The organism is Chitinophaga sp. (assembly GCF_019236475.1).
In the GTDB taxonomy this organism is placed as follows: Bacteria; Bacteroidota; Bacteroidia; order Chitinophagales; family Chitinophagaceae; genus Chitinophaga.
Map to the genome: position 1 here is coordinate 461,372 of NZ_JAFAIX010000012.1, position 115,343 is coordinate 576,714.

Annotated in this window: 103 protein-coding genes and 1 tRNA gene (2 of these 104 running past the window's edge); 55 read left to right on the plus strand and 49 right to left on the minus strand. The window is 44.1% G+C overall.

Going from position 1 to position 115,343, the window contains the following annotated elements:
• The 3 genes from JO154_RS18045 to JO154_RS18055 all read right to left on the minus strand — a co-directional run.
• Positions 1-73: the start of an efflux RND transporter permease subunit gene (locus JO154_RS18045; RefSeq protein ID WP_291948074.1), read on the minus strand. Its footprint begins 3,173 nt before the window's first position; the window shows 73 of its 3,246 coding nt (coding positions 1-73); the start codon lies at positions 71-73; its stop codon lies off the left edge, out of view.
• Between the two features lie 33 nt (positions 74-106).
• Complete coding sequence (locus JO154_RS18050; RefSeq protein WP_291948076.1) at positions 107-1,522, minus strand: TolC family protein; 1,416 nt, start codon at positions 1,520-1,522, stop codon at positions 107-109.
• Positions 1,523-1,624: 102 nt separating this feature from the next.
• Positions 1,625-2,485, minus strand: coding sequence for a helix-turn-helix domain-containing protein (locus tag JO154_RS18055; protein WP_291948079.1), 861 nt, complete (start codon positions 2,483-2,485; stop codon positions 1,625-1,627).
• Positions 2,486-2,615: 130 nt separating this feature from the next.
• Between JO154_RS18055 and ispG the strand changes: the two genes are divergently transcribed.
• The 4 genes from ispG to JO154_RS18075 all read left to right on the plus strand — a co-directional run bounded on the left by ispG (position 2,616) and on the right by JO154_RS18075 (position 6,506).
• Positions 2,616-4,583, plus strand: a complete 1,968-nt coding sequence (ispG, locus tag JO154_RS18060) for a (E)-4-hydroxy-3-methylbut-2-enyl-diphosphate synthase (protein WP_291948081.1) — start codon at positions 2,616-2,618, stop codon at positions 4,581-4,583.
• 83 nt (positions 4,584-4,666) lie between these two features.
• Positions 4,667-5,110 carry a hypothetical protein gene (locus JO154_RS18065; RefSeq protein WP_291948083.1) on the plus strand — a complete coding sequence of 148 codons (444 nt, stop codon included), beginning with the start codon at positions 4,667-4,669 and terminating at the stop codon, positions 5,108-5,110.
• Between the two features lie 56 nt (positions 5,111-5,166).
• On the plus strand, positions 5,167-5,586 hold the full coding sequence (locus tag JO154_RS18070) for a DsrE family protein (protein WP_291948085.1): 420 nt from the start codon (positions 5,167-5,169) through the stop codon (positions 5,584-5,586).
• Between the two features lie 26 nt (positions 5,587-5,612).
• On the plus strand, positions 5,613-6,506 hold the full coding sequence (locus tag JO154_RS18075; RefSeq protein WP_291948087.1) for a LysR family transcriptional regulator: 894 nt from the start codon (positions 5,613-5,615) through the stop codon (positions 6,504-6,506).
• Here JO154_RS18075 and JO154_RS18080 read toward each other — a convergent pair whose 3' ends face one another.
• The 7 genes from JO154_RS18080 to JO154_RS18110 all read right to left on the minus strand — a co-directional run bounded on the left by JO154_RS18080 (position 6,507) and on the right by JO154_RS18110 (position 10,693).
• The gene (locus JO154_RS18080) at positions 6,507-7,022 is read right to left on the minus strand and encodes a GNAT family N-acetyltransferase (protein WP_291948089.1); all 516 of its coding nucleotides are present in this window, start codon (positions 7,020-7,022) and stop codon (positions 6,507-6,509) included.
• Between the two features lie 44 nt (positions 7,023-7,066).
• Positions 7,067-7,816: a metal-dependent hydrolase gene (locus JO154_RS18085; RefSeq protein ID WP_291948091.1), complete on the minus strand. Its 750-nt coding sequence runs from the start codon at positions 7,814-7,816 to the stop codon at positions 7,067-7,069.
• A gap of 88 nt (positions 7,817-7,904) precedes the next feature.
• Positions 7,905-8,396, minus strand: a complete 492-nt coding sequence (locus JO154_RS18090) for a lipocalin family protein (protein WP_291948092.1) — start codon at positions 8,394-8,396, stop codon at positions 7,905-7,907.
• Between the two features lie 123 nt (positions 8,397-8,519).
• Positions 8,520-8,996, minus strand: coding sequence for a hypothetical protein (locus JO154_RS18095; RefSeq protein ID WP_291948094.1), 477 nt, complete (start codon positions 8,994-8,996; stop codon positions 8,520-8,522).
• An 81-nt stretch (positions 8,997-9,077) separates the two neighbouring features.
• Positions 9,078-9,578 (minus strand): hypothetical protein, encoded by a 501-nt coding sequence (locus JO154_RS18100; protein WP_291948096.1) that lies wholly within the window; start codon positions 9,576-9,578, stop codon positions 9,078-9,080.
• Complete coding sequence (locus tag JO154_RS18105; RefSeq protein WP_291948098.1) at positions 9,569-10,081, minus strand: sigma factor-like helix-turn-helix DNA-binding protein; 513 nt, start codon at positions 10,079-10,081, stop codon at positions 9,569-9,571. The genes JO154_RS18100 and JO154_RS18105 overlap by 10 nt, the downstream gene beginning before the upstream one ends.
• Before the next feature lie 111 nt (positions 10,082-10,192).
• Positions 10,193-10,693, minus strand: coding sequence for a GNAT family N-acetyltransferase (locus tag JO154_RS18110; protein ID WP_291948100.1), 501 nt, complete (start codon positions 10,691-10,693; stop codon positions 10,193-10,195).
• A 143-nt stretch (positions 10,694-10,836) separates the two neighbouring features.
• Here JO154_RS18110 and JO154_RS18115 point away from each other — a divergent pair, with 143 nt between their 5' ends.
• From JO154_RS18115 to JO154_RS18125, 3 genes are all read left to right on the plus strand, one after another.
• Entirely contained in the window at positions 10,837-12,108 is a 1,272-nt protein-coding gene (locus JO154_RS18115) for an acetyl-CoA hydrolase/transferase C-terminal domain-containing protein (protein WP_291948102.1), read from the plus strand.
• A gap of 69 nt (positions 12,109-12,177) precedes the next feature.
• A complete protein-coding gene (locus tag JO154_RS18120) occupies positions 12,178-13,194 on the plus strand; it encodes a lipid A deacylase LpxR family protein (RefSeq protein ID WP_291948104.1) in 1,017 nt (338 codons plus the stop codon).
• A gap of 17 nt (positions 13,195-13,211) precedes the next feature.
• Positions 13,212-13,739 carry a hypothetical protein gene (locus tag JO154_RS18125; RefSeq protein WP_291948107.1) on the plus strand — a complete coding sequence of 176 codons (528 nt, stop codon included), beginning with the start codon at positions 13,212-13,214 and terminating at the stop codon, positions 13,737-13,739.
• A 1-nt stretch (position 13,740) separates the two neighbouring features.
• On the opposite strand, the gene JO154_RS18130 is transcribed toward JO154_RS18125, so the two are convergent.
• Positions 13,741-14,214 carry an SRPBCC family protein gene (locus JO154_RS18130; RefSeq protein ID WP_291948108.1) on the minus strand — a complete coding sequence of 158 codons (474 nt, stop codon included), beginning with the start codon at positions 14,212-14,214 and terminating at the stop codon, positions 13,741-13,743.
• 93 nt (positions 14,215-14,307) lie between these two features.
• Here JO154_RS18130 and JO154_RS18135 point away from each other — a divergent pair, with 93 nt between their 5' ends.
• The 3 genes from JO154_RS18135 to recR are packed head-to-tail and all read left to right on the plus strand — an operon-like array spanning position 14,308 to position 19,641.
• A complete protein-coding gene (locus JO154_RS18135) occupies positions 14,308-17,469 on the plus strand; it encodes an ATP-dependent DNA helicase (RefSeq protein WP_291948109.1) in 3,162 nt (1,053 codons plus the stop codon).
• 48 nt (positions 17,470-17,517) lie between these two features.
• Positions 17,518-18,993, plus strand: coding sequence for an Ig-like domain-containing protein (locus tag JO154_RS18140; RefSeq protein WP_291948110.1), 1,476 nt, complete (start codon positions 17,518-17,520; stop codon positions 18,991-18,993).
• A 27-nt stretch (positions 18,994-19,020) separates the two neighbouring features.
• Positions 19,021-19,641, plus strand: a complete 621-nt coding sequence (recR, locus tag JO154_RS18145) for a recombination mediator RecR (RefSeq protein ID WP_291948112.1) — start codon at positions 19,021-19,023, stop codon at positions 19,639-19,641.
• A gap of 108 nt (positions 19,642-19,749) precedes the next feature.
• On the opposite strand, the gene JO154_RS18150 is transcribed toward recR, so the two are convergent.
• Complete coding sequence (locus tag JO154_RS18150) at positions 19,750-19,962, minus strand: hypothetical protein (RefSeq protein ID WP_291948114.1); 213 nt, start codon at positions 19,960-19,962, stop codon at positions 19,750-19,752.
• Positions 19,963-20,354: 392 nt separating this feature from the next.
• Between JO154_RS18150 and JO154_RS18155 the strand changes: the two genes are divergently transcribed.
• The 6 genes from JO154_RS18155 to JO154_RS18180 all read left to right on the plus strand — a co-directional run bounded on the left by JO154_RS18155 (position 20,355) and on the right by JO154_RS18180 (position 26,139).
• On the plus strand, positions 20,355-21,371 hold the full coding sequence (locus JO154_RS18155; RefSeq protein WP_291948117.1) for a homocysteine S-methyltransferase family protein: 1,017 nt from the start codon (positions 20,355-20,357) through the stop codon (positions 21,369-21,371).
• A 32-nt stretch (positions 21,372-21,403) separates the two neighbouring features.
• A complete protein-coding gene (metH, locus tag JO154_RS18160; RefSeq protein ID WP_291948118.1) occupies positions 21,404-24,175 on the plus strand; it encodes a methionine synthase in 2,772 nt (923 codons plus the stop codon).
• 15 nt (positions 24,176-24,190) lie between these two features.
• Entirely contained in the window at positions 24,191-24,955 is a 765-nt protein-coding gene (locus JO154_RS18165; RefSeq protein ID WP_291948120.1) for an exodeoxyribonuclease III, read from the plus strand.
• Between the two features lie 35 nt (positions 24,956-24,990).
• Entirely contained in the window at positions 24,991-25,293 is a 303-nt protein-coding gene (locus tag JO154_RS18170; RefSeq protein WP_291948122.1) for a DUF4286 family protein, read from the plus strand.
• Between the two features lie 316 nt (positions 25,294-25,609).
• A complete protein-coding gene (locus tag JO154_RS18175) occupies positions 25,610-25,879 on the plus strand; it encodes an HU family DNA-binding protein (RefSeq protein WP_111591270.1) in 270 nt (89 codons plus the stop codon).
• Between the two features lie 146 nt (positions 25,880-26,025).
• Positions 26,026-26,139 carry a 30S ribosomal protein THX gene (locus JO154_RS18180; RefSeq protein WP_291948126.1) on the plus strand — a complete coding sequence of 38 codons (114 nt, stop codon included), beginning with the start codon at positions 26,026-26,028 and terminating at the stop codon, positions 26,137-26,139.
• Between the two features lie 78 nt (positions 26,140-26,217).
• Here JO154_RS18180 and pdxH read toward each other — a convergent pair whose 3' ends face one another.
• Entirely contained in the window at positions 26,218-26,865 is a 648-nt protein-coding gene (pdxH, locus tag JO154_RS18185; protein ID WP_291948128.1) for a pyridoxamine 5'-phosphate oxidase, read from the minus strand.
• A 98-nt stretch (positions 26,866-26,963) separates the two neighbouring features.
• On the opposite strand from pdxH, the gene JO154_RS18190 reads away from it, so the two are divergent.
• On the plus strand, positions 26,964-28,094 hold the full coding sequence (locus tag JO154_RS18190) for a DUF3298 and DUF4163 domain-containing protein (RefSeq protein ID WP_291948131.1): 1,131 nt from the start codon (positions 26,964-26,966) through the stop codon (positions 28,092-28,094).
• Positions 28,095-28,166: 72 nt separating this feature from the next.
• Here the strand turns inward: JO154_RS18190 and pyrH are convergent, their stop codons facing one another.
• The 6 genes from pyrH to JO154_RS18220 all read right to left on the minus strand — a co-directional run bounded on the left by pyrH (position 28,167) and on the right by JO154_RS18220 (position 32,792).
• On the minus strand, positions 28,167-28,877 hold the full coding sequence (gene pyrH, locus JO154_RS18195; protein ID WP_291948133.1) for a UMP kinase: 711 nt from the start codon (positions 28,875-28,877) through the stop codon (positions 28,167-28,169).
• Positions 28,878-29,007: 130 nt separating this feature from the next.
• Positions 29,008-29,832 carry a translation elongation factor Ts gene (tsf, locus tag JO154_RS18200; RefSeq protein ID WP_291948135.1) on the minus strand — a complete coding sequence of 275 codons (825 nt, stop codon included), beginning with the start codon at positions 29,830-29,832 and terminating at the stop codon, positions 29,008-29,010.
• Positions 29,833-29,947: 115 nt separating this feature from the next.
• Positions 29,948-30,907, minus strand: coding sequence for a 30S ribosomal protein S2 (rpsB, locus tag JO154_RS18205; protein WP_291948137.1), 960 nt, complete (start codon positions 30,905-30,907; stop codon positions 29,948-29,950).
• An 83-nt stretch (positions 30,908-30,990) separates the two neighbouring features.
• A complete protein-coding gene (rpsI, locus tag JO154_RS18210; protein WP_291948140.1) occupies positions 30,991-31,380 on the minus strand; it encodes a 30S ribosomal protein S9 in 390 nt (129 codons plus the stop codon).
• A 13-nt stretch (positions 31,381-31,393) separates the two neighbouring features.
• Entirely contained in the window at positions 31,394-31,837 is a 444-nt protein-coding gene (gene rplM / locus JO154_RS18215; RefSeq protein WP_291948142.1) for a 50S ribosomal protein L13, read from the minus strand.
• 265 nt (positions 31,838-32,102) lie between these two features.
• Positions 32,103-32,792, minus strand: a complete 690-nt coding sequence (locus tag JO154_RS18220; RefSeq protein ID WP_291948144.1) for a zinc metallopeptidase — start codon at positions 32,790-32,792, stop codon at positions 32,103-32,105.
• 546 nt (positions 32,793-33,338) lie between these two features.
• Between JO154_RS18220 and radA the strand changes: the two genes are divergently transcribed.
• The 6 genes from radA to ricT all read left to right on the plus strand — a co-directional run bounded on the left by radA (position 33,339) and on the right by ricT (position 39,508).
• Positions 33,339-34,712, plus strand: a complete 1,374-nt coding sequence (gene radA, locus JO154_RS18225; protein WP_291948146.1) for a DNA repair protein RadA — start codon at positions 33,339-33,341, stop codon at positions 34,710-34,712.
• 128 nt (positions 34,713-34,840) lie between these two features.
• Entirely contained in the window at positions 34,841-35,419 is a 579-nt protein-coding gene (locus tag JO154_RS18230) for a ComF family protein (protein WP_291948148.1), read from the plus strand.
• Between the two features lie 121 nt (positions 35,420-35,540).
• Positions 35,541-36,041, plus strand: coding sequence for a glutathione peroxidase (locus JO154_RS18235; RefSeq protein ID WP_291948150.1), 501 nt, complete (start codon positions 35,541-35,543; stop codon positions 36,039-36,041).
• Between the two features lie 225 nt (positions 36,042-36,266).
• Positions 36,267-36,701: a hypothetical protein gene (locus JO154_RS18240; RefSeq protein WP_291948151.1), complete on the plus strand. Its 435-nt coding sequence runs from the start codon at positions 36,267-36,269 to the stop codon at positions 36,699-36,701.
• A gap of 29 nt (positions 36,702-36,730) precedes the next feature.
• Positions 36,731-37,870, plus strand: coding sequence for a DNA polymerase III subunit delta' (locus JO154_RS18245; protein ID WP_291948154.1), 1,140 nt, complete (start codon positions 36,731-36,733; stop codon positions 37,868-37,870).
• Positions 37,871-38,017: 147 nt separating this feature from the next.
• Positions 38,018-39,508: a regulatory iron-sulfur-containing complex subunit RicT gene (gene ricT, locus JO154_RS18250; protein ID WP_291948156.1), complete on the plus strand. Its 1,491-nt coding sequence runs from the start codon at positions 38,018-38,020 to the stop codon at positions 39,506-39,508.
• A gap of 146 nt (positions 39,509-39,654) precedes the next feature.
• On the opposite strand, the gene JO154_RS18255 is transcribed toward ricT, so the two are convergent.
• Complete coding sequence (locus JO154_RS18255; protein WP_291948158.1) at positions 39,655-40,707, minus strand: nucleoid-associated protein; 1,053 nt, start codon at positions 40,705-40,707, stop codon at positions 39,655-39,657.
• 161 nt (positions 40,708-40,868) lie between these two features.
• On the opposite strand from JO154_RS18255, the gene JO154_RS18260 reads away from it, so the two are divergent.
• Positions 40,869-41,765: an SMP-30/gluconolactonase/LRE family protein gene (locus tag JO154_RS18260; RefSeq protein WP_291948160.1), complete on the plus strand. Its 897-nt coding sequence runs from the start codon at positions 40,869-40,871 to the stop codon at positions 41,763-41,765.
• 102 nt (positions 41,766-41,867) lie between these two features.
• On the opposite strand, the gene JO154_RS18265 is transcribed toward JO154_RS18260, so the two are convergent.
• From JO154_RS18265 to lptB, 4 genes are all read right to left on the minus strand, one after another.
• Entirely contained in the window at positions 41,868-44,888 is a 3,021-nt protein-coding gene (locus tag JO154_RS18265) for a glycoside hydrolase domain-containing protein (RefSeq protein ID WP_291948163.1), read from the minus strand.
• 213 nt (positions 44,889-45,101) lie between these two features.
• Entirely contained in the window at positions 45,102-45,851 is a 750-nt protein-coding gene (gene fabG / locus JO154_RS18270) for a 3-oxoacyl-[acyl-carrier-protein] reductase (RefSeq protein ID WP_291948165.1), read from the minus strand.
• 18 nt (positions 45,852-45,869) lie between these two features.
• Positions 45,870-47,402, minus strand: a complete 1,533-nt coding sequence (locus JO154_RS18275; RefSeq protein WP_291948167.1) for a GH3 auxin-responsive promoter family protein — start codon at positions 47,400-47,402, stop codon at positions 45,870-45,872.
• A gap of 24 nt (positions 47,403-47,426) precedes the next feature.
• Positions 47,427-48,188: an LPS export ABC transporter ATP-binding protein gene (gene lptB, locus JO154_RS18280; protein WP_291948169.1), complete on the minus strand. Its 762-nt coding sequence runs from the start codon at positions 48,186-48,188 to the stop codon at positions 47,427-47,429.
• 126 nt (positions 48,189-48,314) lie between these two features.
• Between lptB and metF the strand changes: the two genes are divergently transcribed.
• Complete coding sequence (metF, locus tag JO154_RS18285; RefSeq protein WP_291948171.1) at positions 48,315-49,268, plus strand: methylenetetrahydrofolate reductase [NAD(P)H]; 954 nt, start codon at positions 48,315-48,317, stop codon at positions 49,266-49,268.
• Between the two features lie 302 nt (positions 49,269-49,570).
• Here metF and JO154_RS18290 read toward each other — a convergent pair whose 3' ends face one another.
• From JO154_RS18290 to JO154_RS18300, 3 genes are all read right to left on the minus strand, one after another.
• Positions 49,571-50,266, minus strand: a complete 696-nt coding sequence (locus tag JO154_RS18290; RefSeq protein WP_291948172.1) for a porin family protein — start codon at positions 50,264-50,266, stop codon at positions 49,571-49,573.
• A 183-nt stretch (positions 50,267-50,449) separates the two neighbouring features.
• Positions 50,450-51,076 carry a porin family protein gene (locus JO154_RS18295; protein ID WP_291948174.1) on the minus strand — a complete coding sequence of 209 codons (627 nt, stop codon included), beginning with the start codon at positions 51,074-51,076 and terminating at the stop codon, positions 50,450-50,452.
• Between the two features lie 266 nt (positions 51,077-51,342).
• The gene (locus JO154_RS18300) at positions 51,343-52,743 is read right to left on the minus strand and encodes a TlpA family protein disulfide reductase (protein WP_291948176.1); all 1,401 of its coding nucleotides are present in this window, start codon (positions 52,741-52,743) and stop codon (positions 51,343-51,345) included.
• Positions 52,744-52,806: 63 nt separating this feature from the next.
• Between JO154_RS18300 and rlmD the strand changes: the two genes are divergently transcribed.
• The 10 genes from rlmD to JO154_RS18350 all read left to right on the plus strand — a co-directional run bounded on the left by rlmD (position 52,807) and on the right by JO154_RS18350 (position 63,825).
• Entirely contained in the window at positions 52,807-54,222 is a 1,416-nt protein-coding gene (gene rlmD, locus JO154_RS18305; protein WP_291948178.1) for a 23S rRNA (uracil(1939)-C(5))-methyltransferase RlmD, read from the plus strand.
• An 18-nt stretch (positions 54,223-54,240) separates the two neighbouring features.
• On the plus strand, positions 54,241-55,053 hold the full coding sequence (locus JO154_RS18310; protein WP_291948180.1) for a rhomboid family intramembrane serine protease: 813 nt from the start codon (positions 54,241-54,243) through the stop codon (positions 55,051-55,053).
• Between the two features lie 54 nt (positions 55,054-55,107).
• Positions 55,108-56,040 carry a rhomboid family intramembrane serine protease gene (locus tag JO154_RS18315; RefSeq protein WP_291948181.1) on the plus strand — a complete coding sequence of 311 codons (933 nt, stop codon included), beginning with the start codon at positions 55,108-55,110 and terminating at the stop codon, positions 56,038-56,040.
• 66 nt (positions 56,041-56,106) lie between these two features.
• Positions 56,107-57,195 (plus strand): endonuclease/exonuclease/phosphatase family protein, encoded by a 1,089-nt coding sequence (locus JO154_RS18320; protein WP_291948184.1) that lies wholly within the window; start codon positions 56,107-56,109, stop codon positions 57,193-57,195.
• Positions 57,196-57,266: 71 nt separating this feature from the next.
• Positions 57,267-58,370, plus strand: a complete 1,104-nt coding sequence (locus tag JO154_RS18325; RefSeq protein WP_291948186.1) for an endonuclease/exonuclease/phosphatase family protein — start codon at positions 57,267-57,269, stop codon at positions 58,368-58,370.
• Between the two features lie 148 nt (positions 58,371-58,518).
• A complete protein-coding gene (gene cysS / locus JO154_RS18330; protein WP_291948188.1) occupies positions 58,519-60,021 on the plus strand; it encodes a cysteine--tRNA ligase in 1,503 nt (500 codons plus the stop codon).
• 20 nt (positions 60,022-60,041) lie between these two features.
• Positions 60,042-61,034 (plus strand): M28 family peptidase, encoded by a 993-nt coding sequence (locus JO154_RS18335; protein ID WP_291948189.1) that lies wholly within the window; start codon positions 60,042-60,044, stop codon positions 61,032-61,034.
• Positions 61,035-61,105: 71 nt separating this feature from the next.
• On the plus strand, positions 61,106-61,726 hold the full coding sequence (locus JO154_RS18340) for an alpha-ketoglutarate-dependent dioxygenase AlkB (RefSeq protein ID WP_291948192.1): 621 nt from the start codon (positions 61,106-61,108) through the stop codon (positions 61,724-61,726).
• Between the two features lie 16 nt (positions 61,727-61,742).
• Positions 61,743-62,663 carry a hypothetical protein gene (locus JO154_RS18345; protein WP_291948194.1) on the plus strand — a complete coding sequence of 307 codons (921 nt, stop codon included), beginning with the start codon at positions 61,743-61,745 and terminating at the stop codon, positions 62,661-62,663.
• A gap of 91 nt (positions 62,664-62,754) precedes the next feature.
• On the plus strand, positions 62,755-63,825 hold the full coding sequence (locus JO154_RS18350; RefSeq protein ID WP_291948196.1) for an META domain-containing protein: 1,071 nt from the start codon (positions 62,755-62,757) through the stop codon (positions 63,823-63,825).
• A gap of 63 nt (positions 63,826-63,888) precedes the next feature.
• Here JO154_RS18350 and JO154_RS18355 read toward each other — a convergent pair whose 3' ends face one another.
• The 5 genes from JO154_RS18355 to JO154_RS18375 form a co-directional block, all read right to left on the minus strand.
• A complete protein-coding gene (locus JO154_RS18355; protein ID WP_291948198.1) occupies positions 63,889-64,257 on the minus strand; it encodes an IPT/TIG domain-containing protein in 369 nt (122 codons plus the stop codon).
• Positions 64,258-64,460: 203 nt separating this feature from the next.
• Entirely contained in the window at positions 64,461-65,207 is a 747-nt protein-coding gene (locus JO154_RS18360; RefSeq protein ID WP_291948200.1) for a succinate dehydrogenase/fumarate reductase iron-sulfur subunit, read from the minus strand.
• Between the two features lie 24 nt (positions 65,208-65,231).
• A complete protein-coding gene (locus JO154_RS18365) occupies positions 65,232-67,142 on the minus strand; it encodes a fumarate reductase/succinate dehydrogenase flavoprotein subunit (RefSeq protein ID WP_291948202.1) in 1,911 nt (636 codons plus the stop codon).
• Between the two features lie 6 nt (positions 67,143-67,148).
• Positions 67,149-67,808, minus strand: a complete 660-nt coding sequence (locus tag JO154_RS18370; RefSeq protein WP_291948204.1) for a succinate dehydrogenase cytochrome b subunit — start codon at positions 67,806-67,808, stop codon at positions 67,149-67,151.
• 141 nt (positions 67,809-67,949) lie between these two features.
• The gene (locus tag JO154_RS18375) at positions 67,950-70,112 is read right to left on the minus strand and encodes a S46 family peptidase (protein WP_291948206.1); all 2,163 of its coding nucleotides are present in this window, start codon (positions 70,110-70,112) and stop codon (positions 67,950-67,952) included.
• A 228-nt stretch (positions 70,113-70,340) separates the two neighbouring features.
• Between JO154_RS18375 and JO154_RS18380 the strand changes: the two genes are divergently transcribed.
• The 5 genes from JO154_RS18380 to recA all read left to right on the plus strand — a co-directional run bounded on the left by JO154_RS18380 (position 70,341) and on the right by recA (position 75,316).
• The gene (locus JO154_RS18380) at positions 70,341-70,778 is read left to right on the plus strand and encodes a hypothetical protein (RefSeq protein WP_291948208.1); all 438 of its coding nucleotides are present in this window, start codon (positions 70,341-70,343) and stop codon (positions 70,776-70,778) included.
• Between the two features lie 60 nt (positions 70,779-70,838).
• Positions 70,839-71,462, plus strand: a complete 624-nt coding sequence (locus JO154_RS18385) for a ribonuclease HII (protein WP_291948210.1) — start codon at positions 70,839-70,841, stop codon at positions 71,460-71,462.
• A gap of 56 nt (positions 71,463-71,518) precedes the next feature.
• Positions 71,519-73,003 (plus strand): RNA polymerase factor sigma-54, encoded by a 1,485-nt coding sequence (gene rpoN, locus JO154_RS18390; RefSeq protein WP_291948212.1) that lies wholly within the window; start codon positions 71,519-71,521, stop codon positions 73,001-73,003.
• A 4-nt stretch (positions 73,004-73,007) separates the two neighbouring features.
• The gene (locus JO154_RS18395) at positions 73,008-73,706 is read left to right on the plus strand and encodes a hypothetical protein (protein ID WP_291948214.1); all 699 of its coding nucleotides are present in this window, start codon (positions 73,008-73,010) and stop codon (positions 73,704-73,706) included.
• 596 nt (positions 73,707-74,302) lie between these two features.
• Positions 74,303-75,316 (plus strand): recombinase RecA, encoded by a 1,014-nt coding sequence (gene recA, locus JO154_RS18400; RefSeq protein ID WP_291948216.1) that lies wholly within the window; start codon positions 74,303-74,305, stop codon positions 75,314-75,316.
• A gap of 880 nt (positions 75,317-76,196) precedes the next feature.
• On the opposite strand, the gene typA is transcribed toward recA, so the two are convergent.
• Entirely contained in the window at positions 76,197-78,005 is a 1,809-nt protein-coding gene (typA, locus tag JO154_RS18405) for a translational GTPase TypA (RefSeq protein ID WP_291948218.1), read from the minus strand.
• A gap of 235 nt (positions 78,006-78,240) precedes the next feature.
• On the opposite strand from typA, the gene JO154_RS18410 reads away from it, so the two are divergent.
• Positions 78,241-79,233: an alpha/beta hydrolase gene (locus JO154_RS18410; RefSeq protein ID WP_291948220.1), complete on the plus strand. Its 993-nt coding sequence runs from the start codon at positions 78,241-78,243 to the stop codon at positions 79,231-79,233.
• On the opposite strand, the gene JO154_RS18415 is transcribed toward JO154_RS18410, so the two are convergent.
• Both JO154_RS18415 and JO154_RS18420 read right to left on the minus strand, forming a co-directional pair.
• Positions 79,234-81,462 carry a patatin-like phospholipase family protein gene (locus tag JO154_RS18415; protein WP_291948222.1) on the minus strand — a complete coding sequence of 743 codons (2,229 nt, stop codon included), beginning with the start codon at positions 81,460-81,462 and terminating at the stop codon, positions 79,234-79,236.
• 61 nt (positions 81,463-81,523) lie between these two features.
• Positions 81,524-82,567, minus strand: a complete 1,044-nt coding sequence (locus JO154_RS18420; protein WP_291948224.1) for a COX15/CtaA family protein — start codon at positions 82,565-82,567, stop codon at positions 81,524-81,526.
• A 179-nt stretch (positions 82,568-82,746) separates the two neighbouring features.
• Between JO154_RS18420 and JO154_RS18425 the strand changes: the two genes are divergently transcribed.
• Positions 82,747-83,187: a hypothetical protein gene (locus JO154_RS18425; protein WP_291948226.1), complete on the plus strand. Its 441-nt coding sequence runs from the start codon at positions 82,747-82,749 to the stop codon at positions 83,185-83,187.
• 142 nt (positions 83,188-83,329) lie between these two features.
• On the opposite strand, the gene JO154_RS18430 is transcribed toward JO154_RS18425, so the two are convergent.
• The gene (locus JO154_RS18430) at positions 83,330-86,311 is read right to left on the minus strand and encodes a glycoside hydrolase family 3 N-terminal domain-containing protein (protein WP_291948229.1); all 2,982 of its coding nucleotides are present in this window, start codon (positions 86,309-86,311) and stop codon (positions 83,330-83,332) included.
• A 275-nt stretch (positions 86,312-86,586) separates the two neighbouring features.
• Between JO154_RS18430 and JO154_RS18435 the strand changes: the two genes are divergently transcribed.
• The 5 genes from JO154_RS18435 (at position 86,587) to JO154_RS18455 (ending at position 90,609) form a co-directional block, all read left to right on the plus strand.
• Positions 86,587-87,174 (plus strand): adenylate kinase, encoded by a 588-nt coding sequence (locus JO154_RS18435; protein WP_291948230.1) that lies wholly within the window; start codon positions 86,587-86,589, stop codon positions 87,172-87,174.
• Positions 87,175-87,337: 163 nt separating this feature from the next.
• On the plus strand, positions 87,338-88,369 hold the full coding sequence (gene obgE, locus JO154_RS18440; RefSeq protein ID WP_291948233.1) for a GTPase ObgE: 1,032 nt from the start codon (positions 87,338-87,340) through the stop codon (positions 88,367-88,369).
• 60 nt (positions 88,370-88,429) lie between these two features.
• Positions 88,430-89,149 (plus strand): hypothetical protein, encoded by a 720-nt coding sequence (locus JO154_RS18445; RefSeq protein WP_291948235.1) that lies wholly within the window; start codon positions 88,430-88,432, stop codon positions 89,147-89,149.
• 33 nt (positions 89,150-89,182) lie between these two features.
• Positions 89,183-89,956 carry a hypothetical protein gene (locus tag JO154_RS18450; protein WP_291948237.1) on the plus strand — a complete coding sequence of 258 codons (774 nt, stop codon included), beginning with the start codon at positions 89,183-89,185 and terminating at the stop codon, positions 89,954-89,956.
• Between the two features lie 65 nt (positions 89,957-90,021).
• On the plus strand, positions 90,022-90,609 hold the full coding sequence (locus tag JO154_RS18455) for a DUF2306 domain-containing protein (protein ID WP_291948239.1): 588 nt from the start codon (positions 90,022-90,024) through the stop codon (positions 90,607-90,609).
• Here JO154_RS18455 and JO154_RS18460 read toward each other — a convergent pair.
• A complete protein-coding gene (locus tag JO154_RS18460; protein WP_291948241.1) occupies positions 90,595-91,707 on the minus strand; it encodes a hypothetical protein in 1,113 nt (370 codons plus the stop codon). The two genes, JO154_RS18455 and JO154_RS18460, sit on opposite strands and share 15 nt — an antisense overlap.
• A gap of 138 nt (positions 91,708-91,845) precedes the next feature.
• On the opposite strand from JO154_RS18460, the gene JO154_RS18465 reads away from it, so the two are divergent.
• Positions 91,846-92,328 (plus strand): hypothetical protein, encoded by a 483-nt coding sequence (locus tag JO154_RS18465; RefSeq protein WP_291948242.1) that lies wholly within the window; start codon positions 91,846-91,848, stop codon positions 92,326-92,328.
• Here JO154_RS18465 and JO154_RS18470 read toward each other — a convergent pair.
• The 3 genes from JO154_RS18470 to JO154_RS18480 all read right to left on the minus strand — a co-directional run bounded on the left by JO154_RS18470 (position 92,329) and on the right by JO154_RS18480 (position 93,722).
• Positions 92,329-92,404 (minus strand) — tRNA-Thr (locus JO154_RS18470).
• A gap of 87 nt (positions 92,405-92,491) precedes the next feature.
• On the minus strand, positions 92,492-93,130 hold the full coding sequence (locus JO154_RS18475; RefSeq protein WP_291948244.1) for an N-acetyltransferase: 639 nt from the start codon (positions 93,128-93,130) through the stop codon (positions 92,492-92,494).
• A 292-nt stretch (positions 93,131-93,422) separates the two neighbouring features.
• Positions 93,423-93,722 carry a YbaB/EbfC family nucleoid-associated protein gene (locus tag JO154_RS18480; protein ID WP_291948245.1) on the minus strand — a complete coding sequence of 100 codons (300 nt, stop codon included), beginning with the start codon at positions 93,720-93,722 and terminating at the stop codon, positions 93,423-93,425.
• Between the two features lie 78 nt (positions 93,723-93,800).
• Here JO154_RS18480 and JO154_RS18485 point away from each other — a divergent pair, with 78 nt between their 5' ends.
• On the plus strand, positions 93,801-95,036 hold the full coding sequence (locus tag JO154_RS18485) for an NAD(P)/FAD-dependent oxidoreductase (RefSeq protein ID WP_291948247.1): 1,236 nt from the start codon (positions 93,801-93,803) through the stop codon (positions 95,034-95,036).
• Between the two features lie 73 nt (positions 95,037-95,109).
• The gene (locus JO154_RS18490) at positions 95,110-97,659 is read left to right on the plus strand and encodes a DUF3857 domain-containing protein (RefSeq protein ID WP_291948249.1); all 2,550 of its coding nucleotides are present in this window, start codon (positions 95,110-95,112) and stop codon (positions 97,657-97,659) included.
• Here JO154_RS18490 and JO154_RS18495 read toward each other — a convergent pair.
• From JO154_RS18495 to JO154_RS18510, 4 genes are all read right to left on the minus strand, one after another.
• Entirely contained in the window at positions 97,656-97,976 is a 321-nt protein-coding gene (locus JO154_RS18495) for a Dabb family protein (RefSeq protein ID WP_291948250.1), read from the minus strand. The genes JO154_RS18490 and JO154_RS18495 overlap by 4 nt on opposite strands.
• A 36-nt stretch (positions 97,977-98,012) precedes the next feature.
• Entirely contained in the window at positions 98,013-99,209 is a 1,197-nt protein-coding gene (locus JO154_RS18500; RefSeq protein ID WP_291948252.1) for an FtsX-like permease family protein, read from the minus strand.
• A gap of 12 nt (positions 99,210-99,221) precedes the next feature.
• A complete protein-coding gene (locus JO154_RS18505; RefSeq protein WP_291948254.1) occupies positions 99,222-99,872 on the minus strand; it encodes an ATP-binding cassette domain-containing protein in 651 nt (216 codons plus the stop codon).
• Between the two features lie 93 nt (positions 99,873-99,965).
• Complete coding sequence (locus tag JO154_RS18510) at positions 99,966-101,765, minus strand: hypothetical protein (protein ID WP_291948256.1); 1,800 nt, start codon at positions 101,763-101,765, stop codon at positions 99,966-99,968.
• A 270-nt stretch (positions 101,766-102,035) separates the two neighbouring features.
• On the opposite strand from JO154_RS18510, the gene JO154_RS18515 reads away from it, so the two are divergent.
• Entirely contained in the window at positions 102,036-102,314 is a 279-nt protein-coding gene (locus JO154_RS18515; RefSeq protein WP_291948259.1) for a YciI family protein, read from the plus strand.
• Positions 102,315-102,380: 66 nt separating this feature from the next.
• On the opposite strand, the gene JO154_RS18520 is transcribed toward JO154_RS18515, so the two are convergent.
• Together JO154_RS18520 and msrB are read right to left on the minus strand one after the other, a co-directional pair.
• Positions 102,381-103,397: an SRPBCC family protein gene (locus JO154_RS18520; protein ID WP_291948260.1), complete on the minus strand. Its 1,017-nt coding sequence runs from the start codon at positions 103,395-103,397 to the stop codon at positions 102,381-102,383.
• A gap of 81 nt (positions 103,398-103,478) precedes the next feature.
• The gene (gene msrB, locus JO154_RS18525; RefSeq protein ID WP_366935593.1) at positions 103,479-103,964 is read right to left on the minus strand and encodes a peptide-methionine (R)-S-oxide reductase MsrB; all 486 of its coding nucleotides are present in this window, start codon (positions 103,962-103,964) and stop codon (positions 103,479-103,481) included.
• Positions 103,965-104,295: 331 nt separating this feature from the next.
• Here msrB and mutL point away from each other — a divergent pair, with 331 nt between their 5' ends.
• Complete coding sequence (gene mutL, locus JO154_RS18530) at positions 104,296-106,212, plus strand: DNA mismatch repair endonuclease MutL (RefSeq protein WP_291948263.1); 1,917 nt, start codon at positions 104,296-104,298, stop codon at positions 106,210-106,212.
• A gap of 65 nt (positions 106,213-106,277) precedes the next feature.
• Here mutL and JO154_RS18535 read toward each other — a convergent pair whose 3' ends face one another.
• Positions 106,278-107,732: a gluconokinase gene (locus JO154_RS18535; protein ID WP_291948264.1), complete on the minus strand. Its 1,455-nt coding sequence runs from the start codon at positions 107,730-107,732 to the stop codon at positions 106,278-106,280.
• 81 nt (positions 107,733-107,813) lie between these two features.
• Here JO154_RS18535 and JO154_RS18540 point away from each other — a divergent pair, with 81 nt between their 5' ends.
• Genes JO154_RS18540 through JO154_RS18550 form a run of 3 tightly spaced genes read left to right on the plus strand, consistent with a single transcriptional unit; the run spans position 107,814 to position 111,756 of the window.
• Positions 107,814-109,553 carry a GMC family oxidoreductase gene (locus JO154_RS18540; RefSeq protein WP_291948265.1) on the plus strand — a complete coding sequence of 580 codons (1,740 nt, stop codon included), beginning with the start codon at positions 107,814-107,816 and terminating at the stop codon, positions 109,551-109,553.
• Positions 109,554-109,565: 12 nt separating this feature from the next.
• Positions 109,566-110,258 carry a gluconate 2-dehydrogenase subunit 3 family protein gene (locus tag JO154_RS18545; protein ID WP_291948266.1) on the plus strand — a complete coding sequence of 231 codons (693 nt, stop codon included), beginning with the start codon at positions 109,566-109,568 and terminating at the stop codon, positions 110,256-110,258.
• Between the two features lie 49 nt (positions 110,259-110,307).
• On the plus strand, positions 110,308-111,756 hold the full coding sequence (locus tag JO154_RS18550; protein ID WP_291948267.1) for a Gfo/Idh/MocA family oxidoreductase: 1,449 nt from the start codon (positions 110,308-110,310) through the stop codon (positions 111,754-111,756).
• Between the two features lie 113 nt (positions 111,757-111,869).
• Here JO154_RS18550 and JO154_RS18555 read toward each other — a convergent pair whose 3' ends face one another.
• Positions 111,870-113,618, minus strand: coding sequence for a RagB/SusD family nutrient uptake outer membrane protein (locus JO154_RS18555; RefSeq protein WP_291948269.1), 1,749 nt, complete (start codon positions 113,616-113,618; stop codon positions 111,870-111,872).
• An 11-nt stretch (positions 113,619-113,629) separates the two neighbouring features.
• Positions 113,630-115,343 carry the 3' portion of a TonB-dependent receptor gene (locus JO154_RS18560; protein WP_291948270.1) on the minus strand. It continues 1,355 nt past the right edge of the window, so only the last 1,714 of its 3,069 coding nucleotides appear in the window; its start codon lies beyond the right edge, outside the window; the stop codon is at positions 113,630-113,632.

Consider the following 115,343-nt stretch of genomic DNA (forward strand, 5'->3'; position numbering starts at 1 on the left):
CGAAGAACAACAGGCCTGCCACTAACACCATGATAGCAATTGGTTTGCGCAGGGCCGTTCTGATTAAATTCATTGGATTATGTGTTATAATTAAACTATCCTGCAATTACAGTTGGCTCAGGAAAACCTGGAGATCCCCAATTGTAGCAGCTTTATACAGCAACGCCTGCCATACTCCGTTGTAGGCGATATCACGGTCTGTTTCAGCACGATTGATATTATACAGTGCTTGTGAGAGGTCCGCGATATTACTCAGCCCATTTTCGTATAGGGTACTCTTCTGAAGAAAGGCGTCTGCGGCGGCTTTCAGCCCTACCGGCGCTTCTCTGTATTTCTTCAGTGCATTCACCAACTGCGTTTCTGATAACACCAGTTGTTGATTCAAGCGGTGATGTTGCTGTGTATATTCATTCTTCAGTGCTTCCGTCGTATAGTGTTGACGTGCCACTTGTGAATGGGTGCGCCAGAGGTCTGTCACCGTCCAGGAGAGGTTTAGGCCCAACAAGTAATTGCTGCGATTGGGGGAGACACCATCCCAGTAACCACTGCTATAGCTACTCAGATTCGCCGCGTTGTAGTCCGCATTAAATCCGGATCCGCGTGTCTGCATGACGCCCATCAGGGAAAGACGGGGCATTACATTTTTCGCGATAAACTGTTGATTGGCTTCACTCAGGCGGATGCGGGTAGCATAATATTTCAGCAATGGTTGCTGCAGCATATTGATAGAGTCGTGCATCATCTGTGGCTGCAACATCTCATTGGGAATCTTCGAAATAAAAGTGGTGTCCAGCAAGAATTCCTGCGGGACTACATCCATCATTTCCGCTAGTTTATTGTTTTGTTGAGCCATGTAGACATCCGCATCTACCAGCGAGAGTTTCGCTTTGGAAACTTCTGCATTGGCGATAGAGCTATCTACACCGGCATTCAGTCCGTTCAGGGCACGGGAAACGATCATTCGTTGCAGCTCCTGTGCGCGTAGCAAATTGGATTCCATCGACTTACGGAGCCGTTGTGCCGCCAGCAAGTTGAGGTAGGCGCCAGCAATTCTGACTTGTTGTTCGAATTTTTCCTGTTCTAGGTCGGCGTTACTGTTATCCAACTGTTGCTTGGCCAATCCCACTTTGGCTACTCTGCGGCCGAAAGTGACTACATCCCAGGAAATATTCGCCAGGTATAATCCACCAAAGGCAGCATTCCAGTTTTGACTAGGAAGAACAGGACCAGATGCGCTGGTTGTCCATCCTTTATAACCCCACATAGGGCCATTCTGGCCATTTACAGTACCATAACTGTTTTGAGCAGAGAGATTCAGATCTGGGAGGAATTCACGTTTCACTGTATTCACATTCTCCACAGCAGCACGGGCATAGTTCTCTTTGGCTTTAACTGACTGATAATTATTTAACCCTGTTTTCAGGGCATCCTGTAGGGTGAGGGTCTGGGTTTGGGCCGTCACAACTACAGAACAGCTTCCTGTGGCCAAGGCCACCAGGAACAGCGGTTTCCAGATGTTCATACATTAATCTATAGCGTCCAATAAAAGCAAGGCAAATAAGTGAAGGCAAAGGTAGAGCTACACCATTTTATCTTTATTGGACAATTGGGGTATTGACTTGTACTATTTGAACATCATGTCTCTAAAATCTTGTGGGGAGATGCCGGTATTATTCTTAAAAAAGCGGCTAAAGTAAGCAGGGTCCTCGAATCCAAGGTCATAGCAAATCTCTTTGATGCTCTTGTGACTAAAAGCCAAACTTCGTTTTGCTTCCAGTACAATGCGCTGGTGCAATAACTCAGTTACTGTACAACTGGTGGATTCTTTCGTGATTTCGTTCAGTCGCTTTGGCGTGAGTGCAAAAGTATTAGCATAGAAAGCCACTTGGTGCTCTGTGCAGAAATGTTGTTCTATCAACCGGCGTAGTTGTACTACCCTGGCATCCTGCTGATAAGGCATCATGGTTTCTGCCGCATTACGTTTCTTTTCTCTTTCCAGCAGCAACAGGAAAGCGTTCAGGTAATGCTTCATGACACTACGGCTACAAGCAGTTCCGCTCATTTCTCTTTCCATGAGCTCCGACAGCAGGGATAAAGACTCGGAAACGCAGGAACCCAGGCGTATCGGTCCATATCCGTGCCAGCTATTAAACAGGGACGTGAAATCGTAAAGGGTTCCCTGTTCATGTTTATTGGCGAAATAAAATTTTTCTGTGAAGATGATGGATTTCCCTTCTCGGATGCAATCCAACTGGTGCACTTGACCAGGCCGGAGTAGGAATACCATATTGTCTTCCATCTCATACCAGACAAAATCAACCATATGACGGCCGGACGCTTTGGTAAACCAAATGATCTGGAAATGGTCATGGCGGTGGGGTTCGTGGGTAAGCGCGTTGGAAAAACTTCCCAGCGGGAAGATATGGAACTGACCAGTAAACGGGAGTTCCTGGTACGGAATATCCGGGCTTTTGTTAACTAACATAATCTCTCCTCAAAAATAAAGTAATTATTTACCAGGCCTCGTGCCGCTCGTGGAAATTTAATGTAGCTTTAAGAGTCGGGAAATTGAAGCCCTCTTTCTTAACTTTGCGAAGCAAGGAAAACATAATCGCATGCAACTTTATTGCAATTCATTAACTACCTACAAACGTCTGGACACCCTGGAGGTGAAAGTGGGGGATCTTTTGATAGGAAACCATCATCCTATCCGTATTCAGACCATGACCACCACCGACACGCTGGACACTGCCGCCACTGTGGCGCAGACCATTCGTTGTATTGAAGCAGGCGCTGAGCTGGTAAGGATCACGGCCCCCAGTAAAAAAGAAGCGGAAAACCTGTTGGAAATCAAAAAAGAACTTCGCCGTCAAGGGTATCATACGCCCCTTGTCGCTGATATACATTTTACGCCTAATGCTGCCGAAATTGCTGCACGTATAGTAGAAAAGGTACGTATTAACCCAGGAAATTATGTAGATAAAAAGAAATTCGAAACCCTGGATTATACGGATGCCGAATACCAGGAAGAGATTGACCGTATCCGCGAACGCTTTACTCCGCTGGTGAAAATCTGCCAGGAACATGGAACTGCCATGCGTATAGGTACCAATCACGGCTCCCTCAGTGATCGTATTATGAGTCGCTATGGCGATACCCCAATGGGAATGGTAGAGAGCGCTATGGAGTTTCTCCGTATTGCGGAAGATCTGAGCTACCGCAATATTGTGCTCAGTATGAAAGCCAGCAATCCGCAAGTAATGGTACAAGCTTACCGCTTGCTGGTGCAAACCATGCAGCAGGAACTGGGGCATTGTTATCCCCTGCACCTGGGTGTGACAGAAGCCGGCGATGGTGAAGATGGTCGTATCAAATCCGCCATAGGCATCGGTACCCTCCTGGAAGACGGCGTGGGCGATACCATCCGCGTTTCCCTCACGGAAGATCCTGAATTTGAACTGCCGGTATGCCGAGATATCGTTAAAAGATATACCGATCGCCCAGAAACGAAGGAAGCCACCACGCGCCCTTTGATCCAGGTGCCTTACTCTCCTTTCACTTACAAACGCAGAGATGCCGAACAGGTAGAGAATATCGGTAGCAAACATGTACCGGTAGTAGTGGCCGATTTCAGCGCTGCCAGCAAATTACAGCCGGCAGACCTCCTCGCTATTGGCTATAACTACGATGAGCCTACAGATAAATGGAACATCGCAGATGCCGCAGCAGACTATATCTACACCAGCAATACGGTTCCTGCATTCGGACTGCCAGGCACGCTTCGCGTTATCCTGAACAGTGATACCTGGAATACTCTGGCCGACAAACATAATTTCCTGCCTTACTTCGATACTGCTGCTTATGTGGCTGCATTCAAGACGGGTAAAGCAGGTAAAGAGAATTTTGTAGCCGTAAACTGCGACAACCTCGATACACCTGAGATTAGTAGCTTACTGGAATTAGCCTCCGATAAGCATTTTACCGCAGCTACGGTATTTTGTGCAGCCGCCAGCGGCCCTTCTGCTATGGCGAATGTGCGCAGATTCTTTACAGTACTGTTGGAAAAAAATATAACCGTTCCCGTTATCATACATAGTATCAGCCATCAGGCTACCACCGATGAACACCTGGTACACCATGCTACAGAAGCGGGCGCCCTTTTGCTGGATGGCTTTGGCGATGGCCTCTGGTTATCCAATCCGCAAGACGAAGCCTCGCAGCGTGCAACACTGAATAATATTGCCTTTGGTATCCTGCAAGCAACACGTACCCGTATCTCCAAAACGGAATATATTTCCTGTCCGTCTTGTGGTCGTACCTTGTTTGATTTACAGGAGACAACTGCCCGCATTCGTGCGGTGACCCATCATTTAAAAGGCGTAAAAATCGCCATTATGGGATGTATTGTGAACGGCCCGGGTGAAATGGCAGATGCCGATTTCGGCTATGTAGGCAGTGGCGTTGGAAAAATTACCCTTTACAGAGGGAAAGAAATTGTAAAGCGCGGACTCAACAGTGATGTGGCCGTAGATGAGCTCATCAACCTCATCCGCGACAATGGCATGTGGGTGGATAAAAATTAAATCTTCCTTAAAAGATTATAAGATTTGTTAAAAAAATGGAGGGAATTGAAAAATTTCTTATTTTTTAGGAAACATTCATTCATATGAAACAATTCCTTACAGGCATGCTGGCTATGTTTCTTGGCGTAGCCGTTGCCTCCGCTCAAGCACCTGCAACTACCCAAAAGAAAGAAGTAAAAGCTAAGACAGAGCACGCAAAAGCTAAAGCTGAACAAGCAAAAGGTGAAGCTAAAGCCGCCGCAGCCGACACCAAAGGTGAAGCTAAAGCTGCAAAAGCTGAAGCTAAAGGTGATTTAAAAGCCGCTAAAGCCGAAGCTAAAGGCAAAGAAAAAGCTGCAAAAGCTGAAGCTAAAGCTGCCGCAGCAGCACCAGGCGAACATCTGAAAAAAGATGGCACTCCTGACAAACGCTACAAAGACGCTAAAGAAGCTGCTCCAGCTAAAGCAGCAGGTCCTCTGAAAAAGAATGGTACTCCGGACATGCGCTACAAATCAAACAATCCTAATGCAGGAAAAAAGAAATCTTAAATAAAAAAACGAACGGGTCGCTATAGCGGCCCGTTTGTTTTTTTATTTTTGTCTGCATGAAAAAACTGATCCTGATACTGGCAGCCGTGATAACAATCACCGCTCACTATGCTACTGCCCAGCAGAAAACCCGTTATAAAGCTATTTACCAGTTGAACAGTGACGACGATAAAGTAATCCGCGCTACGCTCCGTAATATCAAAAACGCACTGGAAGATCCCCGTCTGCAAAAGAAAGTAACCATAGAACTTGTTGCCCATGGCAATGGTGTGGTGGCATTTCGCAAAGACCATCCATATGAAGAATTGATGCAAGACCTTAAAAACAGAGGTGTTTTGCTGGTAGAATGTGAGAATACATTACGCGAGCGGAATATTGTTAAAGAAGACCTCTTTCCTTTTATCAATTACACCCCTAGCGGGAATGGTGAACTAATCATCAAACAGGCCGAAGGTTGGTCCTATGTTCATCCATAATAGCGGATTTTACTTATTTTTAATCCATGTTCGATTTCAGACTCAAAGTATTTCATACCGTAGCGAAGCGCCTAAGTTTTACCAAGGCAGCAGAAGAGCTTTATATCTCCCAACCGGCAGTTACCAAACATATCCACGAGTTGGAGCAACAATTAGGAATGGCTGTTTTTGAGCGCATCGGCAACCGCATCAAGCTTACGCGAGCTGGTCAGTTGGTCATGCATCATACTGAAATCATTTTTGCAGACTACCGTAATCTCGAATACGATATTAACCAGTTGAAACATACCCAGGGAGGTATGCTACCAATAGGTGCCAGCAGTACTATTGCGCAATACCTGATTCCTCCCCTGCTGGCCAAATTCAATCAGCGTTATCCGGATGTGAAAACATCGCTCACCAGTGGTAATACGGAACAAATTGAGCAGGCCCTTTTTGAAAAAAGTATACAACTTGGAATTATTGAAGGAAGCTCCAAAAATCCACAGTTGAAATATGTAGAGTTTGCGAAAGATGAGATTGTATTGGTAGGAAATCCAAAACACTCTTATGGTAATGGAGAACCTTTATCAGCAGCAGAATTGAAAAGCATTCCCTTGCTCATGCGGGAGCATGGCTCTGGTACGCTGGAAGTGATTACAGAAGAGCTGAAACGACTGAAATTAAAGATTACAGACCTGAATATAGCCATGTATATGGGCAGTACAGAGAGTATTAAATCGTATCTACATCATGCTCCTTGTGCCGCCTTTATTTCATTACATGCCGTACAACGGGAATTGGAAGCAGGTGAATTTGTTATTCTGCCGGTGAAAAATTTCAAGTTGGTGAGGAAGCTGCATTTCACCTATTTGCAGGGGCAGCAAGACAAGCTTGCCCAGTTATTTATCCGTTTTACAAAACAACAGGTAACAGAATAATCAACTTTGTTGAGGCCGGGGAAGGTGCCAGTAGAGCATGTCCCCGGACTTATATCCCAGTTTCATCCCTATTTTCTGCAATACCCGCAGCGATGCGATATTAATGGTATCGCATTCTGCAACGATCCTTCTAACAGGCGAATTACTAAAAGCCCAATTGATAAGCGCAGTGGCGGCTTCCTTCATATATCCTTTTCCCCGATATGCAGGCAATAGATAATAACTCAACTCCGCTTGGCCATCTTTATCCGGCCTTCCTTTGAAACCAACATTCCCTATCAGTGTTTTATCTTTTTCTGATACGATCAGCCACATTAACCAAGGGAATGATTGCGGATCGTGTTGCAGCATTTCAATAAAGTAAGGCAGTATTTCCTTCATCTCTTCCGGAGGCCATCCTGTGGGTATATACACGTCCAGGTCTTCGGGTGCAGGCGCTTGCCCCAGATACAGGCGGGTAAGCAACGGCAGCCGACATGGATACACCAGTAATCGCTGTGTTTTCAGGGGCAACATATAGTTGGTATTTACTTACTTAGGAAGATGGCAGCTTCAAGCAGCTACCATTGTTTCAACTTCAGTGTGGAAGTATCTAGTACTTCTCCGGCTTTCAGCGCATGAATTTCAAGATGTTCTAGGTCTTGCGTCAGTTCTTTTAACCGTTCAGGCGTTCCCGTTAGAGAAGTTAATGTCCCATAATGACATGGTATGACATGATTGACTTTAAGGAGACGCGTGGCAAACGCTGCTTCCAAAGGTCCCATAGTGAAACGGTCCCCAATCGGAAGGATAGCGATGTCCGGTTCATATATTTCACCAATTAATCCCATATCGCTGAATACAGAAGTATCACCAGAATAGTATACAGATATGTCATCGCTGAGCCACACGATAAATCCATTGGTAGCATGCAAGTATCCAAATTTGCCATCCTGTTGGGTAATATGGGCATGATGAAAAGCATTGGTCATTGTCACTCTTACATCCATGAGCGACACGGTTCCTCCGCTATTCATGGGTTCAAATACGTGTTCGGGAACACTATTATTTAGCAGATATGACCTGACACCAGGATTGGCGATCACTTTCGGAGAATAAATCCGGATATACTCAATGATTTTTTTGTCCAGATGGTCACCATGGCCATGCGTCAGCAGGATGAGATCAACTTTCTCAGGAATACTAAGTCCAACTGGCAAATAAGGATTATCTGTATACCAAGGATCGATCAGGATGGTTCTGCCTTCTGGTGTTGTTAGTTGAAAACTAGCATGTGCCAGGAACTGGACTTTGGTGTGCTGCTTGCTCATATATATCCGGGTTTACTTAATCACCGAATATAATAAAAAAAGCCGTTCCTGTGTAATAGGAACGGCTATACGAAATAAGATTTATAGCTTATCTGCGTTGCAGTGTGTAAATGATTGCAGCAGTTTTGCCTTCGAAATTCACATTAGCTCTCCAGGTCATGGTGCTACCGGCGCCGAGTACATCTACGCGATAACCTTCTGTAACGTTTTTAGCTTTTTCGCCAGTGAACAGTTTTTTGAACTGGAATTGTGTAACGCCACCGTTTTTAAACAGGGACCACACAATTTTCTGAGAGGCAGGAGCACAACCATTATCAGAGGAGTTCAGGGTATAAGCACCCATTGCAGCGTTATCTGGCAGTGTCCATTGGCTACCGATAAAGCATTTAGCCTCCGCCTGATCAAATACAGTTACTTTGGCATTGTCTGGAATACCTTCAAATTTAACATCGGTCAGCACCCAGTTTCCTTTTACGGAACCTTTGTTAATGTCGGTGGTGACACCTTGTTTAGGGGCGCAGGATGATCCGAAGATAGCGATCATTGCGAGCAGTACAGCAGCAAATGATAAATTTTTCATGGAAAGTGTATTTGATATTTTTAAATGCTCATTGATATCAACAATTGTTAACCGGGAAGGTTTAACGGGTTGAAATCGTCGGCAAGATCAGCATTTACAATAAACGTACCAAATAGAACTTTCTTAGCGGGAGATGGGTGGTTGAGGATAATTATTATGGATGATGACATCTTGGAGATGATCTACCTGTTTGTGTAGATACCAAGTAGAAGCCGCCAGGGCCATGGTTAGCACCACCATGCCAATGAAGGCACAGCGCCACCAGATGCTGACAGTAATTTGTCTGTTCCAGCCGGGTTTTATGGAGATATATTCAGGCGGTTTGTTCGTGTGACCATTGCCGTTAGAGGCTGGTCTTTCCTGCCAACGTTGATAATCCTGACCTATACGGTCCATCACACGGTCTTTTACATGATCAGGGGGAAGTACTGCTTCTTCGAAGAGGAGATTTTCAATGCGCAACTCTACTATTTCCATTTCTACGTTGAGCATGGGATAAATTTCCCGTAGATAATGAAATTCGGCTTCTTGTTCTGGTGTAGCCAGACCAAGAACACACTTTTCGATGATGCCACTTTCTATGTAGGTCTTGATATTCAACTTTGCAGCTATAAGGATTCAAGATGCCACGAAAATATATTAAATATTAATATTTACGATATCCAACTAAACACCGGATTCTCAAATGGTAAAATTATTTTCACTGGATATGTTGGGTGCGTATTGTTCCGTGGATGTTTGTCTGAAGTTAAAACCGGTCCTCTGTTCTTTAATTTGGGCGTATTTGAGGAAATAGAAAATGCTGAGGAACAGGAGTATTTTAGCTAATAAGACAATGAAAATGAAGAAGATCCGCCAGTATTTATGGACCATTATATGGTCATTGTTCTTTGGCTGGATATTGATGAAAGTATAGTTTGGAGGAACGTCTCCGGCGAATGCCCCACCGCCGCCGGCTTCCCAGCGAAATGATTGCAATACCCTTTCTTTTACCTGAACTGGAGGTAAAACGGCCTCATCAAATGCCGCTCTTTCAATACGGCGCTCAACAACTTCGATTTCTGTTTCCAGTTCTGAATAAAGCTTCCTCATGAGCTGAAACTCTTCCGCCTCAACGTCAGAGATGAGCCCTAAGACATAGGATTCAATGATCCCGGTTTCTATGTAAGTTTTCAGTTCCAATTGTCTAACAAGAATTTTCTGAAAGCTATCATCGCCACTTTCAGTATTTCATTTACATGCCCTTCTGATGTTCCCATCATTCGGGCTATAGTTGTGATGGATAATCCTTTAAAATAGCACAATCGGAATACCTGCTGTTCTGTGGTGGGCAAGCATACGTAAAATCGTTTTAAGACACCTTCTTCATTCTTGACCAACTCCGCACCTCCAAGTGCATTATCTGGAATGGCCTCTTTAATTGCAAATTCCCTCGTTTTTCGTAATAGCCAGGAGAAAAGTGTTTGATATCCGGATGTCCGGTAACTTCCGATATGTTGTACAGCCCAGGTGAATACCCGGACGATCACGTCGTCGGCCCTGCTCCTGACAGGTACGAGCTGTATTGCTACCCCATAAAGTGCTCCTGCATATCGGTCATAGAGCAACTCTTTTGCGACAGGATCTCCAGCCATCAGCCGATCAATCAGTGCTTGTTCACCTATATGTGCCAGATCTCTCCGCAAGCGTTGTAGTGTGTACCAAATTTAAAGTTGCTAAAATTAATCATTTCAATGCAATTTCGATCAGACTACCCCATCTAAATTTATTCACATAAATAACTAGAATGGACAACTCTATAAATCTATCCGGTATAACCAGTACTGCACGCCCAGCAAAGGTTCTAGCTCCTTCACCACACTAAATCCCAAACGCTCATACATACGTCTTGCCGCTAGCATTATAGTACTAGTATGTAAACCCAAAATAGTTTCTCCATTGCTACGGGCCTTACTGATAGCCAATTCCATCAGTTGCTGCCCTACTCCACTACCACGCATCGCCGGATCAACACCCAATAAACGTATATAACTCCAGTCATTCGGATAAATATTCGTCGGGTTCCCTGAAGGTACGAGGAATATTACGCCACTGATAACACCATCCTGTTCATATACGATCAAACTGCTTTGGCGGATTAAATCATTGATATAATCCTTATCGCCAATCCGCCCGCTGAGTGCTGACCAGTGTTCTGGCGCCAACTCTTGCTGGTATTGATCATAACTTCTTAACAATAGCCCCGTCACTGCGGAGGCATCTTCGAGATGCCCTGCTCTGTATCCTGATATATCCATGAACGTTAGTATGTGGGAACAATTTTTAATTACAAATTGTTGCAATTTTCAACAATCATTTCATTTCGAATATACGATATGATTTTCCTCATTTTCTGTCTGACTACGGCATAATAATTTCGTGCTGTATTAAACTTGAAATCATGCCCTACTTAACTGCCGCTGATGCCGTAAAACTGATTACTACCGGCAATACCGTCTTTATTCATACCGCTGCAGCTACTCCTAAAACCCTCGTCAAAGCCATGGCGGAAAGAAGCCATGAAATTCAGGATATCCGGATTGTCAGTATTCACACCGAATGGGATGCACCTTATGCCGAACCAGAACATGTCAACTCCTTCCAGGTAGACACCTTTTTTGTTGGTAAAAATATTCGCAAAGCGGTGAACGAAGGTCGTGCCAATTATGTACCGATGTTCCTCAGCGAAATCCCTAAATATTTCCGTGCCATGGAAAAGCCCATTGATGTGGCATTAATATCCGTGTCTCCCCCAGACAAAAACGGATATTGTACCCTGGGCGTTTCCTGTGATGTTTCTAAAACTGCTATAGACCTCGCCCCTGTGATCATTGCGGAAATAAACCCGAATATGCCGCGCGTACTGGGAGATGGCGTGATTCACATATCTCGCATCAATGCAGCGGTAGCAGTGGATTACCCGATTTATGAACAACAAATCAATCCTTCCAGTGAGATTGAGTTGTCTATAGGTCAACATGCGGCTTCCCTTGTTGAAGATGGCGCGACCCTTCAAATGGGTATTGGCGGAATTCCGAATGCGGTACTCAAATGCCTGCACTCCCATAAAGACTTGGGCATTCACACGGAAATGTTCTCTGATGGGATTATTGAACTGGTGGAGAAAGGTGTTATTACTGGGAGACACAAAGCCATCCAACCGGGATTACTTATTTCCAGCTTCGCTATTGGCTCCAAGAAACTTTATGATTTCATAGACAATAACCTGATTGTTCGATTGCTCAATGTGGAATTTGTCAATAATCCCACCAACATCCGGAAAAATCCGAAAGTCACTGCCATCAATAGTGCGATCGAAATTGATATCTTCGGACAGGTATGTGCGGATTCCATCGGGATCAGACAATACAGTGGTGTTGGCGGCCAGATGGATTTCATGAGAGGTGCTGCTTTATCTCAAGGTGGTAAACCGATCATCGCCATACCGTCTACCACATCCAAAGGGATTTCCCGTATTGTGTCCAGGCTCCAGCCTGGCGCCAGCGTAGTGACCACCAGAGCGCATGTACACTATGTGGTAACAGAATACGGTATCGCCTATCTGCAAGGAAAAAACCTGAAGCAGAGAGCCCATGAATTGATCAATATTGCTCACCCAGATCATAGAGAACAATTGTCCAGGGATGCCTTTGAAATCTTTAAGGTTTTTTAACGTTTTCTATAGCAACAATGGAAGGTGGTAGCGGGTTATAGCTTTGATAGAGACGTCAACTTTAAGTAAATGAGAATTTGGCTAATCTGTTTGGCCACTATGCTGATCATTATCCCCTCAGCATATGCCCAGGTAACCCAAAACGCAACCAGCCTTCTTAAACTTTACGAAGACGATGATTATTTCAACGTTTGGGGAAGAGGAACTGATCGCGCCTATACCAATGGAACGAGCATTGGCTACCTCTATATGAAGAGGAAAAGGGACAAATTTATCGACAAATGGCTGATGCCAAAAGCGGGGCCAGATGCAATAAATGTATGGGAATGGGGGGTCATGCAGATGATGATGACTCCCAATGACCTGCATGACTCCGCATATATTCCAGATGATTTCTACTATTCCGCCGCTTTATTCGCCCGCCACGGCCTAACCTCTTACAATTCCGAGAAAAAGTATAGTCTACATTCAGAAATATTAATAGGGGTAATGGGCCCCTGGGCATTAGGAGAACGAAGCCAAACCTTTGTCCATCACCTCATTGGAGATCAGCCACCCCAGGGCTGGTCTAACCAGGTACCCAATGCGCCTGTGTTGAATTTCAATTTCACCTTTGAACGTATGCTTTGGCATCCAGTTGATTACTTGGAAATAGTAGGGTCCACCTCTGCACAAGCTGGTACCATGATAGATGCTGTAGGCGCCAAAACTATTTTAAGGGCAGGATTGTTTAACCCTTGGTTTGGCGACCGGGACTTGAGCAAGGCCACCAAGCATAAATTCCAGGTATATGCTTTTGCCGCGCCGGTACTAACCATTCAATTCTATAATGCACTGTTGCAAGGGGGACTTTTCAGTGGAAAGGATGAAAACTTCAATTATAATTCAGCCGAACGAACCACTCACCTGAACCCATTCGTATTAGGGCTGGATTATGGTGTGGGATTTAAAATAAACCGATGTTCCTTCGTGTATACTCAGCAAAGTGCCACTGCCTGGATGAGTGGTACCGGAAATCATAGTGTGGGCAATTTCACTATACTGATTTCTTTGTCAAAAAAACCACCGCCTTCACCACATCCGTAAACCATAAAATTTCGAATATGCTGAAGTTCACTGTTGCTATTTCCTGCTTACTATTCCTCCTTGCTGGCTGTCAGAATAACCCGCAGCACCATACGGAAGACATAGATAGTACATTAGCCACTATCCCTGAAGCTATTTCTCAACTGGATGTAACGCCGCTGTCGGGATATTTTGTGAAGAATACTATACAAGTGAAGGACAGTCTTACTTTCTGGGTAATCGATAACCAACAAACATTCGATAGCCTGTTCGGTTATGCCAAAACGATGAACAATACGATTATTGCGCCGGATCTAGGCACCAATGTAGTTGTTGCCGTAACCATGCCTGCCACTTCATACAATACCCAAATCTCGCTACTATCTGCTACACTCAACACGAATACGAATAATGCAGAACTCCATTTCAGCGCCGCTGGCAATCCAGCGCCATCCTCTTCTACTATTGTTCCGCTGTGGCTAGGGAGTTTTCCGAAAAGCGGCCCGATGGAAATCAAACTGTATATTGGCAATCATCTTGCGATGAAAGTACACGAGAAGGAATAGACTATTTTACCATCTCACTAAATTTAGCCTCTATTTGTCCTGCCCTGTAGGTAAACAAATCATTCAACTGTTGTTTCACAGAAAGGCCATGTGCAAAACTGCCTAATATGCCTAATGGCATCTGGTAGTGCACCAGGTCATGCATCAACACACCATTGGGCACCTTTTCAAAGTGATGCTGATGATGCCATATTTTGTAGGGGCCTTCCCGTTGCTCATCTACAAAATACCGGTGCTCTTTGACATGGGTAATCTCTGTCATCCAGTTCAATGGTATGCCCAATATGGGGCTAATTTTATATGTGATGATCTGACCCGGATATATGTCCCCTTGAAAAGGCTTGGAGGTAACACGGAAACGCATATATCCAGGCGTTATTTCCGCCAGATGTTCAGGCGAGGAAAAGTAAGCCCACACGGCCTCCGGAGAAGCAGGAATGACTTGTGTACGGGAAAGTGTGTATATACGTGCCATAACTTATCAACATTAAAATCACAACGGGTTGGAAAACATAGCAAGTACGTACAAGTTAATGTATTTTTGCACATTGGAATTAAAAAGGAATGCATGACCCGCGACCCAAATCAATATCATGAACGCTTCGAGGAAGTTTACGAAAAATTAAATAGTCGCCAGCGAGAAGCAGTAGATAATACGGAAGGTCCAGTAATGGTGATTGCCGGTCCAGGTACCGGTAAGACCCAGATATTGGCTTCACGTATCGGGAAGATATTACGGGATTCGGATTTCATGCCCCAAAATATTCTCTGTCTGACTTATACAGATGCTGGTACCGTTGCCATGCGTAAACGCCTGATAGATTTCATCGGGCCGGATGCTTATAGAGTAAACATTCACACTTTCCACTCTTTTTGTAACGAAGTTATCCAGGATAACCTGGGTCTATTCGATAAAACAGTTCTTGATCCTATTTCCGACCTGGAAAAAATCCAGTTGCTGAAAAGGCTGATTGATGGGTTTTCTAAAGACAACCCGTTGAAGCGCTATCGGGGGGATGTATACTTCGATATGAGGAACTTGGCCAGTCTCTTTTCCACCATGAAAAGAGAAGGCTGGAACGTGGAATACATTACGGAACGTATCCAGGCATATGTGAAGAGCTTGCCGGAAAGAGATGAATACATCTGCAAACGCGCTACTCCTAAATTCAAAAAAGGAGATATCCGTACAGATAAAATTGCATTGGAAGAAGAGAAAATGGCTCGTCTGCAGGCTGCTGTAGATCAGTTCAAGATTTTCCAGCGCCTCATGCTCGATGAAAATCGCTATGACTTTGATGATATGATCATCTGGGTGATTCGTGCATTTGAAGAAAACAAAAACCTGCTGGCCGACTACAAAGAGAGATTCCAGTATATTCTTGTAGATGAATACCAAGATACCAGCGGTACCCAAAATAAGCTGATACAATTGCTGATTAAGGGAGAAGAATTACCGAATGTTTTTGTTGTGGGAGACGACGATCAATCGATCTACAGATTCCAGGGCGCAAACGTGGAGAATATGGAACTTTTTGCGAGCGGATTCGCAGAAACACTACGTACTATCGTACTAACGGAAAATTATCGTTCTGTACAGAACATCCTGGATGCCGCCATGACACTCATCGACAATAACGGCAATTCCAGGCTAGTGAATCAGCTCCCAGGACTCAGCAAGAACCTCGTCTCCAGTAACGATTCTCTCAAACATCTACATATACCACCTGTCATTCACAAATACAATACTCCCAAGGATGAAATGGCAGACATCACGCTACGTTGCGCGCAGTTACTGGAAGAAGGTACTGTTGCCGGGAAAATAGCAGTGATTTATCGGGAGAACAAATACGGGGAAGAACTGGCGGAGTATTTCCGCATGAAAGGACTGCCCGTATTTTCCAAACGCAATATCAATCTGTTCAATGTTCCCTTTGCGCGAAATGTACTCAACTTACTCCGGTACATTGCCGCGGAACTAGATACTCCTTACAGCGGGGATGGCCTGCTGTTTGAAATCATGCACTATGATTTCTATGGCATCTCTCCTATCGAGGCTGCCAAAGTGAGTATACGCGTGGCGGAAAAAGGTTATGACGAAAGAGAAAAGGCTTCTATACGGGCCTTCCTCCAAGAATGGCAACAAACCAGGAACTTGACTCTCTTTTCCGAAGCGCCGGATGATGAACTCATGAAACTGGGACAGTTACTGGAGAAATGGATCAAAGACGCCTTTAATCTCACTTTACAGCAACTCTTCGGAACGATCATCGGGGAAGGCGGTATTCTAACCTACATCATGGCCTCCAATGAAAAAGGCTGGCTGATGAAGGTTTTACAAGCCCTCTTCGATTTCATAAAAGACGAAACACGCCGCAACCCAGACCTGACACTCGTGGAACTGATGGAAACCATCGATCTGATGGAAGCCAATAATATCCCGATTGAACTGGTACAGGTCAGCGGAAATGATAAAGGTATCAACCTCATTACAGCACATGGTTCCAAAGGATTGGAATTCGAATATGTATTCATGGCGGGTACCAACTCTCATATCTGGGAGAAAAAGAAAGCGAATAAGTCCGGATTCTCTATGCCGGATACCGTTTTCGAAACACAGGCCACTTCCACGGATGAACAGGAGCTACGCCGACTTTTCTACGTGGCGCTCACCCGTGCGGAAAAGCATGTGTTTATCAGTTATCCGGAATTCAGGCAGGATGGTAAACCGCTGGAACCCAGCATGTTCATTACGGAAATTACGGAAGAACACCCATTGCCTTCCGATAAAATCGAAATGGGAGAAGATGTCATGTTTGAGTTTGAAGCATTGCATTATCATACTCATCAATCTCCGGAAATTGCCCATGTAGATCATGGTTTCATAGATGGATTGCTCAGCAACTTTACAATGAACGTAACGGCGCTGAACAATTACCTGAACTGTCCGCTCAGCTTCTTTTACAAAAGCCTGGTGAAAGTACCTACGGGTCGTTCGGAGAGTACGGAATTCGGTTCCGCCATTCACTTTGCAGTGGAGAAACTGTTTGTGAAGATGCAGGCCAATAATAGCACTTTCCCTCCTCGCGAGGAGTTCATAAAAGACTTCAAATGGAGCATGCTGCGTAACAGGGAATGCTTTACCAGAGAGTCTTTCGAAAGGAGGATGGAATACGGACTGGAGATTCTTACCAACTATTACGAAAAGTATGTCAACAGTTGGAATAAGATCGTCAGTGTAGAGCGTAATATCCGAAACGTAGTAGTGAACGGTGTTCCCATCAAAGGGAAAGTGGATAAACTCGAGTTTGACGGGAATTTCATCAACGTAGTGGACTACAAAACCGGCGATTTCGAGAAAGCTATTAAAGACTATCGGAAGTTTGACCGTCCGAATGAAAAATCCCCAGATGGCGGTGATTACTGGCGTCAGGCAGTTTTCTATAAATTATTGCTAGACAACTACCGGCCGAAGAGCTGGAATGTAGTCAGTACAGAATTTGACTTCATTGAACCTAATAAGCAGAAAGATTACCATAAGGAAAAAGTGGTGATTACACCGGAGGATCTGACAACTGTTTCTCAGCAGATTGCAGAAACTTGGAGTAAAATACAGCAGAAAGATTTCTATACAGGCTGTGGAAAACCGGATTGCCCTTGGTGTAATTTTGTGAAAGACAATAAGTTATACATTTCCTTGCATACGCTCGAAGAAGAACCGGAAATATAGCACCCGCTTTCCGGCCATTTCGTAAGTTTGCCAAATATTCTAACATTCATGAATCAACAAATCCGGAGCTGGGTCTTCTGGCTGATATTTATACCAGTAGCAGTAATCTTTTTTTCACGCTGTGCCAACATCGTACCGCCGGGTGGTGGTCCGAGAGACACGTTGCCTCCTGTATTGCTGCAAGCCAGACCAGCAGATTCCACCCTTCACTTTGAGGGACATAAAGTATCCTTCCTCTTTGATGAATACGTGGAGCTGGACAACATCAATGATAAACTGATTGTATCTCCTACTTTGAAACGTCAGCCGATAGTGACTGCCAAGCTGCATACCGTTACTATCACGTTCAAGGATACACTAAAACCTAATACCACTTATACTTTCAACTTCGCCGATGGGGTACGCGATCTCAACGAGCGTAACCCTATACAGGATTTCCAGTATGTGATATCCACCGGTAGTTACCTGGATAGTTTGCAGATTTCCGGTCGGATAATCAATGCAGAACAAGGTACACTGGATAGTAGTGTAGCTGTTATGTTGTATCCTGGGAATAGTGAAGACTCCATCGTCAGTAAAGAAAAGCCACTGTATTACGCCAAAAGCAAGCATGATGGCTCTTTCCGCTTTAAGAATCTGGCGCCGGGATCTTATAAGATTTTCGCTTTGAAGGAAGAAGATAGGGATCTGACCTATAGTTCCCCTTCCGAGCTGATCGCCTTTTTAGAACATCCTATTGTTATCCAGGAAAAGAATATTTCCGATGTGAATATGCTGTTATTCATGGAAACCGACAGTACCATCAAGAAACCGGCGGAACATTTAGATTCCCTAGACCTGGTAGCACTAGAAGAACAAGTGAGAGAAGAGAACAAGAAGAAGAAAATACCAAAGCTGACAGCACAGGCCAAAATGGACAACGGTAAGCAAGACCTGCCAGAACCAATGCGGATCAACTTCTCCGTGCCATTGAAGGTGATAGTCAGTAACCGTATTTTATTGCTGCAAGACTCCACCCTGGAGCAGGTAGCCTTCCATACACAAATGGACAGTCTTAAAACCGAAATGCGCATCATTTATCCTTGGAAGGAGAATATGAAATACAGGCTGATCATACCAAAAGAAGCCATAAAAGATACCGCCAACCAGATGATGGCCAAGGCCGACACTATCAACTTTACATCGAAAAAGCTGGTAGAATACTCCATTTTCACGGCCAAACTAGCGATTTCAGATAGTACCCGCCAAGCTATTGACGATAGCACCATGCATTTTGTAGTAGAGCTGGTACAAGACAAAACCATTAAGTATTCCGGAACAGCCAAGAATGGTACCTGGACCCAGGAGTTGATCATTCCTGGGGAATACAGCGTGCGCATACTACTTGATAAGAATGGCAATGGTAAATGGGATCGGGGAAGCTACTACACCCCACCTAAGCGCCAGCCGGAACGCGTCATTCTTTTGCCTGAAAAATACAACCTGAAAGCAGGCTGGAACAACATTAAAACACTGACATTTTAGGCATATAGGAATGCCTACCTTTGTATTATGGTATTTTCATCTGCACTTATAGAAAACGCGGTAAATGAGTTCTCCAGGCTTCCGGGCATTGGGAAGAAAACCGCACTGCGACTGGTATTGCATCTGCTGAAGCAGGAGCCCTCCCAGGTGCAGCAGTTTAGTGATGCGATAGCGAGAATGCGGGAGCAGATCAAGTTTTGCAAAGATTGTCATAATGTTTCCGACGAAGACACCTGTAGTATTTGTAACAGTCATAGCCGGAACCGGAAAGTAGTATGTGTCGTAGAAAGTATTCGGGATGTAATGGCTATTGAGAATACCCAGCAATTTAACGGACTCTACCATGTATTAGGCGGGATCATTTCCCCTCTAGACGGCGTAGGTCCCGATCAGTTGAATATTCATTCCTTAGTAGAGCGCGTACAGCAGCAGGGTATAGAAGAAGTGATTATGGCCTTGAATCCTACTATTGAAGGGGATACTACCATTTACTACTTGTCTAGAAAACTGAAAGAATTACCCGTAAAAATCACCACTATTGCACGGGGAATCGCCTTTGGTGGCGAGTTGGAATATGCCGATGAGATGACATTAGCGAGATCTATCTCCAATCGCCTGCCATTAGAGAGCTATGTGCAGCAGAAGTAATCCGTGTCTCCCTACAAACAAATAAAATAACATTGCATATAAAAAAATACGGGTGCTGAATAGCACCCGTCTTCGTTTAACCTGTAATTCCACGTTATGAAAATCTTATCAGGGATTGTTGTCAACAAGCCCTTCAAATATGGTATGGTTGGTCACTGATTTATTTTGCTCCTTTAATTCTTTCCATCGTTGCATTTCATATTTGTTCAAAAAACAAACCTTAAAGACCGAGTGTTGATCAGAACTGAGTTCCGCTACTGGCTGAAGCCCCAACCCTGCCAGGTGTTCACGGAGTAAATGGATATGCGATGATATCGTCATGATTGGTTAAATTTTGTTGTAATAAGAAATAATGATCGAATGACTAATGAGTTATCAACAGGTACATCGGGATGCTGGGTAACTGCGCATCTCAGGCTGGTGGGGAGCCATGACCGATTTTAGCAGGATATTTTTCTCATTTCGTTGCATGTTGTCTTGTTATTACCCTACAAATATAGTAGACTTTATGGACTACATCCAAATTTTTACTATATAAATAGATAGAATCTATATCAGGAAGACACGATATACTAGTTTACGAATACCTCCCTATTAGTCAAAAACAGGGATAATAGCCTGGAAAATGTTATATTTGCAGGAATTTACAGGGTGGATTTGTTTATTGTTCGACCCTGTTATTGAAACCGTAACTAATAAACAGCTATCAAACCATGAAATCTTTACAAGACTGTGCCAATGAGCGCGTGCTCATTATCGATGGTGCAATGGGCACCATGATCCAAAGATATAAGCTGGAAGAAGCAGATTACAGGGGAACCAGATTTGCAGATTACCACTCCGATCTTAAAGGGAACAATGACCTTCTCAACCTCACTCAGCCTCAGATTATCGAAGCCATTCACAAGGAATACCTGGAAGCAGGCGCTGATATCATTGAAACCAACTCCTTCAGTTGTACCTCTATCGCTATGGCGGATTACGACATGCAGGAACTGGCTTATGAGCTGAATGTGGCAGCCGCCTCTATTGCTAAAAAGGCAGCTACTGAGTATACCGCGAAAAACCCTGATAAACCAAGGTTTGTAGCAGGTGCTATTGGTCCGCTCAATAAAACTTTATCGCTCTCCCCGGATGTAAACAATCCAGGATATCGCTCTGTTACCTTTGATGAGGTAGTAGCAGCCTACGAAGAGCAGGTAAAAGGCCTGGTAGAAGGAGGTGTAGACATTCTGCTGATCGAAACTATATTCGATACCTTAAACTGTAAAGCCGCCATCTTCGCTATTAAGAAGTTTTTCCGCGCTACTGGCAAACCGGAATTACCAGTGATGATTTCCGGTACTATCACAGATGCCTCCGGTCGTACCCTGAGTGGTCAGACCCTGGAAGCGTTCTATATCTCTGTGATGCACGCCAATCCGTTCTCTATTGGTCTCAACTGCGCCCTTGGTGGTCATCAGATGCGTCCTTATGTAGAAGAATTGTCCAATATCGCTAGCTGTTATGTTAGCTGCTATCCGAATGCGGGTTTGCCCAATGCTTTCGGGGAATATGATGAACAGCCAGAAGATACTGCTTGCATCATCGAAGACTTTGCGAGCTCCGGTTTCGTAAATATCGTAGGTGGATGTTGCGGTACTACACCAGATCATATCCGTCATATCGCAGAACATGTGAAAAACATTAAACCTCGCCAGAAACCTATACAGGTAACCACACTGGCATAGTCAGATTTTATCTTTATTTCGACACAGCAACAATGAGTGTAACAACTTTCGACAATACTGTCAATTCCGGGAATGCGCCTGATGCTGATAACCAGGAACAAAAAGTTATCAGACCTTTTCTCCGACTAAGCGGTCTGGAACCGCTGGTAGTGCGTCCAGAAGCTAATTTTATCAATATTGGTGAACGTACCAACGTTACTGGTTCCAAGAAATTTGCCCGTCTGATCAGAGAAGGCCATTTTGAAGAAGCGCTCTCCGTAGCCCGCCAACAGGTGGAAAACGGCGCCCAGGTACTGGACGTAAACATGGACGACGCCCTCCTCGATGGAGAAAAAGCCATGACTACTTTCCTGAATCTCCTCGCTTCTGAACCGGATATCTCTCGTATTCCGATCATGATCGATTCCAGTAAATTCAGTGTAATCGAAGCAGGTCTGAAATGCGTACAGGGTAAATGTATTGTAAACTCCATCTCTCTCAAGGAAGGAGAAGAAAAATTCATTGAACAAGCGCTCATCTGTAAAGCATATGGCGCGGCTGTAGTGGTAATGGCGTTTGATGAACATGGTCAAGCCGATACAGAAGAAAAAAGGGTTACTTTCAGTCACCGTGCTTATAAGGTGCTGACAGAAAAGGTAGGATTCCCACCACAAGACATTATTTTCGATCCAAACATCTTCGCTATCGCTACTGGTATCGAAGAACATAATAACTACGCGGTGGAATTTATCAGTGCCACCCGTCGTATTAAAGAATTGATGCCGCTCACGAAAGTTAGTGGTGGTGTTAGTAACGTTTCTTTCTCTTTCAGAGGAAATGAAGCCGTGCGTGAAGCCATGCATGCGGTATTCCTGTACCATGCCATCAAAGCAGGTATGGACATGGGTATCGTAAACGCGGGTGCTTTACAGATCTATGATGATATTGAACCACAACTCCGGGAACTGTGTGAGGATGCAATTCTCAACCGCAGAGAAGATGCCACCGAACGCCTGATTGCATTCGCTGAAACCGTGAAGGCAAAAGGTAAAGTGATAGAAAAAGATGAGACTTGGAGACAAGGAACTGTTGAGGAGAGACTCAGCCACTCCCTGGTGAACGGTATCACTGATTATATCGAAGCGGATACGGAAGAAGCAAGACTCAAATATGCACGTCCGCTGGAGGTGATTGAGGGTCCGCTGATGGATGGTATGAACATAGTAGGTGATCTTTTCGGTTCTGGTAAAATGTTCCTTCCCCAGGTGGTAAAAAGCGCCCGTGTGATGAAAAAATCCGTAGCCGTACTGACGCCATTCATTGAAGAAGAGAAGCTGCGTATGCAGGCAGAACATGGTGGAGAAATCAAATCTGCCGGTAAAATTCTCCTGGCAACCGTTAAAGGAGATGTACACGACATCGGTAAAAACATCGTAGGCGTTGTACTGGCTTGTAATGGGTATGAAATCATTGATATGGGCGTAATGGTGCCTGCAGATAAAATCCTGCAGACCGCCAAAGCGGAAAAGGTGGATATTATCGGGCTGAGTGGCCTGATTACGCCTAGTCTGGATGAAATGGTACATGTGGCCCGTGAAATGAAAAGGCAACATTTTGAAGTGCCTTTGATCATTGGTGGCGCTACTACCTCTCGTACCCATACTGCTGTGAAGATTGCGCCGGAGTATGAGCATGGCGTAGTACATGTACTGGATGCCTCGAGGAGTGTAACCGTTACCGGTAACCTGCTCAACAAAGCCCTGAAGAAGAACTTCCTCAACGATTTACACACAGAATACAACAAACTGAATGAGTCTTTCCGCAATAAAAGACCAGTAAAACAATACCTCACTATTGCGGAAGCACAAAAGAATAAAACGGAAATCGACTGGAATGAGTTTAATCCTGTTAAACCAACATTCACCGGTAACCGTAAATTTGAGAATTATGATTTAGGGGAGATAGCCAAATACATTGACTGGCAGCCATTCTTCATCTCTTGGGAACTACATGGTAAATTCCCGCAAATTCTGACAGACGAAGTAGTCGGTGAGCAAGCTACTAATCTTTACAATGATGCACAGATCATGCTGAAGAGAATTGTAGAAGAGAAATGGCTTTCTGCCAACGCTGTAATAGGCCTCTATCCTGCGAATAACATCGCTGCCGATACGATCCGGGTAACGCCAGATCAAACCAATATTCAACCGGTAAACCTGGAGTTTTTGCGTCAGCAAATCAAGAAGGCGCCAGGACAGCCAAATCTTTCTCTGGCCGACTTCATCGCCCCTGCTGCCACTGGCAAACAGGATTACATCGGTGGGTTTGCGGTAACAGCGGGTATTGGCATAGAAAAATGGCTGGATAAATTCAAGGCAGAGCATGACGATTATAGCAGCATTATGCTGAAAGCGCTGGCCGACAGGCTAGCGGAGGCCTTCACAGAACTGATGCACGAACGGGTGCGTAAAGAGTTCTGGGGCTATGCGAGCGAAGAGCATCTCTCCAACGACCAGCTTATCAAAGAAGAATATTTGGGTATTCGTCCGGCGCCAGGCTATCCTGCTTGTCCGGAACATACTGAAAAATACAAGCTGTTTGATTTGCTGGATGCCACCAACAATACCGGTATTACACTGACAGAATCCCTGGCGATGTATCCAGCTTCCAGTGTTAGTGGCTGGTATTTTGCCAATCCTTCATCCAAATATTTTGGACTGGGAAAAATTGAAAAAGACCAGGTAGCCGACTACGCTGCGCGTAAAGGCTGGACCATTGAAGAAGCCGAAAAATGGCTGCGTCCTAACCTGGAATATGATATGTAAAAGAGCTACTGCATCATGCGAATTGTATCCTATAATGTGAATGGGCTGAGATCAGCCATGACTAAAGGTTTTACAGAATGGTTGGCAGAAAATCCTGCCGATATTATCTGTTTACAAGAGATAAAGGCCAATAAGGACAATGTCGATTTCCAGCAATTTGATAAGCTGGGCTTTGAACATTACTGGTTTCCGGCCCAGAAAAAAGGTTACAGTGGCGTAGCCGTATTAACCCGCGTAAAACCGGATAACGTACAATATGGCAACGGCATCCCTCAGAGTGATGCAGAAGGCCGCTTTATAAGGCTGGATTTTGGCGATTTGACGCTGATTAATACCTACATCCCCTCCGGCAGTAGCGGAGAGGAAAGACAGGCTTACAAATATCAGTGGCTGGATGAATTCTTTGCTTATCTCACAGAACTGCGTAAAACCCGCCCTAACCTGGTCGTTTGCGGCGATTATAACATTGTTCACAAGCCGATAGATATCCATGATCCTGTCAGCAATAAGAATTCTTCAGGCTTTCTTCCAGAAGAAAGAGCCTGGATGGATAAACTTTTTGCCAGTGGTTTTGTAGATACATTTCGTCATTTCAACCCGGATCCTCACCAGTATAGCTGGTGGAGCTTCCGTGCTAATGCCAGGAACAATAATAAGGGTTGGCGTATTGACTATATTAACGTCACCGCCCCTCTGATGGAAAAGCTGAAACATGCCGCCATTTACCAACAGGTAAAGCATTCAGACCATTGCCCAGTATACCTGGAACTGGCTGATTAATCCGGAGTACAGCAATTATCATTTTTGAGCACTACATGATTATATATAACATTACGATAAAAGTCGCCACAGGCATACATCCACAATGGATGCATTGGATGCGTGAGGTGCAAATTCCGGCCATGATGGAAACGGGTTTGTTCCATGATTACCGCATGTGTCGGCTATTAGAGCAGGATGATTCCGAAGGGCCTACCTATGCTATTCAGTACTTCACGGATAGCATGGAGAACTACAATACCTTCATGGCAGAGCATTCAGGGACCATGCGCCAACGTGGTTATGAGATGTTTGGAGACCAATTTATCGCGTTTGGAACGGTCATGCAGGCCATCTGATAAGCCATGAAATTGTAAACTTATCCACAGGAAATCCACTGTTTTCAGGGGCTCGGGAGTTTGGTACAATAGTTGGAAAACTTGCTGAACAATGCTAAAAAGTGAGTCAAACTAGCTACTGCACAGTGTTTTACACATTTAACGCTCTAAAGTCATCTTTAGCGTTAAAGGGGGTAATCTGCTGTAACCGTTACCAGTAGCGTTTTTCAGCCGATAAAAATTTGTATAAAAAAGTTGCAAAAAATTTGGTAATCTGATAAAACGCGCTATATTTGCTCACATCAAACATTTTTTCACTAGTTAAATCTTACTAACTATGAACAAAGCCGAATTAATCGACAAACTCGCCAAAGATGCTGGCATTACCAAAACCCAAGCTAACGACGCTCTGGATTCTTTCACCAAAGCTGTTGCTGATACCCTGAAAAAAGGTGGTAAAGTAACTTTGGTTGGTTTCGGTACTTTCTCCGTATCTAAACGTGCTGCACGTAACGGTAGAAACCCACAAACCGGTCAGATCATCAAGATCAAGGCTAAGAAAGTTGCTAAATTCAAAGCTGGTAAAGCTCTGTCTGACAAGCTCTAATCAGTTAGCACAACTTATTCAAGCAAGGAACAATTATGTTTCTTGCTTTTTTTTTATATCAAACCGCCGGCAGTATAGAATTTCAGCGAATTGAATTAATTTGCGGCTGTTATCAACATCATTTATAAAACTACAATTTATTCATTATGGGTAGAGGAGATGTAAAAACCAAAAGAGGTAAAATTTCCAACAAATCTTTTGGTAAAGCCAGACCAGCAAGAACTAAAAAAACTGCTGCTAAAGCAGAAAAGAAAGCTTAGTTTTCTCGCATACAAATTATAAAGGCGCAAAGTATCTGTTACAGATCATTTGCGCCTTTCGTATTTTTAACCCCTGCATCAGGGCGCGAGTCGCTCTATCTTCCAGCTACCATCTCCCTGTAATGTATATCGGATACGATCATGTAACCGACTACTTCTCCCCTGCCAAAATTCTATGGCAGTTGGCTTCACTTGGTATCCACCCCAATAAGCAGGTCTTTCAGGCGATTTATGCGCATATTGATCCGTAAGCTTGTCTACCTCCTGCTGCAACACAGAACGGTCTGCAATCACCTTACTTTGCGGCGAGGCAATAGCCCCGATGCGCGAACCTATAGGGCGACTGTTATAATATTCATCACTGACAGTCGCAGACGCTTTACTAACAGTACCCACTATACGAACTTGGCGCTCTAGTTCTCTCCAGAAAAACAACAAGCAAACATTGGGGTTCTGTGCCAGCTCTTGTCCTTTCTGGCTTTCGTAGTTGGTGAAAAACAGGAAGCCATCCTGATCAAAACTTTTCAACAATACGATTCTTGCAGAAGGATGTCCCTCTGGCGTACTGGTAGCCAGTGTCATGGCATTGGCCTCTTCCACTTCACCGGTAGTGGCATCATTCCACCATCGACCGAATTGTTGTATAGGATCCTGGTCGACATCTTTTTCATCCAGGGAAGCCATGATATAATCCTTACGGAGATCAGCTATTTTTTGATTCAACATGGTTTAACACTTTAAGGGTTCATGTGCTAACGGTGCAGCTACCCAGCAAAGGTATGCAAGGATATTAGTAATTTTGGCGACCTGATATAAATCATACTATGAAGCGAGTATCCTTATTTTTAATGTTGGCGCTGATCTGCTGGGCAGCTTGTAAACCCAAAGGCAGCAACAGTCATGACAATAACAACAGCCAGGAACAAGACAGTGCTATTGCTACCTTGGACCTTATCAATACCCCTTATTTCTATACCCGGTTGAAAGGAACCATGGATAATAAGCCCATCACTATGCAGTTGCTGAAAACCACTCCAAGTGTTTATCGCGGTTATTATTGCTATGATACGAGCGGGCAACCCATCACCATTTGGGGAAATGGTGATGCTGGCATCGTAAAACTTTATGAGGAAAGTATCGATCCGCAAAATGAGCGATTTTTTAGTGGCTCACTGGATAGCACTGGACATTTCAATGGTCACTGGCATGGCAACGGCACCTCTTATAAATTCGATCTGCATACCGATATGAAAGATGCCCTTCCTTTTGCGGTATTTTATGCAACAGATTCCGTGAACCTCATTCCTGGCAATCCTAAATCCCCATTGGGTATGAGCACCGCTGGTACCATCTGGCCCAAACCGGTAGTTACCGCTGATATAGCCGCTTTCGTTGAACAACAGATAACAGGAAGCACTATACAAGATCCACAGCAATATCTGCGCAAAACGATTGATTCTTTCATGGTCAATTACAAATCAATAGCAAGCTCAGCAGATAGTAGCGAGCTAAATGACTCCTCATCTATGGCCTCCTGGAACTGGACCAATGAAACGGAGATGAGAGTGGTATACAACCAATGGCCTTTACTGGTAGTAGAGAAAGTAAAGTATGATTATACAGGTGGAGCACATGGTAATTGGGGAGCTACTTATATCACCATGGATTTATCAAAGAAGAAAGTATTAAAGCCTTCCGATGTGTTTAAACCAGGTTTTAAAGAAGCCTTTGTGCCTTTACTGGAAAAGGCTTTCAGGGCCAAATATCGCATCGACAATGATGAATCCATCCGGGAGAGTTTATTAACACCGGCTATTACGCCCAATGATAATTTCATACTAACGGGCAAGGGAGTAGCATTCAGTTATGTTCCTTATGAGATTGGGCCTTATGCGTTAGGGCAGATAACGTTGTATATTCCGTTTAGTGAGATAAAGAGTTGGGTGAAGCAATAAGTTGCACATTTAAAAAATAAAGGTCGCCAGGATTCCTGGCGACCTTTATTTTTTAAAATATCTGGGAAGAAATTAGTGAACGAGGGTACCTACGTTTTTGCCCATGATAACATTCAGGAGGTTTCCTGGTTTGTTCATGTCGAAAACGATGATAGGCAGTTTATTCTCTTGGCAGAGGGTAAACGCAGTCATATCCATTACGTTCAGGCTTTTCTGATAAACTTCTGAGAAGGTGATGGTTTCGTATCTGGTGGCAGTTTTATCTTTTTCAGGATCTGCGGTGTAGATACCGTCCACGCGGGTACCTTTGAGGATAACGTCCGCTTGGATTTCGATAGCGCGCAGGGAAGCGGCGGTATCAGTTGTAAAGTAAGGGTTGCCTGTTCCGGCCCCGAAGATTACTACGCGACCTTTTTCCACGTGGCGGATAGCGCGGCGGCGGATATAAGGTTCTGCGATTTGTTCCATTTTGATGGCAGATTGCAAGCGGGTGTAGAGGCCAATTCTTTCCAGGCCGCTTTGCATGGCCATTCCATTGATCACAGTAGCCAGCATGCCCATATAGTCACCCTGTGCTCTTTCAATACCGGTTTCGGCTTCATTCATACCGCGGTAGATATTACCTCCACCTATAACGATAGCTACCTGGACGCCAAGGTCGGTAACAGCTTTGATGTCATAGGCATATTGAGTAATCACTTTCGGATCAATTCCATAATTTCCTTCACCCATGAGGGCCTCACCGCTCAGTTTGAGCAAAATTCGCTTGTACTTTGGCAACATGACGCTATAAGATATTGTAAGATTGTGATTTTAACCAGACTAATTTCCGAAAAAACGCTGGTGTTGAAAACCTATATGCAAAAAAAAGGAGAGAAATTTTCGTTCTCTCCTTTTTTATAATATGATTAGATTAACCTAAAGCGATACGCTTAAAGCCGGTCACTTTCAGATCAGCATCTACGGATTTCAGGTAATCAGCAACAGATTTGTTATTATCCTTAACGAAAGCCTGTTGAACCAGGGTGCTTTCTTTAAAGAATTTGTTCACTTTACCTGCAGCGATTTTTTCAGCCATTTCAGCAGGTTTGCCTTCAGCTTTCACCTGTTCAACAGCGATATCTTTTTCGCGAGCGATCAGGTCAGCAGGAACGCTTTCTGGATCAACAGCGATAGGGTTCATTGCAGCGATTTGCATAGCAATGTCTTTACCTACTTCTTCAGACACTGGTTTGCTGAAAGCAACCAGTACGCCCATACGGTAGTTACCGTGGATGTAAGCAGTAACGCCGCCGCCAGTAACGAATTCGAATTTGTTCAGGGTGATTTTCTCACCGATTTTCGCAACTTGGTCGTTCACTTTATCAGCAACGGTAGCGCCATCGAGCTGAGCAGCGTTCAGGGCATCTACAGTTGTGATACCGTTAGCGAGTGCCAGGTCAACGATAGACTGAGCAAATTTTACGAAGTCTTCGTTTTTAGCAACGAAGTCAGTTTCACAACCCAGACCTACGATCACACCGGATTTACCATCAGCAGAAGTTTTTGCGATGATAACACCTTCTTTGGTTTCGCGGTCGGAACGCAGCGCAGCTACTTTCTGGCCTTTTTTACGCAGGTAGTCTACTGCTTTTTCGAAATCACCTTCACTTTCTACCAGTGCTTTTCTGCAATCCATCATACCAGCACCAGTTTGCTGACGCAGTTTGTTAACATCAGCAGCTGTAATTGTTGCCATGAGTTATATTAAGTTTAAGTTTTAAAATTGAGCTGTTATTAAACTCAAATTACGAATTACGTTTTTGCAGGAATAGTCCGGCAAGCACGCAATTCGTAATTTGTATCAGTAGTTATTATCTTGCACCACCTGGTTTGCGTTGACCGCCACCAGCGTTGGAAGGACGACGTTGACCGCCTTGACCACCGCCACGGTTCTGGCCACCACCACGGTTTTGACCACCCTGGCCACCGCCACGGTTTTGTCCGCCACCTTGGCCACGGCCACCGCCGCCACCTGGTCTGCGACCTCTTTCACCTTTCTCTTCACCGCCTTCAACCTCGAATTTACGTGCTTTATCGTCTGCTTCTTCTTCCTCTTCTACTTCTTCAGTTTTTTCGTTAGCTCTTTCAGACAGACCTTCTGCGATAGCTGCGCAGATATAGCTAGTGATGATAGCAATTGATTTGGTAGCATCGTCGTTCGCAGGGATTGCGAAGTCAACTTTGGTAGGATCGGAGTTAGTATCCACCATACCGAAGGTAACGATACCCAGACGTTTTGCTTCAGCCAGAGCGATGTGTTCGTGGGAGATATCTACCAGGAACAGAGCAGCTGGAACGCGTGCCAGTTGAGCGATACCACCCAGCACTTTCTCCATTTTCTCTTTATCACGGCTTAAAGTCAGACGTTCTTTTTTAGTGATGTTGTCGAAAGTTCCGTCAGCCAGCATTTTTTCGATGCTCTGCATTTTCTTCACACTCTTACGGATAGTAGCGAAGTTAGTGAGCATACCACCTAACCATCTTTCAGTTACGAAAGGCATGTTGATGTTACGCGCAGCATCTGCTACGATTTCTTTCGCTTGCTTTTTAGTTGCAACGAACATGATCTTTTTACCGCTTTTTGCGATAGATTTCAGGGCAGATGCTGCTTCCTGTAAACCTTCTACGGTTTTGTTCAGATCAATGATATGAATACCTTTCTTTTCTGCGAAAATATAAGGCAGCATTTTCGGATTCCATTTTTTCTTCAGGTGTCCGAAGTGAACGCCTGCCTCCAGTAACTGCTGCTGCAATGAGGTATTATTTTCCATGTTTATATTGCTCAATTAAAAGGATCAAATAATATAACTGTCGGCGGAAAGAATGATACGTATCCGCCAACAGCTCAAAAATATTAGCGTTTAGAGAACTGGAAGCTTCTTCTTGCTTTCGCTTTACCTGGTTTCTTACGTTCTACTGCTCTTGGATCACGTTTCAGCAGACCAGCCGCTTTCAGTGCAGGACGGAACTCTGGATTCACTTCGCACAGTGCGCGAGCGATACCCAGTTTAATAGCTTCTGCCTGACCTTTGATACCACCACCCTGTGCATTCACTTTCAGATCGAATTTATCAACCGCTTCGATGGTTTTTAAAGGCAGTTCCACCTGATTTTGCAGGTAGATCAGAGAAAAGTAGTTTTTATAATCTTTGTCGTTTACAGTAATGTTACCGGTACCTTTGTTGATATAAACACGGGCAACCGCTTCCTTACGACGACCTATTGTATTTTTTTGCTTTTCCATGTATCAGAGAAAATTAGAAAGTTAAAGGTTGTGGTTTCTGAGCTGCGTGAGGATGTTCAGCGCCAGCATATACAAACAGTTTTTTGTACATTTTGCGACCCAGGCGATTTTTAGGCAGCATACCTTTTACAGCTTTCTCAATCATAACCTCAGGACGACGACGAATCAGGTCCTTTGCCAGTTCAATTCTCTGACCACCTGGAAAACCAGTGTAATGGATGTATTCTTTCTCATCCATTTTGTTACCAGTCAGCACAATTTTTTCTGCATTGATAACGATGATGTTGTCACCGCAATCAGTATGAGGAGTATAGTAAGGTTTATTCTTACCTCTTAAAATAGCGGCCATTTTAGCAGCAACCCTGCCAAGTGTCAGATTGGTAGCATCTACAATGTACCAGTCACGCTTTACGTAAGCGTCGTTAGCCGATTTTGTTTTAAAACTTAATGTGTTCATTGTTGTATACGATAAAGATTACGTCTTGTAAACAATTCCCCCATAATGAGGGAGTGCAAAGGTACATTCCCCATTTCTAATTACCATACATTTCTACCACTTTTTTGCATGGTACCTTTGCAACTAATTGATGCTCAATAAAGAATTTGTCTAAAAGTTATTAACAGCCCCTAAAATCACAGTTGATAACTTGTTTTTCAATAATATATCGACACAAAAAAGCCGGCCTCAACCGGACCGGCTCCTGGTTATATAATATCTTTCTTTAATTCCTGTTCCGGGCTCCTAAGAAAATCATCAGGTACTGGAATAAGGTGGCAATCGAAGCTAAAGCGGCTACTACATAAGTCATAGCTGCCCACCAAAGGGCATTTTTAGCCTTATCATGCTCGCCTTTCGCCATTACTTTGCTATTATCCAGCCAAGCCAAAGCCCTCCGAGATGCGTCAAATTCTACCGGTAATGTCACCACGGAAAACACGGTTGTTACCGCAAATAATACAATACCTACTAATAATAACTGCGGAAACCGGTTCACCATCATAATACCTATCAGCAATACCCAATTCACCAAATTGGCACTTACCTGTACGATTGGTACCAGCCTAGACCTCATCCCTAACCAAGGATAATGTGCCGCATGCTGCACAGCATGCCCACATTCATGGGACGCTACTGCCGCAGCAGCCACATTGGCCCCATTATATACATCCGGACTCAGATTAACCGTCTTATCAGCCGGATTATAGTGATCCGATAAAAATCCATCTACGGATCTTACCTGAACATCATATATCTGATTGTCCCTCAACATCTTCTCAGCTATTTCCCGCCCGGTCATGCCGGAGGAGGTGGGTATCTCACTATACTCTTTGAAACGGCTCTTTAAAATATAGCCAACCAGCATACTGATCCCCACAAAAATCAATGAAACAAACAAAATTCCTGGTGTCATATGCAAATTTTTTACAGAATATTACAGGCTAACACGGGTCAAAAACCTTTCCACGCTATCCAATTTAAGGATTATTTAGCATCTCCCTGTCATACCTTCCTCATCCTTCTGCCTTTCCGTTCATCCATAAAATTAACACTGCCATATTGGCGAAATTGAAATTTTTTTGCGCAAAAACCAGCCTATTTGTCAGTCGTAGTAGTCCCTGAGATTACCCAGATTTCATATACAATTTTACATGCCAGCTACCCTATTTATCAACATTTTATGGCTTGTCATTGAAAGTAATATTGGACCAAAATACTGGCTCAAACAAGCGATGGCAGCCACTTTCTAACATTAGAAAAATACATCAAAAGTTATTCACATCGATTAAATAAACTTTTTTATTCTGAAGCCATTTAGTAATTTAGACCTGAATTTAATGGGTTAGTAAGTAGAAAGAGTCAGCGGAATCTTCCGTTTGGCTCTTTTCTCATTTTAGGAATTCCCACACCCCGTTTTTTTGAAATCTCCTTACCTTGTACCCTCTCTTTTTATACTATTATGAGTAAAATAAGAACCGCTTTTTTCTGTCAAAGTTGTGGATACGAATCTGCTAAATGGAATGGTAAATGTCCAAGTTGCGGACAATGGAATACTTTCGTTGAAGAACGCATTCAAAAAGATATACCTGCAAAACAGGAATGGAAAACGAATGATAACCCACTTGCGCGCACGCAAAAAATTATTAGTCTGTCGGAGGTACAAACCATCGCTGAAAAACGATTACTGACTCCCGACAATGAACTCAACCGCGTGCTGGGAGGCGGTATCGTGGCCGGTTCCCTCGTTCTCGTTGGTGGTGAACCAGGTATCGGTAAGTCTACACTCTTCCTCCAAAATGCACTGCAACTGAAAGATGTTAAAACACTCTATATCAGTGGAGAAGAAAGTGAACAGCAAATCAAAATGAGAGCGGATCGCATCCGTGCTTCTAATGAACAGTTTTATTTGCTAACGGAAACATCTACACAAACCATCTTCCAAGAAATTAAAAAACTACAACCTCAACTGGTGATCGTAGATTCTATCCAGACACTACAATCACCCTTCATAGAATCCGCTCCCGGCAGCGTTTCCCAGATTAGAGAAACAACTGCTGAACTCCAACGATTTGCAAAAGAAAGCAATACGCCAGTTTTCTTGATCGGGCATATCACCAAAGATGGTTCTATTGCAGGTCCGAAAGTTTTAGAGCACATGGTAGACACAGTACTGCAGTTTGAAGGCGATCAGCATTATGCATATCGCATCTTACGAACGATAAAAAATCGCTTTGGATCAACTGCCGAATTGGGCATTTATGAAATGACTGGTACCGGGCTGAGACAAGTTACCAATCCGTCTGAAATTCTCATTTCACAACGAGATGATTTGTTGAGCGGTGTCGCTATTTCCGCTACCATGGAAGGTATGCGCCCACTCCTCGTGGAAGTGCAAGCACTGGTTACGCAGTCCGTTTATGGTACGCCTCAACGTACTGCTACTGGTTTTGATTTGCGCAGACTACAACTCTTGCTGGCAGTGTTGGAGAAAAGAGGCGGTTTCCATTTCGGCGTCAAAGATGTGTTTCTCAATATTGCTGGAGGTATTCGTGTGGAAGATCCAGCCATCGACCTAGCTGTTTTATGTGCGTTGCTGAGTTCCTATGAAGATAATGCACTACCCAACAAAGTATGTTTTGCTGGAGAAGTAGGATTAAGTGGGGAGATACGTGCCGTCAACCGGATAGAGCAACGTATTGCGGAAGCAGAAAAATTGGGCTTTGATAAAATATTCATCTCCCGATACAACAAGAAAGGAATAGATTTCAGTAAATTCAATATCGAAGTGATTGCTGTGGGTCGAGTAGAGGAAGTCTACCAACAGCTATTCTAATCTGCTTAACCATTGTATTTATGATATCCCGTTTGTTAACTCCATTGGTAGATCTTTTCTACCCTCATTGCTGTGATATTTGCGGCACTGACCTCTCTAGCCCCCAGGAAAAACTATGTATTTCCTGTATGAACAACCTGCCGGAAACGCAGTTTCACCTGATGGACAATAATCTTGTCGAAAAAATTTTTTGGGGGAGATGCGTGGTACAACATGCCACAGCAGCTTATTATTATTCGCCGTCTTCCGGTATGCAGCGCCTTATCCATCTGTTTAAATACAAACAGCGGCCGGATCTGGCAGTCTATATGGGTAAAAAAGTGGGCGCCATGCTCCTCCAAAGTAAATGGATATACGAAATTGATGCGGTGGTACCGGTTCCTATGCATGCCCGCAAACAGCGAAAACGCGGTTATAATCAAGCCGCACTCCTGGCGGAAGGCATTTCTACCATTATCAAAAAACCTGTTTTAAATAATTTTCTGCAAAAATGCGTTACTACCAGTACACAAACGCGCAAAGATAGAACGGGACGTTGGGAAAATGTTAGCAATGTGTTTCAAGCTGCGGCCACAGCCAAAGGCAAACATGTCTTACTGGTAGACGATGTGCTGACTACAGGCGCCACCACGGAAGCATGCTGCCACGCGTTGCAACAGGCAGGCGCTCATGTCAGCGTTTGTTGCCTGGCCTATGCCTGGAGCTAAAAAAAAGAACAAATTTTTAATAATGGTTAGTTAACTTTAGGTATTCTGAACGACCATATCTTTGTTAACGCTAACTACTAATTTTACTATCATGTTTAAATTAACCATACTATCAATTTTTATGATTTTCGCCGCCGCAGCCTCTCATATTTATGATTTCAAAGTAGATGCGGTAGATGGTGGCAAGATTGATTTTGCCAAATTCAAGGGTAAGAAAATACTGATAGTAAATACGGCCTCCCTTTGTGGCAATACTCCCCAGTACGAAGGCCTCGAAAAACTCTACAAAAAATACCAGAACAATCTGGTAATCATAGGTTTCCCCGCAAATAATTTCGGTAGCCAAGAACCTGGCTCCAACAAGGAAATTCAGGAATTCTGCACTAAGAAATATGCCGTTACCTTTCCAATGGCAGCAAAAATTTCAGTAAAAGGTGCGGATATCCATCCTCTCTACAAGTGGCTGCTGGAAGAAAGTAAAGCCAAACACTTCGAACCGGCAGAAGTAACCTGGAATTTCCAGAAATACCTGCTTGACGAAAAAGGGAACCTAGTTGCTGTATTCTCACCGAAAACACAGCCTGAGGCGCCAGAAGTGATTGCAGCTATAGAGAAGAAATAATTTTCAACCTCCTCACATATTCCTTTTGCCAGCTTTGTGTAAACTAAAAATTTACCCTTGGTTTCGTATGTCCGTTCCCGTGGGTAGGTATTATTACACCTAGTAAAATTAACAATGAAGCATTTTTTATTGTATCTACGGCCATGTCTTGTGATACTTACTTGTATGCACTTCCTTCCGTCCTGTCAAAATCCAGTAGATACACCAGTTATCAACTGTCCAGAAATGGTTTTCAATGTATCTTCAGGAGGCACCATCAGAAACCTGAATCTGTCTAGCAGTGTGTTGTTTCGCCAAGAAACCGACAGCGGTGGTCGCAAATACCTTAGCATGGAAGCCATAAATGACAGCATGAAAATCATTATTAATATTAATGATGGAATATACCCAGATGAGGAACTCATGAATGATAGTATTCAATTTAAAACCTACCAATACTCCCGAAATACAGGACAGCAAGGAGGACTGGTAGTAGCAGGCGTACGTACCCCTACCGCATATGGATATGATTATTTGCAAACAGATACTTCCAGTGTCACCATTACTCGGATAAATCCAAAAAAGAAAACAGTGACAGGGTACTATTATTTTAAGGCAGCTAATAACGTGAAGGGCGAAGGCGTATTCCAGAATACCTGCTACCTCTCGCTGACGAAATAAGGTTTACAGCGTTTTTATTATCTTGCGGCATGCTTTTCACTGACGTAATAGGACAATCTGCCGTTGCCAATCAACTGATACAATCCGTTCAGCAAAACCGCCTCAGTCACGCACTGATTTTGCTGGCGCCAGAAGGCGCCGGTGGGTTGCCGCTGGGACTGGCATTTACGCAGTACCTCGTTTGTGAAAACAAACAGCCGCAAGGCCCTTGTGGACAATGTCCCGGCTGCATAAAAGCATCTCAATATATCCATCCAGATATTCACTTCTCTTACCCAGTCATCCCGCGCAAAGCGGGCGACAAACCTGTTAGCACGGATTATATTAACGAATGGAGGGAGTTTGTCTCCACAAATCCATACGGCAATGCATACGACTGGCTGCAATTCATCGGCGCGGAAAACAAACAGGGTAATATTACCGCCAATGAATGCCAGGATATTATCCGCAAACTGAACCTGAAAAGCTTCGAAAGCGGGTATAAAATTCTCTTGATGTGGCTGCCGGAATACCTTGGCAATGAAGGGAATAGACTCCTTAAATTAATCGAGGAGCCTCCTGTAAATACCCTCTTTATCTTGGTAGCAGAAAATCAGGAACAGATCCTGGCCACCATTTTATCTCGCACGCACCTGGTGAAAGTGAATCCTATTGCCAAAGAAGAAATGGTGAAGTCGCTCGTAGAACGTGGAAAAGTACCTCCTGCTAGGGCCCAACAGATTGCTACCATTACCGCTGGTAATTACCGCGAGGCAGTTTATCTCCTCCAGCACTCCGACGACGACTACCATGAATTACTGCGTAACTGGCTGAATTATATATTTACTGGTAACCGAATTGCCTTGCAGGAATGGATTGAAGGCATTTCCAGCGCTAAAACAGGTCGTGAAAACCAGAAGCAATTCCTCCGGTATTTTATCAATTTGCTGGAACATACGATCCGTCTGCAATTTATAGATAGAAGTCAGCTCGCCTTTTCCGAAGACGAAATGGACTTTTCTGCCAAATTGTTAAAATTGGCCAACCTGGAACAAATGGAGCAGATAGTAGATACACTTGATAATGCCTATTATCATATTGAGCGTAATGCCAATGCTAAAATGCTCTTTCATGCACTGTCCATCAAGCTACAATATATATTCAAAAAGAAAGCTTTGCCTGTAATATAATAACCGTTTGACTTTAGGGGCCATATCCTCGGCCTTTTCCTTATCTTTGCTGCTTTCCGTCTTTTTGTTTTTATTGCAGGAATACTGTATATTAATGATTAGAATGACCTGAAATGCTTATTTCTAAAATTTAAACTAATTAATAATATGGCTTGTGCCGGATGTGGTACGGGTGTAGATGGTAAGCCGTCGGGATGCAAGAGTAACGGAGGATGCAGTACAGGAGGTTGTAACAGACTGAATGTGTTTGATTGGTTGTCCAATATTCCACTTGCAGATAGCTTAGCACCATTTGACATAATTGAAGTAAGTTTTAACCACGGCAGCCGCAAGGATTTTTACCGTAACGTTACCAGACAACATTTTGATAAAGGAGAAATGGTAACTGTTGAAGGAATCAGCGGCTTTGATGTGGGATCAGTTAGCCTAACGGGCGAATTGGTAAAACTACAAATGAAAAAACGACGCGCAGAGGATACACCCGAAGTAAAAAAAGTCCTGCGTCGCTCCACTCAAGATGACTTGCAGCGAATGAGTGATAATAAAGCCCGAGAAAAGGAAGCACTGATAAAGTCAAGGGCATTAGCCCGCAACCTGGGGCTCGAAATGAAACTCACTGAGGTCGAAATTCAGGCCGATGGCCGAAAAGCAACGTTCTTTTACACTGCGGATGATAGAGTTGACTTCCGCGAACTGATTAAGGTGTATGCATCCGAATTCCGCGCTAAAGTGGAGATGCGCCAGATAGGTGCTCGTCAGGAAGCTGGAAAAGTAGGAGGCATCGGTAGCTGCGGACGTGAGCTCTGCTGCTCCACCTGGCTCTCTGATTTCAAAAGCGTGAATACTACCGCTGCCCGTTATCAGAACCTTTCCATCAACCAGGCAAAGTTATCGGGACAATGCGGCCGCCTCAAATGCTGCCTCAACTATGAACTGGATACTTATATGGATGCCTTGAAGGACTTCCCGGATGATGCGGATATTATCGAAACCGCAGGCGGCGTAGCCACCCTTCAGAAACGAGACATCTTCAAAAGCCTGATGTGGTACTCTTATGAAGGCAGCAACAAACAATACCCGCTGACCATCCAAAGAGCAAAAGAAATCAGACATCTCAATAAACAAGGTATCAAACCTGACGACCTGAAAGCCGTTGAGATGGTAAATGTGAACAAACCGAAAGAAACTGACCTTGGCTTTGCAGACGTAGTAGGACAAATCAGTCTGAAATCTCTGGAGAAAACCGTCCAGAAACGCAAACAGAAAGACAAGGACAAACAAAAACAACAGAAAGCGGATCATCCTAAACAAGGAGGCCAGCGTAACGAAGGCCCTAAACAGGAGCCCAAAGGACAAGCTCCCAAACAGGAAAACCGCCACCAAGATCGCCACAAACAAAAGCAGGAAAACCGCCCACAACAAAAACAAGGCGGCCAGCAAAACCAGGGAGGCCAACAAAACCGACCTAACCGCGATCAACAACAAAACCGCCCACAACAACAAGGGCCTAAACAGGAAAGAGAAGGACAAGGTCAGCCACCTAAACAGGACCGCAGACCACCAAAACAAAACAAACCAAAGCCTTCCAATCCAAACAACAATAATAACAATGCTGGCAACAGCAATAATAAAAACTAAAAAAACCGGCTGCACATGCAGCCGGTTTTTTTTATGACCTGTAGCAAAAACGCTTTCTCAACATAAAAAGGCCGCCCAGATGGAGCAGCCTTTGTTAATAATTGGTTTTTGCTTATGAGAAACTTTTAAATATCTTTTTGGATACACTATGCTTCATTCTCAAAAAGAAGTTTATAATAGTGTAGGTTAGTGGCTTCGTCAAATCCTTTCTCAATCATCTCTCGGTTGCCATGAATATAGATATGAAAATTGGAGTCCAGCTTCAATACACTCTTAAACACTTTCTGCTGCTTTTTCACTGCGGGCGCTGATATCTCAAATTCATCCGGAATTTCCTGCTGATACGCTTGCTGATACTCATTTCTGTACTCCCGGAAGGATGCTATCGCATCGGGGTGTCCTAACACTTCATTCGCAAAGTCATCTACTTGGAAATGCTCCTTTTCTTTAAAGTATGCGGCTGATTTATTCAGAAGATCCACTTGATCTACTCTGTCCATTTCATACTCCGTGGGCAGTTTATTATGGATAAACTGCTTACACATGTTCACTGCTGTTTCGGTTTGGTGATAACTGTCTTCCCGGCGCATTACCTGTAGGAAGGCATCTTTCCAGTATACAGCCTCTGTTTGCTTGCTGACACTGTCTACCACACTTACTTTATATCCGTCTTCTTCTTCTACGTTAAAGACCAGGCATCCTTTGTCAAGTTTATTAATATTAATGCCGTCTTCATAGTTTACCTGGTAATTCTCGTCTTCAAGAAAGACTTTAAGGTAAGTATCCCTGTTTTCTGATTTGAAGATTCCGATTGCGGGGACCTCTTCTCCATCCACCTGACATTTGCTAAAGTAGCCTATATAGAGCTCTCCCCCCTTTATTTTGGGATGGGTGGAGTGTTTATATAGATGTTTGGCAATATTTACAGACTGCTCTTGAAACTCACTTTGGTCTTCAAATATACGTCGACAATATTGAAATATTTCATTCAGTTGTAAATCCGCTTCATGAAAAAAACGGAAAAATTCCGCTGTTTTTGTGAATGGCTGAATGAAGTAAGTAATCAGTAATTGACTGATAGTTTCATCCTCCAGTTGCAACGGTGCCTTGGAACAAAGCAGCATTTCCTCATTAGACGAATTACCCACTTTATGAATGGTCAAGTGTGCCAGATCTTTAAACTCCGAAACGTGAATCATGCGGGCAAAAGTAGTAAAACTCCATACAACGAAAATGGGTGTTGATGTCCCAATTTATCGACGGGGTTGTGGAACCCAATAGCGACAGGCATCTCCCTATATCAATCAAAAATAATTTTTTTGGATTTGTTCACTATTTTAAAGCAGCAAAAAAATCTCACATGAAAAAAATATACATGCTGGCGCTACTCGCAAGTGGTAGCCTGTCTGCATTCTCTCAGCAAAGTAAGCCCACTACCCCACTCTACACAGCCAAAGACCTGACAGCAGAAAATATGTTCTCTGTCAATATAGAAGGTCCCAACTTCGATAAGGCCGGGAATTTCTATGTAGTCAACTTTCAGAAAGATGGCACCGTAGGTAAAATCAATACCCATACCGGTACCGGTGAGATCTTTGTTACACTACCCGACAGCAGCATTGGGAACAGCGTCAACTTCGATAGCAAAGGCAATATGTTCCTCCCCGATTTCAAAGGACATAATGTGCTGATGGTAGATATGAAAAACCGCAAAATAAGCGTGTATGCTCATTCCGACCAGTTCAATCAGCCTAATGACCTCTGTATCAATAAGAAAGATCAGATTTTCGCCTCAGACCCCAACTGGAAAAACAGTACTGGCCAACTTTGGCGCATCGATAAAAACCGTAAACCAGTACTACTGGAAACCAATATGGGCACTACGAATGGCATTGAACTAAGCCCTGATGAGAAAACGCTCTATGTAAATGAGAGCATCCAACGTAAAGTATGGAAGTACAATGTGGATAAAGACGGAAACATTTCTGGTAAAACGCTTTTCGCTACTTTTCCCGACTATGGCTTCGATGGCATGAAGTGCGACAAGCATGGCAATCTCTATATCGCCAGATGGGGAAAAGGCACCATTGCCATATTGAATCCAAAGGGAGAGCTGATTAGAGAAATTCCGTTGAAAGGCAAACAATGCAGCAACCTCACTTTCGGCGATAAAGATGGGAAAACAGTATATGTTACTTTACAGGATAGAAAATGTGTGGAAACGTTTAGAGTAGAAATCCCAGGAAAAAGATATTAGATTTTTGACCTTGTTTATCTGTCTCCGGTCCTGCGGACCGGAGACAGATAAACAAAAACGCCCACTGCATCTGCAGTGGGCGTTTTGTTTATGCAAAAAAATCTATTTTATTATCAGCAACCATCCCTTGTTTTTAACAACCGGGATAGCGGCATCTTTGCCAAACACTTGGCCTTGTTGGAAATTACGTACATCCGGTGCTGTGATAGTAGCTTTGGAAGGATCTATTCCTAATGCCTTCCAGTCGATATTCAAATGTATGTTAGTATCTTCCGGCGCCCAACTGGCCAATGATACCAATACAGCTCCCTCCTTACGGTAGATGGTAGCTGGCACCAGTGGATTATCTGTTTTTACCGGATTCGTGTCTACCCAATATCCTACCATCTTCGTTCCCTGCATGCCGAAATCGTCCCAAACTTTCCAGATAGGGCGTGGATCTGCATTATCAGACCATGGCATACGATTCGTCATGCCATACACCATACCTCTCCATGGATTACCACCATCTTGCAGCATCTCTCCCATCAGACCGAACGGAATACCGCTAACCTCTGTCAGGAAGAAATCCGGAGCATTATGCTCATAGTCGAAATACTCGCCGAACCAAAGTCTGTTCAGATAAGGAAAATGCTCCATGTACAACATGCCACTGTTGATAAAGCCATCGGATTTATTGTATTGATTGGCGGAATGCAGATCAATAATGCCTGGATGACCATCCTGTGTGAGTACACGCTTGATACGCTTCATGGTGACGCGATCAAAGGCCACATCATCCAAGTAGATACCGTCGATTCCTACATTCTGTACCAGCCAGTTCATACCTTCTACATAATAGTTATGCCAGCGGTTCATGCCACTGTTGATAATTGCAGCATCTTTATCTTCCGGTACAAACCAGGCTGCGATGTAGTCTTTCCCAACATGCTCTTGCAACCAGGAGAAACCGCCACCTTTACCAGGACTGTATACTTCATGACCCAGACTACGCAGTGGGAAGGTTTCCCAAGCATGGTTAGACAACTCACGCACGGTATTGTAGATTTTCACCTTCAAACCCTTACTGTGTGCGGCATCTATATAATCCTTCATTTTCTTCCACTCAATGAATGGGTAGTTGATCCAAGGATTAATTTCATTTCCATGATGGATATTCACCACTGTAGCACCTGTAGCCTTGATGGAATCCAAGTTTTGATATTTGTGGAAAAACCGGGTAGACCATTGCAAATCTGTATTGAGTTTGTGGAAAGGTGTAACGATGAGATGGAAGTTATAATATAACACATCGCCTTTGTGCATCGTACGTTCGCCAGTATATGCGTTGGCGAGAATAGATTTGCCTTTCAGGCCGATGGTAATCCCTCCTTTATTATCATTCCCCCAGGAAGTTGGCAGCAGCAAAGGTTTCTGCAGATAGAAGTTAGTATTCAGCGGTCGTACATAGTGTTCATCACGCAGGGTGAACTGCAGACCGGCATTGACATCACCTACCCAGGCACCATCCTGGTTTTTGTTTTTCACATCCCATTTCCAGTCGATTTTCTCCGGACGCAGGCCCCCTTTCTGATTCAGGCCCATCATATATTTCGCCACAGAAGTTTCGAACGGAATATGCATGGTTACGTCTTTCAGCTTCACTTCGTCTGTAGCGGTCACTTTCACCGTGAACTCCATATAACCGTCGAATTCCATTGCCGCATTCACTTCCATTTGCAGACCAGGAGCCGTATTCAGCGCATTCCAGGTAATTTTACCTGCATCTTGCGATTGCACTTTCCAACCTTGGTTTTGCCATTTGAGGTCTTTGCCATCGCCTGCACTGATAAAGTGGAAATGGATAGCTTCTGTGAGGAGATTCCTTGGTTTATCCGTCATCTCCGTCATTTCTGGTGTAAAGAAAGTTTGTATTTGAGACGGGAAACCATCTTTGTTGATACCTACCTTCCTGCCGAGCAGACTGATAACACTATCTTTCAGCACCAGTGGTGTGTACGGCGCAATCACTGCGTTATCTTGTGCCAGTGTGGAGTTGAGCCATTTCAGGCGGGTTTGTTTCCATGGTTCGTTGAAGCCTCCGTTAACAGCCAGCTTCGGTGTAACGGTGAGGTATACACGCACAGGCATTGCAGGCATGCCTTCCGGTTTGATGGTCACAATTCCCAGGTAATTGCCTGGCTGCGCTTGTTGCGGTACATCAATACCACACCAGAGTGCCTGGATTTTACCTTCCTCTATATTTACCTGGTTGGTAAACGGACGAGCATCGTAGGTAGTACCAGTAGTATTAATACAACTGATTTGGGAAGACGGAATTGCTTTTCCATCGGCTGTTTTCAGATCAGAAAATGTGATTTTCACATCGTTCAACCCTTTCAGCGCGTAGATCCCTAATTGGAAAGCATAGTATTCTCCTTTATCCGCCTGGCCTTTGAAGGATTGAGACGGTCCTTTTTGGATCCATCGCTGTGGCAGCTCATCGGTCATTTTGATGGGAAACTCTCTGTCTTCCGGGAATAACAGGTATCCTGCGCCGGGATGTTTCAGGAGTAATGCCTTCTTCTCTGCTGCTGTGGCAATGACTTCCATAGGGAAATAGCTATTGAAAGCATCCACAGATTCGATTTCCTTAACAGTGGCATTGGGTTTCAGGTTGGCAGGAATAGCCTGTGACCAGTTGGAAGATGCGGTTTCCTCTGGTGCTAGATAAACTCCTTTAGGATAATTGGAGCGGCCTTCATTTTTATAAGGCATGTAGTAGATGTAGTACTCTCCTTTTCCTGAAGTAGGTTCAAATACGATATCCCCTTGTTCACGGTTGATGGAAAGGGTTTTCGTATTGGTGACCTTTCCTTTTGTTTTTGCATCCTGGATGATAATGCGTTTTGCTTCCGGATTCTCATCGCGGCGGCGCCATGGAATGACTACCCTAGCTGCATTTCCGGTGCCGTTAAAAGTGACCACTACCCGATGGTTGCCCAAAGAGTCGGGATTCCAGGAATTGTTGCCGGCAGTGTATTTCAGTTGTTGGGCGAAGGTAGTCCCAAACAGTCCGAAGCTGAGTCCTGCCATTATCAATCCTCTTTTTATGAATCGGGAGTGAGATGGTTGCTGTAGCATGTAAGAAATATTGAATTTCAAAATATGGAAAATATATCCGTCTTGCGGATAAAGTCTGTTCACTGAAGCCCTAAAATACAATCCCTGGCTATAAATAAAAAGCTGTATCAAAAAAACGAGCGTGACGTCTGCCGACGTCACGCTCATTTTTTATCTTTTTCGTCGTCACTGCCCGCTGGGCAAGGACGACTGGCAGTATAGTTTATTAGAAGATTACATGCACAATCCACCACATGCGCTGATGGTCTGGCCAGTCACATAGCTGCTGAGGTCAGAAGCCAGGAACAGGCACACATTAGCGATATCTTCAGGAGTACCGAATCTTGCCAAAGGAATTTTCGAGATATAATTAGAAGCAGCTTCTCCTTCTTTCAGGTAGCTGGTCATATCTGTTTCGATAAATCCAGGAGCAACGGAATTGCAACGGATGTTGCGGCTGCCCAGCTCTTGTGCGATAGATTTAGAGAAACCGATGATACCTGCTTTAGAAGCGGCATAGCTGCTCTGGCCTGCATTACCCATGATACCGATAACGGAGCTCATGTTGATAATAGAACCGCTTTTTGCCTTCATCATTGGGCGAATCACCTGTTTGGTCATGTTGTACACGCTTTTCAGGTTGATATCCATCACATCGTCCCACTGATCCTGGCTTAAACGAAGCAGCAGATTATCTTTGGAAATACCTGCATTGTTTACGCAGATGTCGATAGAACCGAATTCTTTCAGCACTTCTGCTACCAGTACTTCACATTCTTCATATACACCGGCATTGGACTTATAAGCTTTGGCTTTAACACCGAACGCTTGCAGTTTTTCTTCCAGGATTTTGGCTTTTTCGTCGGAGCTTACATATGTGAAGGCCACATGAGCGCCCTGTGCGGCAAATTTCAAGGCAATAGCTTCTCCGATGCCACGGCTAGCGCCAGTTACAATCGCTACTTTGTTCTCCAGTAATTTCATTGTATTGTTGATAGGTTTTTAAGCATTCATATTAGTGGCCGCAAAGCGGAGGATTTCCTCCAGGTAATTACGGTCGTTATTGAGTCGTGGTACTTTATGCTGGCCACCTAGTTTCCCTTTGCTTTTCAAAAATTCGCAGAAGGTTCCTTGTGGCAGTGTATGTACAACTGGCATACGGAGCGCAATATCCTTATGGCGTTTGGCTTCGTAATCAGAATTGATTGATTTGAGTGTCGAGTCTAGCACTTGGATGAACTTATTCAGGTCATCTGGTGCTTTGTCGAATTCCACGAGCCATTCGTGGCCACCATTCCCTTTATCACTGAAGTAAACTGGAGCGGCCGTGTAATCATTCACGATAGCACCGGTTGCTTCACAGGCTTTTGCTACTGCAATATCGGAGTTTTCCACGATTACCTCTTCCCCGAAGGCGTTGATAAACGATTTGGTACGTCCGCTCACTTTAATCCTGTATGGCAACAGTGAAGTAAACTGAATGGTATCGCCTACCAGGTATCTCCACAAACCGCCATTGGTACTAATAACCAGGGCGTAGTTCTTACCCAGTTCCACTTCTTGCAGTTGGAGTGTGCGCGGATTCTCCTTACCTAGTTCCTCCATCGGCATAAATTCATAGAATATGCCATGGTTGAGGAAGAGGAGCAATCCTTCTTCGCCTATAACATCCTGTGCGGCGAAGAAGCCTTCAGATGCATTATAGGTTTCTTGGTAATACATAGTGGGTTTGCGAATCAGCTTTTTGAACTGTTCGCGATATGGCGTGAAGCTCACACCACCATGCATATAAAGTTCTATACTAGGCCAAACATCGGCCAGGTTATCTGTGCCGGTCAGCTCGAAGATTCTTTTGATGAGTACGATGGTCCAGGTAGGTACGCCGGCAATGCTGGTCACATTTTCATGTATAACGGCATTGGCCATACGTTCAATTTTCTCCTCCCACTCATCCATCAGCGCGATGGAGAGGTCTGGAGTACGGATCATGTTTCCGTAGAACGGCATATTCTGAAGCATGATAGCACTGAGATCTCCGAAGTAGGAGTCGCTGTCTTCAGACAATTTGTTCACCTGGTGGCTTCCGCCGATTACCAGTGATTTACCGGTAAGGAGGTCAGAGTCCGGGAAGTTATTATAATATAAAGTAAGAACGTCTCTTCCGGAGCGATAGTGGCATTCATCCAGGCTTTCAACCGTTACGGGGATAAATTTGCTTTTATCTGCGGTGGTGCCGCTGGATTTGGCAAACCATTTAATAGGAGTATTCCAGATGACATTTTGTTGTCCTTCCATCACCCGTTGGATATAGGGTTTGATGGTATCATAAGTATGAATGGGAACTGCTTTCTTGTACTCGTCGATTTTATAGATCTTGGAGAAGCCATGTTGCTTTCCAAACTCGGTATACTGAGCTGCACTGATAAGGTTCTGGAATACCTGCTGTTGCACTTGTACCGGGTACTGCATAAAGTGCGCAATGCGCCCCATACGTAGTCTGGCCAACTGTGATATTGCAGGACTTAAAATTCTCATATATAGGATTACAGTGGAAAAAAGTTAAAGTTTAGCTGCTTCATCCAGGTAATTCTTGCGGCGCAGGATGAAATTCTGACCAAGATACACTTTTCTTACCTGTTCATCTTCTGCTAGCTCTTCTGCAGAACCGGATTTCAGGATTTTACCTTCAAACAGCAGATAGGCACGGTCAGTGATAGACAACGTTTCTTGTACGTTGTGGTCTGTAATGAGGATACCGATGTTCTTGTATTTCAGCTTTGCTACAATAGATTGAATATCTTCAACGGCGATAGGGTCGATACCTGCAAATGGTTCATCCAGCAGGATAAATTTGGGATCTACGGCCAATGCGCGCGCAATTTCTGTTCGACGACGTTCGCCCCCGCTCAGTACATCACCCGGACTTTTACGTACGTGTGTCAGTCGGAATTCAGATAACAATGCTTCCAGCTTCTCTTTCTGCTCTGCTTTTTTCAGCTTGGTCATCTCCAGTACAGCGGCGATATTATCTTCCACGCTCAGCTTACGGAAAACCGAGGCTTCCTGTGGCAGATAGCCGATACCCATTTGGGCTCTCTTGTACATAGGTAATTTGGTGATATTCAGGTCGTTCAGGTAAACATTCCCCTCATCCGGCTTAATCAGCCCAACTACCATGTAGAAAGAGGTGGTTTTACCTGCACCGTTTGGACCCAGCAGTCCTACAATCTCACCCTGCGACACCTCAACAGATACGTGATTTACCACTGTTCTGTTGCCATAACGCTTTACAAGCTGGTCTGTATGTATTCTTAGTGCCATATTTTCAAACTTAGCAAAATTAAACAATTCATCCACTTAGCCTAGTTATAGTTATCATAAGATCAAAATTCTGCGATTTATTAGGGGATATATTAATTTTGCCCCCAAATTCCAGCTTCCAACTGTATGAAAGTAATCGAACATATTGCCCAAGCCAAGGATACACTTATCTCATTTGAGGTTTTACCGCCACTGAAGGGGAAAAGCATTGAATCAATTTACGAGCATCTGGACCCCTTGATGGAGTTCAAGCCCGCCTATATCAATGTTACTTATCATCGGAGTGAGCATATGTTCAAGAAGAAGGCGGATGGCTCCTTTGAGAAAGTAGAAATCCGTAAACGCCCTGGTACTGTTGGTATTTGCGCTGCCCTGATGAACCATTATAACGTGGACACTGTACCACACTTGATCTGCGGAGGTTTCAGCCGGGAAGAAACAGAAAATGCGTTGATTGACTTAGCCTTCATTGGAATAGATAACGTATTAGTTCTCAGAGGAGACGCACCTAAAAACGAAGCTTTCTTCGAACCAGATCCTCACGGACATAGCTATGCCAGTGAATTACTAGAACAAGTGGTGCGCATGAACAATGGCATTTACTTGGAGGATGATTTGCAAGGGGGTGTGAAGACGAAGTTCTGCGTGGGCGTAGCAGGTTACCCAGAAAAACATTTCGAGGCACCCAATATGCAAACAGACCTGCTGAACCTGAAACGTAAAGTAGATGGCGGAGCGGACTACGTGGTTACCCAGATGTTTTTCGATAACCAGAAGTACTTTGATTTCGTACAGAAATGTCGGGAAATAGGGATTACAGTGCCTATTATTCCAGGACTTAAACCATTGACTTCCAGGAAACAATTAAGTATTCTGCCAAGAATTTTCAATGTGGATATCCCCACAGAATTCTCCAATGAGGTACTGAAATGTAAAACGGATAAGGAAGTAGAAGAATTGGGGACAGAGTGGTTAATTGCCCAGTCTAAGGAATTGAAAAAGTTTGGCGTGCCTATTTTACACTATTATACACTGGGTAAACCTAAAGTGGTAAGAACCGCTGTAGAAGCGATAATGTAATATAAATCATTTAGTTAGACGATATATCATCTTGATTTATAAAGCGAAGGGAAGGACAATTGTCTTTCCCTTTTTGCTTTTCTTTCATATAAAAAATGCCATCATGTAGATACATAGTGGCATATCCCTATAACTGTCACACTTTTAATTTAACTGTCCAATGAAGGGTATTTCCTCCCCAGGAAACACCCTTCAATAATATTGACGCATGTACTTTTCTATGCCCCTATGCCTGCTGAAAAAAAAGAAAGGAGCCACTGTTAGGCGGCTCCTATTAACGACGAACATAGTTCGAAAATATTTTACCAGTCTTCCCGGTTTAATAAAACTCCCAGAGAAATACCAAAGGAACGGTTGCGAACACTCAGATCACTAGACTGGTCTATATCCAGGAGTCCCATGCTATAATTAGCGCCGAGCGTAACATAGGAATTAAACTCAATAGTAGCCAAGGCATTGATACCAGCATCCCATCTTTTCAATTGCATACTAGTGTTGGCAATGGTGGGACTACTTCCGAAAGCTACATCTTGTGATACATTCTGAATCATTCTGCCTTCATTGTAAACAGATAGATCATACCGCGCTTTCAAACAATAACCGGCGTATGGTCCTCCACCAACTGCCAGTCGGGCTTTTCCTAACGGTATCTTGTAAACGAAGTTTACAGGCAGCGTTAGATACTTTAATTTCAGGCTGGTGGCCGCCGTCGTGTAGGCGTTAGTGGGTTGTTTATCAATGCTGGCCAGTTCTGCACCTTTCACTTCATAATTCAGGATAGGTTGCAGATAAAAATTGTTGGCAATGGGAACATTGACTACCATCCCGATTCCCCAGTTATCGGAAGATTTGGTCCCTGGCTTTAACACCTGGGTACTGGTTTGTTTAATCGACAGATTTGAATTCACGTATCCACCTCTAAAACCAATACTCACTTGGGCAGATGCATAGGATACGGTAAAACAAGCAGCAACGGCTGCAAGTGTAAACATTTTCATGAAACGGACATTTGGGACTTTATGGTCACTGTATTTGATAGTTGGAACATCAAAGCTAACAAACGAAATTTTATCAAGAAAGGTTTTAAAAAAAAACAACAATTACATAAAAAAAGACTGCCCGTCTACGACGACTGGCAGTCTCCCATAATAATCATATTATTAAATCACAAGATAAGTTAATTAACGTCCGTGGAACTTATAACCCAGAGAAACCCCGAAGGAAGCATTTCTAAATTTGCGATCGTTACTACTATTATCGATCACATTTACCATTCCCAGGTCTCCGTTGAGGCCAATATAGCATCCCATTTTTGTTTCATAACCAATCTGGAATGTACCACCGGCATCGAAACGTTTTAATTTCGCATTTCCTGCGGCATCATCAAAAGCGCCTACAGTACCCACAGCGGTATTCTTGTAGTTACCACCTACACCAACTGCCAGGTATGGGCCTATACCCAACACCATGTTACCGTTGCCCACTTCTGGTTCAAACTGGAACATGATAGGTACCTGCAGATAGCTGAGATTTACTTTAACATCTGAATTCTTGAACTTACCTCCCTTACCGGCGTATAGCAATCCTGTACCAACAGAGAATTCATCTGCCAATGGAATATCCACTGTAATACCACCTCTGAAATTGGTAACAATACTACTATGTTCCTTACTTCCTGTAGGAAGGAATCCAAGATTTTGATAAGTCACACCCGAAAAGTTGGGACCTGCCAGGATTCCCCATTTTGCTTGCCCAAAGGAAACACTGGCTATTAACAATGCCACAACCGATAATAACAACTTTTTCATTTTTTTCGATTTTGTAGTCTTTGAATTATTACTTCAATTCCAATTGATTATTGCCTGCTGTATATACAATGGCTGGCATAAATTGTTTAAGTACTTACAGACTCATCATACCTGATTTTATTCGAAGAAAAATGTTGTTTTTGGAGCATAAAGGATATGATTTGGTTCACTCTCCGGGAACCAAAGACTATGCCAAAGCTGTTAAATTTTTGTTTAAATAATTGATAATCAATAAATTGAAAAGCCGCCCTTGGGGTGGCTTTTCATTATTTAGCGGGAGTATTTTCTGTCGTTCGGACCAGGAACTGGTCCAATTGCTCCACGCCTAGTCGCTTCGCTACAATCTTCTTCTTTTCATCCAGCAGGTAGACAACCGGCGTGCTATAAACATCATATAGGCGACGGTAATTGCTGGTAGACTCTGGGTCTGAGACATGAATCCAGCCGGCCAAATGATGCTGATGGATGAATCCTAACCATTCTTCCTTGGAGCCTTCCGTTTTAATACCCACCATCTTCACTCCCATCTGCTTCCAACGGGCATTATAGGCGGAGTCCAGGCGAGGAACTTCCGTCTTACAGTGGCCACAGGTGGGATCCCAGAATACAAGCACCGTATATTTTGCTTGGGTTTTATATAACGATACAGGTTTAGAGGCCGTGTCTTTCAATTCCAGTGGTGCGGCCTGTTGCCCAATCAAATTAGGAGCAATCGCATAAGCCCGGCTAACAATCTTCCCTAACTGCTCTTCATTTAACCAGAATGCCTGGCCCGATACATAATATTTTTCTACCAGGTGTACAAAAATGGCATCCATTCCCATATAAGGAGAAGATTCATAATTATAGGTCAGCCACCAAAGTACAAATTTGAATACCTCTTTATTCTTGCGGGTACGGGCAATCATTGCATCGCAATCAGCAATAACAGAATCCGGCATCGCCACTACCAACTGGGTAAAATACTTTTGCAGCTTGCCTTCCAGGATCGGGGTACGTACCAATCGTTCAGAAGTGAGGTCCACATTGTCCCAATAGTGCCCTTTGAAATAGCGATAAGCGAAGGTAGAATCCTCTCCTGCCGGGCGTTGTGGAATTTCCGGCTCCTTCATTGCTTTGAAGATCGTGGTCAGGATATTACCAGGATGATCTGTAATGAATTTATTCCGGTAATCATTGATCTTCTTCATAAAGTCGGTCTGCATTTGCTGTACAACTGCGGTATCTGCTGCTGTTTTAGCTGCTTTCAGACGTTCCTGTATGGCTCTTCCTTCTTCATCGTGGCTGCCGAGGAATTTATTATATGCCAGAAACAGTTCATTATCGGTAGAGTTTTTATAAACTGTTTTATTGACAAGGTCAGTAGTATCTAAGGCTACTTCAAACACCTGATTTTTATCGATGAGGGTTTCCACATATCGCTGTTTATCGGGCATTACCAGCAGGTAAATCCCTGCATTCAGCGGAGTTTTGCCTTTGATGACAGCGGTTCCGGCAGCATTGATTTCAGCGGAATCAGCCAGGAAGGTACTTTTACCCATATAGTGCCCCAGGAAAATCTTTCCCTGGTGGTAATTTTTCAGTTTAATTGTCAACTGATAGCCCTGGGCCATGGTCTGGCCGGCGATGGCGAGGGCGGAAATAAGCAATAATAGCAGTCTACGCATAGGATATTTCTAACTATTCGTAAAAATACCCCAAAATCTCAAAATCACTGTACCTTTGCAGCCGTGAGGAAAAAAAATGTTGTTTTAGAAAAGGTACCGGTAACTGCATATGCAGCAGAAGGTAAGGCCCTGGCCCGTCAGGATGGAAAGGTAATTTTTATCGAAGGGGGCGTTGTGCCTGGCGACGTAGTAGACGTTCGTCTGAGTAAGAATAAAAAAGATTGGGCCGAAGGAAAGGTCGTTCATTTCCATTCCTATTCGGATAAACGCGTAACGCCATTTTGTGCGCATTTCGGCACCTGCGGTGGCTGCAAATGGCAAATGATGCCTTATTCGCTGCAACTGGAATACAAACAGCAGCAGGTAGCAGACCATCTACAACGCATCGGAAAGCTCGAGCTGCCAGAAATGAGTCCTATCTTGGGTTCTGCACATACAGAGCATTATCGCAACAAACTGGAGTTTACCTTTAGTAACAAAGCATATCTCACTAATGAGGAAATCAAAGCCAATGACGGGGAAATCCCAGTAAGACCGGCTTTGGGTTTTCACGTTCCAAAACTGTTTGATAAAGTACTGGACATCAACACCTGCTATCTGATGCAGGAACCAGTAAACCTTATCCGCAACACCATCCGGGATTACGCCATCGCTCACGACCTCACTTTCTACGATATACGTTTACAGGAAGGATGGCTGCGTAACCTGGTTGTACGTTTGTGTACTACTGGTGAAATCATGGTAAACCTGGTGATCCATCATGAGGATAAGGCCAACAGAATTGCTTTGCTGGATCATCTCCTGCAAACAGTTCCGGCTATCACCACCGTATTATATACTATCAACCCGAAAAAGAACGATTCCATTTTCGACCTGGATCCTAAAGTTTACTTTGGAAAAGGATATGCAGAAGAAAAACTGGAAGATTTTGTTTTCAAAATCGGACCTAAATCCTTCTTCCAGACGAATACTTATCAGGGAGAGGTATTGTATAAAGTAACACGCGACTTCGCAGGACTGACAGGTTCCGAGATTGTATATGACCTATATTGCGGTACTGGCAGCATCGGCATCTTTGTTTCCCGTCAGGCGAAGAAAGTAGTAGGCATTGAATTGATCAAGGAAGCCATTGATGATGCACGCGAAAACGCCGCAATGAACAATGTGAACAATGCAGAGTTTTATGCAGGTGATGTAGTGGATATTTGTGATGATGCTTTCTTTGCACATCATGGCCAGCCGGATGTAATTATAACAGACCCGCCACGGGCAGGTATGCACGAAAAACTGGTGAACAAATTATTGGAAATCGCTGCGCCAAAAATCGTGTATGTGAGCTGCAACCCGGCCACACAAGCCAGAGACCTGGCACTGCTGGATGATATGTATACCGTGGAAAAAGTACAACCGGTAGATATGTTTCCTCATACCCACCATATTGAGAACGTGGTGCTCCTGAAGAAAAGAGCAAATAAATAAAACTTAAGCATAGCCAAAATGTATCAGCTAAGACCCAGAGGGTTTCATTTGCCGCCAGTAATAAAGAATCTGTTAATTATTAACGGATTGGTTTGGTTGGTAGAGATTACATTGTTAGCAAGATTCAATTATGATCTGGGCAACCTGTTTGCGCTGCACTACTGGCAATCGGACATGTTCCGTCCGTGGCAGTTTGTGACGCATATCTTTATGCACTCGCCAGGGAATTTTGCACATATTTTTATGAATATGCTCACCCTCTGGATGTTTGGTACTGCACTGGAAGACAGATGGGGATCCAAACGGTTTCTGCTCTTCTATCTGATTTGCGGATTGGGAGCGGCCTTATGTTATATGGGATGGCTGACTTATGATAATATGAAATTGGCCAACGAAGCACAGGCATTTTTTGCAGATCCTTCCGTTGGTAATTTCTCCGTAATCGATAACCGATTCCATCTTGGCGAAGGCATGTACGGCATGGATGGCCTGAAATATGCTATCGGCCAAGGAAATGACGGGGCTATTGACATGGCGAAAGGGCTGATTGCCCGCCTGCTGGATCAATACAGAAATGCCAGTATGATGGGTGCGTCCGGTGCTGTTTATGGTATCCTCTTTGCATTCGGTTATATGTATCCAAATGAGTACGTATACCTGAACTTCCTTATCCCTGTAAAAGCGAAATACGTTGTAGGTTTCCTGATTGCGGTAGAACTCTGGAGTCAAATCCAAAATTCGGCTGGAGATAATGTGGCACATATTGCTCACCTGGGTGGTGTCGTATTCTCTTATCTGCTGCTTCGTAACTGGAACCGTAAAATATTCTAATGCGCCAATGCTACGGGATTATGGCGTATTTTTGTACTGAAAATACTTGATACCATGCATACCCTCGAAAAAGAGAAATTGTCGGGCCTCTCACTGGGAGCGGGAAAGAATATGGTAACACAGTTAATCGTTATCAATCTCACCATTTTCATATTCTTACTGTTCACACAGGTCATTTACCAGATGGAAGAAGTTGGCAAACCGCGCTTCTATCAGGACATTATGAGTAATCTTGCTGTTCCTGCGAGTCCTGCCATGGTTTTACACCGTCCATGGACATTATTAACAGGCATCTTCACACATGTGGAGGTGTGGCCAATATTCAGCAATATGGTCTGGTTATGGTGCTTTGGATCTATTCTGCAACACCTGGCTGGTTATCTGCGCATCATTCCGCTGTATATTTTCGGCGGTGTGGTGGGTAATATTTGTTACGTATTAGGCATGCAGTTTATTCCTGGATTTCAAGCCATAAATGGTGCAGGCGCTATGGGAGCGGCGGGGAGCGTAATGGCCATTGCTATTGGCGTAACAGCTATCGGACCAAAATATCGCATCTTCCCATTACTGGCAGGCGGTGGTATTCCGCTGTGGGTGATTACAACGATTTATCTTGTTTTGTCGATTGTCGCACGCGTTACTACACGTAGTGAGCTGGTGTATTTCCCACTACTGGCAGGAAGTGCTGTTCTGGGTTGGTTATACATGACACAGTGGAAAAAAGGCCATGATTGGGGTAGTGGATTCAACAAGATTTCTTACAAAATGTCTCATATGTTTCATCCTGCTAGCGCGACAAATGTCCCTGATCACCAACATGAGTCGGACATCGTTACAGATGGAACAAATCCTCCTTTCAAACGGGTAGGTAACGTTCCGGAACAACGCCTGAACGAAATACTTGAAAAGATTAGCGAAAACGGCATCACTTCCCTCACGGAAGAAGAAAAGGAAACACTCATCCGCGCCAGCAAATCTGAAAATTAAGGGCTTCGGAATATAGAGATTTGAGTATTTTTAAGGATCCTCAAATCTCTATATCCCAAATACCTGATGAAGACGCTACTCCGAATTATTCTGCTTACTGGCAATATTTTGCTATCTGCCGCATTACTGGCAAGTATCTTTCTCCCCTATCTCAATCCAGCCTCTTTTTGGCCTGCCGGCTTTGCTGGACTTACATTTCCTTTTCTTTTCATTATTAACCTGGTGCTATTGCCGGTATGGCTGTTGCTGCGAAAAAAATACTGGTTACTGCCTATTATAGCTATTGTATTGTCTGTTGGGGCCTTGATAAAAACATGGGCCTTCCACCCTTTTCATGAAAACTCCCTAGAAAAGACCACTGGCAGCAAGGAATTCACAGTAATGACCTACAACACCAGCAATATGGGCCTGAAGTATTTTACGGAAGAAAAGGCGATACGTAGCAATGTGTACAATACCATTGTATTTGGCCAAGCGGATATACTCTGCTTACAGGAATTCTATACCAATGACAAGCCCGACTACACGCATAATATCGATAGTATTCGCATCAAGGCGGGATATGAATATCATTACTTCACCAAGGACAAGATACATTGGGATACCTGGTATTATGGCATAGCGCTATTTAGCCATCATCCTATCCTGAAGGCCACCACGATTCCCTGTGGCGTAAGTACTAACGGCAGCGGCAGTAGTTTTTTGCAGGCGGATTTATTGGTAAATGGCGATACAGTACGGGTGATTACCCTCCAGTTGGTTTCTTACATGTTGAATGGAGGCGATTTAAAAGGAGCTAAGGACCTTCATATAAGGCCACTGGTGCATAAAATGAAGCAGACCTTTACCCATCGTGCTGCACAGGCGGCGCAGTTGGCAGGATTGATCCAGGAAAGCCCTTTCCCTATCATTGTTTGTGGGGATTTTAATGATGTACCTGTTTCATATACTTATCGAAAAGTTGCTGCTGACTTGCAGGATGCTTACTTAAAGACGGGTAATGGTTTAGGCCGTACGATGTCCTACATATCTCCAACACTGCGAATAGATTACATTATGGCTTCCAAACAGTTGCAGGTATTGGGTTGCCAGGCGATGCGGGTAGCGGACTCAGAGCATTTCCCGGTAATAGCCCGGCTGTCACTAAAAAAGTAGTAACTTAGTACGTTCAACAAAGTACGTACACGGTGCGATTCTTAAGACTTTTTACAAAAGGCTTTTTTGTAATGCTGAACATCGCCGTGGTTTTATTATTCCTGGCAGCATGCCTGGCTCCCTATATCTCGCCGGCGTGGTTCTGGCCCATCAGTTTTCTTACACTGGCTTTCCCTTTCCTCTTGGGTTTGCTGGTATTGTTCCTGTTGGGATGGTTGTTATTTAACTATCGGTATGCCTTGCTTTCATTGACGGCAATTTTGCTGGGTTGGAAATCGATCAGCGCCTATTTTGCCTTTAATCTCCCTGCCAACAATAAACCCTTGGCAGGAAGTGAAAGCATCATGGTCATGAGTTACAATGTAAGCCAGTTTGGACTTTATAAAGAGAAAGACAGCAAATATAACCGTCAGGCGATGTTTGCGCTCATAAAAAAACAGGAGCCGGATATTGCCTGCTTCCAGGATTTTTATACCTCGGAAAGAAAGAATGATTTTAATAACAGGGAGGATATTTCCCACGAAATGAAACTTCCCTATCGCTTTTTTTCCAGTGATTTTAATCGGAATGGCATGCAGCATTGGGGCTCTATCATTTATTCCAAATATCCTATCATTGCATCGGATAAGGTGAAAATGAGTGAAGGTCCACTCAGTGAAAGTCTGATCTATGCGGATATTGTTCGAAATGGAGATACGATCCGTATTATCAATATGCACTTAGAGTCTTACCGGTTTAACCAGAAAGACTATTCCGCCATTCGGAAGATAAAGAACCAGGAAGATACCGGTCTTGTAGCCACGAAAAGTATTGTGCAGAAGATGAGAGAGGCGTATATTCGTCGCAGTCAGCAGGCCGATATTGTGGGAGGATTTATCCGACAAAGTCCTTATCCGGTGATCGTTTGTGGCGATTTTAATGACACGCCCGCATCGTACACTTATTTTAAGATTCGAGGGGACTTGCAAGATGCATTCCTACAGAAAGGTATCGGGATTGGCCGTACCTTTAGTGGGCTGGCGCCTACGCTCCGAATTGATTATGTATTCGTGAGCCCTTATTTTAAAGTCAACAGTTTTAGGAAGATTAATTCTGATCTGTCTGACCACTACCCTGTCATTGCAAATCTTAGCATAGCAGGCCAGCAACCAGCGACAGATGTCGTTAATAAATAAGAAAAAGAGAATTATGAAAAATTTTAATATTTTCAGATCTGACCGATGTTGTTCCTGTCCAACACCCAAAGCGACAGAAACAATATTTATCTTTGCAATCCACCAATAAAATACAGGTATCTGTGAGGATACCGGCTATTTACAGCATATGTCAGAACTCAAAATATACAACACATTACATCGTCAGAAAGAAACATTTACCTCTATAACTCCGGGCCATGTGGGCATTTATGTGTGCGGACCAACCGTTTCTGGTGAATCGCATCTGGGGCATGCGCGTCCGTATATCACATTTGATGTGGTAATTCGCTACCTGCGCTATCTGGGTTATAAAGTACGTTACGTACGCAACATCACTGACGCCGGCCACTTTGAAGAAGAAGGTCGCGTAGCAGAAGATAAAGTATCCACCAAAGCAATACTGGAAAAACTGGAACCGATGGAGTTGGTACAGAAATATACCAATCGCTATCACTGGGCCATGTTACAGTTCAATAACGTTGAACCAAGTATTGAGCCTACTGCTACCGGACATATCATCGAGCAGATCGAAATGATTAAAACCATCATGGAGAAAGGCTATGCATATGAGGTAGATGGCAGTGTTTACTTTGATGTGAAAAAATATGCAGCTAGTCACAATTACGGTATCCTGAGTGGCCGTGTATTGGAAGATATGCTGGAAACCACTCGTGAACTGGAAGGACAAGACGAAAAGCGTAACAAAGTAGATTTTGCGCTTTGGAAAAAAGCGCCACCAGAGCATATCATGCGTTGGCCAAGCCCATGGGGCGAAGGTTTCCCAGGATGGCATATTGAGTGCTCCGCGATGAGCGCCAAATACCTGGGTACACAGTTTGATATTCACGGTGGAGGCATGGACCTTCAGTTCCCTCACCATGAGTGCGAAATTGCACAAAGTGAAATCGCGCATGGCGATATGATGGCCCGTTATTGGATGCACAATAACATGATCACCATTAACGGTCGTAAAATGGGTAAGTCTTACAACAACACCATTACCCTGACCGAAATGTTCTCCGGTAATAATCCAATATTGGAAAAGGCTTATGGCCCAATGGTGATCCGCTTCTTCATATTGCAGACTCACTACCGCAGTACACTGGACTTCTCCAATGAAGCCCTGCAAGCTGCTGAAAAGGGGCTGCAACGTTTGTGGGCTACCTACGAGGTACTGCAAAAGCTCTCCTGGAGCGGCAACGGACAAGCTATCAACGAAGAACTGGACAAACAAGTTCGTCAGTTGTTGCAGGAACTGCCTGAATTCATGAATGATGATTTCAATACGGCAAAAGTGATGGCTAATCTCTTTGAACTGGCGCCTATCATCAATTCGCTGAAAGGTGGTCAGATCAAAATGCACGAAATCAGTGAAGAAACATTCCAACAGTTGCAGGCTTCCTGGAAAACATACCTGGTAGATATATTGGGTGTACAGATGGAAGTACTCGGCACGGATGAAGATAAACTGGATGGCGTATTACAGATGCTTATCAACATGCGTAAAGAAGCCAAAGCACGCAAGGACTACGCTACTTCCGATAAAATCCGGAATGAGTTGTTGTCTGTAGGCATACAGTTGAAAGATGAAAAAGATGGCACGGTATCCTACTCCATTGTACAGGACTAATTATCAGAAAGACATAGATAATGCGTAAAGCTCTTATCGCGCTGACGGCGCTGGCTATCACAGCCGGCGCCTGCCAGCAAAACAGCAAGACAGGAGAAAATAGTAATGACAGTACAGGCGCCAGCAAGGTAGATAAAATTGAAGCGCCCGTACCGGCCTTCTCCGCCGACTCCGCTTATGCCTATACGGAAAAGCAGGTCAGCTTTGGTCCCAGGATTCCTAATACGCCTGCGCAGACCAAATGTGCTGATTGGCTGATCTCCTCATTGAAGAAATGGGCAGATACCGTTTATATACAGCGTACCACTGTCATTGGCCCGAAAGGAGAAAAACTACCTTGTATCAATATCATTGGCAGCTTCAACCCGGCAGCCAAACAGCGCGTGTTGCTGCTGGCTCACTGGGATACTCGTCCGCATGCGGATGAAGATGCATTTGACAAAACCAAGAAACTGGATGGTGCAGATGATGGCGCCAGTGGCGTAGCTGTATTGCTGGAAGCCGCCCGTCATTTTCATGCACAGAAACCAGATGCTGGTGTGGATATCCTGCTGGTAGATGTGGAAGATTACGGCGATCCTGCCAATGATAATACGTTCTGCCTCGGTACCCAATATTGGGCTAAAAACCCACATGTACCGGGTTATACCGCTAATTATGGTATCCTCCTAGACATGGTTGGTGCGCGTGGTTCTCAGTTCTATATGGAGCAAGCTTCTAAACAATATGCACTTGGCCCAATGAAAATGTTCTGGGATGCCGCCAATAAGGTTGGTTTCTCAGACATCTTCCGATATGAAGATTACGGTGCTTACATCACCGACGATCATATCCCGGTAAACACCATTGCGAAGATTCCAACCTTTGATGTGCTTGCATGGCAAGCCAACGGGCATTTTCCAGCCCACTGGCATACCACCAATGATAACATGACTGTAATCGACAAGCGTACATTACAGGCGGTAGGCCAGACTATTCTGCAAGTTATTTACACCCAGCCTTTTAGCTACTAATCGCCCGCAGGTTAATAGCATTAAAGGACAAAACACATATACACTGCGTAGCAGTGATGTAACTTAGTGCTATGAGCCTGCAGGGAAACATATTCGGGAATGACAATACACACCAGGAAATCATCTTGGAACATGGTATCCTGGTGTATTACCCTCAATTTTTTACTCCCCAAGAAAGCAACCAGTTTTATCACAATTTAGTAGACACCTCTGCCTGGAAACAAGAGTCCATGCGGATGTACGGTCGCGAGGTATTATTTCCTCGGCTGATGGCCTGGTATGGCGATGCCAGTTCTGCTTACTCCTTTTCTGGCAAAACCTTCGTTCCCCAACCCTGGACGGATACGCTGCTGGCTATACGTAACCGTGTCTCCCCAATTGCTGCTGCAACATTTAACAGCGTACTCCTGAACTATTACCGTAATGGCAACGATTCAATGGGCTGGCATGCGGATGACGAGCCTGAATTAGGGCAGCATCCAGTGATTGCCTCTGTTAATTTTGGGGCGGCAAGGCGGTTCCTATTGCGTTATAAAGTGGATCATTCCCGTAAGCAGGAAATCCTGCTCCAGCATGGCTCATTGCTGATTATGAAGGGCGAGCTGCAACATTACTGGGAACATCATGTTCCTAAAACCTCAAAGCCTGTAGCTGGCCGTATCAACCTAACATTTAGATATATACATCCTTAAAAACCGAATACATTGTATGAAAAACCTCGTTTTACTGATCGGAAATGACATCAACAACATTTCCGCCGGGCAAAGCTGGAAAGACCTATTGCAGGATATTCTCACCTTCTGCCATATAAAAGACTGTGTGGAAATTGACGACAAGAAACCATTCCCGTTATTATATGAAGAGATTTTTCTCACGGCTATCCGTAAACAGCACATCAGGGAAAGAGAACTGAAAGCTTTTATTGCCAGTAAAACAGCAGAAATTCGCCCGAATGAAATTCACCACGCCATTAGAACATTACAACCACAAGATATTCTCACTACCAACTATGAGTTTACATTGGAAGGGCGTACGCCGATTGAGAATACGAGTCTTATTCGGGAGAAATTCTACAGCATCTTCCGCAAATACACCATGGATGGTATTAATTACTGGCATCTTCATGGTGACTGTCTCAATCCTATGAGTATCAGTCTTGGGTTTGAGCACTATGGTGGCCAATTACAACTGATGCGCAATTATGTGGTGACAGGAACGATGTATACTAATCCAGAAGTGCCGAAGCATTCTTTATTACGGCGTATTCACAGTAATCAGGTGTATCATCACTCCTGGATTGATCTGTTTTTCACAAAGGATATTCACATCTTCGGATTGTCGTTGGACTTCGTGGAAACGGATCTTTGGTGGCTGCTGACTTACAGAGCCAGGCAGAAATTTCATCATAAGAATATCAGCGTTCCTAATCAACTATACTATTACATTCCAGAGGAATATGTGTTGGCATCAAAGTTCAAATTAGACCTGTTGAAGGCGAATGACGTCAATATTGTGAGTTTACCTGGAAAAAATAAATTGGCTTATTATAAGGGAATTATCAACCGGTTGAATGACATTAAACACAATACTGTAGCGGACTCTAATAAAAAAAACGTGCTCTATCAGTAACCTGGCAGCGTTTTTGCAAAGCGGGGCCATATGTAACAAAATGCAGAACCTGAACGCTTGCATTATTGTTAAATGTTTAAAATCTTAGTTTATGTTATTGAATTTAGCAATTGCCTTGAGCACATTTTTGTTTACTCCAGAACAAAAGCAACAGGCCCCCAAAACACAGGTCATGTATGTCAAAGAGAATACAGTTCCTTGTACTGGAGTAGGACCTATGGATTGTATGCAAGTGCATGCAGAGAATGAAACTGAATGGTCAAATTTTTATTCCAATATCCAGGGATTCAAATACGTTCCAGGATATGAATATAAACTGTTGGTACTGGTTACCCCGGTAAAGAATCCGCCAGCAGATGCTCCTAATGTAAGATACACGCTGAAGAAAATGCTGATGAAGAAAAAAGTAACTGTAAGTAATGCTGGTTCCCCTTTTGTACCTGGCAAACATTGGGTATTAGTAGAGATGAACGGTACTCCGATCAACAAGGGTAAAATCTTCCTGGAGTTTGATGCTTCCGGCAACCGTTACCATGGTAATGGCGGTTGTAATGGTCTTGGTGGTGAATTCCAAGCGAACCAAGAAGCAGGTATTGTTTCTTTCAAACGCGGCATGAGCACCTTGATGGCTTGTATTGATGAAACAGATATGCGCAATGAATCTACCTTCCAAATGGCGCTGGATTCTAAAACATATAACTATCGTGTTGAAAACGGTCGTTTGAATTTGTACGGCAACGGCAAATTATTGCTGTCTTTCAAACAGGGTGCAGCGAATTCCGGTGAAGCAAAGCCAGAAAAGCCTGATGTATGGGCTTTTATTGCCAGCAAAAAATGGAACCTGATGAAACTGAATGATAACACTATTACCGAACCAGGTATGTACTTGGAGTTTGATCCGCAGAAAGGTAGTTATCATGGTCGTGGTGGATGCAATATCATCAATGGTGCATTTAAGCACACCGACAACACTATTTCTATCGGTATGGGCATGAGCACCAGAATGGCTTGTGGCGAAGAAATTATGAAGAAAGAAGCCGAGTTCCTGAAAACCATCAGTGGCAAGACTTTTCGTTTTGATATAGCAGAACAAACGCTGAATCTGTACGAAAAAAATAAACTGGTGATGATTTTTGGAATGGCAGATAAAGACGCCAAATAACTGAACAGTTAAAAATATAAAACGGGTTCCTGCATGCAGGAACCCGTTTCTTTTTGCTTGCCTTTATCGTCTGGCAGGAATGGCTACTGCCAGCAATACATTGGAGTTATATTCAAACATCATTGGATTGGAGCTTTCCTTTCCTACCGCCACTGTTACAGGAACAACTCCTGCTTTATGAGGCGGCACCTGTACTAACAGGTATTTGGCGTTAGCATCCAATACCACTGCTTTCACATCACCGAATACAACAGTATTTTCCAGCTTATTAGCGCTGAATCCGCGTCCTTTAATCCTGATAAAATTACCAGCATTTCCGGAGGCTGTTACCGTTGCAACGGGAGCCTTTTTATCATTCTTTTCTTTTGGGGTACACGCAAACATGCATGTTACCAATGTGAGGGGCATCACAAACAATTTCAAATTTTTCATCTTTTTTAATCCTTTGGGGGTCACAAACCCTGTTACAAATCTTACCGGGGTCAACACCGCTGCACAATGCAACGCTCTCTTTTCTGCAACAGTATTTATCGGTATTAAAACGGATGCAAAGCTACGGGATGTCTAATTAAAAAACATACGTAGTTCTACCATAAATTTAAAATACGTAGTACTACGTATAAGCCTACACGTCTTTACTTTCTCATGATATGTGCCTTATTGAATTCCCAGTTCATACGCGCAATATTGAGCACTGAAATCTCCTGTGGGCAAGCAGCTTCACAAGCTTCCGTATTCGTACAATGTCCGAATCCTTCTGCATCCATTTGTGCTACCATGTGCAGTACACGTTCTTGCGCTTCCGTTTTTCCTTGTGGCAGTTTGGCCAGATGCGTGATTTTAGCACTAGTAAATAATGCAGCACTAGTATTCTTACAAGCAGCAACGCAGGCCCCACAGCCAATACAGGCCGCGGAATCAAATGCCGATTCTGCCACGGGAACGGGGATACGGGTACTATTGGCCTCTGGCGCCTGACCCGTGTCTACCGAAATAAAACCTCCGGACTGTATAATTCTATCAAACGCCGATCTATCTATTTTAAGATCACATTTAACAGGAAAAGCCAAGGCCCTAAAAGGTTCTATATAGATTTCCTCGCCATCTCGGAAAGTACGCATATGCAACTGACAAGTGGTAGTATTCTGGAGCGGCCCGTGCGGCTCTCCGTTAATCATTACCCCACATTGTCCGCAAATACCTTCCCTGCAATCATGGTCGAACTCTACTGGCCGTATCCCTTGCTGCATCAGTTGCTCATTCAGTACATCCAGCATTTCCAGAAACGACATCTCCTCATTCACCTCTTTTAATTCATAAGACTCCATCCTGCCGGTAATTTCATTACTTTCTTGTCGCCATATTTTCAAACGTAGACGCATACACTAAGATTTTTGATAAACAGATTACTTGTAGCTCCGCACACTCGGCGTTACAAATTCAAAATGCAACGGTTCTTTATGTAAAAGCGGTGGATTGTTGGCCCCTTGCCATTCCCAGGCAGCAATGAAAGAGAAATCCGCATCGTTTCTCAGTGCTTCTCCATCAGGCGTTTGATACTCTTCCCGAAAATGCGCTCCACAGGACTCATTACGGTTCAGTGCATCATGACACATCAGCTCTCCGAGCTCCAGGTAATCCGCTACCCTACCGGCTTTTTCCAATTCCGCATTTATCGCAAATCCACGTGGCACATACAGTTGCTTATAAAATTCTTTCCGTAACTGCTGTATGTCGGTGATAGCAGATTCAAGACCAGGTGCAGAGCGGGAAAGGCCACATCTATCATACAGAATACGCCCCAGTTGGCGATGGAAATAATCCGCAGGATGCTTTCCCTGTATAGTTTCCAGCATGCGAAGCTGGTCTCTCACTTGTTCCTCTGCGGCTTCGAAAGCAGGATGCCGCGTATCAATAGGCCCCGTGCGAATTTCATCTGCCAGGAAATTTGCCATGGTATAAGGTGCAATAAAATAGCCATCCACACAGGCTTGCAATAACGAATTAGCACCTAATCTATTAGCACCATGATCTGCGAAATTGGCTTCTCCCAGTGCATATAAACCCGGTATGCTAGTCATTAATTCGTAATCCACCCAAAGCCCTCCCATAGAGAAATGCGCCGCAGGAGAAATTCGCATCGGTTCCGTATATGCATTTACGTTAGTAATTTTTTGATACATCCGGAAAAGGTTACCGTATTTCTCCCTGATCTTCTCTTCTCCTTGTTCACTAATTGCCTTCGAAAAATCGAGATATACTGCATTTTTCAACGGTCCTATGCCGTATCCCGCATCAATGCGCTCTTTGGCAGCGCGGGAAGCGATATCCCTAGGAGTCAGGTTCCCAAAGGCAGGATAACGCCTTTCCAGGTAGTAATCCCGTTCCTCTTCTGGAATCTGGTTGGGAGGCCGTTGATCGTCTTGCTTTTTAGGCACCCAGATGCGGCCATCATTACGCAAAGACTCCGACATCAAGGTCAATTTGGATTGATATTCACCGGATTGTGGCAAACTGGTTGGATGAATCTGTGTCCAGCTAGGATTGGCGATGAGCGCCCCTTTTTTATGCGCTCGCCAGATAGCAGATCCATTACATCCCATCGCCAATGTAGAGAGGAAATATATCTTCCCAAATCCGCCAGTAGCCAATACTACAGCATGCGCCCCATGCCTTTCGATGGCGCCTGTCTCCATATTCCTCACAATCACACCTCTGGCTTTCCCATCTATAACCACCAATTCCAGCATTTCATGGCGGGTAGACAACTGCACATGCCCAGCATGTACCTGGCGCATCAGCGCCTGATAGGCGCCTAGCAACAGTTGTTGACCTGTTTGTCCGCGTGCATAAAAGGTTCTGGATACCTGTACACCACCAAATGACCGATTATTCAGATATCCGCCATATTCACGGCCGAAAGGCACACCCTGTGCCACCGCCCGATCTATCAGGTTGGCGCTGCATTCTGCCAATCGATATACATTCGCTTCGCGGGAACGGAAATCACCGCCTTTGAGCGTATCATAGAACATTCGGAAAACACTGTCGCCGTCATTTTTGTAATTCTTGCAAGCATTCACGCCTCCTTGTGCCGCCACAGAGTGCGCGCGGCGGGCAGTATCCTGAAAACAGAAGCTTTTCACCCGATATCCCATTTCCCCTAGCGAAGCCGCAATAGCGCTACCAGCAAGACCTGTACCTACCACTATGATATCTATTTTCTTACGATTGGCAGGATTGACCAGCTTTGTGTGCGATTTGTAGTAATTCCACTTTTCTTCGAGTGGACCTTCAGGTATTTTAGATTCCAGCATTACCAGCTATTTTAAGAAGTGAACGTAAACAGGTATAAATGCAAAGCCAGCACAGATTCCAACACTATAGACCCAACCTAGTATTCTTATCCATCGGACATATTTTGGATGATAAAGTCCTAATGTTCTGGCAGCACTGAAGAACCCATGGATTAGATGATAACAGAGTGCTATCATACAAATCACATATATCACCACGTACCACAATTCGCTGTAAACCGTTATCACCAACGTATATAAATCTTTATGCCCATGCTCATCCAGTGGCAGTTCTCCAAATTTGTATACATACCAGAAATCCCTGAAATGAATGACTAGAAAGATAAAAATGATGGTACCCAGTACTCCCATATTGCGGGTGTACCATTTGCTCAGATTACCTCTTTTATCGTAATGATATTTTACATTCCTGGTACGTGTGTTCATCACCGTTATAATGATCGCATAAACAACATGTGCGATGATACTTGCATACAGTATGTAAGCGATTATTTTAATGATAATATTCCCTGAAAGCAACTGGGAATAAGCATTGAACTGTTCTTTGGATGCAGGCCCAGGGATGAGCAGTTGCAGGTTTCCCAACAGATGAATGATCAAGAAGAAACAAAGAAACAAACCCGTTAATGCCATCCAGATCTTTCTGGTTAGTGTAGATTGCGTCATACAGTAATATTTATGATACTGGTGTTACGAGTGAAACAGCGAAATACCGATTATGTTCACCTGTGCAATCCAAAATATTGGCATAAAAAAACCCGTTCCGTATGTAACGGAACGGGTTCTCACTGCTAGAGCAGTGTAATATTATTTAACGAGTTTCAGCTCGTTGATGATGTTTTTAGCACCACCCAGTTTTTCGATGCACCACAGTACATAGCGTACATCCACGCAGATAGTACGGTTGTAGTTGGAATCGAACTGGATTTTGTGGCTCAGCGCTTCGTAGTTACCATCGAAGGCCAGACCAATCAGCTCACCGTTAGCATTGATAACAGGGGAACCGGAGTTACCGCCAGTGATATCGTTGGTAGTGATGAAGCAAACCACGACATCATTGTGTTTAGGATCTTTATACTGACCGAAATCTTTTTTGTTATACAGATCTTGGTAGTTCGCAGGCAAATCAAATTCATAATCACCAGGAACATATTTTTCCAGCACACCTTTCATGGTAGTCACGTAATCGTAGTTTACAGCATCACGTGGAGCGTAAGGTTTCACTTGGCCATAAGAAACGCGCATAGTGAAGTTCGCATCAGGATATCTGTTAGCATTGGGTTGCATTTGCATTACACCTTTCAGGTATTCGCGACCTAAGTCGTTGTTTTTCACAACGAATTGGTTGTACAGTGGCAGGTATTTACCCGTGTAGTTTTTCACGAAAGTGCTAGCATAAGCAAAAGCAGGATCTGCTTGGAGGGTAGTTGCATCCGGATTTTTCACGAAAGCAGCCCATTTAGCATCATTGAAGATCATGGTGTTAGCCATGAGATTAGCAGCCCATTTGCGATAGGTAGCATCTTCATTCAGTGGGCCGTATTTAGACTGCAGATCTTCGTAGAAACCAATAGGTTGTTGGTCTTTCGAAATATCTGTGTAGAACATATGGCAAGTAGCGGCGAGGATTTTCTCATCGCTAGGTTTATTTTCACTTTCCAGGAAGTTTTTGCGTGCCGCAACAGCAGCATCCACCGCTTTCTGAACCGCATCTTTAGGCATATTCGCCGTTACCAGTGCTCTTTCCACCGCCATCAGTGATGCAGCGAAGGCAGCAACAGGAGAACCGAGGATACCTTCGTTCAGGTAAACGCGACCTTTTGCATAAGGAGACCATGCTTTATAGTTAGCAGCATAATCATTAAAGATGTTGGCGAATTCTGGTTTATCCTGTGCCCATTTAGCGAAAGCAGCTTCCTGTTTTCTTTTAGCATCCAGCACATGATATTTTTCCAGTTGTTTAGTTTCGCCGTCGAAGAATTTCCAATAGTTAGCGATACCTGCGTAAGAAGAAGCCAACTGGAGTTTAACAGCAGGATCTTTCTTCATTTGTTCGAACATCGCTTTCAGGCGAATATCGCGCAGATTAACCAGGGAAGGATTTTCAACTGTATTTTTCAGTTCAATGCCATAAGAGGTTTCATAGCGGTTGGTACCACCAGGATAACCGAAGATCATAGCGTAGTCATTTTCCTTGATACCTTTGATAGATACAGGGAGGAAATGCTTAGGTTTTAAAGGCACATTCTCTGCAGAGTAAGGAGCTGGTTTACCATTTTTATCCGCATATACACGGAAGATGGAGAAGTCGCCGGTATGACGTGGCCATTCCCAGTTGTCCGTATCTCCACCAAATTTACCTACGCTTTCAGGAGGGGTACCTACGAGGCGAATATCTTTATAGCGCTCGTAAACGAAGAGCAGGTATTGATTGCCTTTGAACATAGGCACTACTTTCGCTTCGTAACCGGTTCCTTCCACCGCTTTAGCTGCGATCTGGCCGAAGGTTTCCTGTTCTTTCTGCACTCTTTCCACGCCGGAGAGGCCTTTCAGGGCATCTTCCACTTGTTTGGTCACATCATCTACCTTAACTAGGAATTGTACGGACAGTTTTGGGGAAGAGATTTCCTGTTGTTTGTTTTGTGCATAGAAACCATTTTTCAGGTAGTTATGCTCTACGGTGCTGGCAGTAGCGATAGCATCATATCCACAGTGGTGATTTGTGAAGATCAGACCTTCATTGCTGACAATTTCACCAGTACAGCCGCCACCGAAAATGACGATCGCATCTTTTACGGATGCTTTGTTAATGCTGTACAACTGCTCTTTCGTCAGTTTGAGGCCTCTTTTCACCATGTCGTTATACGTTTGCTGCCCCAGCAAATAGGGGAGCCACATGCCCTCATCCGCTTTGGCCCATTTAATACTGATGGCCATCAGGAGGAGCAAAACCACTAGATGTTTTCTCATAGTTTTTGCAGATTTATTTTTAAGGACCTCAAACCTAGGACTTTTTTTGCTAACAGTGAATTTGAAGTGGTACGGAAGGCTGTTTTCAGTCCTCATTTGGTAATTTAAACTATGTATAATGGAAAGCGTTTGAAAAACTGGAATATGTTTTGATAATGGGAGCTTCAAATGGCCATGCCAGTTTTTTTAAACCCTGTTTCTCAGGATAAAATTAAAAACCTGTAGTATATGAAAAATTTGATCTTCGTATTAGGAATGGCAGCGATGACGGCATGTCAATCGGCCCCGGAAACCAAGAATTCTGGAGATTCCATCAAATCCAATCTTCAGGAAGCTGGACAGCATTTGAAATCAGCCGCCAGTAATGCTGGAGATTATCTGCAGCAGCAGAAAGACCAGACGGTAGATACATTAAATGCAAAGATTGCCCAGATCAATAAAGCAACAGAAGAATTAAAGAAGAAAGGCGATAAGAAAAGTAAGGAAGCCAGTCGCAAACTGGAAGATTTGAAATTACAGATGCAACAAGAAATAGCAGAAGTGAAGGCTGCATCCGCAGACAAATGGGATAGTACCAAAAAGGCTGCAGATGACGTAGCGAAGAAATCAGAAAAAATGTGGGATGATTTCAAACGGGATTTCAAAGACCTGTTTAAGAAGGACTAGGAGCAAGCTTGTTCCTTGTTGATTATTCATGTAATTTTACCCTGATTAACAGACTGAACTTTGCTACGAACTAGATATCAGGATATATTATTGGAAGCCGGCTGTGATGAGGTCGGACGTGGATGCCTGGCGGGCCCGGTGTTCGCGGCAGCAGTGATTTTGCCAGCAAAATTCAAGCATCCGCTTTTGAATGATTCCAAGCAGATGAAAGCCTCCGATAGGGATAAGCTACGGAAGGTGATTGAGAAAAAAGCAATTTGCTTTGCAGTTGCTAGTGTGGATAATGAGGAGATAGACAGAATTAATATCCTGCAAGCTTCCTTTAAGGCCATGCATCTGGCTTTGGAGCAATTAAGCCAGCAACCGGAATATATCCTGGTAGACGGAAACCGGTTTAATCCGTACAAAAATGTTCCGCATTCCTGTATTGTACAGGGCGACGGACTTTACGCCTCTATTGCAGCGGCATCTGTACTGGCAAAAACCTACCGTGATGAATATATGCAACAATTGCATGCTGCTTATCCTCAATACGGCTGGAATACCAATGTGGGTTATGGTACAAAGGTTCACCGTGATGCCATTAAAGCATTTGGTGAAACGCCTTACCATCGTAAATCCTTCCGTCTGTTGCCCGATGATCAGTTGGAGTTGGAATTGGATTTCGAGGGAAGTATAGAGTAGGCCAATTTTATAATTTATATAATTACCAATCACTTAAAAACTGATTGGGCTGAGATATGTTAAAACAGACACAACAACAAAAGTTATTACAGAAGCTATCACCACAGCAGATTCAGTTAATGAAGCTGCTGCAGGTACCTACTGTCAATCTGGAGGAAAGAATCAAGGAAGAACTGGAAGAAAACCCCGCCCTGGAATATGGTGAAGAAGCCCATGAAGATGAATTCAATGAACAGGACGAGTTTGAAGGAGGAGATGAAGATGAATTTGAACCGGATGGCAGTGAATCTGAATATGATAACATCGATATCTCAGAATATGTAAGTGATGGAGATGATGAGGTGGCGGATTATAAATTGCGAGATGATAATTACCCAGACCCGGATGAAAGCAATAAAACCATCCCGGTTCGTGTAGAAACGTCTTTCCATGAGCATTTGCTCAGTCAACTCGGTATGTTGGAGTTGGATGAGCGTCAGAATGCCATCGCAGAACAAATCATTGGTAGTATTGATGACGACGGATATTTGCGTCGGGAAGTGAGTGCCATCGTAGATGACCTTTCCTTCTCCCAAAATGTCTCTACCGATGAAATAGAAATCAAAGAACTCATCAAGAAAATACAGGAATTTGATCCGCCAGGAGTATGTTGCGGCGATTTGAAAGAATGTTTGCTGTTACAGTTAAAGCGTAAATCGCAGGATGATCTGGGTGTACGTACCGCTTATCAGATCCTGGAAAATTACTTCGACGAGTTTACCAAGAAACACTACGAGAAAATACAAAAGGCGCTTAGCTTGTCTGATGAGGCGCTGAAGGAGTCTATCAATCAGATTATTCGGTTGAATCCTAAGCCAGGAGGCAATTACGCCACCTTGAACAAGGCAGAAAGCTATGTGTTGCCCGACTTTTTCATCCTGAACAATAGTGGCAAGTTAGAATTGACGCTTAACTCCCGTAATGCACCGGATCTTCGTATATCCGGTGGATATAGAGAGATGTTGAAAGAATATGATCGGGGAGATAAGAAAGATAAGCGTCAGAAAGAAGCCGTATTGTTTATCAAACAGAAAATTGATGCTGCCAAATGGTTTATTGACGCCATCAAGCAACGGCAGCATACTTTGTTATCCACTATGGAGTCCATCATGGATTACCAGCGGGAGTTTTTCCTTACCGGCGATGAAACTACGATGAAACCTATGATTCTGAAGGACATAGCAGATCGTACTGGGCTGGATATCTCCACGGTGAGTCGCGTGGCTAATAGTAAATATGTACAGACCGAATTTGGTACATTCAAACTGAAATTTTTCTTCTCCGAGTCATTGTCTACCGACAGTGGTGAGGAAGTAAGTACGAGAGAGGTGAAGAAAATTCTTTCAGATTTGATTGAAGCTGAGAATAAACGGAAACCTTTGAGCGACGAGCATTTAACAAAGATGCTACAAGACAAAGGATATAACATTGCAAGAAGAACCGTGGCCAAATACAGGGAACAATTGAATATTCCTGTAGCCCGATTAAGAAAAGAATTATAAGCGCATGATGCAACAAGACGCATTACCATACCCTGAGAGTAACCATCAGCCGATGCCGGAATTTCCTAAGAGTACCCGTGTGTTTGCACTGGTAGTATCTTACATTACGCATCCGCTGTTTATCCCTACGCTGGTGACTTTTCTGGTCTTGCAATCCCTTCCTGAATATTTCACCGCATTTAAGGCAGCGAGTAAACGTTTTGCTTTCGACATGCTGTATTTCAGGGTAATCCTTATCAGCTTGTTTTTTCCATTGCTGACGGTATTACTGGCCAAAGCCCTGGGATTCATTTCTTCTATTTACCTGAATACGCAGCGCGACAGGATCATTCCTTATGTTGCTATTATTATATATTATTTCTGGGCATTTTATGCCTTTATGGAAGAAGGGGCAGCTCCTAAATTTTATACCGCCTTTTTCCTAGGGATATTCCTAGCGATCTCGATATCTTTTGTCACGAATAGTTTCTGGAAAACCAGTATGCATGCTACTGGTTGGGGTGGAGTGATCGGTTTTTTACTGTCTTTGATGTGGGGCATGCATATGAACGTAACTGTTCCTTTGGTGATCACCTTTTTTATTGCGGGCTTGGTGGGCACTTGTCGAATGATGCTGAAGGCGCATACGCCTGCAGAGATCTACCTTGGTTTTAGCATTGGTATTTTAACGCAGTTGGCATCTTGCTGGATGCTGGTAAAATAATAATTACAGGGGGTTGGAGGTACTAAAAACTCTAATCCCCTGCTTCTGATTTGCTTTTCAACAACCAGGAACAAGGAAATAGAGTAGAGAAATTAGAATAGCGCAGAAACTTTTTGGGGACTAACCTGTACTTGCCGACTCACTATTAACGTTGTCGGTAACGTTGGATGTAAGGCCGCGAGGCAGGCTAACAAACAACTAACAAACAGAAGGGGTTTAACATCAACAACTAAACTTGACATTACAAAAATCCAGATTTTTCCCTTCTCATTCAAGCGTATAACTACGCTTTTTAAAAAAGCGGTATTATTCTCATGCTGCATATTGCTTTTAATTATTGTTGATCCTCTGTTCATTTTCTTCTTTTTTAAACTTTTTTGAGTGGATTTTTTCATTGCGCACATTCAATGCGTAATGATATATGATCTTTGTTATGTCGTTGGGACACACCCATTAAAAGCAAGCACGACTTACTATTTTTTTTAGCAACAAAAATAAAATGCTAAAAATTTTAGGAAAATCAAAAATAAGTTTTAATTTAGCAGACCAGATTTGATGATCTGCTTATCATTTAAATTTGTAAAAAAGTTACTTATATGTCTACAGCCAATGCAGAAAAATTGAAGGCGCTCCGCCTCACAATGGATAAGATTGAGAAAGATTTCGGTAAGGGATCTGTGATGATGATGGGAGAAAAAGCAGAAGCACCAATGGAAGTAATTTCTTCCGGTTCTTTGGGCTTAGATATCGCACTGGGTATCAGTGGATTTCCTAAAGGAAGGATTATAGAGATTTATGGTCCGGAGTCTTCTGGTAAAACCACTGTTGCTATACATACAATTGCGGAAGCACAGAAAAAAGGTGGCATTTGTGCCATTATAGATGCGGAGCATGCTTTTGACAGCAGCTATGCAAGAAGATTAGGAGTAGATGTAGATGCGCTGTTGATTTCCCAGCCAGACCATGGTGAGCAGGCGTTGGAAATTGCGGATCGTCTGATTCTTTCCGGTGCGGTGGATGTAGTGGTGATTGACTCTGTTGCTGCGCTGGTTCCAAAAGGGGAGCTGGAAGGTGAAATGGGAGAAAGCAAAATGGGTCTGCAGGCTCGTCTGATGTCACAGGCGCTGCGTAAACTGACTGCGACTATCGCCAAAACCAACTGCTGCTGCATATTCATTAACCAGTTACGTGAAAAGATAGGTGTTATGTTTGGTAATCCAGAAACAACGACCGGTGGTAACGCACTGAAGTTCTATGCTTCTGTACGTCTGGATATCCGCCGTATGAGCCAGATTAAAGATGGTGATGAAGCAATCGGTAACCGCGTGAAAGTGAAAGTGGTGAAAAACAAGGTAGCTCCTCCATTCCGTCAGGCTGAATTCGATATCATCTACGGTCAGGGTATCTCCAAAACCGGGGAAATCATTGACATGGGTGTAGAATACGGTATCGTTCAGAAAAGCGGTAGCTGGTTCAGCTATGATAACAACAAACTCGGCCAGGGTCGTGATGCAGTAAAACAATTGCTGCTGGATAATCCTGAACTGTCTGCTGAAATCGAAGGTAAAATCAAAGCTAAATTGGCCGAACAAAAAGCCGCTGAAGCTTAATCTTCAGAGAACAGCAAAAACAAAGAAATCATTCCATTTAATATACAATAACAAAACAACCTGCATTTGCCATTTGCAGAATGGGATGTTATTGTCTGTTGAAAAGAGAAACATATTCGATAGATTTTCATCGTTATGCATTGTATAACAATAACAACGTATAACAGCTCATTGTACAGCAGAACAATGAACAGTGAAATCAAATTGTCTGATATACCATCCCTCCCCCATCCTATGACCCCAAAAAGGTATATCAGACAATCTATCTATCGGTAAAGAAATTAAAAGATCGTTTTAGTTTTAGTAAGCATTGGGTTAGTATGCACATCCCTGCCTTTTCCTGGGCGGGGATTTTTTTTGCGTATAGGCGTGGGCGTTGGATTAGATGTTAGCATTGTAAAGGGGAAATGTTTAGGGAGATAAGAATCGCTTCACCTGAAAGGGATCAAAATTGTTCAGATTGAATGATAGGGAGATGAAAGTCGCTCTCCCTGAAGAGGTATAAGGAAGTTTGGGTTGAACAACAAGGAGATAATAGCGATTTTTCTCGCAAGGGCGCAAAGGGACAAAGGATTATATTTTGTTGTTTATTAAGATCGCAAAGTCCATTGGGGCTACTTAATATTAGAACTGCTTTGATCCGGGAATTACCAGGTAGAGATCCCTAAATTCTTTGCGCTCTCAAACAACATAACACAATCAACAACATCTGCCTTTGCTCCTTTGCGAACTTTGCGAGATACAAACAGCAAAACACAATCATCAAACAAACCTCCTTTGTTGCTTTGCCAGAAATCCCATTCGCTCTCCTCAATGAAAGGGCATAAAAAAACCGGTGAAGATGTTATCTCCACCGGTTTGTATCTTAAACATCCACTGATTATGCTTCAGCTTTGATGCTCTTTGCATATTTCTTACGCTCTTCCTCATCCAGGATGGTTTTACGCATACGGATGTGGTTAGGTGTAACCTCGATGCACTCATCATGCTGGATGTACTCCATGCACTCTTCCAGTGTCATCAGGGTTTTAGGAGCAATGTTGGTAGCAGCATCACTTCCGCTCGCACGCATGTTGGTCAGTTTCTTACCTTCATTCGCATTTACTACCAGGTCACCAGGTTTGTTGTTCTCACCGATGATCATACCCTTGTACACATCTTCTCCTGGATCTACGAAGAAGAAACCACGATCCTGCAGTTTATCCAGAGAGTAACCAGTAGTAGTACCTGCTTCTTTAGCAATCAGTACACCGTTGTTACGGCCAGGGATAGCACCTTTCCAAGCTTTGTACTCGCTGAAACGGTGTGCCATTACAGCCTCACCAGCAGTAGCAGTCAGCATTTGTGTACGCAGACCAATCAGACCACGAGAAGGAATTTCAAACTCCAGGTGTTGCATTTCACCTTTAGTTTCCATGATCAGCATCTCACCTTTACGACGAGTTACCAAGTCAATTACTTTACTTGCAGATTCCTGTGGAACGTCTACCACCAGAATCTCATATGGTTCACATTTCTTACCGTCAATGTTTTTCACGATAACCTGTGGCTGACCTACAGTCAACTCATAACCCTCACGACGCATAGTCTCAATCAATACACCTAAGTGCAAGATACCACGACCATACACCAGGAAGCTATCCGCATTGTCAGAATCAACAACACGCAGCGCCAGGTTTTTCTCAGTTTCTTTAATCAGACGATCACGCAGGTGACGGCTAGTAACAAACTTACCATCTTTACCAAAGAATGGAGAGTTGTTAATACCGAACAGCATGTTCATGGTAGGCTCATCTACACTGATAACTGGCAGTGCTTCTGGTTCTTCACCATCTGCAAGAGTATCACCAATGTTGAAACCTTCAATACCTACTACCGCACAAATATCACCAGCAACAACTTCTGTTACTTTTCTCTTACCCAGCGCTTCGAAAATGTACAGCTCACGAACTTTCTGTTTTTTAACAGTACCATCCGCCTGCATCAGATTCACCCACTGGTTTTCCTGAATAGAACCACGTGTTACTTTACCCACAGCAATACGACCCAAGAAAGAAGAGTAATCCAAAGATGTAATCTGCAACTGCAGGTTACCTTCTTTTACTTTAGGTTCTGGAACGTACTGGAGAATACCATCCATCAGTGGAGTGATATCTTCACATTGAGTCAAAGAACTGTTGAACCAGCCATTCTTACCAGAACCATAGAAGGTTGGGAAGTTTAACTGCTCTTCATTTGCATCCAGGTTGAAGAACAATTCAAATACCGCATCATGCACCTCATCAGGGCGACAGTTAGCTTTATCCACCTTGTTGATAACAACAATTGGTTTCAGATTCAGTTGTAATGCTTTCTGCAGTACGAAACGAGTCTGTGGCATTGGTCCTTCGAAGGCATCCACCAACAGGATTACACCATCAGCCATTTTCAATACACGCTCTACCTCACCACCAAAGTCGGCGTGGCCCGGAGTATCGATCACATTAATCTTTGTACCCTTATATTCAACAGAAGCATTCTTACTGAAGATAGTGATACCACGCTCTCTTTCGAGATCGTTACTGTCCATGATCAACTCACCGGATTCCTGGTTCTCACGAAATACGTTAGTCTGATGAAGGATTTTGTCCACCAGGGTAGTCTTACCGTGGTCTACGTGTGCAATAATAGCGATATTACGAATATTCATATACTTATATCTTTAGCTATCAGCCATTAACAAATTTTACGCTAATAGCTACAAAAAGAAGGCGCAAAGTTACGAAAACCTAGCGAGAATGAAATCCCCCGGCTTTAAATAAATGTAATCATTTGGTCATGTCGGAATATTGGCTTACAAGAGCATGATAGCCAGTAGTTTACACGTAAATAATTGTAACTCATTCTTCCAGAAAAGGGATAACTTTATACTAAACCATTCCCCAATGAGAAACTATCTTTGCTCCCTCCTGCTGTTATTATTATATACCATCACCAACGCACAAAGCATCCCCCCACAAGATGCCATGTTATCCAGTTATGAATACCCATTTCCAGTGAAATTCCTGCGCCTGCAAGTCCAGCAGCAAACCGTCCGTATGGCCTATATGGACGTGCAGCCAGCCCACCCCAATGGCAAAACAATTATGCTCCTGCATGGAAAAAATTTCTGCGCCGCCTATTGGGAGCAAACAGCCACCGATCTCAGCAATAAAGGGTTTCGCGTCATCATCCCCGATCAAATAGGATTTGGGAAATCATCCAAACCAGAACACTTCCAATTCACCTTTCAACAACTAGCCCTCAACACAAAAACATTACTAGATAGCCTCGGCATATCCAAACTGGTGGTACTAGGCCACTCTATGGGCGGCATGCTGGCCATCCGCTTCGCGCTGATGTTTCCTAGTGTAACGGAAAAACTAATACTGGAAAACCCTATTGGATTAGAAGATTGGAAGCTGAAAGTGCCCTATAAATCAGTGGATCAGTGGTATAAAGGAGAGCTTCAACAAGACTACCACGCCATCAAACAATACCAGATGGAGAACTATTATGCCGGTAAATGGACACCGGAATATGATAAATGGGCCTCCCTCCTCGCCAGTTGGACCACCAGCCCAGATTATCCCAAAGTAGCCTGGAACGCAGCACTCACCTACGACATGATCTTTACACAGCCTGTCTGCTATGAGTTGGAACAAATCCGTGTACCCACACTGCTCATCATCGGACAGCGCGACAGAACAGCACTCGGTAAGGCCAGTGTTCCGGAACATGTCAGCAAAACGATGGGAAACTATCCTGAACTAGGACGCAATGCAGCCAGACGCATCCCCAACGCCCAATTGGCTGCCATGGAAGGCGTTGGTCACCTTCCTCACATTGAAGCCTATACGCAGTTTATTAAACCCTTGCTGGAATTCTTGAAAAAGTAATTACTGCATCAGTTTCACTACAAAGTCCAAGGCCGACTGGTTGGCAGGATTTTCTAAGGCATCCGCGATATCTAATTTTTCCCTAGAGGTCAGGTGCCAAGACAAGGCGGCTGCTTTATCCGTTCGTTGTGGTACATACTGAAAAATCACTCGGTGGAATTTATTAGGGAAATAACCTTCCATATAGTTCACCAAATCATCTTGATCGAAGTCCTGCATAGCAGACCAGTGCTGTTGCATAGTAAACAGCGGTTCAAAAACCAGGTCGCCAAGATCTTTGGTTTTCTTAATCGGCGAAATATCATTTTTACGCGTATCGCGCAACTGGAGGTAGATTACACCAGATGTATTTTCGTTTATCCAGTCCTTGAAGGTATACAAGTAGCGCAAGGTTGTCTGCTGGCCGAAGTTATCCCTGATACCGGCATCCATTACATCCACAATGGGATTGCTGGGCAAGAACGCATTGGGCAGTACATACGGGAATGTGGCACACATTCGGATGGCACTGGTGATACGCAGATCCATCGCACCCTGACGGGCAAAATATTGGGTAAAATCAACACCATCCACATCCCTTACTTGGCGAGTCGGGTATTTATATTGTGGCGCACAGAGGTAACTTACAGGCAGTGGAGAAATAATTAACCGACGTCCATCTGCATTGATGGTCGAATTCCAGATCAACATAGGAATGGTGGCGTTCAGTTCAGGTACACGATAATCACGAATACTCTTATTAAACACATTGTCCGTGTTTTGATTCAACTGCATCTCAAAGGCATAACCACGATCCTTTGCATAATGATTGGAGCCAATTTTGAAGCTCCATACAGGCGCAATAAAATCATTCACCGCCATAGCAGTAAATACAGGATTTAATAAGTCTTTGGAGACACGATCTGCATAAATGGGATCGGTTAAACGAATATGTTTTCCGAGGGTTTGTTGATAATATAATTCTCGGAAATAAGTAGCGCCCATCATGCCGCCGGAGGCACCTGTCATCAGTACGGTATGCGGCATGAGTTGCCCATTGAGGAGGCTGTCCAGCCGCTGTAAAACGTTGAGGGTCCAAGTAGCAGAGCGACTCCCTCCCCCACTGAAATTCATCACTATCAACGGTGGATTTTGGTTTGCAGGGAATTTAGCCCTCCATTTCTTCAACACTTCCAGGGTAAGTTGTTTATCCCCTTCAGCTCTTTCCTTGGTGAAAAACTGCTGCAAGGCTTGGGGACTATACTCCGGACGCCCTTGCTTCTCCCTATAATTCAGGCCGTAGGCCTTATTTCTGTTATCTACGATGTCATGTTCTACCAGCCAGTTCAAACCAAATAGGAGTACCAGCAAAATAGGAATAGACCAAGTTTGCAACATATAGGAAAATGCACCGGCTACTCCGATCAAGAAAGCGAAAAACACCAGCACACTGGCACCTGCGGGAATCCGAAAAACAGCATGATCCATCATACTGGCCAGCACCAACATGACTATCAAGGCACATCCTACTGAAATCATCGCCGCGAAGTGATGTTGTTTCAGGATGGAATCCAGGTAATGTTTGTTATAGTGATCTACTTTCCTTGCCCGGCGGACCTTCCAAGGGGTGGAGAAATAGTTGTTAACTGGTAAAGCGTTTTCATCCGGTTCCTGGGTAGGTTTCAGGATGGTACGGAGGAACTGTCGGGGATTTCCAAATCTCCGCTCCAATCGTCTACCTATATTTTTATCTGCATTAAAGAAATAGAAGAAGGAGAAGAAAATGATGAAAAGCACTCCACTGATATACCCTTCTCCCAGCAATAATATTTCTGGAACGGTATTGAGCTGTTCGTAACGTTGATATTCCCATCCGCGGTAAAGTACGCAGAACAAGAATGTCAGGGGAATAATGGAATTATTCAGGCAATACCGAAAGAACGGCTGGGAAGTGGTAGCCAGGAATTTAAACCTACCCGTATGTAGGATAAAGGAGGTGATATGCCAGCTCATAATAAATGTGCCGGTTGCCATTCCGAGGATGGCAGTGCTATAAAAGTTCACTTTTCCTAAATATTCCGGCGCAAGGAACAGGGCATCGCCGCCGAATACTTTGGCAAATCCTCCATTAATAGTACTAAAGAGGATTACCCAGAAAACCAGCAATATCTGATACTTCCTGAAGTGCAGGAGCAGCAACTGAATAGGGAACGAATAGTATGTCTTTATAAGCAATAACTTCAACTTCATCAGACGATAATTACAAATAAAAATACGGATTTGCAATCATCCATCCGTATTTCATTCGTGATTATGCCTTTCCTCTGCTCAGGAAATATGTCCAAACGAGGGATAGCAGCAGGAGCATACCTACGCCCTGATGCAGTATAGCGAAGGAAATTGGAATAGTAACCTGGCTATTCAGGAGCGTAAGAACGCCCAAAAGCACCTGCAATAATACCAGCACCAAAGGCAGGTAACGGATACCATGAAGGGCAGTATGTGCGGGAACTTTTGCTGATTTTAGCCACCAGATCGCCACTAATATAGTTATCAGGTATGCAAGACCGCGGTGAATAAATTGAATGGTAATGGGGTTATGGAAGATATCATGAAAGACATTACCGCTGGAGAACATGCCTGTAGGCACCCAAGCGCCGTTGATATCCGGCCATGTATTGGCATTGAGGGCAGCATGCAGCCCTGCCATGAATGCGCCATAAATCAACTGCAACACCAATATGCCCAGCAGCCAGCCATTGAGCTTGCGCAAAGCAGGCACATATAATATCTGTTGTTGTTTAACGCTGAGTCGCAGGGCGAACCAGAACACATAACAAAGCAACACCAGTGCAGAAATAAAGTGAATCGCCAGGCGGATATGGTTTACGCGGATATCTTCATTATTCAGGCCACTCACCACCATGATCCAACCAATAGCACCTTGCAGCGCACCTAATGCAAACAGGATGAGCATTGGATTGATCATACTCTGATCAATCTTCTTTTTGGCAATAAAATATATGAAAGGAATCAGAAATACCACTCCCATGAGCCTTGCCCAATCGCGATGGAACCACTCCCAGAAATAAATGGCTTTAAAATCTGAAAGGGTAAAATGATTATTTACCAGTTTATACTGTGCAATTTCTTTATATCCATCAAAAGCACGTTTCCAGGCCTCCTCATTCATTGGCGGAAATGCGCCCAACAATGGCTGCCATTCCGTAATAGACAATCCTGAACCTGTCAGTCGGGTAATTCCTCCCAAGAGTACCTGTATAATCAGCATGCCCACGCCAATATATAACCATATGGCCACAGGGCGATTATTCTTCAATTGAACTGTTTCCATAAACGATGCGAAATTAGGACAGAATTCGTCAATCGCTTCAAATTTCTCACATTATTTTAACAGCCGGTTAATATTGGCTTAACGCTGGCATCAGATCTTTGCGTCGAAAAGTTAAACGGCACCATTGTATTAGCTAATACCTGCCCTATTTAAGTACAAAACATTAAAAAATTAATGTCATGAAACTTGTTTTAGCTCCGAAAGTGAGATTGATCTTAACAGTGGCTATTTTGTTTAGCACTATTACCGCGATGGCTCAAGATAACACCTTCGCTTTCAACAAAGTAAGCATTGCTAACGCTGCACCAGAAAACGGTTCTCCTAAAGCAACCGTAAATATGGATCTGGCACAACAAAACAAAAGCACGCTGCTCTTCAGATTGTCTATCAACAATCCTGAAAATGAGAAGCTGACACTGTACATCAAAGACAAAAACAATTATACCCTTCACAGGGAAATATTACCTGCAACTGCTAGATATGTAGGCAGCTATAACCTGGAATCCCTGGAGGACGGCGACTACTCCTTCGAGATCAGAAGTGGTAAAAACAAAGTAATGGAGAAAACTGTGGGAATCCACACATCCACCGTTGTTAACAGAAATGTATCTGTAGAGTAGTAATGGCTTTACAGAAAAAAGTAAACGGGCTGACCAACTAGTTTTGGGCAGCCCGTTTTAATTATTTATACCTCGATGCTGGTGTAAAAAAAGAAGATGGCCGAAGTGGCCATCTCCCTATAACATATATATAACAAGCTACTTATTTCAACATGGCTTCATAAAAAACATCCATCATTTTACCACGGGTATTCAATACTGATAATTTCGTATTGGCGCCACCGTTAGGATATACGCGGTTGCTGAGGAAAATGAAAGCCATTCCTGTTGAAGGATCTGCCCAAACGCAAGTACCTGTAAATCCTGTATGGCCGAACACCGCACCCGTTGCATAACGTGAAGGATAAGGATCCGTACGACTAGCATTATTCTTTTCTGTTTTATCAAATCCAAGTCCACGGCGACTAATATTACTAGCATAACCAGTGAATAAGTCTACCGTTTCTGGTTTGAAATATTGCTTACCGTTGAAGGTTCCTTTATTCAGGAGCATTTGAAAAATCACACCTAAATCATGCGCATCAGAAAATAGTCCTGCATGGCCGGCTACACCGCCAAACATAGCAGCGGTAGGGTCGTGCACATCACCACGAAGTAGTTGTCTTCTATAGGTAAATTCATTTTCTGTAGGCACAATCTGCGACAGCGGGAAACGATCTCTTGGCAGAAAGCCCGTAGTTTCCAGTCCTAACGGCGTATAGAAAGTTTCCTGTACATATTCATTCAATGGTTTGCCAGACAGTTGCTCTACAATGCGTCCCAGGAAAAGGAAATCCAAATCGCTGTAAACATAGCCCTGTGCAGGCGTCAGTTTACTATCGAGGATTTTTCTCCAGAGGGTATCCTTGTAGGTGTCCATCAAGTAAAGCCCTTCCGCAACACGTGTATTGAAACCTGTACTAGGAACGTTGTGAAAGATAGTGCTGTCCGGCACTCCGGCAGCATTCACGAGTTCTTTGTAGAACGGAATATAAGGTACCAATCCTGCTTGATGCAAGAGGATATCCCGCACTTTCAGCTTTGCTTTATCTGAACCTTGTGTAAAAGGTAAATATGTACCTAAGGTTTCGTCCAACTGTAATCGGCCTTCATCATAGAGTTTCATGATGGAAATCGTAGTAGCACAAACTTTCGTAACAGAGGCCAGATCATAGATAGATTTAGGCATCACCGGTTCACGACGGTTATATTCGTAATGGCCGTATACTCTGTTGAAAATTACTTTTCCATTTTTTACTGCCAGTACTTCACAGCCAGGCGCTGCACCATGCCCAATCATTTCATTGGCATAAGCATCTATTTTCAGGAGGGTCTGTGCATTCAGGCCTTCTGATTCAGGAGTAGCCATTGGCAATGTAGTGTACTGATTTAATTTATAAGTGACACCTGACCCTGATGGATAAGACGGACACACCGTTACAGGCAGCTTACCTTCTGGCGCTAATTTGCCGAAAAGGATATCAGCAGCCACTTTCTGCGTAGTGCTGTCGTCTTCATATGCAGCGAGAATATGTGGTGCTTCGCAGAAATATTGAATCGCATATGGATTACCAAATACCACGGTAGCAGATGGTAACTCCTGTTGCAATTGGCGGATAATCAGGCGTTGTGCAAGCGACAATCCGAAATTATTTGCCGGACGACGACTATAGTTATGCACACTGATAATTACCGCTTTATAATCTCTGTGAATCCTAGAAACAATAGGTGCAATCTGCTCCACGCTCTGACGACCAGTGAAAATAAATGCATCTGTACCTGGTTTCGCCGCTTTTACTGCATCAATGAAAGCATTGTTGGAATCCGCTCCTACTGCTACTACCGCAATTTTTTGTTGCGTTACGGCTGGAGAGAATGGAATCAACTTATCATCATTGCTCAATAATGTGATGGCTTTTTCAGCAATTTTTCTACGCAGAGAATCAGTAGAAGCGTTAATGTCTTCCGTGATATTACGGGTATCAATTACCTGTGGTTTATTCAGGCCCAGTGCGTATTTAGCGCGGAGTACACGTTTCACGCGTTCGTCCACTTCGCTTTGCGTAATCAGTCCTTTTTTAATGCCTTTGCGAATAGCGTCTATGCTACCTTTTGCAGTGGAAGGAAGGATCATCAGGTCGTTGCCCGCGAGGAGCGACTGCAGCGATTCCTGGCCATTGGTATAAAATTTCGCGATGCCTTTCATTTCCAGTGCATCCGTGATCGTTAATCCTTTGAAGCCCAGTTCTTCTCGCAGCAGTTTAGTGACTGCTTTGTGGGAAATAGAAGTAGGCGTATTAGGTTTATTATCGATGGCAGGAATGTAGAGATGACCGATCATGATAGACTGCACACCGGCTGCAATAGCGGCGCGGAAAGGATACAGCTCTAGCGAATCCAACTGTTGCCGTGTTTTGTTGATGGTAGGCAAGTCCAAGTGAGAATCCACATTGGTATCTCCATGCCCAGGGAAATGTTTCGCGTTGGCCATGATTCCGTTGTCCTGCATACCCTTTATGGTGGCTACTCCCAGACGGGCAACCTGGTATTTATCTTCTCCGTAGGAGCGATCATTGATAACCGGGTTATTCGGGTTATTATTCACATCCATATCGGGCGCATAGTCGACATGTATGCCGATGCGTCTGCACTGTTCTGCCAGGACTTTTCCATATGCATAAGCCAGTGCGGTATCTCTGGTAGCACCGAGCATCATATTTCTAGGCAGAGAGATCACGCTGTCTAGTCGCATGCCAAGGCCCCATTCTCCATCAATGGATACGAGCAGTGGCACTTTGGAAATAGATTGATAATAGTTAGTAAGGTTGGCTTCTCGGATGGGTCCACCCTGAAAGAAGATGACGCCACCTACTTTATTTTCCTGTATGTCTTTCACTACGGCGTTGACATGGTCTTGGCCCAGATTGGAGTGGGCGCGGATCACGATCAACTGTGCGATTCTTTCATCAGGTGTAAGCGAATTAAAAACGCTATCTGCCCATGCGGAGGCAGGGTCCTGTATTTGAATGGCATGTTCCGTTTTCTTTTTGTTTTTCTTTTTCGTGGGTGCGGAGAGCGGTACAGGCACCGCGCTCGCAGTCAACACCAGGCCTGTTAGTCCAGCAACCAGTAATTGTTTCATCATGTCATAAACTTACAAATTCTGGAGAACTAAATCCAGTGGCAATCAACTAATTATTAATAATAATTATATGATTTTGTCGAATAGGAAGTTTCTTATTAAATTTAAGATATACCATTGAAGATATTTTATAGATTTCACTGCGAAATTGAAATGTGTTTAGTATTCTTTGAAAAATTTTTAAATTTTTTAATCAATTGTATTTTTAATTACCAATACATTCAATTGTTTGTTATATTTGCACTCTTGCGAGTTTAGTAAGTAAGATTAATTTAAACATGGTCAATCTCATTTTATTTGGCCCTCCCGGTAGCGGCAAGGGTACACAAAGTGCTAAGATTATTGAAAAATACGGGCTGCTTCACCTGTCTACTGGCGATTTACTTCGTTATGAGATTGGTAACAAGACTCCTTTAGGTCTGGAAGCGCAGAAGTTCATGGACCAGGGTTTACTGGTACCTGATGAAGTAGTAATTGGTATGATCAGTTCTAAGCTGGATGCCAATCCCGAAGCCCGCGGATTTATCTTTGATGGCTTTCCTCGTACTACAGCTCAGGCAGAAGCGCTGGACAAATTGCTGTCCCTGAAGAAAACAGCGATCTCCGTAGTGCTTTCCCTGGAAGTACCGGAAGAAGAGTTAATTAAACGTCTGCTCAACCGTGGTCTTACTTCCGGTCGTAGCGACGATGCTTCAGAAGATGTAGTGAAAGCTCGCATTGTAGAATATCATAATAAAACTGCCCCTGTAGCAGACCATTACGCTAAATTTGGCAAGTTTAAGAAGATCAAAGGCGACGGTACCGTTGAAGAGATCTTCGATTTATTGTCAAAAGAAATCGACGAACTGCTGGGGGAGAAGGTATAGACCCGCACGGGTAAAGGCTTTCAACAACTTATATACAACGCAAAGATTGTTGGTATGCGGCATTTAGCACCTAGAAATGTGCTATTTACGTAAACTTCACGATCTTTGCGTTTTATTTTGTGGCGGTATCAAGGGATACTGCCTTTTAAAATCAAGGTCAAAAGTGGAAAAAGCGAACTTCGTAGATTATATCCGTGTATTTTGTAAGTCAGGTAAAGGCGGCGCCGGTAGCATGCACTTCATGCGTACCAAATTCAATGCGCAAGCAGGTCCCGACGGTGGTGATGGTGGCCGAGGAGGTCATATCATCCTCCGCGGAAACCAGCAGCTATGGACCTTACTCCACCTTCGCTGGCACAAAATGCTGATAGCCGAAAATGGAGAAAATGGTAGCGGCGATAACTGTACCGGACGTTTCGGAGAGGATATCATCATCGAAGTACCGCTGGGAACTGTGGCCCGCGATGAAGAAACCGGCGAAGTAGAAGCCGAAATCCTCCACGATGGCCAGGAATTAATCTGGCTCCCTGGAGGTCAGGGTGGTAAAGGAAATGCTTACTTTAAATCCGCTACCAACCAAACCCCTGAATATGCCCAACCAGGTATGCAAGGTATCGAAGGCTGGAAAGTCGTAGAACTGAAAGTACTGGCGGACGTAGGACTCGTAGGATTCCCGAATGCTGGAAAATCTACCCTCCTTTCAGCCATTACTGCTGCAAAACCTAAAGTGGCAGACTACGCGTTTACTACCCTTACACCACAACTGGGCATGGTGGACTATCGCGATAACAAATCATTCTGTATCGCCGACCTGCCAGGTATCATCGAAGGCGCACACGAAGGGAAAGGCCTCGGCCACCGCTTCTTACGCCATATCGAAAGAAACTCTGTACTACTATTCCTCATTCCTGCAGACAGTGCCGATCACCGCAAAGAATTCGAGGTGCTCGTCAGTGAACTGGAACAATATAATCCTGAATTGCTCGACAAACAGTTCCTCCTGGCCATCAGCAAAAGCGATATGCTGGACGATGAACTGAAAGATGCTATCTCTGCCGAATTACCGGAAGAAGTACCGCATGTTTTCATTTCCTCCGTTACGAACCAGGGCCTGACTGAACTGAAAGACATTCTCTGGAGTGCCCTGTCGGATGCCAACAAAATGGAAAGTCCTAACCAGACCGATGCCGAATAACTGTTGCAGACAACGAGGATCATAAAACTAATCCTGTAAAGTTTTATATTCCCCCGTATCATGAGAACTTACTTCCTGATGGCAGCCCTATTGCCAGCATTCTATGCCTGCCATTCGCCCGCCGTTTCCAAGAAGAACAGGCCGGTACAAATCGATACTATGGAACTGGTAGCCCCACCCGATAACATGGCTACCAGGGTCGCTTCCAATGAAGTGTCTGTTGCTAAAACAGATAGCACTACGTATATCCGTTTCGGTAGCTCATACCTATCGCTCGACTGGCTGGAACCCACGCCAGGTATGAATGATTTCGAATTGCATCCGGATACCATTTATCTCACCCTCCAGCATCCACATACCCTGGAAGGCCAGATGTTAACAATTACCTCCACCGGAAATGCACGCCTGAACGTAGCACAGCGTTATGAGACTACTGCTATCCTCACCTTCAAACAGGTGCATGTGCTTAAACATTGGAAACATTATATTTCTGATTGGGAAGCATTGAAACCGGAAGCAGATAACTTTTTCATCTGTAAAAAATATTCCGCAGAACAAAGACGCAGCTTCCCTCCTAGCACGATCGAAGAGCTAAAGGATTACGTTTATCACCATCTTGGAAAGGAGGCTTCTGCTGGCATTATGGGAATAACCAATATCGCGGATATTCCTACTAAAGTGGTGATCTCCCGGTACTACTTGAAAATTACAGGTTTGTTGCAACATAGTTCGGAGAACATCAACAAACTATTGATCATTGATGTGCCCATTAAACAATAACAGATTTTATATTTACTGAAAATATATATCCTTATGACTCGTATGCTCTGCATATTCGCCATTAGCTTCCTCCTCCTGCAAGCTTGTAAAACAGGCAATAATGGCACTACGGAAGAAACAAAGAAATCAACCTCAGATACTGCTGGTGCTTATGCACTGGTAGGCTCTTACAAAGGTGATTTTGGCGGCGCTCCTATTTTTATCACGATCAATTTCTCCAATGGTAAACAGGCGGCCGGATATAATGTCCATAAAGGTTTACGCAGAAATATCAAGGGAGATATTGCACATGATGGTTCCAACTGGGTACTCACCCTCACCGAACCAGGTGATAACCCTTATGACGGCAAGTTTACCATTACCTTCAATGCGGATGCTAGCAATGGTAGCGGTACCTGGACCCCCAACAACGCTAAAGCCACTTCTGAAAAGAAATTCCAACTGGAAAAATTCAATTCCCGTGCAGCCTATGAAATGGGTGCGAATTCACAATATCCGTTCCTTGGCTACTTCAGCGCTTATGAAAACGCCGGTTCTATTAGCTTTGAAGAAGATGGTACTGTAAAAATGACTTACTATCCGAAAGTAAATGATAGTACCCTCGCACAACAAGCCATTGAAGTAACTGGTAGCTGGTCCAATAATCCGCAACAACCGAAACTGGTGACCGTAAACTGGAAAACCAATAGCGGCTGGTCCCATAAGTCATCTCTATTCAACATTGAAATGGAAAAATCTGAAGGCAGCGATGAGTCTTATCTCTCTGCTATTGTATGCGATAGTCTCAGATTTGTTCCTGGCCCATAGTGAAGACGACAAAGAAAATATTATCCATTATTGCGGTAGGATTAATACTGTATAGCACTTGGCTAATGATACTGCTCAGTGTGCCCTACTTGGCGCTGGAGAGATATACTAATTTTCTCAAAACCAAGCAGTTGGCCTGGCATGTAATGGAATGGCGATTGAGCTTTTACATACATGTATTTGTCAGTACTGCAGTATTGATTACTGGTTTATTGCAGTTCAGCAGTTATCTCCTTAAAAAATATCCGCGACTGCACCGGAATATAGGTAAAACATATGCCTTCGTGGTAACCTTTATCAGTGGCCCTACTGGCCTGGTGATGGCTTTTTATGCCAATGGAGGTCTTTATGCGAGAATAAGTTTTGTAATACTTTCCGTACTCTGGATAGTCGTTACCGTTATAGGGTGGCGTAAGGCGCTGCAACGCCAATGGGAAGAACATTCCAACTGGATGCTGCGCAGTTATGCATTGACCTTATCTGCGGTAACACTCCGATTCTATGCTTACGTATTGGGATTAATGCATATGCCGCTACGACCTGTAGCGGCATATGTCCTTATTTCGTGGCTCAGTTGGACGCTGAACCTTTTTGTTGTTGAATGTTATATCCGCTGGAAAACCCGTGGCAATCAACTTTTAGCGCAACGCTAAAGGCTCATTTGCTTTATGTACAAAGTGACCATCTGCTGAGATGGAATAAAAATCCTTCTTGATTTCTGTACTAGATTTTTCTTTGTTCTCGTTGAAAGGTGTTTTGGTAACATCTTTCTCGTACTCCATTTTGTAAGCAGTAACGGTAATTTCACCGTTCGCATTCACCACTCCTACTTTATAAGGATCTTCATCCAATTGCTGTCCGGCAATCATCAGTTTGTCTATCAACTTACCAGAAGGCGCATAGCTCGCCAGGAAGTAATAAGGCCAGTTATAACCTTCTATCTCTTTATCATTTACAGCGTAGCAAACGGTTCTGAAAGTAGAATCACTTTTAATGAGACCCACATAATAGAAGGCGCTACCCGTTTCTCTTTCAAACTTGGCATTTCTCATTTCAGACACATACTTTTCAAAATCGTAAGGGATATCTTTAAACTCCTGTTTGGTAGCGTATGATTTATCCAATGTAAGCGGGAAATTCACTTGTTTGAATCCTCTGTAATACATTGTCCACTGCAGCTTTTCAGGATCTCCATGGCCACTGAGCGCTTCTTTCACGCTAGTGGTAAAGCGATAACTATTCTTCCTCAGATTGGCGAGATCTTTATCTTTCATGATGTTATCCAAATTCGTATAGCCAAACTCTATAGCAGAAACCAAGTAGTACATTCCCTTCTCTTCATTGTTATCAAGTGAGTATGCACAAGCTTTGTTATAGAGTAGTTTATGCAGTGGCGTATAGTTCAACTGTTCAGCCATATCAAAGGACTGGATGGCTTCTTTGTATTTTCCGCCGTCTAGCAGGGCATTTCCAAGCTCATAGTAAGCTTTGGCTTGCGGCTGTTTTAGAATAGAAGATTTGAACAAAGGAATACTCTGTCCTGCTTTCTTTTTATTACGATAAAGGTCCAGTGCTTCTAGGAATTCCTTTTCAGCATTCTTGTCTTTTGTTGTGGTTCCGGTAGCAGCGGCATGTACGGAGTCAATGTTGTACATGGAGTTTTCTGTAAGCCGGAACGATGATCCCTGGTTTCCCGCACCACCACAGGCAGATAACAGGCCAGCCAGTACAAACAAAGGCATAAAGCGCATAGTCAATAGGATTTGAAAAATAAAGATACAGAAGTATCCTCAGCAAAAATTTGAATTTTCTATATGGAAATTTTATTCCCTTGCATCTAATTAAAGTAAGTTTTCCCTTTCTATCCACTGACGAAAAACTAGCTCCTTATGAATCAACTACATTATCAGCAATTTACGCACGAAGATGCCTTTATCGTAAGAAGCAATCTCGCTTCTAAATATGATGCTATCGGTACATTAGTTAAGTACTTTGCCATCATCACCGCGGTAGGATTTGCCCTGTTGTTGATCCGGGTAAACACAGTTCCCCCTATTTACTTCTTTTCCGCTATGACACTAGCTTTCGTAGGATTCCTGTTATACTTTTGGTTTCATACGATCACGCACCTACGAAAAGATTTACGGGCTCGACAAAAAGCCGAATTTACCGCTAAAGTATTAGACAAGATAAGTTCAAGCGAGTTAGGTATGATGTCTCATTATCTTGTAGTAGATAATAATGTATTTGGTATCACGAGAGTAGATGTTACACCCGAAATTTTTGATCAGATAGAAACCTTTTGTGTACTGAAACTGACTGTATCCCGTCATTCGGGCACATTCCTGGAATGTGAAGTAAAAGAAGACTAGTGGAGCCAACCATGGGACTCGAACCCACGACCTGCGATTTACGAAACCGCTGCTCTACCAACTAAGCTAGATTGGCTGATCATTGCTGTTTTATACAATTTAAATAAAAAATACGGCAGTGCAAATGCACTGCCGTAAATCGTCGGTTTCGGGGTTGCGAATGCTATAGGGCTTTCAGTAGGTCTGGTGAAAACAACATGGCTGTACAAAGACAATTCTTGTATCCATGCGCCACCAGTATAGGATAATTCACACAGCTTTTACAAGCTCCCCAAAATTGAGGATCCTGCGTTATTTCGGTATAGGTTACCGGCTCAAAACCCAACCTGCTGTTCAGTTTCATCACGGCAAGACCGGTGGTAATACTGAATATTTTTGCCTGTGGATAAAGCAGCCGGCTTAATTCAAAGATTTTTTGTTTAATGGCAGACGCCACCTTCAACCGACGGAACGCCGGCACTACAATCAGGCCGCTGTTCGATACAAATTGATTGTTCTCCCAGGTCTGTATGTACGAAAATCCGGCCCATATGCCTGATTTCGTGAAGGCGATCACGGCCTTTCCTTCCAGCATTTTTTTCTTGATATCTGCCGGGTCCCGTCGGGATATACCTGTTCCACGTGCCCTGGCTGAAGATTCCATCTCTTCGCAGATAGGAATGGCAAAGTCTACGTCTAAGGCTGTTGCCAACCGGACGACAATCTCCTCGTCTTCTTCCGGTGTTGTTGATTTAAGTGCCGGTGTATCGTGCATTGCACAGACCGGCACTTCATATTGGTTCATCATGGCTTTACTTTTCATCTATGCCAGCAATTGATAATTATCTGGCCAATAACACTGAGTATTAGAACTACCGCTACAACCACATATACCGCTTTTGACTTAGGAGCTGGTGGCTTTGGATGTACATGCATATAGTTTATTTTCCCCTGATATGCCAAACGCTGTTCCAACTGTGCCCAAAAGATGATCGAAAATTCATGAAAACCAATAGTACAAAGGGTTACGTGTCTCCCGAAATAAAAAATCCAGGGAAGAAACCTCCCTGGATGTATATCATTTTAGTAATGTATTTTCAGAAACTGAAGGGTAATTACAGCAGACCACCCAGCATACCGCCAGCAGCACTTTTCATTTCTGCTTCCCATGAATTCTCAGCAGCTTTCAGCGCACGGTTCAATGCAGTGATCAGCAAATCTTCCATTTCTTCTTTCTTTTCAGGTACCAACAGTTCGGCAGCCACATCGATGCTCTTCACCTGACGATTACCGTCTACAGTAACTTTCACCGCTCCATTGCCAGCCTCGCCTTCCAGGGTAACGTTAGCCAGGCGCTCTTTACCTTCTTTCATTTTTTGCTGGATCTGCGTCAGCTTACCAAATAAATCAAACATATTTTGCTATTTTAAGGCCGTAAAGATAAGGTATTAACTATTCCGTATCTTCCCACACTCTTTTAGACATCGGTAAAAATGGAAACTAAAGTATGTATCATCGGCGCCGGCCCTGGTGGCGCTTGTGCGGCACTTCAACTGGCTCAACTAGGTATTCCTTCAATAGTCGTGGATAAAGCAGTTTTTCCCAGGGATAAAGTATGTGGCGATGGGCTCAGTGGTAAAGTACTTACAATCCTCGAACGCATCGATAAAGGAATGGGCGAACGCCTCCAACAAGCTGTATTTAAATTAGACAGTTGGGGCGTCACCTTCGTAGCCCCTAACCGTATCGGGATGGATATCCCCTACCGTCAGGACTATCAGCAAAATAAAACAGATCCTAGGGGATTCGTTTGCAAACGCATCGACTTCGATAACTTCCTGGTGGACGAAATGAAACGCCGCCCGGAAATTCAACTCTTTGAAGGTACCAGCATCGATAAATATCAACTGGAAAAAGATGGTTACCTGCTCTCCAATAACGACGGCAGTTTCCAGGTAAAAGCCCAACTGGTCATCGTGGCCAATGGCGCCCACTCCTCTTTCACCAAAGAAGTTGCCGGCATCAAAATGGAGCCGGAACACTATATGGCAGGCATTCGCGCTTATTATAAAGGCGTGAAAAATTTGCATAACGATGGCTTCATTGAACTGCACTTCCTGAAAAATATGTTGCCCGGTTATTTCTGGGTATTCCCGCTCCCCAACGGCGAAGCCAATGTGGGCGTAGGTATGCTGAGTAATACTGTCCGCAATAAGAAAGTCAATCTGAAGAAAATGATGCTGGATACATTGGCGAACGATCCTGTGATGAAGGAACGTTTTGCCGATGCCGAACTCGTTGGAAACATCGATGGATACGGCCTTCCGCTGGGAAGCAAAAAGCGTAAACTACATGGCGATCGATATATGCTAGTGGGTGATGCAGGGTTTCTCATCGATCCTTTTACGGGCGAAGGAATCGGCAATGCGCTGTACACCGGCAGAATCGCGGCGCAGAAAGCGGCTGCCGCCATCCAGGCCAATGATTTTTCAGCAACCTTCCTCAGTGCTTATGATGAAGATGTTTATCGCATCCTAGGCCCTGAGTTCCAGGTAAGTACTAAACTGCAAAAACTGGTCAAATATCCGTGGCTGTTTAACTGGCTTATGAAATTGGGCTCCAGAAACAAACAGTTGAAAGAGCTTATGACTTGTATGTTCCATGAGGTGGATCTCAGGAAAAAGCTGGGCCATCCTATGTTCTATGTGAAATTGTTGTTTAACAGATAGTAATATCCGGTGAATAAGTGAATTAGCCAGCAGTCGACACCCGGCTGCTGGCACTTTTTATATTTTTATCCCTATGCGTAGCTTCCAACAACTGGCAGTCATCTGCCTGCTGATGTTTATTACCCCCATCGCGCTCCTAGCGCAAAACAAAAAAGTATTTACTGGTCCTGCCCCGGATTGGCTGGTTCCTCACACCATCGACACTACGCAGAAACCTGATGCTAAAAATATCAGAGATGGCGCCTATCTGGTCTTACAGGAAGATCAAAAAAATGTGGAAAAACATGTGGCTTACGAACATATCATCCGACAAATTGTTTCTGAAACCGGTATCCAGAACGGATCTGAGATTTCTGTCGACTTTGATCCTTCTTACGAAAAACTAGTATTTCATCATATTATTGTTCGGAGAGACGGCAAGTCCATTAACCAATTGCAATCCGCTGCGCCTAAATTGCTGCAACAAGAACAAGAGCTGTCGCGATTCATCTATAGTGGTACATATACCGCCTATTACATTCTGGAAGATATTCGCAAAGGCGACCAGATCGACTATGCTTACTCCATCGAAGGTCGTAACCCTGTCTTCCCCGATAAAATAGATCAAACTACCTATTTATTAACATTTGAGCCGATTGTCAATTATTACAGATCCTTGCTGATAAGTCCTTCTCGTCATCTGCAAATGAAATCATTTTACCAGGCCGCCCTTCCTAAAACCAAGGCCTGGAAAGATTATACCTGCTATGAGTGGACCAGTGTGCCGCAACTGCAGCCAGAAACGCGGGACTTTCTCCCCTCCTGGTATACCTGGTACCCGAAAGTACAACTGAATGAATACGGTAACTGGCGCGAGGTAGCGCAATGGGGCCTGCAAATTAATACCCTGGCCGCTCCCGGACCTGGTGTCTCCCGGAAAATAGATCAGTTAAAACAACTCACTAACGGCAACAAAGAACAATACCTCCTACAGGCGCTCCGCTTCGTACAAGACGATATACGCTATATGGGCATTGAACTAGGAGAAAATTCTCATAAACCCAATAGTCCTGAAAAGGTGCTACAGCAGCGGTTTGGCGATTGCAAAGACAAATCCCTCCTACTTTGCGAATTACTCCGTGCTGCCGATATACCCGCCAGCATGGCTTATGTGAGCACAGACCTGAAAGGGAAAATCGCAGATCTCCTGCCTTCTCCTTTTGCATTCAATCATGTGATTGTGGCCGTATCGCTGCATAATAAAACTTATTGGCTGGACCCTACCGCCACCATGCAACGTGGTCCACTAGAGCAATTCTGCGAACCAGACTACCAGTTGGCGCTGATTATACACGATTCTACTACCCAATTAACCCCCATCATTCAAAAAACGCGCGGTAAAATAGTAGTAAAGGAAATATTCACCCTGCCGAATTTGAACCAGAGAGCGGGCGAGCTGAAAGTAGAAACCACCTGCTATCGCGAAGAAGCGGATAACCTGCGCAACAACCTGTCGGCGGAAAGTCAGCAGGATAAGGATAAAACTTACCTGGAATACTACCGCAAACTCTATGGCAACATGTCCATTAAGGACTCCATGCGGGTATCCGACAATGCAGACAGTAATATCATGCGGGTATTTGAGCATTATGAAATGGAGAATATCTGGAAGCACGATAGTATCTCCGGCAAGCTGCAATTCACGTCCATAGCGCAGTTTATCAACGACGCACTGCCAGATGTCAAAGAGGGCAGAACGGTGCCGTTACGCTTGAACTATCCATATGATCTGGATTATACCATTGTTATCCACACCCCTGGCGAATGGCCGTTAAACATGGATCCGCTGGATATTGCCACCAATAGTTATCGGATGCAGTTTATCCCAGAAAAGAATGGCAATGAAATCCGCTTACACTATATATTGCAAACACTGAAAGACCATGTGCCTGTGGCCGAAATTCCGCAATACATAAAGGATTCCCGCAATTTCACTGATTATGCCAATATGAATTTTAAAGCGCGTTCCGATTCCCAACAGGACCCGGCCAACCAATCAAATTGGTTGACTATTTTCTTGGCATTTATATTCGCGGGGCTGGTTACGTTCCTTGCTATAGCAGCTTATAAGAGGAGTTTTCCGAATGTGGAAGCGCAGGAACCGCCGATAGCTATTGGAGGTGGGCTCGCTATTCTGGCGATCGCCCTGGTATTCTCTCCACTCACGGATATGACTATGATTATTCGTTCAGGCATTTTTCGTTATGATACCTGGGTGGATACACCGTTGAAAACCGCTGTCAGTAATGTTACGGCCATTCAATTACTGATGGTGGCTGAGCTGTTTCTGAATATATTCTTCCTGGGATATTCCGTTTTGTTGGCGGTATTATTTTTTAACCGGAGAGACACGTTTCCGTTAGCCCTCGCCACCTACTACATTTTAATGGCGTTGTATCTCTATGCCGATCACCACCTGGAAAAGGTATTATTCAAAGAAAAGGCGCTACCGGCCTTATTCAGTGCGGATTCCATGTTATGGCCAATAGTAAAAATGGCTATATGGATACCGTATTTGAATATATCCGATCGCGCCAGAGCGACATTTATCATTCCATACCCGGCCAGCCGGGCATCCGATTAAATGGTTTCGGAGTCGAAGATGATGACCTTTTCCCAGAGGTGTTTGCAGGTATCCACGAAATTGAGATGCACCGGGTGCGTCTGGTAAATATCGTGCATAGCTTCATCTTTGAAAACGCACAACAGGCAATAACTGTAGCTTTTATCGATCACCGGACGGTTGGTGGCCGCCGGTTTGCCTATATTGAAAACAGCAATTTCTTCAATCGCCGCCAAGCTACTAACACCTGCTTCAAAGCGTTTGATATCTTCTTGGCTAAGGTCCGGCTTCAGATAGAAATTGACTACGTGTACAAATTTTGGTTCGTTTGGCTTCATATGTGGATCTTTTTGGCCAATAAAAATAAAAGATCCTTACTGGTCTTGCAAGATGTATCTACGAACGGTAGACACATTTACGATATACACCAACACTAGAATCAGCACTGTACCGATGATAGTACCAATACCAGGCAGCGGATTCACCACCATATCATGTTTTGCCAACAGTCCTGCTGCGAAATATTGCAGGATGGTTACCAACACTAAAGACAATATGCCAATAATAAAGTAGAGCGGCACGAATTGTTTCAGGAGATACCGCTGCAATTGTCGGGGAGCTGTACCCAATGTAACGAGCAACTGGATTTCCTTTCTGCAAGAAGCAATCACCAACTGTATGAACATACTGAACACCAGCAGCGCAAAGAGTAACAATATAAGTCCAAAGAAACCGATCACCGAAACGATGGTTTGTACGATCACCCTGGTTTTGCTGAACTTCAGTTTATCCTGGTTGGCCGTATAGCCGTTATCGTCTAGAAATTTCACCAGTGCGGGGTTAGAGGGGTCTGCTGTCTTAATAACGATCCTACTGGTAGCCGCCGTAGTAGTACCCGCATACTTTTCATTTGCCCAGTTCATAAAGGTGGCTGGTACAAGGAAAGAAGAGATACGATCCGAGAAGCCAACAATATGGCCTGTATAGGTTTCTGAGACTAGATTATTAGAGATCACCACCTGCAAAGGCAGCGCTTTCACTGTTTCCTGTGAGATCTGGGGGAGATTCTGGCTCAAAGAGAAACCGAAGTTATACAGATTTAGGAAGTCGTTTGGCAGGATGATCGGAATAGTGCGGTCGCCGGGATTCCATTTCCAATCGTCTTCTTTCACATCAATAAAGCTATCTGGCACTGCTTCGAAGAACATATCTGTTGCGAAATGTAGTTCTCCTGGGGCCTGTGCCACCACCTTAAACTGGCTGGAAGTGATTAACCCTACCGCCTGTACGAAAGGCTGTTTACGGACGTTTTCGATGTCTGTGGGCGAGAAAACGGATTTTTCCGGTTGTCCCATCATACTGTTGGTCACCTTTTTATTGATGACGAGGAAATCCGCTGTTTCATTCTGATTTTTATCGCTGTAGAGTAACTGATTGAAGTCCGTATTCGCCTGTAGTGCGATAAGAATAAGCACCATGGCTATTCCCAGGCCAATGGAGGCCATGAAAAACCGGCCTTTGCCTACACCGGTACGGATTATTTTTCTTAAGAGAGCAAAAAACGATTGCATGAAAAAGTCGCATTAAAGCTGGTACAGCACATCATAATCGAAATGCTGATCGTGATCCAGGTCTGTTAAAATAAATCCGGCGTTGCGGGTTTTACATTCCTCTGCGATGAGCGCAGCAGCCCTGCTGGTATTATCTTCATCCAGGTGGCTGAAAGGTTCGTCCATGAACAGCCATTCAAAAGGCTGCACGAGGGCTCTTATAATGGCAATACGCTGACGTTCGCCATAGGACAGCGTTTTGCTGCTTTGGTTCAGTACATGGGTCACATTCAACCTAGCCGCCATTTCCTGGACTTTCTCCACCGTGCAATATGGTTGTGAGTTCATCACTCTTTTCAATTCAATATTTTCCAGGGCGGTCAGTTGTTCAAACAGGCGCAGGTCCTGGAAAATCACGCTGATTTTCTGTTGGCGCAGGGAAGCGGTTTCGTTGCGATTGTAGCCAGACCAGGGTTTCCCATCAATGAGTACACTCCCAGTATAATCGTATCGGATATGATAGAGGTAGTGTACCAATGTGGTTTTACCTGTACCAGACGGCGCTTTGATCTTTACAAAGCTGCCGGGGTTAAATTGAATATTTTCATTCCAGATACCGGATTTTCGCTGGAGGATCTTATCCTTCAGCGGAACCGGGAGGAGATGATCGAGCTGAATTTGCATGTAGCTAAGATAAGGTTTTCGTAACGCCTATAAAAGATAAACGCCGCTAGGTAGCGGCGTTTATCTAAATATTTGAAAGAAACAGGGAACGACTTATCTAATCGTCGCTGAATCAGCAGGGATTGCGTTGTAGAGGGCATCTTCAGCAGCTTTATCAGCAGCTTCTTGTTTAGCTCTCTGTGCTTTTTTGGCTTGTGCCAGTTTAGCTGCTTCTGTACCAAATTCCGCCAGTTGAACAAGGCTGTTCTTATCCTGGTCTTTGAAGTTCAGTACGATTTCGCCGGTTTGTACATCGCCGCTCACTTTCTTAGCAGAGAAAGTTACGTCTTTGAACAGGTTCTGTGCTTTGATCAGCAGAGGTCTGTCGTCTTCGTCCGCTTTATCCGTAGGAATGGTTTTAGCCATTTTAGCCAGGTCTACATAACCAGCCAGCATATTTCCTTTTGCTTTACCAGCAACGCCTTCAGGCAGTTTGATTTGACCTTTACCAGCCAGGTATTGTTCCAGCAGCACGGAGTCGGAGCCCAGGGTAACGGATTTCTCCGTGAGAGACATTGCAGGGAAGGAAGCTGCCAGTTCAGGAACAGCCAGTACATATTTATCGCCTTGTTTAACCAGGGTACCGGCAAACAGTGGAGAGCTCATTACTTTATTGAAAGCATCTTTGTTAGCTACTTTCATGTTGAAGATCCATTTAGCATTTGGCTTTTCGATGGTATCTCCTTCGAAGTAAGGGTTAGGTTTTCTTTCGATTTGGAAATCGGAAGCAACGTACACCAACTGGCCGTCGAAAGCGTTCAGCAGATCGTCCATAGTGAGGCCGGAGCGTTGGGACAGCATCATGTTTACCAGACCGTCGGTACCAGTAGATTTGATGATTTCACCTACCATGTGGAAATCGAAAGCATAGGAAACAAAGCCAGTGACATTATCACTTGGGTATTTTTCCAGCATGCTCATATCAATTTCTTTGGTGCCATATTTTTTGAAGATGGCCAGCATTTCTTTACCCATGTAGCTGTTGGTATTCACCAGGATCTTGCCTTTTTCGAAATTGGCAGTAGCGGTGCAGAAAGAGCCTTCCATCAGTTTTTTGAAGTTGCCAGGAAGTGCAGTGGTACCATTCATACCGCTGTTTAAAACAGCTTGGGTATTGAAGAAGAAGCCCATATCAGCGCTTTCTTTCAGGAGTTTTTTGAATGGCTCCAGGGTACCAGCAGTTTCGCTCTCTTTCATGTGATAGAGGTGATCAGCGGTAGAAACCAGTGCAGCGGCCGATTCCGGCATATCAGTAGTTACAGCAGCAACTGGGCTTACAACAGCAGCAGCGGCTGCAGCGGTATCCACATTGTTGTCTTCGTCTGCTGGTTTATCCAAACCAGGGAGGTCATTGAGTCTGTTGGTATTCAGATTTCTCAGATAGATAACAGACTTATTGTTCCAGGTGAAGACACCACGACTATCAGCGTCGTAGGTATATTTGAAGTCCTTACCTGTTTTCAGGTCGTAACTTTTCAGGTTTGCTTTCAGGAAAGCTTCGAATTTCGCAGCATCTTGGAGGGAGCCGGTAGCTTCGATATAGGCGTTTTTGTCGTCTCCGAAAACTACGCTTACGAAGAAGTTGCTGGTCATATCGATGCCAGAGTTTTTGGCATCTTTCCAGGCTTTCGCCATATTATCAGCAGTATCTTTGGATTGTGCAGCCTCGATTAGCTTATCCATGGTCATGCCATTGGTAATCAGTTTCTGGCTAATTTGCTTGGCATTCAGTTCCAGTACCAATCCAGCTTCTTTGGGGATGTATTTGCTCTCCTCAGGAACTTTTGAACAGGCAGACAACATTACCGCGGCGATACCAGCGGTTAACAACAATTTGGAAATCGTCCTTTTCATAAAATGATTAAAATATATAAAATAATAATACACAGGCTAGAACCAGGATGTAAAGCGGAAAAGCGGTTAGGTTTTTCTGGCGGCACAAATCTTCTGGGACTACTAACTTTATTCCCACTATCGTGGTATTTCGTGGCTTCAAAAGTACGTATATTTTTGTAGCATATATGTCTAATTTTTCCCTGTCGCCAACAATAATTTCTTTACCGATATAGTTAATACCTTTGTTACAGCTATGAAAATTATCATTAAAACCATTGAAAAACCGTTATGTTTTTAATCTTACTTCAATACATCCGTCCTGTAGCGGCTGTTGAGCACTTCATGGAGGCGCATAATGCGTTCCTTCAAAAGCACTATGAGTCAGGGAAATTCATCCTTTCCGGCAGACGAAAGCCTAAGTCAGGAGCACTGATACTATGTAAGGCATCCAGCCGAAAAGAGGTAGAAGAGATCATGAAAGAGGATCCGTTGGAAAAGTTCCAGCTTGCGCTTGTTGAGATCATTGAGTTTGAGCCAACGACCTATGCGGCTATCCAGGAAAAATAGACTGAACTTATCCAGATATGTCATCTGTTCGGCCAACTTTCCAGTTTTTCTTCCCTGATCTGATTGCTACTGCATAAAGTAAATGACTTTAGTGAGCCATTTGCTAGTGTCCTTTTCATTGCCCTGGTAGGTTACGTACATTTCAATCATGGGCGGTATTATCTTCTTTCCCTTTGCAACGGCGAACGCATGTAATGCTACATGGGCATTGGCGATTTTATTATAAGGGCCGTAATAGTCCACATAAAACGCTTTGGCAGCCGGTAGTTTTATTATTTCTATACCATTTCTGAGTGCACTACCTTCCGGTACCGGAACGGCAGCGGCCATGTCTGTCTGGTGTTTGACGGTATCCCATGTGTAGTAAAGTCCGCAGGGAACGCCTGGCTGCAATTTAGCGGCCTGAGCCGCTGCGTATATTTCTTGGAGATTTGTTTGGTAGAAAGACGTGATGCTCTTTTGCGGAATAGTTTTTCGGATAGCGGCGAAGGTGGTAGCCGGATAGTTCATTTCTTTCACTGTTTCGTTCACCCCACTGGGCGTACCAGGGCCCTTTTTATCGGCCTCAGCCATACTCTTCAGGTTTAGCAGGCCTTTTTGGTAGTCCTCTTCGATGGCGCCTTTCATTAACCAACTCATTAGGTTTTGGGGGCGGTTGTAATGGGCATCGAAGCCCCATACCACCTTGGTTTTTTCCGCAGCTTCTGAAAGATTGAAGTAGACATCCGCTTCAGAGCGGAAAGGCTTCATGAAGATTAGTTTTTGCTGAATGAGCTTATATGGTTGAAGGGAGAGATGTTGGAGCTGTCCCTCCCCTATTTTTTTCCCTTTCCAGGCGTAAACAGCGCCCACTGTACCATCTTCGCCTGTGATGGTATAAGTGGTAGTGGAATCCATTTGTTTCCAGGTATTCCACTGGCTGAACCGTTCGAATTTGACAATATCATTCCATACAATGCTGGAGGGAGCATTGATTTCTATGGTAGCTTCCACATGCATCCGGGTTGGAGCGATGAAAACCAGTACAAGGAACAAAAAAAACAGTATTCCTATAATCCAGGCGAGTACTTTCAAAGCTTTCATAACTGCAAGGGGTTGATTACTATAAATATAGTATTTTTTATCTAGTCACCCTACAGCGTGGTTGGCATAGCGTTAGAAAGGTTAGTGCTTGTCTGGCCCGTGTTTCTCTTTATAATTTTGATCGGCTTCCTTCGCTTTTTCAAAATCGAGAATCACCGAGTTGATACAATAGCGCAGGCCTGTTGGCGGTGGGCCATCATCAAAAACGTGTCCGAGGTGGGCTTTACAACGACCGCAGAGTACTTCTGTACGGTGCATTCCGTGTGTATTGTCCGGCTGATAGATGACACTTGTTTTGCTGATCGGTTGGAAGAAACTAGGCCATCCGCAACTGCTTTCAAATTTGGCATCTGAAACAAACAGTGGGTTACCGCAAGCAGCGCAATAATAGGTTCCTTTTTCTTTACTGTTCCAGTATTTTCCTGTAAATGCCCATTCAGTACCTTTTTCCCGCGCAATATTGTACACATCCTGCGGTAAAATTTTCTTCCATTCCTCGTCTGTCAGGTTAACTTTCCCGCTATCTGTGCGGGAATAAACAGCTGACTTTTTTTTTCCGTCTTCCATTGAGTTCTTTTTTGCGCCGTTTTGTGAGTAACTACAGTTGGTCACCGTTAATGAGATTATCAAAAATATCAGATTTCGCAGCTTCATAACTGTCTCATTGATGTATTAACGACTGATTAACACTAAAGTTGATAGTTTTTGGATCTATTGGCCAATCCTAATATTAAATTTCCTCGTATAAAATTACGTATGAACCGTGGGAATGGATTGTTAAAACCTGCAAATCAGCCGCATATTTCACAAAAAGTACCCCTCCTTCTATAAAATACGCTGATAATCACCTATGAGCAACTGGTTATAAATTGTTAACTTAGCGGCAAAAGGCTAGTAAGTGGCGGATATCATCAATTTATTACCAGACAATATAGCGAATCAGATAGCTGCAGGAGAAGTAATCCAGCGACCGGCATCAGCGGTGAAAGAACTTCTCGAAAATGCAGTGGACGCAGGCGCGACAGAAATTCACCTTATCATAAAAGATGCAGGGAAAGAGTTAGTACAGGTAATCGATAACGGTGGCGGTATGAGCGAAACCGACGCCAGGATGTGCTTCGAACGCCATGCTACCTCTAAAATCCAAACCATCGAAGACCTCTTCTCCATCCGTACCATGGGTTTCCGCGGTGAAGCACTCGCTTCCATCGCTGCCGTTGCCCAGGTAGAACTTAAAACCCGGAAAAGAGGAGCTGATATAGGCACATATATAGAAATCGATAATAGCTCCGTAAGGACGCAGGAACCCTGCCAAACCGCAGAAGGCACCAGCATCGCCATGAAGAACCTCTTCTTCAATGTGCCCGCCCGCCGCAATTTCCTGAAAAGCAATGCAGCCGAAATGCGCCATATCGTGGATGAATTCATCCGCGTGGCCATGGCATACCCGCAACTGCAATTCACCCTTACCAGCAATAACCAACAACTCTTTCACCTCGATAAAGGCTCCCTGAAACAACGTATCATAGCCATCCTCGGCCAGCACTACAATGCCCGCCTGGTAAACGTGAAAGAAAGTACAGACTATATGAACGTCTACGGTTTCGTTGGAAAACCGGAAACCGCTAAAAAAACCCGCGGGGACCAGTTCTTCTTCGTTAATAACCGCTTCATCAAAAGCCATTACCTCCACCACGCAGTAATGAACGCTTTTGCGGATATTATCCCGGCAGACAGCTTCCCGCTATACGTACTCTTCATCGATGTAAACCCTGAACACGTGGATATCAACGTCCACCCTACCAAACAGGAAATTAAATTCGATGATGAAAAAGTAATGTACGCCTTCGTACAGGCTGCTGTAAAACACGCCCTGGCCCAATTCAGTGTTACACCTACACTGGACTTCGACCTGGACCCAAGCATTCAGCAACTAGACGCTGTCAGCAAACCTTTTACGGAACAACAAAAAACGGAATCTACCCATTCCCCGCTCTATAAATCCTTTACACAGGCGCACCAAGCCCATTTAATCGACAGATCCAACAGTAACCTGAAAAACTGGAAAGATCTTTACGATAAACCAGCGGCCCCTCAAACGGAAAGCTACGCTATGAGTGCCTACGCTGATACCGATGATGATGACACAGAACAGGAAACCAGTACTGCTGTGACTTATCAGAGTGCTCAGCCAGCCTCTACTGCCTCCGCTATTGATGAACGCTGGCAGGATAGTACCAACGCACAAAAAGTACCCGTTCAGGTACATCAACAATATATCCTCTCCCAGATCAAATCCGGATTTATCCTGATTGATCAACATGCAGCGCACGAACGCATCCTGTACGAACGCTATCAGCGCGCCCTCCAGGAAGCGCCAGTGGCCACTCAGCAAAGCCTTTTCCCACAAACATTACAGCTCCCTCCTGCGGATGCTGCAATTGTGTCGGAAATGCTCCCTGATCTCCAGGCCCTGGGTTATGACCTGGAACCATTCGGCAATCATACATTCGTGGTAAGAGGAACACCTGCTGATATCCAGACAGGTAACGATCAAGCAACCATTGAAGGGCTGCTGGAACAATTCAAAAACTTCTCACAGGAACTGAAAGTAAACAGACGGGAACACCTGATCCGCTCTATGGCTAGAAATAATGCCATCCCTTGTGGAAAAGTGCTCTCCGCCCGTGAAATGCAGAATATTATCGATGAACTGTTTGCTTGTACCATGCCTAATGTGGCGCCAGGCGGCAAGTTCACCTTCATCTCTTTCAAACTGACGGACCTCGCCAGAATGTTCGAAAGAAATCAGTAATCTTTTTTTCATGCAAAGGCGCAAAGAGATCTTTACCTCTTTGCGCCTTTGCTATTTATACCCACTCAAATCTGCTTCAAGGCTAAGTATACCTCCCAAAATTTGCGGTATTGTTCCTGGTAGTGCTCAGCATACTGCATATCGGGAACAAATACCTGCTCCTGCCCCTCTTTTGACATTTCCAGTTCCATTCCCATCACCTGTGCTGCTAGTCGGATCGCTCCTAGCGCAGAGGCGTCTGTGGTGTCTTCTAGGGTGAGCGTCTTCCCAAATATGTCGGCCATTAACTGAATCCAGCCAGGCGATTTAGCAAAACCACCACTCACAGATATCTTATGAATAGGGCCTGCTGTCTCCTCCAAAGCGGCTGCAATACTCTTAACGGCAAAGCATATACTCTCCATTACTGCCCTTGTGAAATGCACTTGCCCATGTGCTGGCCTTATTCCAATGAAAGCGGCACTGGCATTACTATCCCAGATAGGCGCCCGTTCTCCGAGCAAATAAGGCAGGCACAATAACTGCTGCGGCCCCAATGCGAGTGCTTCCTGGATCATAGTTTCCATGGGGACTGAAAGTTGTAAAAAGTCCTTTAACAGCCATTGCAACAATACCCCGCCATTGTTACTAGCGCCGCCGGTGATGTAAATGTCGTCTGTCAGTAAATAAGTAAATAATCGTTGTTGATGGTCAGACATGGCTTTGGGAACCGCCATGCGTACAGCCCCGCTTGTACCGATAGTGAGCGTGGCATGCCCCGGTGCAATGGCATTGCTCCCCAATTGTGCCAAGCAACCGTCGCTGGCGCCAATGACAAAAGGTGTATCTGCCGGTATGCCCATTTCTGCAGCTATTGCTGGCTTTAATCCACGGATGATATAATTGGCCGGAACCGGCTGCGGTAGCCTATCTGCGGTGATGCCTGCCGTTGCCAGTGCGGGGGCATACCAAGTATGTTTTCGGATATCAAAAAGGCCCATGGCGGAAGCAATGGAATGATCTACCAGCGGCTGGCCAAACAACTCCTGGATGATATATTCTTTAATCCCCATGAAACAGTGAGCCTCCTCGAATATTTCCGGCTGTTCCTCCCGTAGCCACATCAACTTGCATAAAGGGGACATGGCATGTATAGGCGTACCCGTATGTTCGTAAATCTCCTTTCCTAGTGCGGATGCCCGCAGCGCTTCCGCCTGGGAATGACTGCGATTATCCGCCCAGATGATAAGGGGCGTCAGCGGTTTTCCTTGGCCATCCACTGCGAGCAAACTATGCATGGCACTGCTGAAACATACCGCGGCGGGGGCTTGTTGTCTCTCTAAAACTATCTGACGGATACCATCCTTCACAGCCTGTAATATAACAGCAGGGTCCTGCTCACTATATCCAGACTGCGGATGTTGGGTAGTATATGCCTGTTGAAATCCATTTTTCATGGTGCCGTCTATTCCCAGCGAAATCGATTTAGTACTGCTGGTACCGATATCAGAACCGATAAAATATGCTGTGGTATCGTTCATAAAAAAACCTTCCGTTTTACACATTTAATTTATAGATTTAAAACCCGTGATCCATATATAAAGTCTAAAATTTCCACGCAAATGGCTTTTGAAATCAAAAAAACAGCTAAGGTCTACGATGTGTGTATTGTTGGTTCCGGCGCGGGTGGCGGTATGGCAGCCAAAATACTATCTGAGGCTGGCCTGAAAATCGCTCTCCTGGAAGCTGGTCCAAAATATGATCCTGCAGACCCAGAACAAGCTACTCAACTAAAATGGCCCTATGAATCTCCCCGAAGAGGCGCCAATACTACCCGTCCCTTCGGCGACTTCGATGCCGCCTATGGTGGATGGCAAATAGATGGCGAACCCTACACGAAGAAAAAAGGTACGGAGTTCGACTGGTTCAGATCCCGCATGCTTGGCGGTCGAACTAACCACTGGGGACGCATTTCACTGCGCTTTGGTCCACGCGACTTCAAACACAAAACCTATGATGGGCTTGGTGACGACTGGCCTCTCAGTTATGAAGACGTTGCGCCTTACTACGATCGTGTAGATAAAATGATCGGCGTATTTGGTACAAAGGAAAACCTTCCTAATGAACCAGATGGTTATTTTCTCCCTCCTCCTAAACCTAGGCTCCATGAACTGATGATTAAGAAAGCCGCTGGTAATCTCGGTATCCCCGTTATTCCTGCCCGTCTTTCTATCCTCACTAGATCTGTCAACAAAGATCGCAGCCCTTGCTTCTATTGTAGTCAATGTAGCAGAGGATGTACCGTTTATGGCGACTTCTCCTCCTCTTCCGTACTGGTGAAACCAGCCATGAAGAGTGGTCATGTCGACCTATATACCAACGCTATGGCCAGGGAAGTGTTGACAGATAGCAGTGGTAAAGCGACCGGCGTACTCTATGTGGATAAAACAGATCTGCAAGAATATTCTGTTAATGCGAAAGTAGTAGTACTCGCCGCTAGTGCCTGCGAATCCGCGAGGCTCCTGCTGAACTCCAAATCCGCTAAATTCCCTAACGGCCTGGCCAATGGCAGCGGCGTGGTGGGTAAATATCTACACGATTCCACTGGAGCTTCTCGCAGCGCATTTCTACCGCAACTGATGGAACGTAAACGTTATAATGAAGATGGCGTTGGCGGTATGCACCTCTATGTTCCTTGGTGGGGCGATAATAAAAAATTGGACTTCCCTCGCGGCTATCACATTGAATTTGGTGGCGGTATGAACATGCCCGGATATGGCTTTGGTTTCGGTATGGAACGCATGAACGGCAAATACCCTGGTAAAGATGGAAAAATGAAACAGGCAGGTGGTTATGGGGCATCTCTCAAAGATGATTACCGTCGCTTCTACGGCGCCCAAGTTGGATTTGCAGGTCGTGGTGAATGTATTGCCCGCGAAGAAAACTACTGCGAAATCGATCCGAACGTAGTGGATAAATACGGTATTCCAGTATTGCGCTTCAACTACACCTGGACAGACCATGAAATCAAGCAGGCCAAGCATATGCAGGATACTTTCGAACAGATTATCCATGAAATGGGCGGCGTTGCCAATGGCGAAAAACCAGGTGCAGAAACCATGTACGGACTAGAAAATCCAGGTCGTATCATACATGAAGTAGGCACCACACGTATGGGTGACAATCCTAACAAATCAGTACTGAATAAATTCAACCAAGCACACGAGTGTAAAAATCTTTTCGTTGTAGATGGTGGCGCTTTCGTTTCCCAGGCGGACAAAAACCCTACCTGGACCATTCTGGCCCTCTCTCTGCGCGCATCAGAGTACATTGTGGATCAATTGAAAAAACAAAACATCTAAAACAATTCCGATATGGATAGAAGAAAATCCCTTAAAGCCATCGCGCTGGGAACTTTATCTGTAAGTGCCTTACTATCTTCTACCGGTTGTGACGACAAGAAAACAGGAAGCGACAAGGATGCTGGAAAAAGCAAAACCCCGGGTTATGGCCGTACTGCAGATGAAGTAAAACGGGATGCCAAACTAAATGCAGAGCCCTTCTTCACGCCTGCAGAAATGAAAACTATCACCATCCTGGCTGATATTATTATTCCTGCCGATGAACACTCTGGTAGTGCTACCGATGCTGGCGTGCCGGCGTTCATCGAGTTCATGGTGAAAGATAAGCCGGACATGCAGTTGCCCATGCGAGGCGGTTTACGCTGGATAGATGTACAGGCTGCAAAAAGATTCAATACCTCTTTCGCGGAAGCCAGCCAGGAGCAACGCATTCAGATCGTTGACGATATCGCATATCCTGAAAAAGCCAAACCAGAGCTGAGTCAGGGGGTGGCTTTCTTCAACCTGATGCGCAATCTTACTGCCACTGGATTTTTCACCAGCAAAATAGGTATCAAAGATCTCGATTATAAAGGCAACACTCCTAACGAATGGAACGGTGTTCCAGACGATGTACTGCAGCATTATGGACTGGCCTATGATGAAAAAACCCTGGCAGAATGCCTGAAAATAGAAGATAGAGGCAAGTTAATGACCTGGGACTAATCAATTTGTTGGGTTGCTATTATTTATTTCTTAAAAAACTATTCATTCTATGTCAGAAAAAAAGAATGAGGGGAATAATGTTTCCCGTAGATCATTTCTCCGGAACGGTGCACTGGCCGCGGCGGGATTCATGATCGTTCCACGTCATGTTTTAGGAAGAGGATTTGTTGCCCCGAGCGATAAACTCCGTGTTGCCGGCGTTGGTGTTGGCGGTAAAGGTCTTGGTGATATTAGAAGCTTTGCAGAAGGACGTGCAGATATTGCCTTCCTCTGCGATGTGGATAAACGTCGTGCAGCAGATGCTGTAAAACAATTCCCGAAAGCCAAATTCTATACGGACTTCAGGGAGATGTTTGAAAAAGAGCATAAAAATTTCGATGCTGTTTCTGTATCGACACCTGATCATCAGCATGCCGTAGCCGCAATGGGCGCCATGCAGTTGGGCAAACACGTATACGTACAGAAACCGCTCACCCACGATATTTATGAAGCCCGCAAACTGACGGAAGCCGCTAAAAAATATAAAGTAGTCACCCAAATGGGTAACCAGGGCGCTTCTGGCGATGGCGTGCGCCAACTGATGGAATGGTACAATGCCGGTTTGATCGGAGATGTACACACCGTCTACGTTTGGACCGACCGTCCAGTATGGCCACAAGGTATTGCATGGCCTCAAACCAATGCTCAAATTCCTGCTGATCTCGACTGGGATCTCTGGCTGGGAACTGCGCCTAAAAAGAATTTCGTAGATAATCTCGTTCCTTTCAACTGGAGAGGATGGTGGGATTACGGTACCGGCGCCCTCGGTGACATGGGTTGTCACCTGATAGAACCACCATTCCGCGTACTGGGATTGGGTTATCCATCCTCCGTAGAAGCCAGTGTTGGTAGCGTATACGTAGGTGAATTCAAGCGTGGCTATTTCCCTGAAAGCTGCCCTCCTTCTTCACATGTTATCATGAAATTCCCTGTTAAAGGTGGTAAAGAAGTGACCATGCATTGGATGGATGGCGGTATACAGCCAGAACGTCCGGAAGAACTGGGACCGAATGAAATGATGGGAGATGGCGGTAACGGCGTAATATTCATCGGTACAAAAGGGAAAATGATGTGTGGCACTTATGGTATGAACCCTACATTACTGCCTACTTCTCGCAATAAGGAGGTAAATGTAGCGCAAACAATTGCACGCGTGCCGGAAGGACACTATAAGCAATGGGTAAACGCTGCATTGGCAGGATATAACAGTAAAGAAGCGAAAGCCCTCAGTTCTCCATTTGATATTGCGGGTCCGCTCACAGAGAGTATTCTCATGGGTAACCTGGCTATCAGAAGTTACGATCTCCGCGAGTCTAAACAGGATGGCAAAGGCTTTAACTATCCTGGCCGTAATATCAAACTGCTTTGGGATGGACCTAATATGAAGATCACCAATTTCGATGCGGCCAATCAGTTCGTGAAACGAACCTACCGTGATGGCTGGACACTCGGTGCATAAATAATTAGTCTTTTTTATAAAGCAAAAGGATTGACGTCTGCGACGTCAATCCTTTTGCTTTTTTTGTGGCCCCTGCCCGCCGGCAAGGGCCACAGGCATTCATTTAACTGCGACTAGTAATTAGGGTTCTGTGCCAGTTTAAGATTCTTTCTTACTTCTGCTGCCGGAATAGGCGCGAAGTAGTTTTGCACATTAAACTGTCTGTTCTGCATGGTGAATACAGTATACTTGAATGGATGACCAGCCACAAAGGAACCACGTACATCTATTGCCTTCGCAGGGTCGCTCAGTGCAGCAGGCGCGAGTTTCCATCTTCTCAGGTCAAAGTAGCGGTGTTCTTCAAAGGCCAGTTCATACCTTCTTTCATATCTGTATACATTCCATAAAGTAGCATCTGTCAACGATGTTGCGGGCATGCCTGCACGGGTACGCACCAGGTTGATCAAAGTTTGTGCGCCAGGATAATCTCCTAAAATCATGGATGCTTCGGCCTTGTTCAGCAGTATTTCCGCATAACGGAACCAGATCCAGCTCTGGTCACCATTCAGGAACTGTGCATCCAGCGTGATGTCCATGAATTTACGCATGTAATAACCAGAGAAAGTTCCGTTCCAGTTCTCGATAGTACTATTACGGGTATCCAATCCCCAAACGCTATCCTTTCCATCAGCCGTTTCATATTTTCCCGTTTGGATCACGCCAATAGGATCGGTTTTCTTTCCGTCATCTGGGCGCATTTTCCATTTGGCGCCATCAAACAATATAGTGGCATAAAAACGCGGATCACGGCCTACATAAGGCTGTGCGGCCTGTGTTGCATTAGACCAGCTAAAATCGGTGCCATCTGCCATTTCATAGCCAGATACGAAGTTTTCGATGGGTACGTTGCCACCCCAGTTATGATAACCATTAGGACCGTTGTATAGATCATGTCTGGTACCCAGGAGTGATTTATCATACAGTTTTACGAAAATCATCTCACTGTTGCCTTTATCTGTAAATACGCGGCCATAGTTATCCGATGGACTGGCACTTGGTTGATAAAGATTAAATAACCCGGAATTGATAACGCTATCGGATGCTGCCTTCGACTTTGTAGCAAAATCCACGGACAGGTCGGTGGTATTGCATACAATGGAATCATTCGGATTGCCGGTTGGTTTGTATAGATCGCTGGCTGCATACAGCAAGATCCTTGATTTCAGAGCAAAAGCTGCATATTTGGTCACCCTACCTTTTTGATCAACTGCATCGTATTTAGCAGGCAGATATTTTACAGCACTATCGCACTGATCGGAAATATACCTGACGCAGGTAGTGAATCCTGCCCTGGAAACGTTCAGAAAATCGCTGTTTTCTCCGGTCAGGTTGAAGGTGTAAGTAATGAGCGGAACACCTCCAAAATGTTTCACCAACATTTGATAATACCAAGCGCGCATGAAAAATACTTCTCCTTTCATACGAGCCACTACATCTGGATTTAGACCATTTACGCTACCAATTTTCTCCATGAACATATTACAGTTCCGGATGGCTTTATAATTAGGCGCCCAGCGGGCAAAATCATTTAACGCTCCCATATCATCGGGGGTTATATTTCCTTGCACTACACGAGAAGTGCTATAGTCATGGATGAATCGTGTCTCATCGACCATAGAACTCAACATTACCTCATTAAAACCAGGGCGCATCTGTGCATACAGATCATTTACAAAAGCCTGGATCAAGCCCTGATCCCGCCAAACATCACTTTCCTGGAACTCTGTCAGTGGCTTCTTCTCCAGGAAATCTTTATTACAGGAGACAGCCGATGCCACCGCCATCAACCCGCATATATATCCGAATATTTTCAGTTTTCTCATGGTTCAAATAATTAGAAGGTTACGTTTAATCCCACATTGTAGATTTTGGTTTGTGGGTAATACTGGCCGCTTCCTTGTGGCGCCTCTGGATCGAAAATTTTCACTTTGTCAATTGTCAGCAGGTTTTGGCCAGACACGTATACACGCAAATTCTGTATGCCCACTCTTTTGCAAAGGGTGGTAGGAACATTGTAGCCCAAATCCAGTGTTTTCAAACGTGCATAGTCGGTATTCCAGAACCAGAAAGTATTTTGACGACCTACCCAGTACTCACGGTCACGGTCGTACGCTCTTGGCCAGTTGGCGTTGGTATTGGTTGGGGTCCATCTGTCTTTTACAATGGCTTCAGGGAAGTTTCCGATCAGACCAGATTCTGTGCGGATATACTGGCTAGCGCCGGTAGCACCTTGCCACAGCATAGTGAAATCGAAATTCTTGTACTTAGCAGTGAGCGTCAGTCCATAAATCATGGTCGGATATTGTGTTCTGTCGATTCGAATTTTGTCCAGATCATCAATTTTTTTATCGCCGTTAATATCTGCAAAGATGATATCTCCCGGACGTGCTCCATCCACATGTGGTGATTTATCTATTTCATCCTGTGAATGATAAATACCTACTGCTTTGTAGTATAAAGGAGCATCTATTTGGTGACCGGTATACTGTTGCCATACTGGCACATTGGGAGATTCTGCCCAGTACAGTATTTTGTTTTTAGCCCTGGTAACAGTACCAATTATTTCGTAGTGGAATTTCTTGATATCGTTTTTGTGAGACATCACCAACTCAAAGCCTTGGTTACGGACCACGCCAATGTTTTCATCTGGCAGAGTCAGACCAGTATAATCTGGAACGGCCGCATTACGTGGAATGAGGATGTTAGAGCGTTTGGAATAGAAGTAATCTGCTTCCAGCGATAATTTTTCTTTAAACAGTTTTGTTTCTATACCCACGTTATAGTTATTGGCCACCTCCCAGGTAATATTTGGATTGGGCGTACGCACCTGGTAAAGTGTTTTATTCAGATCGTTCCCAAACATAACACCAGAGCTGGTAAATCCATATGTGGTAAGGTATTGGAAGGGAGGTACGTTGTCGTTACCCATCTGGCCCCAAGATCCACGGATTTTGAAGTAATCCATGAATGATATGTTGCGTTTCCAGAAGCTTTCATTAGAAAGTACCCATCCGGCAGAGGCACCTGGGAAGAAGCCCATTCGGCGGCCTGCAGGGAAGTTTTGGGTACCATCAAAACGGAAGTTGAAATCGAAGAGATAAGTTTCACGCATGTTATAAGACAAACGTCCGAAGTAATTGCGGCGCGCATACTCATATCCGGTACCACCATTATCTTTTTGTTTGTCGCCACCGGCAAACATTTGATCCAGTTTATCACTCACAAAGAATTTCCTGTAAGCGCTTAAGAAGTCTCCTTTGATGGTATTTTGTTCAACCGCAACAAAGGCGCTTACATAGTGTTTGCCGAAGGTGCGTGTATAATTTAACTTCAGGTTCACTGTAGAGCTTCTGGCGGTTGTAAAGCTCTCATTGAGCTCAGGAGCAGAAACCCCTCTGGAGCCAGGAATCAGTTTATGGTCTGTACTGTTAGGATCAAGTGTATATAGTGTCCATGGTTTTACAAATGATTTATAGAAGTCGAAATTCTGATCGTAAGCGTAGCTTCCGTCTACAAACATACCTTGTACCCAGGGGATGTTCACCACT

Excerpts from the sequence above, each read along its gene's own strand:
- JO154_RS18075 (WP_291948087.1), top strand. The coding sequence starts at position 5,613 with ATGTTCGATTTCAGACTCAAAGTATTTCATACCGTAGCGAAGCGCCTA.
- JO154_RS18190 (WP_291948131.1), top strand. The coding sequence starts at position 26,964 with ATGAAGCGAGTATCCTTATTTTTAATGTTGGCGCTGATCTGCTGGGCA.
- JO154_RS18170 (WP_291948122.1), top strand. The coding sequence starts at position 24,991 with ATGATTATATATAACATTACGATAAAAGTCGCCACAGGCATACATCCA.
- pyrH (WP_291948133.1), bottom strand. The coding sequence starts at position 28,877 with ATGTTGCCAAAGTACAAGCGAATTTTGCTCAAACTGAGCGGTGAGGCC.
- JO154_RS18415 (WP_291948222.1), bottom strand. The coding sequence starts at position 81,462 with ATGAAGTTGAAGTTATTGCTTATAAAGACATACTATTCGTTCCCTATT.
- JO154_RS18425 (WP_291948226.1), top strand. The coding sequence starts at position 82,747 with ATGAAACTTGTTTTAGCTCCGAAAGTGAGATTGATCTTAACAGTGGCT.
- cysS (WP_291948188.1), top strand. The coding sequence starts at position 58,519 with ATGTCAGAACTCAAAATATACAACACATTACATCGTCAGAAAGAAACA.
- JO154_RS18555 (WP_291948269.1), bottom strand. The coding sequence starts at position 113,618 with ATGAGAAAACTGAAAATATTCGGATATATATGCGGGTTGATGGCGGTG.
- JO154_RS18155 (WP_291948117.1), top strand. The coding sequence starts at position 20,355 with ATGAAATCTTTACAAGACTGTGCCAATGAGCGCGTGCTCATTATCGAT.
- JO154_RS18535 (WP_291948264.1), bottom strand. The coding sequence starts at position 107,732 with ATGAACGATACCACAGCATATTTTATCGGTTCTGATATCGGTACCAGC.
- JO154_RS18180 (WP_291948126.1), top strand. The coding sequence starts at position 26,026 with ATGGGTAGAGGAGATGTAAAAACCAAAAGAGGTAAAATTTCCAACAAA.
- JO154_RS18065 (WP_291948083.1), top strand. The coding sequence starts at position 4,667 with ATGAAACAATTCCTTACAGGCATGCTGGCTATGTTTCTTGGCGTAGCC.
- JO154_RS18380 (WP_291948208.1), top strand. The coding sequence starts at position 70,341 with ATGAAAAATTTGATCTTCGTATTAGGAATGGCAGCGATGACGGCATGT.
- JO154_RS18070 (WP_291948085.1), top strand. The coding sequence starts at position 5,167 with ATGAAAAAACTGATCCTGATACTGGCAGCCGTGATAACAATCACCGCT.
- JO154_RS18175 (WP_111591270.1), top strand. The coding sequence starts at position 25,610 with ATGAACAAAGCCGAATTAATCGACAAACTCGCCAAAGATGCTGGCATT.
- JO154_RS18120 (WP_291948104.1), top strand. The coding sequence starts at position 12,178 with ATGAGAATTTGGCTAATCTGTTTGGCCACTATGCTGATCATTATCCCC.
- JO154_RS18085 (WP_291948091.1), bottom strand. The coding sequence starts at position 7,816 with ATGAGCAAGCAGCACACCAAAGTCCAGTTCCTGGCACATGCTAGTTTT.
- JO154_RS18505 (WP_291948254.1), bottom strand. The coding sequence starts at position 99,872 with ATGCAAATTCAGCTCGATCATCTCCTCCCGGTTCCGCTGAAGGATAAG.
- JO154_RS18510 (WP_291948256.1), bottom strand. The coding sequence starts at position 101,765 with ATGAAAAGGACGATTTCCAAATTGTTGTTAACCGCTGGTATCGCCGCG.
- fabG (WP_291948165.1), bottom strand. The coding sequence starts at position 45,851 with ATGAAATTACTGGAGAACAAAGTAGCGATTGTAACTGGCGCTAGCCGT.
- ricT (WP_291948156.1), top strand. The coding sequence starts at position 38,018 with ATGGCTTGTGCCGGATGTGGTACGGGTGTAGATGGTAAGCCGTCGGGA.
- typA (WP_291948218.1), bottom strand. The coding sequence starts at position 78,005 with ATGAATATTCGTAATATCGCTATTATTGCACACGTAGACCACGGTAAG.
- JO154_RS18340 (WP_291948192.1), top strand. The coding sequence starts at position 61,106 with ATGAGCCTGCAGGGAAACATATTCGGGAATGACAATACACACCAGGAA.
- JO154_RS18465 (WP_291948242.1), top strand. The coding sequence starts at position 91,846 with ATGAATCAACTACATTATCAGCAATTTACGCACGAAGATGCCTTTATC.
- JO154_RS18410 (WP_291948220.1), top strand. The coding sequence starts at position 78,241 with ATGAGAAACTATCTTTGCTCCCTCCTGCTGTTATTATTATATACCATC.
- rpsB (WP_291948137.1), bottom strand. The coding sequence starts at position 30,907 with ATGGAAAATAATACCTCATTGCAGCAGCAGTTACTGGAGGCAGGCGTT.
- JO154_RS18350 (WP_291948196.1), top strand. The coding sequence starts at position 62,755 with ATGTTATTGAATTTAGCAATTGCCTTGAGCACATTTTTGTTTACTCCA.
- JO154_RS18365 (WP_291948202.1), bottom strand. The coding sequence starts at position 67,142 with ATGCTGGAATCTAAAATACCTGAAGGTCCACTCGAAGAAAAGTGGAAT.
- JO154_RS18355 (WP_291948198.1), bottom strand. The coding sequence starts at position 64,257 with ATGAAAAATTTGAAATTGTTTGTGATGCCCCTCACATTGGTAACATGC.
- JO154_RS18220 (WP_291948144.1), bottom strand. The coding sequence starts at position 32,792 with ATGACACCAGGAATTTTGTTTGTTTCATTGATTTTTGTGGGGATCAGT.
- JO154_RS18480 (WP_291948245.1), bottom strand. The coding sequence starts at position 93,722 with ATGTTTGATTTATTTGGTAAGCTGACGCAGATCCAGCAAAAAATGAAA.
- JO154_RS18055 (WP_291948079.1), bottom strand. The coding sequence starts at position 2,485 with ATGTTAGTTAACAAAAGCCCGGATATTCCGTACCAGGAACTCCCGTTT.
- JO154_RS18490 (WP_291948249.1), top strand. The coding sequence starts at position 95,110 with ATGCGTAGCTTCCAACAACTGGCAGTCATCTGCCTGCTGATGTTTATT.
- radA (WP_291948146.1), top strand. The coding sequence starts at position 33,339 with ATGAGTAAAATAAGAACCGCTTTTTTCTGTCAAAGTTGTGGATACGAA.
- JO154_RS18115 (WP_291948102.1), top strand. The coding sequence starts at position 10,837 with ATGCCCTACTTAACTGCCGCTGATGCCGTAAAACTGATTACTACCGGC.
- JO154_RS18265 (WP_291948163.1), bottom strand. The coding sequence starts at position 44,888 with ATGCTACAGCAACCATCTCACTCCCGATTCATAAAAAGAGGATTGATA.
- JO154_RS18300 (WP_291948176.1), bottom strand. The coding sequence starts at position 52,743 with ATGCGTAGACTGCTATTATTGCTTATTTCCGCCCTCGCCATCGCCGGC.
- JO154_RS18320 (WP_291948184.1), top strand. The coding sequence starts at position 56,107 with ATGAAGACGCTACTCCGAATTATTCTGCTTACTGGCAATATTTTGCTA.
- JO154_RS18500 (WP_291948252.1), bottom strand. The coding sequence starts at position 99,209 with ATGCAATCGTTTTTTGCTCTCTTAAGAAAAATAATCCGTACCGGTGTA.
- lptB (WP_291948169.1), bottom strand. The coding sequence starts at position 48,188 with ATGGCACTAAGAATACATACAGACCAGCTTGTAAAGCGTTATGGCAAC.
- JO154_RS18375 (WP_291948206.1), bottom strand. The coding sequence starts at position 70,112 with ATGAGAAAACATCTAGTGGTTTTGCTCCTCCTGATGGCCATCAGTATT.
- rpsI (WP_291948140.1), bottom strand. The coding sequence starts at position 31,380 with ATGGAAAAGCAAAAAAATACAATAGGTCGTCGTAAGGAAGCGGTTGCC.
- tsf (WP_291948135.1), bottom strand. The coding sequence starts at position 29,832 with ATGGCAACAATTACAGCTGCTGATGTTAACAAACTGCGTCAGCAAACT.
- JO154_RS18080 (WP_291948089.1), bottom strand. The coding sequence starts at position 7,022 with ATGTTGCCCCTGAAAACACAGCGATTACTGGTGTATCCATGTCGGCTG.
- JO154_RS18460 (WP_291948241.1), bottom strand. The coding sequence starts at position 91,707 with ATGCGCTTTATGCCTTTGTTTGTACTGGCTGGCCTGTTATCTGCCTGT.
- JO154_RS18420 (WP_291948224.1), bottom strand. The coding sequence starts at position 82,567 with ATGGAAACAGTTCAATTGAAGAATAATCGCCCTGTGGCCATATGGTTA.
- JO154_RS18125 (WP_291948107.1), top strand. The coding sequence starts at position 13,212 with ATGCTGAAGTTCACTGTTGCTATTTCCTGCTTACTATTCCTCCTTGCT.
- JO154_RS18290 (WP_291948172.1), bottom strand. The coding sequence starts at position 50,266 with ATGAAAATGTTTACACTTGCAGCCGTTGCTGCTTGTTTTACCGTATCC.
- JO154_RS18360 (WP_291948200.1), bottom strand. The coding sequence starts at position 65,207 with ATGCGTCTACGTTTGAAAATATGGCGACAAGAAAGTAATGAAATTACC.
- JO154_RS18310 (WP_291948180.1), top strand. The coding sequence starts at position 54,241 with ATGTATCAGCTAAGACCCAGAGGGTTTCATTTGCCGCCAGTAATAAAG.
- JO154_RS18325 (WP_291948186.1), top strand. The coding sequence starts at position 57,267 with ATGCTGAACATCGCCGTGGTTTTATTATTCCTGGCAGCATGCCTGGCT.
- JO154_RS18455 (WP_291948239.1), top strand. The coding sequence starts at position 90,022 with ATGATACTGCTCAGTGTGCCCTACTTGGCGCTGGAGAGATATACTAAT.
- recA (WP_291948216.1), top strand. The coding sequence starts at position 74,303 with ATGTCTACAGCCAATGCAGAAAAATTGAAGGCGCTCCGCCTCACAATG.
- JO154_RS18495 (WP_291948250.1), bottom strand. The coding sequence starts at position 97,976 with ATGAAGCCAAACGAACCAAAATTTGTACACGTAGTCAATTTCTATCTG.
- JO154_RS18450 (WP_291948237.1), top strand. The coding sequence starts at position 89,183 with ATGACTCGTATGCTCTGCATATTCGCCATTAGCTTCCTCCTCCTGCAA.
- metH (WP_291948118.1), top strand. The coding sequence starts at position 21,404 with ATGAGTGTAACAACTTTCGACAATACTGTCAATTCCGGGAATGCGCCT.
- metF (WP_291948171.1), top strand. The coding sequence starts at position 48,315 with ATGAAAGTAATCGAACATATTGCCCAAGCCAAGGATACACTTATCTCA.
- JO154_RS18545 (WP_291948266.1), top strand. The coding sequence starts at position 109,566 with ATGGATAGAAGAAAATCCCTTAAAGCCATCGCGCTGGGAACTTTATCT.
- JO154_RS18515 (WP_291948259.1), top strand. The coding sequence starts at position 102,036 with ATGTTTTTAATCTTACTTCAATACATCCGTCCTGTAGCGGCTGTTGAG.
- JO154_RS18150 (WP_291948114.1), bottom strand. The coding sequence starts at position 19,962 with ATGACGATATCATCGCATATCCATTTACTCCGTGAACACCTGGCAGGG.
- JO154_RS18315 (WP_291948181.1), top strand. The coding sequence starts at position 55,108 with ATGCATACCCTCGAAAAAGAGAAATTGTCGGGCCTCTCACTGGGAGCG.
- rplM (WP_291948142.1), bottom strand. The coding sequence starts at position 31,837 with ATGAACACATTAAGTTTTAAAACAAAATCGGCTAACGACGCTTACGTA.
- JO154_RS18295 (WP_291948174.1), bottom strand. The coding sequence starts at position 51,076 with ATGAAAAAGTTGTTATTATCGGTTGTGGCATTGTTAATAGCCAGTGTT.
- JO154_RS18485 (WP_291948247.1), top strand. The coding sequence starts at position 93,801 with ATGGAAACTAAAGTATGTATCATCGGCGCCGGCCCTGGTGGCGCTTGT.
- JO154_RS18110 (WP_291948100.1), bottom strand. The coding sequence starts at position 10,693 with ATGGATATATCAGGATACAGAGCAGGGCATCTCGAAGATGCCTCCGCA.
- JO154_RS18135 (WP_291948109.1), top strand. The coding sequence starts at position 14,308 with ATGACCCGCGACCCAAATCAATATCATGAACGCTTCGAGGAAGTTTAC.
- JO154_RS18260 (WP_291948160.1), top strand. The coding sequence starts at position 40,869 with ATGAAAAAAATATACATGCTGGCGCTACTCGCAAGTGGTAGCCTGTCT.
- JO154_RS18335 (WP_291948189.1), top strand. The coding sequence starts at position 60,042 with ATGCGTAAAGCTCTTATCGCGCTGACGGCGCTGGCTATCACAGCCGGC.
- JO154_RS18090 (WP_291948092.1), bottom strand. The coding sequence starts at position 8,396 with ATGAAAAATTTATCATTTGCTGCTGTACTGCTCGCAATGATCGCTATC.
- JO154_RS18240 (WP_291948151.1), top strand. The coding sequence starts at position 36,267 with ATGGTTTTCAATGTATCTTCAGGAGGCACCATCAGAAACCTGAATCTG.
- JO154_RS18245 (WP_291948154.1), top strand. The coding sequence starts at position 36,731 with ATGCTTTTCACTGACGTAATAGGACAATCTGCCGTTGCCAATCAACTG.
- JO154_RS18275 (WP_291948167.1), bottom strand. The coding sequence starts at position 47,402 with ATGAGAATTTTAAGTCCTGCAATATCACAGTTGGCCAGACTACGTATG.
- msrB (WP_366935593.1), bottom strand. The coding sequence starts at position 103,964 with ATGGAAGACGGAAAAAAAAAGTCAGCTGTTTATTCCCGCACAGATAGC.
- JO154_RS18550 (WP_291948267.1), top strand. The coding sequence starts at position 110,308 with ATGTCAGAAAAAAAGAATGAGGGGAATAATGTTTCCCGTAGATCATTT.
- JO154_RS18255 (WP_291948158.1), bottom strand. The coding sequence starts at position 40,707 with ATGATTCACGTTTCGGAGTTTAAAGATCTGGCACACTTGACCATTCAT.
- JO154_RS18430 (WP_291948229.1), bottom strand. The coding sequence starts at position 86,311 with ATGATGAAACAATTACTGGTTGCTGGACTAACAGGCCTGGTGTTGACT.
- JO154_RS18230 (WP_291948148.1), top strand. The coding sequence starts at position 34,841 with ATGAACAACCTGCCGGAAACGCAGTTTCACCTGATGGACAATAATCTT.
- JO154_RS18235 (WP_291948150.1), top strand. The coding sequence starts at position 35,541 with ATGATTTTCGCCGCCGCAGCCTCTCATATTTATGATTTCAAAGTAGAT.
- JO154_RS18475 (WP_291948244.1), bottom strand. The coding sequence starts at position 93,130 with ATGAAAAGTAAAGCCATGATGAACCAATATGAAGTGCCGGTCTGTGCA.
- recR (WP_291948112.1), top strand. The coding sequence starts at position 19,021 with ATGGTATTTTCATCTGCACTTATAGAAAACGCGGTAAATGAGTTCTCC.
- rpoN (WP_291948212.1), top strand. The coding sequence starts at position 71,519 with ATGTTAAAACAGACACAACAACAAAAGTTATTACAGAAGCTATCACCA.
- JO154_RS18130 (WP_291948108.1), bottom strand. The coding sequence starts at position 14,214 with ATGGCACGTATATACACACTTTCCCGTACACAAGTCATTCCTGCTTCT.
- JO154_RS18165 (WP_291948120.1), top strand. The coding sequence starts at position 24,191 with ATGCGAATTGTATCCTATAATGTGAATGGGCTGAGATCAGCCATGACT.
- JO154_RS18520 (WP_291948260.1), bottom strand. The coding sequence starts at position 103,397 with ATGAAAGCTTTGAAAGTACTCGCCTGGATTATAGGAATACTGTTTTTT.
- JO154_RS18395 (WP_291948214.1), top strand. The coding sequence starts at position 73,008 with ATGATGCAACAAGACGCATTACCATACCCTGAGAGTAACCATCAGCCG.
- ispG (WP_291948081.1), top strand. The coding sequence starts at position 2,616 with ATGCAACTTTATTGCAATTCATTAACTACCTACAAACGTCTGGACACC.
- JO154_RS18370 (WP_291948204.1), bottom strand. The coding sequence starts at position 67,808 with ATGACGCAATCTACACTAACCAGAAAGATCTGGATGGCATTAACGGGT.
- JO154_RS18345 (WP_291948194.1), top strand. The coding sequence starts at position 61,743 with ATGAAAAACCTCGTTTTACTGATCGGAAATGACATCAACAACATTTCC.
- JO154_RS18140 (WP_291948110.1), top strand. The coding sequence starts at position 17,518 with ATGAATCAACAAATCCGGAGCTGGGTCTTCTGGCTGATATTTATACCA.
- JO154_RS18540 (WP_291948265.1), top strand. The coding sequence starts at position 107,814 with ATGGCTTTTGAAATCAAAAAAACAGCTAAGGTCTACGATGTGTGTATT.
- pdxH (WP_291948128.1), bottom strand. The coding sequence starts at position 26,865 with ATGTTGAATCAAAAAATAGCTGATCTCCGTAAGGATTATATCATGGCT.
- JO154_RS18435 (WP_291948230.1), top strand. The coding sequence starts at position 86,587 with ATGGTCAATCTCATTTTATTTGGCCCTCCCGGTAGCGGCAAGGGTACA.
- JO154_RS18445 (WP_291948235.1), top strand. The coding sequence starts at position 88,430 with ATGAGAACTTACTTCCTGATGGCAGCCCTATTGCCAGCATTCTATGCC.
- JO154_RS18050 (WP_291948076.1), bottom strand. The coding sequence starts at position 1,522 with ATGAACATCTGGAAACCGCTGTTCCTGGTGGCCTTGGCCACAGGAAGC.